General features: G+C 36.0%; 105 protein-coding genes, 2 pseudogenes and 1 other annotated feature (1 of these 108 cut by a window edge). Of the genes and pseudogenes, 92 read left to right on the top strand and 15 right to left on the bottom strand.

The annotated features are described in order from the left end of the window. Window positions 1–447 precede the first annotated feature (447 nt). Both AC1PU0_RS11645 and AC1PU0_RS11640 read right to left on the bottom strand, forming a co-directional pair. Window positions 448–1,008, bottom strand: coding sequence for a hypothetical protein (locus AC1PU0_RS11645; RefSeq protein WP_206849936.1), 561 nt, complete (start codon window positions 1,006–1,008; stop codon window positions 448–450). A gap of 144 nt (window positions 1,009–1,152) precedes the next feature. Further along, on the bottom strand, window positions 1,153–2,592 hold the full coding sequence (locus AC1PU0_RS11640; RefSeq protein ID WP_206849938.1) for a helix-turn-helix domain-containing protein: 1,440 nt from the start codon (window positions 2,590–2,592) through the stop codon (window positions 1,153–1,155). Between the two features lie 273 nt (window positions 2,593–2,865). On the opposite strand from AC1PU0_RS11640, the gene AC1PU0_RS11635 reads away from it, so the two are divergent. The 24 genes from AC1PU0_RS11635 to AC1PU0_RS11520 all read left to right on the top strand — a co-directional run bounded on the left by AC1PU0_RS11635 (window position 2,866) and on the right by AC1PU0_RS11520 (window position 28,197). Next, window positions 2,866–3,555 (top strand): winged helix-turn-helix domain-containing protein, encoded by a 690-nt coding sequence (locus tag AC1PU0_RS11635; protein ID WP_206849940.1) that lies wholly within the window; start codon window positions 2,866–2,868, stop codon window positions 3,553–3,555. A gap of 62 nt (window positions 3,556–3,617) precedes the next feature. Beyond that, window positions 3,618–6,059 (top strand): lectin-like domain-containing protein, encoded by a 2,442-nt coding sequence (locus tag AC1PU0_RS11630; protein WP_206849942.1) that lies wholly within the window; start codon window positions 3,618–3,620, stop codon window positions 6,057–6,059. A 211-nt stretch (window positions 6,060–6,270) separates the two neighbouring features. Next, complete coding sequence (locus AC1PU0_RS11625) at window positions 6,271–8,727, top strand: lectin-like domain-containing protein (protein ID WP_479998391.1); 2,457 nt, start codon at window positions 6,271–6,273, stop codon at window positions 8,725–8,727. A gap of 16 nt (window positions 8,728–8,743) precedes the next feature. Continuing rightward, window positions 8,744–9,094 carry an LPXTG cell wall anchor domain-containing protein gene (locus AC1PU0_RS11620; protein ID WP_069640660.1) on the top strand — a complete coding sequence of 117 codons (351 nt, stop codon included), beginning with the start codon at window positions 8,744–8,746 and terminating at the stop codon, window positions 9,092–9,094. Between the two features lies 1 nt (window position 9,095). Then, the gene (locus AC1PU0_RS11615; RefSeq protein ID WP_430607544.1) at window positions 9,096–9,887 is read left to right on the top strand and encodes a WxL domain-containing protein; all 792 of its coding nucleotides are present in this window, start codon (window positions 9,096–9,098) and stop codon (window positions 9,885–9,887) included. A gap of 28 nt (window positions 9,888–9,915) precedes the next feature. Then, window positions 9,916–10,692 carry a WxL domain-containing protein gene (locus tag AC1PU0_RS11610; protein ID WP_479998390.1) on the top strand — a complete coding sequence of 259 codons (777 nt, stop codon included), beginning with the start codon at window positions 9,916–9,918 and terminating at the stop codon, window positions 10,690–10,692. 92 nt (window positions 10,693–10,784) lie between these two features. Further along, window positions 10,785–11,855: a WxLIP family cell surface protein gene (locus tag AC1PU0_RS11605; protein WP_479998388.1), complete on the top strand. Its 1,071-nt coding sequence runs from the start codon at window positions 10,785–10,787 to the stop codon at window positions 11,853–11,855. An 82-nt stretch (window positions 11,856–11,937) separates the two neighbouring features. After that, window positions 11,938–12,603: a hypothetical protein gene (locus AC1PU0_RS11600; RefSeq protein WP_206849953.1), complete on the top strand. Its 666-nt coding sequence runs from the start codon at window positions 11,938–11,940 to the stop codon at window positions 12,601–12,603. A gap of 27 nt (window positions 12,604–12,630) precedes the next feature. After that, entirely contained in the window at window positions 12,631–13,239 is a 609-nt protein-coding gene (gene lepB, locus AC1PU0_RS11595; protein WP_206849955.1) for a signal peptidase I, read from the top strand. Between the two features lie 195 nt (window positions 13,240–13,434). After that, window positions 13,435–14,208 (top strand): carbonic anhydrase, encoded by a 774-nt coding sequence (locus tag AC1PU0_RS11590; protein ID WP_206834096.1) that lies wholly within the window; start codon window positions 13,435–13,437, stop codon window positions 14,206–14,208. A gap of 142 nt (window positions 14,209–14,350) precedes the next feature. After that, window positions 14,351–14,830: a hypothetical protein gene (locus AC1PU0_RS11585; protein ID WP_206849956.1), complete on the top strand. Its 480-nt coding sequence runs from the start codon at window positions 14,351–14,353 to the stop codon at window positions 14,828–14,830. Between the two features lie 123 nt (window positions 14,831–14,953). After that, a complete protein-coding gene (locus AC1PU0_RS11580) occupies window positions 14,954–15,277 on the top strand; it encodes a hypothetical protein (protein WP_069655218.1) in 324 nt (107 codons plus the stop codon). 36 nt (window positions 15,278–15,313) lie between these two features. Then, entirely contained in the window at window positions 15,314–15,829 is a 516-nt protein-coding gene (locus tag AC1PU0_RS11575; RefSeq protein ID WP_206849958.1) for a GNAT family N-acetyltransferase, read from the top strand. A 101-nt stretch (window positions 15,830–15,930) separates the two neighbouring features. Then, window positions 15,931–17,391: an amidase gene (locus AC1PU0_RS11570; RefSeq protein WP_206849960.1), complete on the top strand. Its 1,461-nt coding sequence runs from the start codon at window positions 15,931–15,933 to the stop codon at window positions 17,389–17,391. A gap of 9 nt (window positions 17,392–17,400) precedes the next feature. Beyond that, window positions 17,401–18,246 carry a transporter substrate-binding domain-containing protein gene (locus AC1PU0_RS11565; RefSeq protein WP_111247686.1) on the top strand — a complete coding sequence of 282 codons (846 nt, stop codon included), beginning with the start codon at window positions 17,401–17,403 and terminating at the stop codon, window positions 18,244–18,246. Next, complete coding sequence (locus tag AC1PU0_RS11560; protein ID WP_206849962.1) at window positions 18,247–18,927, top strand: amino acid ABC transporter permease; 681 nt, start codon at window positions 18,247–18,249, stop codon at window positions 18,925–18,927. It begins immediately after the preceding gene. A gap of 138 nt (window positions 18,928–19,065) precedes the next feature. Then, window positions 19,066–19,254 (top strand): hypothetical protein, encoded by a 189-nt coding sequence (locus AC1PU0_RS11555; protein ID WP_206849964.1) that lies wholly within the window; start codon window positions 19,066–19,068, stop codon window positions 19,252–19,254. A gap of 246 nt (window positions 19,255–19,500) precedes the next feature. Next, window positions 19,501–19,923 carry a helix-turn-helix domain-containing protein gene (locus AC1PU0_RS11550; protein WP_111247684.1) on the top strand — a complete coding sequence of 141 codons (423 nt, stop codon included), beginning with the start codon at window positions 19,501–19,503 and terminating at the stop codon, window positions 19,921–19,923. A gap of 101 nt (window positions 19,924–20,024) precedes the next feature. Further along, a complete protein-coding gene (locus tag AC1PU0_RS11545) occupies window positions 20,025–21,023 on the top strand; it encodes a LacI family DNA-binding transcriptional regulator (protein ID WP_069655224.1) in 999 nt (332 codons plus the stop codon). 74 nt (window positions 21,024–21,097) lie between these two features. Next, window positions 21,098–22,753, top strand: a complete 1,656-nt coding sequence (locus tag AC1PU0_RS11540) for an alpha-glucosidase (RefSeq protein WP_479998812.1) — start codon at window positions 21,098–21,100, stop codon at window positions 22,751–22,753. Window positions 22,754–22,764: 11 nt separating this feature from the next. Next, window positions 22,765–24,201, top strand: a complete 1,437-nt coding sequence (locus AC1PU0_RS11535; protein ID WP_479998385.1) for a PTS transporter subunit EIIC — start codon at window positions 22,765–22,767, stop codon at window positions 24,199–24,201. A gap of 458 nt (window positions 24,202–24,659) precedes the next feature. Next, a complete protein-coding gene (locus AC1PU0_RS11530; protein WP_479998383.1) occupies window positions 24,660–25,919 on the top strand; it encodes a zinc ribbon domain-containing protein in 1,260 nt (419 codons plus the stop codon). 217 nt (window positions 25,920–26,136) lie between these two features. Further along, the gene (locus AC1PU0_RS11525) at window positions 26,137–27,066 is read left to right on the top strand and encodes a hypothetical protein (RefSeq protein WP_111247681.1); all 930 of its coding nucleotides are present in this window, start codon (window positions 26,137–26,139) and stop codon (window positions 27,064–27,066) included. A 201-nt stretch (window positions 27,067–27,267) separates the two neighbouring features. Continuing rightward, window positions 27,268–28,197 (top strand): DUF975 family protein, encoded by a 930-nt coding sequence (locus tag AC1PU0_RS11520; protein WP_069655230.1) that lies wholly within the window; start codon window positions 27,268–27,270, stop codon window positions 28,195–28,197. Between the two features lie 61 nt (window positions 28,198–28,258). On the opposite strand, the gene AC1PU0_RS11515 is transcribed toward AC1PU0_RS11520, so the two are convergent. Further along, window positions 28,259–28,957, bottom strand: a complete 699-nt coding sequence (locus tag AC1PU0_RS11515; RefSeq protein ID WP_206834086.1) for a TIGR00266 family protein — start codon at window positions 28,955–28,957, stop codon at window positions 28,259–28,261. Between the two features lie 819 nt (window positions 28,958–29,776). Between AC1PU0_RS11515 and AC1PU0_RS11510 the strand changes: the two genes are divergently transcribed. The 13 genes and pseudogenes from AC1PU0_RS11510 to AC1PU0_RS11450 all read left to right on the top strand — a co-directional run bounded on the left by AC1PU0_RS11510 (window position 29,777) and on the right by AC1PU0_RS11450 (window position 44,878). Then, window positions 29,777–29,962, top strand: a complete 186-nt coding sequence (locus AC1PU0_RS11510) for a helix-turn-helix transcriptional regulator (protein WP_340689648.1) — start codon at window positions 29,777–29,779, stop codon at window positions 29,960–29,962. 120 nt (window positions 29,963–30,082) lie between these two features. Then, window positions 30,083–30,352 (top strand): 30S ribosomal protein S14, encoded by a 270-nt coding sequence (rpsN, locus tag AC1PU0_RS11505; protein ID WP_069655232.1) that lies wholly within the window; start codon window positions 30,083–30,085, stop codon window positions 30,350–30,352. A gap of 29 nt (window positions 30,353–30,381) precedes the next feature. Continuing rightward, window positions 30,382–30,522 carry a putative metal homeostasis protein gene (locus AC1PU0_RS11500; RefSeq protein WP_167351532.1) on the top strand — a complete coding sequence of 47 codons (141 nt, stop codon included), beginning with the start codon at window positions 30,382–30,384 and terminating at the stop codon, window positions 30,520–30,522. Window positions 30,523–30,561: 39 nt separating this feature from the next. Next, window positions 30,562–31,354: pseudogene (locus AC1PU0_RS11495) on the top strand (Gfo/Idh/MocA family protein); the annotation flags it as partial. Between the two features lie 117 nt (window positions 31,355–31,471). Next, entirely contained in the window at window positions 31,472–33,319 is a 1,848-nt protein-coding gene (locus tag AC1PU0_RS11490) for an LTA synthase family protein (RefSeq protein ID WP_479998379.1), read from the top strand. 18 nt (window positions 33,320–33,337) lie between these two features. Beyond that, window positions 33,338–34,114 (top strand): tRNA 2-thiocytidine biosynthesis TtcA family protein, encoded by a 777-nt coding sequence (locus tag AC1PU0_RS11485; protein WP_479998378.1) that lies wholly within the window; start codon window positions 33,338–33,340, stop codon window positions 34,112–34,114. Window positions 34,115–34,671: 557 nt separating this feature from the next. Continuing rightward, on the top strand, window positions 34,672–37,383 hold the full coding sequence (locus tag AC1PU0_RS11480) for a cation-translocating P-type ATPase (protein ID WP_479998376.1): 2,712 nt from the start codon (window positions 34,672–34,674) through the stop codon (window positions 37,381–37,383). Between the two features lie 506 nt (window positions 37,384–37,889). Further along, a complete protein-coding gene (locus AC1PU0_RS11475) occupies window positions 37,890–39,056 on the top strand; it encodes an oxalate decarboxylase family bicupin (protein ID WP_069639532.1) in 1,167 nt (388 codons plus the stop codon). 76 nt (window positions 39,057–39,132) lie between these two features. Continuing rightward, entirely contained in the window at window positions 39,133–39,834 is a 702-nt protein-coding gene (locus AC1PU0_RS11470; RefSeq protein WP_069655236.1) for a YoaK family protein, read from the top strand. 171 nt (window positions 39,835–40,005) lie between these two features. After that, window positions 40,006–41,469: an MDR family MFS transporter gene (locus AC1PU0_RS11465; protein WP_206849972.1), complete on the top strand. Its 1,464-nt coding sequence runs from the start codon at window positions 40,006–40,008 to the stop codon at window positions 41,467–41,469. A 349-nt stretch (window positions 41,470–41,818) separates the two neighbouring features. Further along, complete coding sequence (locus AC1PU0_RS11460; RefSeq protein WP_206849974.1) at window positions 41,819–43,303, top strand: BglG family transcription antiterminator; 1,485 nt, start codon at window positions 41,819–41,821, stop codon at window positions 43,301–43,303. Between the two features lie 382 nt (window positions 43,304–43,685). Further along, window positions 43,686–44,273 (top strand): ATP-dependent Clp protease proteolytic subunit, encoded by a 588-nt coding sequence (locus AC1PU0_RS11455; RefSeq protein ID WP_069655239.1) that lies wholly within the window; start codon window positions 43,686–43,688, stop codon window positions 44,271–44,273. 170 nt (window positions 44,274–44,443) lie between these two features. Next, a complete protein-coding gene (locus AC1PU0_RS11450) occupies window positions 44,444–44,878 on the top strand; it encodes a hypothetical protein (protein WP_206849976.1) in 435 nt (144 codons plus the stop codon). A gap of 390 nt (window positions 44,879–45,268) precedes the next feature. Here AC1PU0_RS11450 and AC1PU0_RS11445 read toward each other — a convergent pair whose 3' ends face one another. Further along, window positions 45,269–45,430, bottom strand: coding sequence for a hypothetical protein (locus tag AC1PU0_RS11445; protein WP_167351533.1), 162 nt, complete (start codon window positions 45,428–45,430; stop codon window positions 45,269–45,271). A 32-nt stretch (window positions 45,431–45,462) separates the two neighbouring features. Then, a complete protein-coding gene (locus tag AC1PU0_RS11440; protein ID WP_069655241.1) occupies window positions 45,463–45,819 on the bottom strand; it encodes a hypothetical protein in 357 nt (118 codons plus the stop codon). A 150-nt stretch (window positions 45,820–45,969) separates the two neighbouring features. Continuing rightward, window positions 45,970–46,229: a binding site (T-box leader), on the top strand. A 144-nt stretch (window positions 46,230–46,373) separates the two neighbouring features. Here AC1PU0_RS11440 and AC1PU0_RS11435 point away from each other — a divergent pair. From AC1PU0_RS11435 to AC1PU0_RS11295, 29 genes and pseudogenes are all read left to right on the top strand, one after another. Next, entirely contained in the window at window positions 46,374–47,654 is a 1,281-nt protein-coding gene (locus AC1PU0_RS11435) for an O-acetylhomoserine aminocarboxypropyltransferase/cysteine synthase family protein (RefSeq protein WP_479998373.1), read from the top strand. A gap of 680 nt (window positions 47,655–48,334) precedes the next feature. After that, a complete protein-coding gene (locus AC1PU0_RS11430) occupies window positions 48,335–49,858 on the top strand; it encodes a 2-isopropylmalate synthase (RefSeq protein ID WP_479998372.1) in 1,524 nt (507 codons plus the stop codon). Next, complete coding sequence (gene leuB, locus AC1PU0_RS11425; protein ID WP_479998370.1) at window positions 49,858–50,904, top strand: 3-isopropylmalate dehydrogenase; 1,047 nt, start codon at window positions 49,858–49,860, stop codon at window positions 50,902–50,904. Before AC1PU0_RS11430 ends, leuB begins: the two co-directional genes overlap by 1 nt. A 1-nt stretch (window position 50,905) precedes the next feature. Continuing rightward, window positions 50,906–52,282, top strand: a complete 1,377-nt coding sequence (leuC, locus tag AC1PU0_RS11420) for a 3-isopropylmalate dehydratase large subunit (protein WP_206849980.1) — start codon at window positions 50,906–50,908, stop codon at window positions 52,280–52,282. Beyond that, window positions 52,282–52,869 (top strand): 3-isopropylmalate dehydratase small subunit, encoded by a 588-nt coding sequence (gene leuD / locus AC1PU0_RS11415; RefSeq protein WP_069655246.1) that lies wholly within the window; start codon window positions 52,282–52,284, stop codon window positions 52,867–52,869. Before leuC ends, leuD begins: the two co-directional genes overlap by 1 nt. Further along, on the top strand, window positions 52,817–53,701 hold the full coding sequence (locus AC1PU0_RS11410; protein WP_479998369.1) for a class I SAM-dependent methyltransferase: 885 nt from the start codon (window positions 52,817–52,819) through the stop codon (window positions 53,699–53,701). Before leuD ends, AC1PU0_RS11410 begins: the two co-directional genes overlap by 53 nt. A gap of 551 nt (window positions 53,702–54,252) precedes the next feature. Further along, the gene (locus AC1PU0_RS11405; RefSeq protein WP_479998367.1) at window positions 54,253–55,380 is read left to right on the top strand and encodes a tyrosine-type recombinase/integrase; all 1,128 of its coding nucleotides are present in this window, start codon (window positions 54,253–54,255) and stop codon (window positions 55,378–55,380) included. Between the two features lie 347 nt (window positions 55,381–55,727). Continuing rightward, on the top strand, window positions 55,728–56,456 hold the full coding sequence (locus tag AC1PU0_RS11400; protein WP_479998366.1) for a winged helix-turn-helix domain-containing protein: 729 nt from the start codon (window positions 55,728–55,730) through the stop codon (window positions 56,454–56,456). Window positions 56,457–56,508: 52 nt separating this feature from the next. Next, on the top strand, window positions 56,509–60,543 hold the full coding sequence (locus AC1PU0_RS11395) for a pectate lyase-like adhesive domain-containing protein (protein ID WP_479998364.1): 4,035 nt from the start codon (window positions 56,509–56,511) through the stop codon (window positions 60,541–60,543). 99 nt (window positions 60,544–60,642) lie between these two features. Beyond that, entirely contained in the window at window positions 60,643–60,990 is a 348-nt protein-coding gene (locus AC1PU0_RS11390) for a hypothetical protein (RefSeq protein ID WP_069654709.1), read from the top strand. Beyond that, window positions 60,987–61,793, top strand: a complete 807-nt coding sequence (locus AC1PU0_RS11385; RefSeq protein ID WP_479998361.1) for a WxL domain-containing protein — start codon at window positions 60,987–60,989, stop codon at window positions 61,791–61,793. The genes AC1PU0_RS11390 and AC1PU0_RS11385 overlap by 4 nt, the downstream gene beginning before the upstream one ends. A 35-nt stretch (window positions 61,794–61,828) precedes the next feature. After that, a complete protein-coding gene (locus tag AC1PU0_RS11380) occupies window positions 61,829–62,338 on the top strand; it encodes a WxL domain-containing protein (RefSeq protein ID WP_479998359.1) in 510 nt (169 codons plus the stop codon). Beyond that, window positions 62,298–62,645 carry a WxL domain-containing protein gene (locus tag AC1PU0_RS11375; protein WP_479998357.1) on the top strand — a complete coding sequence of 116 codons (348 nt, stop codon included), beginning with the start codon at window positions 62,298–62,300 and terminating at the stop codon, window positions 62,643–62,645. Before AC1PU0_RS11380 ends, AC1PU0_RS11375 begins: the two co-directional genes overlap by 41 nt. 88 nt (window positions 62,646–62,733) lie before the next feature. Then, on the top strand, window positions 62,734–63,876 hold the full coding sequence (locus AC1PU0_RS11370; protein WP_479998355.1) for a WxLIP family cell surface protein: 1,143 nt from the start codon (window positions 62,734–62,736) through the stop codon (window positions 63,874–63,876). Between the two features lie 22 nt (window positions 63,877–63,898). Next, the gene (locus AC1PU0_RS11365) at window positions 63,899–64,567 is read left to right on the top strand and encodes a hypothetical protein (protein ID WP_206848107.1); all 669 of its coding nucleotides are present in this window, start codon (window positions 63,899–63,901) and stop codon (window positions 64,565–64,567) included. 19 nt (window positions 64,568–64,586) lie between these two features. Continuing rightward, complete coding sequence (gene lepB, locus AC1PU0_RS11360) at window positions 64,587–65,270, top strand: signal peptidase I (protein ID WP_479998353.1); 684 nt, start codon at window positions 64,587–64,589, stop codon at window positions 65,268–65,270. A gap of 275 nt (window positions 65,271–65,545) precedes the next feature. Then, window positions 65,546–65,998, top strand: a complete 453-nt coding sequence (locus AC1PU0_RS11355) for a DUF1310 family protein (protein WP_206848110.1) — start codon at window positions 65,546–65,548, stop codon at window positions 65,996–65,998. A 406-nt stretch (window positions 65,999–66,404) separates the two neighbouring features. Beyond that, a complete protein-coding gene (locus AC1PU0_RS11350; RefSeq protein ID WP_206848112.1) occupies window positions 66,405–66,857 on the top strand; it encodes a DUF1310 family protein in 453 nt (150 codons plus the stop codon). Then, window positions 66,850–67,230, top strand: coding sequence for a hypothetical protein (locus AC1PU0_RS11345; protein ID WP_242596457.1), 381 nt, complete (start codon window positions 66,850–66,852; stop codon window positions 67,228–67,230). Before AC1PU0_RS11350 ends, AC1PU0_RS11345 begins: the two co-directional genes overlap by 8 nt. Window positions 67,231–67,258: 28 nt before the next feature. Beyond that, window positions 67,259–67,645: pseudogene (locus AC1PU0_RS11340) on the top strand (DUF1310 family protein); the annotation flags it as partial. 421 nt (window positions 67,646–68,066) lie between these two features. Further along, window positions 68,067–68,498, top strand: a complete 432-nt coding sequence (locus tag AC1PU0_RS11335) for a DUF1310 family protein (protein ID WP_479998351.1) — start codon at window positions 68,067–68,069, stop codon at window positions 68,496–68,498. A 10-nt stretch (window positions 68,499–68,508) separates the two neighbouring features. Further along, on the top strand, window positions 68,509–68,892 hold the full coding sequence (locus AC1PU0_RS11330) for a hypothetical protein (RefSeq protein WP_479998350.1): 384 nt from the start codon (window positions 68,509–68,511) through the stop codon (window positions 68,890–68,892). A 23-nt stretch (window positions 68,893–68,915) separates the two neighbouring features. Further along, window positions 68,916–69,377, top strand: coding sequence for a DUF1310 family protein (locus tag AC1PU0_RS11325; RefSeq protein WP_206848118.1), 462 nt, complete (start codon window positions 68,916–68,918; stop codon window positions 69,375–69,377). Window positions 69,378–69,439: 62 nt separating this feature from the next. After that, the gene (locus tag AC1PU0_RS11320; protein ID WP_206848120.1) at window positions 69,440–69,697 is read left to right on the top strand and encodes a hypothetical protein; all 258 of its coding nucleotides are present in this window, start codon (window positions 69,440–69,442) and stop codon (window positions 69,695–69,697) included. A gap of 33 nt (window positions 69,698–69,730) precedes the next feature. Next, the gene (locus tag AC1PU0_RS11315; RefSeq protein WP_111246980.1) at window positions 69,731–70,162 is read left to right on the top strand and encodes a DUF1310 family protein; all 432 of its coding nucleotides are present in this window, start codon (window positions 69,731–69,733) and stop codon (window positions 70,160–70,162) included. Between the two features lie 12 nt (window positions 70,163–70,174). Beyond that, a complete protein-coding gene (locus tag AC1PU0_RS11310; protein WP_479998348.1) occupies window positions 70,175–71,461 on the top strand; it encodes a hypothetical protein in 1,287 nt (428 codons plus the stop codon). A 15-nt stretch (window positions 71,462–71,476) separates the two neighbouring features. Continuing rightward, window positions 71,477–71,785, top strand: coding sequence for a hypothetical protein (locus AC1PU0_RS11305; protein WP_111247328.1), 309 nt, complete (start codon window positions 71,477–71,479; stop codon window positions 71,783–71,785). 13 nt (window positions 71,786–71,798) lie between these two features. Next, the gene (locus tag AC1PU0_RS11300) at window positions 71,799–72,071 is read left to right on the top strand and encodes a hypothetical protein (RefSeq protein WP_242596459.1); all 273 of its coding nucleotides are present in this window, start codon (window positions 71,799–71,801) and stop codon (window positions 72,069–72,071) included. A gap of 1,363 nt (window positions 72,072–73,434) precedes the next feature. After that, entirely contained in the window at window positions 73,435–73,566 is a 132-nt protein-coding gene (locus AC1PU0_RS11295; protein WP_479998346.1) for a putative holin-like toxin, read from the top strand. Between the two features lie 274 nt (window positions 73,567–73,840). Here AC1PU0_RS11295 and AC1PU0_RS11290 read toward each other — a convergent pair whose 3' ends face one another. Then, window positions 73,841–74,749 (bottom strand): hypothetical protein, encoded by a 909-nt coding sequence (locus AC1PU0_RS11290; protein WP_479998344.1) that lies wholly within the window; start codon window positions 74,747–74,749, stop codon window positions 73,841–73,843. A gap of 167 nt (window positions 74,750–74,916) precedes the next feature. Between AC1PU0_RS11290 and AC1PU0_RS11285 the strand changes: the two genes are divergently transcribed. Both AC1PU0_RS11285 and AC1PU0_RS11280 read left to right on the top strand, forming a co-directional pair. Then, window positions 74,917–75,309, top strand: a complete 393-nt coding sequence (locus AC1PU0_RS11285; protein WP_479998342.1) for a (deoxy)nucleoside triphosphate pyrophosphohydrolase — start codon at window positions 74,917–74,919, stop codon at window positions 75,307–75,309. Between the two features lie 2 nt (window positions 75,310–75,311). After that, window positions 75,312–78,218, top strand: coding sequence for a DEAD/DEAH box helicase (locus AC1PU0_RS11280; protein ID WP_479998341.1), 2,907 nt, complete (start codon window positions 75,312–75,314; stop codon window positions 78,216–78,218). 47 nt (window positions 78,219–78,265) lie between these two features. On the opposite strand, the gene AC1PU0_RS11275 is transcribed toward AC1PU0_RS11280, so the two are convergent. After that, entirely contained in the window at window positions 78,266–78,721 is a 456-nt protein-coding gene (locus AC1PU0_RS11275; RefSeq protein ID WP_479998339.1) for a hypothetical protein, read from the bottom strand. A 994-nt stretch (window positions 78,722–79,715) separates the two neighbouring features. Between AC1PU0_RS11275 and AC1PU0_RS11270 the strand changes: the two genes are divergently transcribed. The 3 genes from AC1PU0_RS11270 (at window position 79,716) to AC1PU0_RS11260 (ending at window position 80,632) form a co-directional block, all read left to right on the top strand. Then, window positions 79,716–79,871, top strand: a complete 156-nt coding sequence (locus AC1PU0_RS11270; RefSeq protein WP_206848126.1) for a hypothetical protein — start codon at window positions 79,716–79,718, stop codon at window positions 79,869–79,871. 30 nt (window positions 79,872–79,901) lie between these two features. Continuing rightward, a complete protein-coding gene (locus tag AC1PU0_RS11265) occupies window positions 79,902–80,210 on the top strand; it encodes a DUF3850 domain-containing protein (RefSeq protein ID WP_206848127.1) in 309 nt (102 codons plus the stop codon). A gap of 284 nt (window positions 80,211–80,494) precedes the next feature. Beyond that, entirely contained in the window at window positions 80,495–80,632 is a 138-nt protein-coding gene (locus AC1PU0_RS11260; RefSeq protein WP_206848128.1) for a hypothetical protein, read from the top strand. Window positions 80,633–81,070: 438 nt separating this feature from the next. Here the strand turns inward: AC1PU0_RS11260 and AC1PU0_RS11255 are convergent, their stop codons facing one another. The 6 genes from AC1PU0_RS11255 to AC1PU0_RS11230 form a co-directional block, all read right to left on the bottom strand. After that, entirely contained in the window at window positions 81,071–81,295 is a 225-nt protein-coding gene (locus AC1PU0_RS11255) for a recombinase family protein (RefSeq protein ID WP_206848131.1), read from the bottom strand. Between the two features lie 15 nt (window positions 81,296–81,310). After that, the gene (locus AC1PU0_RS11250) at window positions 81,311–82,126 is read right to left on the bottom strand and encodes an AAA family ATPase (protein WP_206848132.1); all 816 of its coding nucleotides are present in this window, start codon (window positions 82,124–82,126) and stop codon (window positions 81,311–81,313) included. Continuing rightward, window positions 82,119–83,558, bottom strand: coding sequence for a Mu transposase C-terminal domain-containing protein (locus AC1PU0_RS11245; protein ID WP_206848133.1), 1,440 nt, complete (start codon window positions 83,556–83,558; stop codon window positions 82,119–82,121). The genes AC1PU0_RS11250 and AC1PU0_RS11245 overlap by 8 nt, the downstream gene beginning before the upstream one ends. Next, window positions 83,551–84,120, bottom strand: a complete 570-nt coding sequence (locus AC1PU0_RS11240) for a recombinase family protein (protein ID WP_206848134.1) — start codon at window positions 84,118–84,120, stop codon at window positions 83,551–83,553. The genes AC1PU0_RS11245 and AC1PU0_RS11240 overlap by 8 nt, the downstream gene beginning before the upstream one ends. A 291-nt stretch (window positions 84,121–84,411) precedes the next feature. After that, window positions 84,412–85,140, bottom strand: a complete 729-nt coding sequence (locus AC1PU0_RS11235; protein ID WP_206848135.1) for a MucBP domain-containing protein — start codon at window positions 85,138–85,140, stop codon at window positions 84,412–84,414. Further along, on the bottom strand, window positions 85,124–86,149 hold the full coding sequence (locus AC1PU0_RS11230) for a MucBP domain-containing protein (protein ID WP_479998336.1): 1,026 nt from the start codon (window positions 86,147–86,149) through the stop codon (window positions 85,124–85,126). The genes AC1PU0_RS11235 and AC1PU0_RS11230 overlap by 17 nt, the downstream gene beginning before the upstream one ends. A 425-nt stretch (window positions 86,150–86,574) precedes the next feature. On the opposite strand from AC1PU0_RS11230, the gene AC1PU0_RS11225 reads away from it, so the two are divergent. The 6 genes from AC1PU0_RS11225 to AC1PU0_RS11200 all read left to right on the top strand — a co-directional run bounded on the left by AC1PU0_RS11225 (window position 86,575) and on the right by AC1PU0_RS11200 (window position 98,668). Next, window positions 86,575–87,060: a hypothetical protein gene (locus tag AC1PU0_RS11225; RefSeq protein WP_206848138.1), complete on the top strand. Its 486-nt coding sequence runs from the start codon at window positions 86,575–86,577 to the stop codon at window positions 87,058–87,060. A gap of 12 nt (window positions 87,061–87,072) precedes the next feature. Further along, window positions 87,073–87,813, top strand: coding sequence for a hypothetical protein (locus AC1PU0_RS11220; RefSeq protein WP_206848139.1), 741 nt, complete (start codon window positions 87,073–87,075; stop codon window positions 87,811–87,813). Between the two features lie 160 nt (window positions 87,814–87,973). Then, window positions 87,974–90,160: a glycoside hydrolase domain-containing protein gene (locus tag AC1PU0_RS11215; RefSeq protein WP_206848140.1), complete on the top strand. Its 2,187-nt coding sequence runs from the start codon at window positions 87,974–87,976 to the stop codon at window positions 90,158–90,160. A 196-nt stretch (window positions 90,161–90,356) separates the two neighbouring features. Beyond that, window positions 90,357–90,950: a YcxB family protein gene (locus AC1PU0_RS11210; RefSeq protein ID WP_206848141.1), complete on the top strand. Its 594-nt coding sequence runs from the start codon at window positions 90,357–90,359 to the stop codon at window positions 90,948–90,950. Window positions 90,951–91,305: 355 nt separating this feature from the next. Next, entirely contained in the window at window positions 91,306–91,680 is a 375-nt protein-coding gene (locus AC1PU0_RS11205) for a hypothetical protein (protein ID WP_206848142.1), read from the top strand. 298 nt (window positions 91,681–91,978) lie between these two features. Then, window positions 91,979–98,668, top strand: coding sequence for an isopeptide-forming domain-containing fimbrial protein (locus AC1PU0_RS11200; RefSeq protein ID WP_206848143.1), 6,690 nt, complete (start codon window positions 91,979–91,981; stop codon window positions 98,666–98,668). A gap of 412 nt (window positions 98,669–99,080) precedes the next feature. On the opposite strand, the gene AC1PU0_RS11195 is transcribed toward AC1PU0_RS11200, so the two are convergent. Continuing rightward, on the bottom strand, window positions 99,081–100,109 hold the full coding sequence (locus AC1PU0_RS11195; protein ID WP_111247335.1) for a lactonase family protein: 1,029 nt from the start codon (window positions 100,107–100,109) through the stop codon (window positions 99,081–99,083). Window positions 100,110–100,300: 191 nt separating this feature from the next. Between AC1PU0_RS11195 and clpX the strand changes: the two genes are divergently transcribed. Together clpX and yihA are read left to right on the top strand one after the other, a co-directional pair. Next, window positions 100,301–101,554, top strand: coding sequence for an ATP-dependent Clp protease ATP-binding subunit ClpX (gene clpX / locus AC1PU0_RS11190; protein WP_069655557.1), 1,254 nt, complete (start codon window positions 100,301–100,303; stop codon window positions 101,552–101,554). 153 nt (window positions 101,555–101,707) lie between these two features. Further along, entirely contained in the window at window positions 101,708–102,289 is a 582-nt protein-coding gene (gene yihA / locus AC1PU0_RS11185; RefSeq protein ID WP_069655558.1) for a ribosome biogenesis GTP-binding protein YihA/YsxC, read from the top strand. A 46-nt stretch (window positions 102,290–102,335) separates the two neighbouring features. Here the strand turns inward: yihA and AC1PU0_RS11180 are convergent, their stop codons facing one another. Then, window positions 102,336–102,485 (bottom strand): SPJ_0845 family protein, encoded by a 150-nt coding sequence (locus tag AC1PU0_RS11180; protein ID WP_167351544.1) that lies wholly within the window; start codon window positions 102,483–102,485, stop codon window positions 102,336–102,338. Between the two features lie 270 nt (window positions 102,486–102,755). Between AC1PU0_RS11180 and yidD the strand changes: the two genes are divergently transcribed. The 13 genes from yidD to AC1PU0_RS11115 form a co-directional block, all read left to right on the top strand. Next, complete coding sequence (gene yidD, locus AC1PU0_RS11175; protein ID WP_069655559.1) at window positions 102,756–103,046, top strand: membrane protein insertion efficiency factor YidD; 291 nt, start codon at window positions 102,756–102,758, stop codon at window positions 103,044–103,046. A gap of 19 nt (window positions 103,047–103,065) precedes the next feature. Continuing rightward, window positions 103,066–103,962, top strand: a complete 897-nt coding sequence (locus tag AC1PU0_RS11170; protein WP_479998332.1) for an ROK family protein — start codon at window positions 103,066–103,068, stop codon at window positions 103,960–103,962. A gap of 187 nt (window positions 103,963–104,149) precedes the next feature. Continuing rightward, entirely contained in the window at window positions 104,150–104,599 is a 450-nt protein-coding gene (locus tag AC1PU0_RS11165) for a DUF1307 domain-containing protein (protein WP_206848145.1), read from the top strand. Between the two features lie 15 nt (window positions 104,600–104,614). Next, a complete protein-coding gene (locus AC1PU0_RS11160) occupies window positions 104,615–107,452 on the top strand; it encodes a BspA family leucine-rich repeat surface protein (RefSeq protein ID WP_206848146.1) in 2,838 nt (945 codons plus the stop codon). A 548-nt stretch (window positions 107,453–108,000) separates the two neighbouring features. Beyond that, window positions 108,001–109,167 carry an ABC transporter substrate-binding protein gene (locus AC1PU0_RS11155; protein WP_206848147.1) on the top strand — a complete coding sequence of 389 codons (1,167 nt, stop codon included), beginning with the start codon at window positions 108,001–108,003 and terminating at the stop codon, window positions 109,165–109,167. Window positions 109,168–109,283: 116 nt separating this feature from the next. After that, window positions 109,284–110,162 carry a branched-chain amino acid ABC transporter permease gene (locus tag AC1PU0_RS11150; RefSeq protein WP_069655564.1) on the top strand — a complete coding sequence of 293 codons (879 nt, stop codon included), beginning with the start codon at window positions 109,284–109,286 and terminating at the stop codon, window positions 110,160–110,162. Window positions 110,163–110,171: 9 nt separating this feature from the next. Beyond that, window positions 110,172–111,140, top strand: a complete 969-nt coding sequence (locus AC1PU0_RS11145; RefSeq protein WP_479998329.1) for a branched-chain amino acid ABC transporter permease — start codon at window positions 110,172–110,174, stop codon at window positions 111,138–111,140. Then, window positions 111,121–111,897 carry an ABC transporter ATP-binding protein gene (locus AC1PU0_RS11140; protein ID WP_111247341.1) on the top strand — a complete coding sequence of 259 codons (777 nt, stop codon included), beginning with the start codon at window positions 111,121–111,123 and terminating at the stop codon, window positions 111,895–111,897. Before AC1PU0_RS11145 ends, AC1PU0_RS11140 begins: the two co-directional genes overlap by 20 nt. After that, a complete protein-coding gene (locus AC1PU0_RS11135) occupies window positions 111,897–112,598 on the top strand; it encodes an ABC transporter ATP-binding protein (RefSeq protein WP_206848149.1) in 702 nt (233 codons plus the stop codon). The genes AC1PU0_RS11140 and AC1PU0_RS11135 overlap by 1 nt, the downstream gene beginning before the upstream one ends. Window positions 112,599–112,602: 4 nt before the next feature. Beyond that, window positions 112,603–113,256, top strand: a complete 654-nt coding sequence (locus AC1PU0_RS11130; RefSeq protein ID WP_069655568.1) for a CBS domain-containing protein — start codon at window positions 112,603–112,605, stop codon at window positions 113,254–113,256. A gap of 243 nt (window positions 113,257–113,499) precedes the next feature. Further along, window positions 113,500–114,078 carry a hypothetical protein gene (locus AC1PU0_RS11125; protein WP_069655569.1) on the top strand — a complete coding sequence of 193 codons (579 nt, stop codon included), beginning with the start codon at window positions 113,500–113,502 and terminating at the stop codon, window positions 114,076–114,078. A 1-nt stretch (window position 114,079) separates the two neighbouring features. Further along, the gene (locus AC1PU0_RS11120; protein WP_206848150.1) at window positions 114,080–114,805 is read left to right on the top strand and encodes a class D sortase; all 726 of its coding nucleotides are present in this window, start codon (window positions 114,080–114,082) and stop codon (window positions 114,803–114,805) included. An 18-nt stretch (window positions 114,806–114,823) separates the two neighbouring features. Continuing rightward, on the top strand, window positions 114,824–115,343 hold the 5' portion of the coding sequence (locus AC1PU0_RS11115) for a hypothetical protein (RefSeq protein ID WP_206848151.1). It continues 335 nt past the right edge of the window; the window shows 520 of its 855 coding nt (coding positions 1–520); the start codon lies at window positions 114,824–114,826; its stop codon lies off the right edge, out of view.

Here is a 115,343-nt window from a genome sequence, read left to right as displayed (position 1 = left end):
TATTGGAGAGTGGTTTGGACCAGAATATTTATCTTTGCTAAAGAACAACGCTCTTTGGTTAAGTACTGTAGGAAATGAAACGATGGTTTTCTGATTTTTGACCAACTCTGAGTGCCAATAAATAAAACATAGTGGAATTGATTGATAAAATAGTAAGAAGCTAGATCGACTTTTCTAGTTTCTTTTTAGTATATAACAGTACGTGTAGTACCATGTTGGGGATGCTATCTTCATTCGCTCAGTTGTAGAATTGCTTAAAAACGACAAAAAGAAATGACCGTTCATTAACTTTAGCCAGTTAAACGATCATTTCATAATGATATAAAATACTTGCTACCGTCTTAAACGGCTCTACATAGGAGAGGTATGTTAGCGCATATCTCTCTTATCACTTGCATTATAGCATACAACACACTTTTTTTCCATATCCACTTAAAAGAGTATTTTCTAATTCTTGCTTAGAATCCGTTTATAGATGATCGGTCTATCAAACCCAAACACTCGTTTATCCCCATTAAACATTTCCTCTTTTATGACCAATGTTTCATCAGATAGTTCTTGCTTTAAAATAAACGCTGTTTTCTTCGTAAACATACTGTGTGATTCGCCAGTAAACGTCCCCTCATGTTCCTTATAGTGCAATGGAACAAATTTATCCGATACTGAAAGAACCGTAAAATCAATTTCATTTAGTTCATTAAATTTAGTGTTCATTAATTCTTTTGGCACAGTGATCGATTTTAACACAACCTCGCCAGATTCATCCGTTGAAAAAAGAAAAATATCTGATTTGAATTTCTCCTTGTTATTCAACGTATAGTAACTTTCTTCATGCAAAAATACCCCATCGAATTCTTTTGGCCGATTCACAATCAAGTCATTTAGAATAGTATTATTGTGTATGGCAAAGGGGAAATTCTCTTGTTCTTCTTTCGATAAAGAATGAAACTGCTCACTATTATCGAAACGTCCAGTTAACATTTGAATAACTTTCCTCAAATTTTTCATACTGCTCACTCAGCTTTCTTTTTAATTGGTAATTAAAGTACAATCGCTTCTTTTCTATTTTATCAAAAAAACAAAATAGAAAAAAGCGACTCAAAAATAATAAATAGATCTTAATACAATTTTCAGTTTGCTAAAAATAATCAACTAGCTTAAATAGCGACGAAGTTCTTTTGCTAAATTCATCCATTCCATTTCACCAGGGATTGACGATATTTGAATTGATTTGATATTAGAAAGGTCTTCAGGAATTGCAAAATTAGCAACAACAATATCAATATGTAGAAATCGAATTAAATTTTCAGTGACCGGTTGGTTAATCACAAAATGGATTTGAACCTCTTTTGGTGCTACAGATGCTGCAATATTTTTTAGGTGTTCTGAAATTATTGGAGTACTAGATATGGCAAATAAAATAATATGATCTCTTTTCAAATTAGTTTCTGTCAATAAAGTTAACGAAGTGGCTATATCCTGTTTGAAATGAAAATCAGAGTATTTTTCTAGATAATATAACCAATTTTCATATGTTTTAGGATATTCATGTATAGCGATATTTTTTAAATCCTGTTGTTCCGTTTGAAAAAGAGTAGAAAATTTACTTAACATGTCTAAATTAGACAAATAAGATTTTAAAATCAGATTGAGTTCCACATTCGCTGAAAAATTATAATGTAAATCCTTGAAGAAGTTATCAACTATCGTATTAAAGGTTTTTAACATCGGCAACAAATCATCGAGAATGTAAAAAGAATCTTTTCCGTAAACAACAGAATTTATAGCAATGATGTAAAGATAGATAATTTCAGAATCAGATAAATCAGTATAAAGAGTATCGTTTCTTGAAACCCAATCAATGGCGCTATGAATCGATTTGAAACCAGCATGAGTGCTATAGGTTGAAATAAGGGAACTGTCAAAAGAGACCTGGTTATTTTGAGCAATTCTATTGCGAGAAATTTTGATTAGCTGAGCGAATCTATAGTAATCAATAGTCAATATCTGTTTATAATTGTCTCTAATATAGTTTAAAAAGTTGTCTATTAGTTTAAAATCTGCATCTGTAAATGTATTCATCCAATTTCTGTGGTTATTGTTAAAATAATGAAAAAAGAAGTGGCGAATATCTATTTCATTTCCGATAAGTTCAAATGGATTCGTATTTAACGTTAAATGATAATCAGCTAATACATCTTTCAATAAATCGATATGTTTTCTTAAGGCTGACTGAGAGATAAAATGCTTTTCAGCAAAAGTTGCAACCTTTTCTTTTTTTCCTTCATAGAGTGAATCCACCAGTATAAATATAGGATTATGTTGTATTAAATCATACATGTAGGTTTGGATAGCTTTTGGAGAAGCTATTTTCCTGATGGACCAATTACTAGATTTGGTTAGTTCCACAGTTGAAGAAAGAGCATTTTCAATGGATAAAAAATCTTGCTGTAACGTTTTAATGGATACATCGTAATTTTTTTGTAAATCAAAAACAGATATAGGTTCATTTGAATCTATTAATAAAGATAGTATATATAGTTTACGCTTTAAAATATTATCAAATATTAATCTTTTTTCTATCTCGTTCATCTAATTAACCACCCCTTATTTTCATTATAATGTAAATTTTATCTTGAACATATTTTAAAAATTCTGAATTGTAGAAAAAAATAAAGCGAATAATATGCTCAGTTATAAACTAAGAGAAGTTTATTCCTCTCAAAATCGCTCTATTATATATAGGAAGAAAAAGAAAAAACTAGTTTTTTTTTTTGCATTTTAAGCGAAAAAAAAAGAATTTCAAATAGAAAGATTTGTTGTATATTCAATAAAGACAAAAAATAAAAGTAAGGATGAATAACAATGACATATAAATCTATTGCTATTACAGATAAAGAAGAGAGCCAATTAAAAGACATACTATCTTCTTTTGACTTATTAGATTTAACTTTTACTACAGAAACAAACATAGATATTTCTCACATAGATGCAGACCTCATTATTATAGAAGAAATCAAAGCGATTAGTTCAATCAATATACTAAACATATTATTTGAACTGAGAAAGAATTTTTCTGGACTAATTTGGGTGCTATCAGCTAAATGTGAAGAAAAAAATGAAATTTTATATTACAAAATGGGTATCGACGGAATTTCATACAGTGATAGATCCTCTGAATTGATCCAGTTACAACTTACAAGTGCACTTGAACGTAATTTCAAAAAAAGAGTAAATATTTCTAATATGAGTAAAAATAAAGTTCCTTCTTTAAATTTAAATCCAATAAATTTGAGCGTACATAAAGAAAATGGAGAAGAAATTTCACTGACCCGAAGTGAGTACAATATTTTGAGCTTATTAATGGAAAATCTCAATAGTACAGTTACTTATGAAGAAATATTGTCTTTAATCTGGAATGACGATAAAAGAAGTAATAAGTATAAAATCAGTAATCTGATTTTTCATTTACGAAGTAAAGTAGAGAGTGATTTGAAAAAACCAAAATATATAAAAACAGTTCGATCAAAAGGGTATATGTTGAAAAATTCGTAAGTTGTTCTATTTAGAGATAACCCTTAAAAATAAACTGAAGTAGATAGGAGGTAGAATGAAAAATGACAGAAAAAAAACCTGGGTTACTTTTTTTGGGGATACTAGTTGGTTTTCTATTCTTTCCAAACTATACAGAAGCTACAGAAGAAATTGATAGTGTACCGATAGATAGTATTTTTAAAGTACCCCAAGGAGCAAACAGTTATGTAGATGGAAATGAAATTGTTATAACAGATAATACATCAAATCAAATTGGCAGTATCTATTCTACTGAAGAAAATAAGATAGATCTTTCAAAAGATTTTTATGCTGAAATGTATGTAAAAATTGATGGTAGTGGTGACGGAATGACGTTTGTAATGCATAATGATCAACCTAAAACCCAAAATTTTTCAGGTTTAACTGGTCAGGGTTTAGCGGTCTACGGATCGTATTGGTATTTCCAGGGGCTTTATATGTTGATAGGACCATCCCAATTAAAAAAAAGTCTGGCTATTGAATTTGATACTTATTACAACTTCGGATATGATCGATTTTTAAATACAAATTTAGGTAATGGACACATCGCATACACGACTCCAGATAGTTATGATGGTTATGGATTTTATGCAGACAGAACGGTTGCATCAGTTAAACACAATGGAGTGCAATATCCTTCTTTTAAGCTTGGTGATGGCAAGTGGCGTTTATTAACATTAAAATGGACTGCTTGGAATGCTAGTAATATTGGGAATTTAACGTATCAATACGAAGGATTAGAGCCTATTTCAGCATCCGTTCCAAAGTATACATTTGGAACAGATAATGTCTATTGGGGATTCACTGGGTCAACAACTAATGTAACTGAAAAAGCAAGCGTTCGTTTTAAATCTTTACCAGGATTTGTAGATTACTCTGAAAATGTTGATTTCATTGATGCTGAAGGTAAGAGCATTCAAAGCATTACTCAAGATTCCGAGGTGACAGTTCACTATGTTGGTCAACATGTGGGAGGAAAACAAAACCTAATGGAACCAGCTTATAAGTTCACTTTATCACCAAATCAAGAGTATCAACAAGGATCGTTTAAGCTCAATGGTGTTGCGGTTACACCAACATACGTTAATAATGAATTGGAAATTCCTCTATCAAAAGACTTATCATCGACAGATAGTAAAGTTGATATCCAGTTTAAAGTAAAAGATAGCGGGGTGACCCAAGATACAGACTTAACACTGACAGCACATGTAAAAGCAAAAAATTTCCTGTCAGATAATGATTTCACATACAAAATAACCTACGACAAAGAAGCACCAACAGGAACAGGGAAATTAACATTTATTGATGCTGGTGATGAACAAGCACTTTCCAATGCAACAGATTACCGTCCATTTTTATCAGAATATCAAGATAACTACTCAGCAAAAGATAAAATCAAGGTTGAATTAAAAGCTGGACAAGACATCGCTGCTTTAGTCAAAACAGTTGGTCCAAGTAGTGTTCAACTGACACTTACCGATGAAAAAGGGAATACACGTGATGTGACGGTTCCACTCTTTATTCAAAATCAGGATGTTGTCAAAAGCAGTCAGTACATTATCTACGGGAAAGACTTTAGTGTAAATTCAAGAAATTATCCTACAACAAATGCAGCATTGCGCTCCTTAATTTTTGAACAAACAGAGTTGAAATTATGGCAGTATGACGACGTATCTGTAGCGGCAATGAATAATACTCAATTAAATCTATCAATGGATAAACTACCTCCAACGTCCAATACTGCTCAAGCAGGTGTCTATGAAGCAACTGCTTCTTATGGCAGTGGTACAGCTAAAGTAGCTAAGCCAATTAAGGTGACGGTGGTACCAAGTATTGCGCCAGTAACGATTCAATTCGTTGATGAAAATAATCAACCCATTGTGGACGAAATGACCTTTGAATCAACCGTTGCAGAGTCTATTGACTTAACTAAAAATGAACAAGTTCTCGAAAAACTTAAAGCGGTCAAAGCATTAAACTATGTTCTAGATACGTCCCCTACAGATGAACAAAATCTGTTGGTCGTACCTGAAGGTGTCACACGAAAATATACGTTTAAAGGAACGCTATTTATTCAATCAGCACCTAAGACCATTAATTTTGGAGATCAAAATGTGAGTTCCTTTGATAAGACCTATGCCAATCCAGAGTATGATCAAGATTTAATCATATGGGATAATCGTCAAACGCTAGGTACTTGGAAAATCACGTTAAAACAATCACAAGATTTTAGTATCCCAGATGATCCATCGCAGAAATTGCCAGATGTGCTAAGTTATCAGACTGCTGGAGAAGAAAAAATGATTTCCACAGATGCTCAGGAAGTTTTCAGCTCCAAACACCAGTCTTCAGGGAAATATGACATTAGTCAGGAAACATGGGGACCAGAAAAACAAGGGCTGCGTTTGAACGTTCCGGTCGGTTCAGTGAAACAAATAGGAAAATATGAAACGACACTGACTTGGCAAATAGAAGAAGCCTATTGATAAGTATGCTAAAAAAAGAGTTGGGTAATCGTTTGAAATAGAGGAATAATCATTCTTTATCTCTATTCGAAAAATAATTTAAACGTTAGATTTGTTTTCTATGAAATTAAAATAACAGTAGGATGCACATCTCTTAGGCTTGTCCATAGTCATAAAACGTTGAATCATTTGAATATGGATACGTTAGAAGTTGAAAGGAGGTGAGAATAAAATGATAAGTAAAAAAAAGGTGTTTTTTTTTCTGATAGTAATGGTTAGTCTTCTGTTTATGCCTATAAATACAGAAGCCACTGAGAATGTTAAAAGTGTTCCGCTAGACAATATTTTCAAAGTACCTCAAGGCGCAAACAGTTATGTAGAGGGGAACAACGTTGTCATCACCGATAAAGTAATTCGGCAAGTCGGAAGTATTTTTTCTACAGAAGCCAATAAGATGGACTTAACAAAAGATTTTTCTGCAGAAATGTACATTAGTATAGATGGAACCGCAGACGGTATAGTTTTTGTTATGCATAATGAGCCAGAAAAACTTACTGCTTTTTCTGGAAATGTGGGCCCAGGATTAGGAGTGTATGGAACTAGCATCAAACCAGCATATCCTAAAAGTTTGGTATTAGGGAATCAACTAAAGAAAAGTTTTGCTATTGAATTTGACACTTGGTACAACGGTATAAATGGAGATAATTTTGATGGTGATGTAGATGAAAACTCTGGAAAAGGCCATATTGCTTACACTTTTCCAGACAAAGCTTCTACATATGTAGCGCCCTTGCCATATTATTATATAACAAAAGTTAATCATCTTGGCGTACAGTATCCTACCTTTAACCTTGGAGATGGGCAATGGCGATTGTTTAAAATAAAATGGAAAACTTGGGATTCTGCCTATAATGGACAGCTAACGTATCAGTTCGGAGATCTTGATCCTGTAACAGCAACAATTTCAAGAGATACATTTGGAACAGATAGTGTTTATTGGGGGTTTAATGGGTCGACAGGTGGAGCTGGTGAAAAAGCAGTTGTTGCTTTTAAATCTGTACCAGGGTTAATAGATTATACAGACAACCTTACATTTACAAATGCTAGCGGAGACAAGGTACAAAGTGTTACTCAAAATTCTGAGATAACCGTTGATTATAGTGGTGAGTATACAGGTGGTAAGCAAAATATGTTACAGCCAACCTATACATTTTCTTTATCTCCCAATCAAAAGTATCAATACGGCACATTTAAGTTGAACGGTGTATCTGTAGCACCAACCTATACGAACAATGAATTAAGTATTCCATTATCCAAAGACTTAACACTAGAAGATGGAAAGGTTGATATCCAGTTTAAAGTAATGGATATAGGAGTGACCCAAGATACAGACTTAACACTGACAGCACATGTGGAATCCAAAAATTTCTTATCAGATAATGATTTCACATACAAAATAACCTACGACAAAGAAGCACCAACAGGAACAGGGAAATTAACATTTATTGATGCTGGTGATGAACAAGCACTTTCCAATGCAACAGATTACCGTCCATTTTTATCAGAATATCAAGATAACTACTCAGCAAAAGATAAAATCAAAGTTGAATTAAAACCTGGACAAGACATCTCGACTCTAGTCAAAACAGTTGGTCCAAGTAGTTTCCAACTAACTCTTACCGATGAAAAAGGGAATGCACGTGATGTGACGATTCCACTCTTTATTCAAAATCAGGAGGTTGTCAAAAGTAGTCAGTACATTATCTACGGGAAAGACTTTAGTGTCGATTCAAAAGAGTATCCTACAACAGATGCGGCATTACGCTCCTTGATTTTAGAAAAAACTGAGTTGAAATTATGGCAGTATGACGACGTATCTGTAACGACAATGAATAATACTCAACTGAATCTTTCAATAGATAAACTACCTCTAACGTCAGCTTCTGCTCAGGGAGGCATCTATGAAGCAACCGCTTCTTATGGTAGCGGGACAGCTAAAGTAGCTAAGCCAATTAATGTGACGGTGGTACCAAGTATTGCGCCAGTAACAATCCAATTTGTTGATGAAAATAATCAACCCATTGTGGACAAAATTACGTTTGAATCAACTGTTGCAGAGTCGATTGACTTAACTCAAAATGCACAAGTCCTCGAAAAGCTTAAAGCGGTCGAAGCGTTGAACTATGTTTTAGATACGCCTCCTGCAGATGAACAAAATCTGTTGATCGTACCTGAAGGTGTCACACGAAAATACACGTTTAAAGGAACACTATTTATTCAATCAGCACCTAGTAGCATTAATTTTGGGGATCAAAATGTGAGTGCCTTTGATAAAACCTATGCCAATCCAGAATATGATCAAGATTTAATCATATGGGACAATCGTCAAACGCTAGGTACTTGGAAAATCACGTTAAAACAATCACAAGATTTTAGTATCCCAGATGATCCATCGCAGAAATTGCCAGATGTGCTAAGTTATCAGACTGCTGGGGAAGAAAAAATGATTTCCACAGATGCTCAGGAAGTTTTTAGCTCCAAACACCAGTCCTCAGGGAAATATGACATTAGTCAGGAAACATGGGGACCAGAAAAACAAGGGCTGCGTTTGAACGTTCCGGTCGGTTCAGTGAAACAAATAGGGAAATATGAAACGACACTGACTTGGCAAATAGAAGAAGCCTATTAATGGAGAGGAGACCACGATGAAAAAACAGCGAATGATTTGTTTTGTTCTAACTCCTTTAATTTTTCTTGCCGTGTCTTTCGGTACGATCAATGAGGCCACAGCTGAGGAGGGTGGACAAGTACAGACAAATGCAGGAATCGTCTTTAAGGAATCAGATTCCTCAACAGCTCAAACGAATGAATCAACACACAATGATTCTTCAAGTAATAAACTTCCAAACACTGGCAAGAAGCCGACAGGACGATTGCCAAATACTGGGGATTTAATAAAAGTTAGCATGCTCTTCACAGGGGGCGCACTTATCCTAATTGCGTTGATCGTCTTCTTTTGGAAGAAGCGAAAACGCGTAAAAAGGGAGTGTGAATAAGATGGGAAGAAAATTACTCATCTGCTGCTTACTGTTTCCCCTTCTGTTAATGACTCCAGTGACGAGTCAAGCAGAAGAGTCGAATTACTCTGGTGAAGGAACAATCCGATTTAGTGGGAAGCAACCATTACAAGTGATGGACCCTGAACATCCAGAAAAACCTGCTGATCCAGGGGGCAGCCCTCATACTGATAACCTATTGAGGATTGATTTTGTCCCTAAAATTACCTTTTCGGATGCAACGATGTCTGAACAGGATCAAACCTATTACGGAAATGCCCAACTTTTCAATGATGATACCGGAGCGAGAGGAAACTTTATTCAAGTATCCGATTTTAGAAACGACAGCCAAGGCTGGACTTTACAGTTAAAGCAAGAAACGCAGTTCCAGAATCAATCGGCGAAAAGCAAGGAGTTAAAAGGCGCAGTGCTGTCCTTTGACAAATCATGGGCAAACTCCATAAATGACCAAACAACCGCACCTACGGTTTCAAAAGAAGTGATTCGTCTTTCGAATATTGGTGAAGTCTATAACTTAGCTGAAGCCAAGCCGAAAAAAGGTGAGGGAACCTGGGCAATTGCCTTTGGAGCATCTGTTACGAATACCAATCAACAGGCAGATACATTAAGGCCTAAATTGGACGAACAGAATAATCCAATCGTAGATCCAGCGTTTAATAATCAACCAATTTATGAGAATCAAGCAATTTCTTTATTCGTACCCGGTAAAACAGAAAAAGAGCCGGGCAACTACCAAACGGTGTTAACTTGGATTTTATCCGAGCTACCATAAATTATAAAAACTCTAGGAGGAAACACAAATGAAATTAACACACAAATTATGCGCAGCTACGCTATTAGCAGTATTAGGAGCAGCAGTAGCAGTGCCAAATGCAGTACAAGCAGCAGACGAACCAGCATCATGGAGCGGAAAAGGTTCAATCAACTTTGTAGAAGATACTGGGGTAGACCAACCGACAGATCCAACTGATCCAACAAAACCAGTTGATCCAGAAAATCCAATTGTCACTCCGCCAGTCAATCCAGCAACAGGACCATTAAAAGTGATTGCAGTAACGGATTTAGATTTTGGTACAGATAATAAAGTTACGCCAGCATCTGGAAGTGGTTGGGAATATTCAGCAAAAGCTGCTCAAATTGAATACAAAGACGGTACTAAAGTTGTTAGTCCAAATTTCGTTCAGTTTAAAGATACACGTGCAGATAACAAAGCAAATAAACACACAGTAACTGCTAAAGCAACTGCGTTCACAAATTCAGAAAATCAAGAGCTAAAAGCAGCGCAATTGAACTTTAGCAATGTGAAATTGGTTAATGGAGCCGATCAGAATCAAGTGAATGAAACTGGCGTTAAAGCAGTACAAACGGTTGAAACGGATGGTACAACACCTGCAACATTTGTGACACAAGATGCAGATGACAAAGGTTTTGGTCAATTTACCTTGCAATTCGGAGATACGGCAGATAATACGGCAGATGATTCAGTTAAATTATGGGTACCAGCCGAAGGGAATAAATTATCAACAAGCAGCAGCTATACTTCAACAATCACTTGGACAATTGCTGACGCACGATAATTCAAGTAAAAGATAAAAAGTATTGATGAAAGAGATTAAACAAGTCCGCCTATATTAGGCGTACTTGTTCCTCTTTTTAAGAAAGGGCAATCATGATGAAAAAAACGAGTTTAATGTGCTTAGCAGTTATTTTATACATAGGTTTGATAATCGGTATTTTACCCACAACAGGACAAGCAGCGCAAGAAGATGGAAGTGGGTTCACATATAAAGTCATTCAGCCTGAAAATCAACACAATAAAGATGTCGGCTATTTTGATCTCCGAATGACACCAAGCCAAGAACAAACGGTCACCATTAAAATGAACAATAGTTCAGCTGAAGAAATCACAGTAGATGTAGCGCTTAACAGTGCAAAGACGAATACAAATGGTGTAATCGAATACGGTCCATCCAAATTAGAAAAAGATGCCTCACTTAAGTATGATTTTGCTGATTTAGTAAAAGGTGAAAAAACAGTTAAGATCCCTGCAAAACAAAGTGTAGAATATAAATTAAACATAAAAATGCCAGGTTCCCAATATGATGGCGTCATTTCTGGTGGTATCTACATGATCCAAAAAGGGCAGACGGAAAGTCAAAAAGCGATGATCAAAAATGAATATGGCTATATGGTTGGAATGATTTTGACCGAAACAGATACTGCGATGAAGCCTGAGCTAAAACTTAATAAAGTTTTCGCTGATCAGCAAAATTACCGAAACGCAGTGTTCATCAATTATTCAAATACACAACCTGCCTACATCGATGATATGACCGTTGATGTTCAAGTTGTGAAAAAAGGGTCGAGTGAAGTTCTTTATGATACAAAACAAAATAAAATGAGAATGGCGCCTAATTCACAAATTAATTTTCCAGTTCCAATGAATGGTGAAAAAATGGTTGCAGGTGAGTATGTGGCTCATGTTGTAATCACAACAGAAAATGATGGTAAATGGACTTGGGAACAGAACTTCGAGATCACAAATGAAGAAGCAGATAAGTTTAACCAAGAAGATGTTAGTTTATTACAGGAAAGTCGAGTAGATTGGTCGTTGATCATTATAGTAGTTGTTAGTGCGTTAGGGATTATATTGATTATATTCTTTGCGGTTCGTTATTTTAGAAAAAAGAATCAAAAGAAAACAAAAAAGAAAAAGAAATCTAGCAATAAAAAAAGGTAGTAGCACAAAATGGGGATTAAAAGTGAAAATGTAAGGGTATTGAAATAGAGTAAATAATTAATTATTTTTGGAGGATAGAAACATGTCGATATTAGATTGGCTATTCATTGGGATACTTTCAACGGCAATCCTCTGTATTATTTTTGCAGTTGTTTTCCTAATTTCTTATTTTTTAACGAAGAAAAAGAGACTAGCATTAAAACAACGTCGAATAAAAAATAAAAAGAAACGCAGAGTTTTAAAAAAGAAAATCCATTTATTGAAGCAAAAAGGTAAAAAACAGATGCAATCAGGAATGATTTTCTTGAGTTTAGGGGTGATTCTAGCTGGAGGCGCCGCATTTTCCCGCTATCATCAAGCCACTAATCTAGGAAATCGTGACTCAGACGCTATCGTAGAAGGGTATTATTTATTAAACAAAACATCTGAGCAGTTAGGAACAATTGAAGGAACCACAAATGTTGAAAAAACAAGAAAAAATTTGCGTGAGTTAGCAGCAAAATTGTCTGGTTTTGGGGTTCGTTACGCTGATCCAAGATTAACGGTAGACGGACAACAACTATTAAATCGATATTATACGCAAATGAAAGAAATAGGTCTTAACTTGAACAATCAATCGATCGAAAGTCTACAGGAAAAAACAACCTATGATAATTATTTAGCAGATATAAAAAAAGTCAAAACGATTCAAAAAAAGGTTTTTACGTATTTTAATGTGAATGAATCAGCGTTAAGTCAAAAGAAATAACATGTTAAGAAATGGCTGTGAAGCTAAATGGCGAAAAAGAAAGTAATTACTAAGAATAAAAAAAGAAGAAAGGAAAATAAGAAACAACGACTTCTTAAAGAACTCAGTAAAGAATTAGGCATAACTTTTTTGATTGTATTGTTATGCTTATTTTTACTTTCCAGAGTTGTTTTTGCATTGCCAAAAAATGAAGGGTATGGGATGCGGGAAGCGTTGAATGATGGCGATCGTGTATATGTGGATCGACTTGGTACGCCCAAACGTTTTTCATTAATTTATTTCAAGCAACCTGATGGAAATGGAACCTCAATACGGCGAGTCATTGGGTTGCCAGGAGAACGAATACTCTATTCTAAGGATGAACTTTATGTCGATGGCCGACTTGTTGTAGAACGTTTTTTACAGAAAAAGTTAGCACAAGCTAAAATAGATGATGAAATGATTACCGAAGATTTTGACTCCATTGCTATTTTAGGAACAACAGATGGCATTATTCCAAAGGGCAAATATCTAGTGCTTGGAGATAATCGTCACTACGCTACAGATAGTCGTTACTATGGTTTAGTCGATCAACGAGATGTGATTGGGATTGTAAAACTACGATTGTTACCTTTTTATCAGATAGGTATCCAATGAAGTGATAAAAATACGGTGGGTAACGTATTGAGATAAAAAAGTGAAATGAGCAAAGTAAAAGTTAACAGCTTATAAAATCGTTGAAAAGAGAATTAGAATAATGAACTATTGAAGTCTATTGAATGAAAAAAATGTTTATTTTTTATGAAAAAAGAGATATAATAGATTGTATTTTGAAGAAAGAAGGATGAAAAAATGAAAAGAAAAGCACTCTCTCTATTACTTTTAAGTTTTACAGCCGTTTTAGCTGTTGGCTGTACATCGAACAAAAGTACTAGTGACGCATCTGATAAGAAAGAGGCTAAAACAGAATCAACAACACATGCAAAAAAATCTGAACATATCGATTATGATGATCAGGAAGAGTGGGAATTCTCTGCTGGAAAGATGCAGTCACCCATTGATATTGTTACAAAAAAAGCAGAAGCGATGACGCCAGATACTGGAACAATTACAATTGATTACGGAAAAGATATTACGAAAGCGGAGAATAACGGCCATAGTATCCAAATCACAGATGGGGGTACATCGGTAATTAATGGACGAAACTTTACATTGAGTCAGTTTCATTTTCATGCGGAAAGTGAACATACTGTTGACGGTAAACATTATCCGATCGAAGCACATTTTGTTAATACTGCCCAAGATGGACGCATTGCAGTGATTGGAGTATTTTTCAAGGAAGGTACTGAAAATAAAGGCTTCCAAGAAGTTTTAGATGACGTAAACAATGATAAAAACGATCCAATAACTGATCTAAATGATATGATCCCATCTAATAGAAGTTATTATCATTATCTAGGTTCATTGACTACACCACCACTAAATGAAAATGTGGAATGGTATGTGATGAAAGAACCTGTGGAAGTATCTTCAGCTCAAATCGAAGAATTCAAAAAATTGTATTCACATAATAATCGAGAAGTTCAACCGTTGAATGATCGATCAATTTTAGAGCATGATGAATAAGTAAAATGTTGTTTGCAGTAATTAAAAGTTGAATAACGAGCCATGATGGTATTTATCATCATGGCTTTTTATGTTAGAGTGAATAATCTAATGGAAATTTAACAGTTGTTTTTATTTTTTACAAAGAAGGGATGGCACCAAAATGAAAAAGAAGGGTTATCTAGTCAGTTTGTTACTACTGTTAATAATCAGTTGTGTAACAGTTACTGCCTGTAACAAAACAAAAGCTCAGACGCAAAATAGTGAAGCAACGAAGCTTAAAAATCAGGCGTTAAGCAAAGAAACAATTGAATCATCCAATAAGAAATTAAGCAAAAGGAATGCAGATTCATTTTCGTTAGATCTGAAAAATGCGAGTGCAGAAAGACTTTATGAAACTTTTAATGGTCCGAATGCAGATGAGATTATCGCTCTTTTAGAAATGGATCATGATGATTCAGATAGAATTTTAGTAACGACGGATGGGACGATATTAACGGGGCAACTTGGAGATGAAAATGGTAGGAAAGTTGATTCTAATACGGATAAAAATAGTATAACGGTGAAAGAGCTTAAAGATTTAGTTCTAAAACACAAAGAAAAGATAGATGAATTAGCAGCAAAAGATAGTTCGTTAGAGTAGTTCACTAACGGGTAAATGGTCTCGTTTTTTGTTTACTAGATAAGACGGATGTTTAAGCTTATACAAAAAATGAGTTTTAGGTGTGAACACTAATACCTTGATAGGATGGTGACGAATACATATATGCAAAAGAAACGGTTAAAAAAAGAATTATTTAGTTGCTTACTCTACCTCTTGATTCCATTGATATTGGGTGCAGTAGCAAGCATCTGGATTAAAGTATCAATTCTAACTATCGTAGCGATCCTTTATGGCATCATGCTTGTTTTTATGATCCCGTCAGATGTTTTTTTTAGTAGTACATTGGATTACAACATAAAATCAGTTAATCCAAGTTACAAACATGAAAAACCAGATTATATCGGTGGTACTAAACAACAGTTACTTCATTTTACTTTAGTGGCTTTTGGATTAGTCGTTTGTTTGTTGCTTATGTTGCTCGATTGATTCTGTTCCAAAAAAGATGAGAAAGAAGGAAAAGCGATGATAGAAATAAAAAAAATCAGCCTAAATGACCTAGTAGCATTACAAACATTAAGCATCAAAAACTTTACAGATACCTTTGCTAAAGACAATACGCCAGAAGATTTAAAAGAGTATCTTGACCAAGCGTATACAGAAGAAAAATTAACGAGTGAGCTTCAAAATAAACAGTCAGAGTTTTATTTTATTTATTCAGATGATCAACTGGCTGGATATTTAAAAATCAATGTAAATGATGCACAGACTGAAACCATTGAGGGAGATGCGTTGGAGATTGAACGAATTTATATCGATTCAGATTTTAAAAGACTAGGACTTGGAAAAATGCTTTATAATAAAGCGATAGAGCGAGCAAAAGAGTTAAACAAGACCGCTATCTGGTTAGGCGTTTGGGAGCGTAATTTTTCTGCGATGAAATTTTATCGTAAGATGGGATTTACTCAGGTAGGAGCTCATTCTTTTTTCATGGGTGAGGATGAACAGACTGATTTAATCATGAAAAAGAATCTAAAATAATCTTTTCACTGTTGAGAATGATATTCTTTCAAGCAAAATCAACCTAAAAATACCCCAACAACCTGTATAATGATACCATCAGGATTGTAAGGGGGATGATCATGAAAGACGGTTTGTACTACGCAACACAATTTAGAGATAAAAAGCTAAGCGTGACGGAGTGGATCGATGAACGGGAACAGCAAGTTAAAAAGATAAATCCTGAACTCAATGCCTTTGTTGACTGGGATACGGAAGCTGCGAAACAACAATATGAAGCTAGAGGAGCAGAAACTGGTCCTTTTTTTGGCTTACCTATTCCGTTGAAAATGCTTGGACAAGATAAAGCAGGAATGAAATCAACATCTGGGTCTCGTTTATTTCAAGAAAACCGTGCAAATTCAACGGATAATTTTGTGAAAGGTTTAGAACGATTGGGCTTGATTCCATTAGGAAAAACCAATGCGCCAGAGTTCGGCTTTAAAAATATTTCTGATCCGACGATTTACGGACCAGCTAAAAATCCATGGAATCTTGCCTATTCACCTGGAGGTTCAAGTGGTGGCGCTGCGGCAGCCGTTGCTAGTGGGTTATTTCCAATTGCTGGAGCAAGTGATGGCGGTGGTTCGATTCGGATTCCAGCTTCTTTTAGTGGACTGATTGGATTGAAACCTACGCGTGGTAGTATGCCAGTTGGACCTGATGGCTGGCGTGGTTGGCAAGGAGCATCAATCAATTTTGCTTTAACGGTGTCGATGAGAGATACCGAAACGTTATTTTATCATTTACGTGGGACCGAAAAAGCAGCACCGTATCAAGCGCCGAAAGCTGAGTGGAGTCATCAAGAGGCAGCAGAGAAACAAGTTTTGAAAATTGCTTTTTTTACGGAATCACCTGTAGGAACGCCCGTTTCAGTGGAAGCGATAAAAGCAACACACAATGCAGCAACATTTTTAGAACAACAAGGGCATGAAGTCACCGAAATGTCGTATCCAATCAATGGACGTCAATTGATCGACAGCTATTATTTGATGAATGGCGCCGAAACAGCCGCTATGTTTGAAGGGATCCAAGAGGCAATTCAGCGAACGCTGACGAAAAAGGATATGGAGCTAATGACTTGGGGCATCTACCAATATGGAATACAGCTGCCAGCAAGTCAGTATACAAGATCACTTCACCTGTGGGATCAAGCGGCATATAAGATGCAGCAATTATTCGAGGAATACGATGTAGTATTAACGCCTACCACAGCGGATATCGCACCTAAAATCGATGCAGAATTACAGAGTGATCAGATTCGTAAAGACTTGGCTCAAGCGGAGTCTCTTTCCGGTATACAGTTAAAAGACTTAATCTATGATATGTTTGAAAAAAGTCTGACGATCACGCCATATACTCAACTTGCTAATTTAACGGGACAACCAGCAATCAGTTTACCTACTCATGTAGCAGAAACTGGTTTACCGCTAGGCATTCAATTTATGGCATCTAAAGGCCGCGAAGATGTATTATTCCAAGTTGGAAAGTTGTTTGAGCAAGAACAGAAATTCTTATTACCAAAATTTTATCGTGAATCATAGGAGGTTCAAATGAAGAAAGTATTCGCTAGTTTTAGTATTGTTGCATTAAGTTTAGTGTTCGTTGCGTGTGGTGGAACAAAAGAGCAGACTGCTGGAAAAGATAACAGCTGGCAAAAAGTAGAGGATGCAAAAAAGTTAACAGTTGCCACATCAGGAACGTTATTCCCGTCTTCTTATTATAACGATGAGAACAAATTAACGGGTTATGATATAGAGGTCATCACAGAAGTGGCCAAACGTTTAGATGTTGAGGTTGAATTTAAAGAATACAATGTAGATGGCCAAATCACGTCAGTGGATAAAGGGGAAGCTGATTTAGCGGCGAACGATTTTGGTTTATCAGGAGATCGCGGGAAAAAATTTATTTTATCTTCTCCAATCAAGTATTCATTTGACAGTATGATCGTTCGAAAAAGTGACGATTCTGGTATTGCTTCTCTTGAAGATTTAAAAGGCAAGAAAGCAGCTGGTGAGCCCAATACCAACTACATGAAGATAGCGGAAAAATACGGAGCAAAATTAGTAACCTACGATAATGCGACAAATGATCAATATTTGACTGATGTGGCGAATGGTCGCACAGATGTTATTTTAAACGATTATTATTTACAAAAAATGTCTGTAGGGGCGTTGCCAGATATTCCAGTGAAAATCTTAGAAGACGTCTACTTTAATGCCAACTTTACTGGCTTTTTGATGAAAAAAGACAGCACCGCTTTAAGTAAAAAAATTGATGAATCACTAAACGCAATGCAAGAGGATGGAACCATGAAAAAAATCTCTGAAACGTATTTCCAAACAGATGTTTCAGTGGAGCCGAAAGAAAAAATCGAAGAAAGTGTTTCAGTAGAGTAGATGTATATACCAAAAATCGATTTTCAGTTAATGATCGACTCAATTCCCTTTTTGTTGACTGGTTTGCCTTATACACTTGGCATCAGTATCGTGACGTTTTTGATGGGAAATGTCCTTGGTATTTTGTTGACTGTCTTGGGGATGTTGCCTTCGAAAGTGATTAAAGGGCTTGTCCGATTTTATATTTCGTTTTTACGGGGAGTGCCTGGTTTGGTCTTGTTGTTTCTGTTGTATTTTGGACTACCGTATCAATTAAGTGCACTAACAGCAGCTTGTATTTGTTTTAGTTTGACGAGCAGTGCGTTTATTGCTGAAATCTATCGTGGTTCTATTGCCGGAGTGGAGGCAGGGCAGTGGGATGCGGCGTATGCGTTAGGGTTGCCGTTTGGGAAAGTGATGCGTAAAATTATCTTACCGCAAGCCTTTCGGATTTCGATTCCAGCTTTAGGGAATGTGGCGATGGATTTGTTAAAAGGCACGTCTTTAGCTGCAATGATCACGATCCCTGATATTTTCCAAAAGGCAAAAATTGTAGGTGGAAGAACATTTGATTATATGACAATGTATATTTTAGTGGCAGTAATGTATTGGCTACTTTGTGTGGCGATAGGCTGGGGGCAAAGTTGGTTGGAGAGACATTATGTCAATCGTTATAAAGGAACATCAGATGTGAGCTCATAAAAATAAATTGTGTAAGGGGCTGTGTGAAAAACGGCTGCTTACATAGTTTTTTGTTTGTGGGATTTATTGTTCTATTCTTCTCAAAAAACGAGTATAATTAAGTCGGATGATAATGATGATTAGAAAGTAGGAATATTAATGGATATGAAAGAAATAAAAGAGACAAGTCAATTTTTAGTAACGGAATATCAGGACAGTCTTAAAAATGGATTTATTGAAACACCTAGTCAGTTCATGATGCGCATGAACGTAGAGTCAAAAGTTGAAGAATATGTCCGTCCTTTGTTAAGTCAGGTAGAGCAAGAATTTAAAAATCGTGTTAAATAATCGAGTAATCCTATTTTGGGAGCAAAGAGGATGCTTGTTTTGATTGGCTATGTAAGTAAGATGACCTCTAGGATGTCTTGCCAAAAAATCGCGAAGATGATAAGAGAGAGTTTAGATTTTTAGCCAGAAGCTTAGCCTGTTAATGGTAGAATCGAAGGTGCAAATTTATTTAGCTTGCTACAGTGCAAGCTTTTTTTGCGTGATTTTCTACTCATTTTAAGTGATAATAAATGCGAGGTGATCAAAATGACAATTGGTGAAATTTTAAAGGAAAAAAGAGAACAACTTGGCTATACTCAAAAAGAAGTCGCTCAAAAATTATATGTATCTAGACAAACAGTTTCTAATTGGGAAATCGGAAAAACATATCCTGATATAGAAAAATTACTAAATTTAAGTGATTTTTATGGTCTTTCCTTGGACGAGCTGATTAAAGAGGATTACAGAATGGCCGATAAGCTAAAAAGAGACAACTATGAGCAAAAAATTCGAGTATATGGTTTTTTATCAGAACAATTATCGGCTATGATTTTAGGATCGATCCTAACTTGTGTCTTTTTCGGCGTTCATTTTTCAATGTTGGTTCAAATAATACTTATTATAGTGACGTTTAGCTGCCTTATTTTTCTTTTATGGCGGAATGGTCTAGTTGAAAAAATAATAAGGTAAGAAGTTGGCTTTTCTAAAATAGTAAAATTTCATGTTTAACATTGACAAAAATAAAAAGATACACTATATTTATGGTATCGATATCACAAGAGGAGAAAAAGATGGCTACAATCAAAGATGTTGCAAAAAAAGCTGGTTTATCGGTTTCAACCGTTTCACGTTTTTTGAATAATCATCCATATATTTCAGATGATAAAAAAGAACGAATCCAAAAAGCAATGGATGAACTAAACTACGCACCAAGTGCGATTGCAACGCAACTTCGTTCCAAAAAATGTACGACGATCGGTGTGTTGATTTCAAGAATCACCAATCCATTTTTTTCTTATTTAGTAGATGCGATCGAAAAACAAGCAAAAGAACATGGCTATCAACTGTTGATCATGCAAACCTATGACGATCCAAAAGCAGAGTTGAAAATGCTAGAATATTTAAAACAACAAGTTGTTGCAGGTGTCATCATGACTTCTATTGAAAGCGATTCACACGTAATTGAAAGTTATTCAAAATATGGTCCCATTGTTTTATGTAATGAGAAGCTAGAAGGAACAGGGATTCCAACTATTTCCACTAATCAAGAAGAAATCAGCTACGAGGCAACCAACTATCTTATTCAAAAAGGATATCGTAAAATCGCCTATTGTACCGGTGGGAATCTAACCATTGGTGGACATGGACACCGACGAACCAAAGGGGTTGAACGGGCGCTTGCTGAACATGACTTGTCGATCAAAAGGAATTGGATTTTTAAACAGGTCCATAACATGGAAGATGGTCAAAAAGTAGCGCGAGAAATTTTGGCTTTGCCTGAAAATGATCGTCCAGATGCTGTCTTTAGTGGAAGTGATGAGGTCGCTATTGGGATTATCCAAGAAGTACTTCAGCAAGGATTACGTGTACCAGAAAATTTGGCAGTATTGGGTTTTGATAATCAGCCAAGCACAGGTATTATTGCCGTTCCACTCACAACGATCGATCAGCCAACAACAGCATTGGGAATGGAAGCCACGAAATTAATGGTTGCATTGATTGAAGGGGCAACGTACGAAGTAAATAAAAAAGAACTTATTTTATCACTAATTGAGCGTAAATCCACGTAGGTGGATTTATTCTTGTGAAAATATGATATCGATACCACATGTAATGGAAGGATGAATGACTCGTGAACATAGAAATGAAAGACAAAAAATGGTGGGAAAAAGAAGTGATTTACCAGATTTATCCGAAAAGCTTTAAGGACTCGAATAATGATGGCATAGGAGATCTTCAAGGGATTCGAGAAAAGTTACCGTATTTAAAAGAGCTAGGAATCACTACGATTTGGATCTGTCCAATTTTTACGTCACCGATGGTAGATAATGGCTATGATATTTCTGATTTTGAAGGAATCAATCCTGAATTTGGGACTATGGCTGACTTTGATCAATTGTTAGAAGATGCGAATAAGTTGGGAATCAAAGTGATTTTGGATTTAGTCATCAATCACACTTCTGATGAACATCCGTGGTTCCAGGCAGCATTGAAAGACAAAGAAAGTCCATATCGAGACTATTACATTTTTAAAGAAGGGAAAACAGAACCAAATAACTGGCGCTCGATTTTTGGCGGTTCAGTGTGGGAAAAGTTACCGGATGAAGAGGTCTATTATTTCCATGCCTTCGATAAAAAACAGCCTGATTTAAATTGGGAGAATCCAGTGTTGCGTCAAGAATTATATGCAATGATTAATAGATGGTTAGAAAAAGGAATTGCTGGTTTTCGAATCGACTCGATTACCTTTATCAAGAAGGATCAAGATTTTGCTAGCTTACCTACGGATGGCGTGGATGGTTTAGCGTCATGTAAAAGTAAAACACGAAACCGTCCAGGAATTGAAGTGTTTTTAAACGAATTAAAAAAAGAAACATTTGAAAAATATAATTGTGTTACCGTTGGGGAAGCACCTGGTGTTCCTTATGAAGACTACGGTGATTTTATTGGGGATGATGGGTATTTTTCCATGATTTTTGATTTTAATTATTCTGATATCGATGTTGAATCTGGTTCTGATTGGTTTAAACGGACGAATTGGACTACGAAGGAATTCAAAGAAAAATTAAAACGCTCACAAAAAGTGTTACAGAAAAATGGTTGGGGGGCGAATTTCGTTGAAAACCATGATCAGCCTCGTGCTGTTTCTAAATTTATCAAACCTGAATACCAAACGGATGAAGCAGCGAAAGCCTTAGGTATGCTCTATTTCTTTTTACGAGGAACACCATTCATCTATCAAGCGCAAGAGTTAGGGATGCAAAATGCCAAACGGAACACCATTGATCAATTTAATGACATTTCAAGTATCGATAATTATCACCGTTCAATTCAAGAAGGCTATACGCTAGAAGCAGCGTTGGATTTCGTCAACAAACGAAGTCGAGATAATACACGTACACCTTTTCCTTGGGATGATCGTCAATATGGAGGATTTTCAGCTACTACGCCATGGCTTGCGATGACAGAAGAATACCCCAATCGTAATGCACAGCAGAATCCAGTATTCGCTCACTATAAAAAAATGATTGAGCTCAGACAACAAGGACAAGTAAGTGAAGTCTTGACGCATGGCACAATTGTTTTCTTAGAAAATGTACCAGATAATGTGATTGCCTATAAGCGTGTATTAAATGAGAACGAAGTTTATTCCTATACTAATTTAAGTGATACGGAGGAACTAATTTCCATAAAAGGGGAACCTTTGGATTTACTCTTAAATTCTCATGGGGATCTAGTAAACGAAGAAAATGAATTAAAGCTTTATCCTTATCAAAGTGTTTTGTTTAAAAAAAAATGAGGTGAGTGAAAATGGCAATTAACTACAAACAAATTGGCGAAGAGATCCTAAACGTCGTTGGGGAAGAAAATATTACAGGAATCACCCATTGTGCGACACGATTACGTTTAGAAGTAAAAGACCGCGAAGCAATCGACGATAAAAAAGTCGAAAAAATTGATCAAGTAAAAGGGGTTTTCTTTAATGCCGGTCAATACCAAATTATTTTAGGAACCGGCATCGTGAATAAAGTCTATGACTCTCTAGTTCAAAATAATCATGAACTATTAGAAAAAGAAACGACTCTTGAAGAAATGAAAAAGCCAAGCAATCCGATCAAACACGCAATTCGTACACTTTCTGATATTTTTGTTCCGATCATTCCAGGAATCGTGGCAACGGGATTATTTCTAGGATTAAAGAGAGTCTTTTTAAATGAGAGTGTTTTAGCTTTTTTTGGAACATCAACTGATAACATTCCTGAGTTTGTACTAGTTCTTTTGGGTGTACTGACGGATACTGTTTTTGCTTTTTTACCTGCTCTGATTTGTTGGTCAGCGTTTAAAAAATTTGGTGGTACACCGATTATCGGTTTTGTGATCGGCTTAATGTTGGTATCCCCCACGTTGCCGAATGCTTATTCAGTGGCAGATATCAATAGTGGTGTTGAACCGTTGATGGCCTTTGGCTTTATTCCAATCGTAGGCTATCAAGGAAGTGTCTTAACGGCGTTAGTGATTGGTCTTTTAGGAGCGAAACTTGAAAAAATCCTTCGTAGAAAAATGCCGAACTCTTTAGATTTGATGTTTACTCCTTTTGTCGTTATTTTGGTGATGATGTTAACAGGCTTGTTAGTGTTAGGACCAGTCTTGCACTTCGTAGAAAATGGCTTGGTCTACTTCATTACAGGGTTAATCAAATTGCCATTTGGAATCGGTGGTTTGTTGATAGGGTTCTTATATCCGTTGGCTGTTATGACGGGGATGCATCATCTGTTTATTATGATCGAAACAAGTTTGTTGGCGACAACTGGCTTTAATCCACTGATTACGCTTTGTGCAATGTACGGCTTTGCGAATGCGGCAGTCAGTTTTGCAGTGAGTGTCAAGGCCAAAGATAAGAATGTAAAAGTAATTGGAACCAGTGCGGGTGTGACGCAACTTTTAGGCGTAAGTGAGCCAGCATTGTTTGGGGTCACGATTCGTTACGGGATGAAACCACTAGGTATTATGTTAGCATGTTCTGCTCTAGGGGGAGCTGTTTTGTCATTGTTAAACGTGCAAGCGAATTCATACGGGTTAGCTGTTATTTTATCGCCGTTGATGTACATTTATAGCTCGTATCAATTAGTAACCTATATCGTAGTTGGAATTTGTATCTTTATCTTGTCGTTTGTGTTGACGTATCTGTTTGGGGTACCAAAAGAAGTGATGATGTCAGAAGATGAGTATCTAGGAGAGGAACAATGAACTAGACAAATGAACAACGCTATCGAGCTATCAAATTCAAAAGAAAAAAGGTCAAAAGGTATTTGACGGTAAAGCTATCCTATTCAACCTAATTATGATTTATTAAATGACCCCAACGGTTTTTGTTAGTACAATAAAAAGTATCAATCTAGTGTTTTTATTGGTGAAGTTTACGAGCATGTGGTTACTTTGATAGGCACTCATTTCAAGAGTTAGATCAAAGAGTTGATTTTTTTTTGAAACGCAAACAACTTCGTGAACTAGGGAAGAATCACATGTTGGAAAGGGAAATTATGAAATAGGGATAAAGAACAGCTACATTTAAAGTACATCGTTAAGTTCTAAAAGAATTAAGATTTTGGAAGAAGTTAGAGTACATTTAAGTTCGATCACCTATTTACCTTTTTCAAATATAATGAGATAATGATGTTGAAAAAGTGTTATTTCGGAGGGGAAAAATGGGAGATTCATTCGTTCAAAATCAGTGTTCATCGTGTGGTGGTGCAATCACTGATCCAAACGTAAAAAAATGTCCACATTGTGGAACATCACAAGATCATGTTCAAACAATACTGGATGAAAAAAACAAAAATATTGAACTTTGTCCTAATTGTGGTTCGCCAGTTATATTTAATATTGAAAAGCAGCAGTTTGTTTGTGATTTCTGTCATTCTACGTTTACAACAAAAATTGAAAAAGATTTTGATAACTTGATATATGAGGCAGATAATTTGATTCCATTTCAAATACCAGAAGGGCTGGCAAAAAAGCAGTTTTTCGAATGGTTGATTAAAGGGGAGAACCTTCCCTTAGACATCTTAGGGAGAATCAATAATATCCAGCTAGAACAAGTTTTTATCCCATATATGTGTGCAAATGTTGTTTATGATGGCGCGTGGGGAGCTGATATTGGGTACAATCGTTCTGAGAGCTATACAGAATATGTGACGAAAGAAGACAAGAATGGAAATAAATATTCTGAACCAATCGCGAAGACTCGAACTGTTGTTGATTGGAATCATTCAAGTGATATTTTTTCAGGTACAACATTTAAAAGTTATCTAGTCAATGATGAACTAACGGGTTTGATTGCATCATTTGCTCAACGTTTTAGTCATTTGGCTTTTTTAGAGAATACGAAGCCGTTTGACGAACATTACACAGCTGGGACTCGACAATTGAAAATTTCATCTTATAAAGTTTCTTCAGTTTTACGTTCCATTCGTGTTTTTGCTCAAGAAGAAGCAGAAAAAAAAATGAATAGCATCTTACCAGGAGATGAAAATAAAAATGCGAAAATAACGAAATTCACCTATAATCTTACTTCAAAATATACGTATGTTCCGTTTTGGAAAGTTACATACAACTATGAAGACATGAATTATAGTGCAATTATGACTGCTGCAACTAAAAATAAAATAGAAATAGACGGAAACCGTCCAATCTGTCAAGAAGATTCAACAGTTGAAAAAAAAATGAGGACAAACGGTCGGTTTGGTCTTTTAGGAAGTTTACTCTTTTTCTTGATCAATATATTTAGTAATTTCCCTAGTGAAGTAGGATCAATTCTATCTATACTTTTTTTAGGTGGAATTGGTATCTGGATTTATTTTGCGATCAAGCGTCATCTTTTCTTGGATCAAAATAAAAAATATCTTGAAGATAATTTAAATGAGTATCCAGAATATATAAAACTATTAAAACAATATCCAAAATAGTTTTTGAACCCTACTGTATTAATGAATAGAATAAAAAAATGGCTGAAATGTATGTTTCAGTCATTTTTAATGTATCAGTCGAAAATATGTCTACAATAATCAATTTGAAAAAACATAGACTTCAATACAGTTGTTCGATAGTATAACTATATATGCTATTTTATGTATAAAAAACATAATCTATATATGAAGAATTAAATGAAGGAGGCGTTAAAAAATGAAAAAGTCAGTAAAGTCATCAGTGATTGTGTTGGCGTTAGGATTAGGGTTGTCAATCGGAACATCTGAAGAAGCTGAAGCGATGTATGAATCGCCTTATTCATATTTCAATGATTATGGAATAAGAGAAAAGAGCTTTGCTAGTGTAGATAAACTATACACCGATCGTTATCAAATGGAGGTAGAACAGCTTCATAAAAAGTATAACTTGGGTGTGATCACGGATGAGGAATTTGATATATTCCTTCGGCAATTGGATGAGCGCGATGAGAAGAGTTTACTTGAACGAGAAACACTTTTTAATACGTATGGATTAGTAAAAAAAGACGATTTAAAGCAGATCGCCCATTTTGATACAGCGTTTGACGATTATTCTTCTTTGGCGGGAGTTGAGCAAATGCCAGTATTAGAAACAATCCAAGGAGAAGGTGGAAGCTTCAACAGTTTTAGAGAGTTGGGAAAATTAAATAAATTGAAAACAGTGAATTTGGAAGCGAATAATCAACTAACATTAAACAGTTTTAAAAAGCTAACCGACTTGGAAACGCTCGTTTTGTCGTTTAATGGGTTCGAAAATAAGGACGAAAGTAGCGCTAGTGAATACACACAAGCGTTAACAACAGATATTTCAGCATTATCTCATCTGGATAAATTAAAGGAATTAAGAATCAATGCAAGAGGAAGAATGGCGACGATTACCTTAAAGAAAGGGACAACCTCTTATCAACTATTTGACCCAATCGTGCCATCAATACAATTCGATGGTGCTGAAATGAACTACGTTTCAACTATTGAAAGCAGTGAAGTGTTGGAATGGAACAATTTATCGGGAAAGGAAAGATATTTAGCATTTAGTTGGAGGATAGAAAAGGGAACAGAACTTTCTTATACAGGAGAGGGGCAAATCCCAATTCGTTGGAAAGAATAAAAGGCAAGAGCGAAGTTTTTCATTCCGAGGTCTAAAAGGATACTTCTCTTCACGAATAGTGTCGATTGGATTCACTAATTTTGGCAATGACCAAAGGAAGTGAGTACTTTTGATAGTAAATTAAGAGGCATATAAAAAAGTGATAAAATACAAAGTGACGACGATAGGAAATTTTCTAAAGGCGTTAAAAGGAGCGGAAAAATGATTCGAAGTGAAGTAAAAAAGAAAGCCCAAGCACATCTACATGGGCGATATGGAAACTGGAGTTTGATTGCAATTCTCCCTTGTGCGGCATTGTTTCTTTATTTTTTTTCTGTGATGTTCCTGTTTCAAGCAGCGACAAGTGTTGGAAATCAATCAAATCATTATCACTCTTGGCAAGAAGATTACGCTGAAAAAGCGAATCGTTCTATGGACGACTATGAAAGAGGCTACGAGGATGGCTATTCAGATGGTTATGACGACGGATTTTATCAAGATGATTCTGATGATGACAGCCAGAATGAAAAAAATCTTCATTCCTTAGCAACTATTCCAGGAACCTCGTTGACACATCAAGGGCGATCCGTTACTTATTCAGAAACAACGACTTTAGAAACAGGAATCGGTGGTCTAGTTGGCTTTTTGGTTTGGCTTGCGTTTTTACTTGTTATGATTTTGTATCGTGGCATGATTCAGTGGGCAGCCGTGGATAATGTAGAAAGGCGTAATTTTAGTCTTAAAACAGTCTTTATCTCTTTTATTAAAGAAAATGGTAAACGAACGGTGAGTGCTAACAGTTTAATGGCCTTGTACACTTTTTTATGGTCTTTGTTGTTTGTTATTCCTGGTGTTATCAAACAATTATCGTATGGTATGACAAATTATTTATTGAAAAAAGATCCCACTCTAACGGCAAAAGAAGCAATTGATCTTAGCCGAGTATTGATGAAAGGATATAAGTTAGAATATTTGATATTCTCTTATTCCTTTATTTTATGGCAGTTTGCTGCATTCTTTAGTTTTGGCTTAGTCAGCGTTTATGTTATTCCATATTATAGTGTATCGGAAGTGTTGTTCTTTGATCGAATCGTTGCGGATAAACATCATTTGTTTACTCAAGAAAAAGAAGCAGGATTTGCTGATTTTTAAATCAATCAACTAAAAAAGAAGTGTGAGAACCTTGTGACGGGGTTTCACGCTTCTTTGATTTTTATGAACCTGAACTAACAAAAGGGCTAATTAAACCAGCTAATCCTTCGATGTTTCTCGTTTGGATCATGATTGTACCTGTGCCATGAAATTCATTGACCACACCTTCACCGGTTGTGAAACCAAAGAGGCCAGAAGCTACCTTGATAGTGTAATCCAATGATTCAGACCAAGCGACAACATGCTGATTGTCTACGACAAATGGTTTTGTTCCATCCAAATGAATCTCGACAATGTCTCCGTAGCTGTTGATCAACAAGGAACCTGAACCAGCTGTTTCCATTACGAACAATCCACCCGTACCACCAAAAATAGCGCCACTAAGCTTTTGACGTTTCATATTATACGAGACAGTCTCATCACAAGCTAAAAATGCACCTGTATTTAAACGCCAATGTTCTGAGCCCACTTGAAGTTCTTTGATCGTACCCGGTGTTGCAGGCGCTAAAGCGACTGTTGCTGTATCGGTAAGTCCTGAAGCTTTGGTAATAAAAAAGCCCTCACCACTTGACATTGAACGACCCAAGGCACGGATTGCTCCGCCAAATCCTGCTTTCCCGTTGCTGTTCATTTTTCCTTCAAGATTGATCTCACCATTGTGATAAACCATTGCACCACTTTCTAACTGGATGCTTTCACCTGTTCGTAACGCGACTTCAACTAATGGGAAGACGGTATTCTCTGTCATTGTATACTCCATTAATGTGACCTCCTCTATGATTTTATTTACTAGTATACCTTATAATTGAAAGACTTTCTTGTGAAGGGGTCGATTTTTTGTTTAAGATAGGCGAAAAACTTATTTTATGACAAAATATGTTGCAAATAAACCAAATTTTGATTAAGTAGAGAATAACAGAAACAGTCGGAGGCAGACAAAGAGTATACTTAAAACGACCAGAATTTGAAGAAACGAATCTTTTTAGAGCTTTTATCAATGATGGCATGACGATCGTTTATTCTCATTGGCACAAAGAAACCATATGCTCAATAAGAGGAACAGTCAATATTGGCGTAGGTGATGAAATCGTTTCTGTCTCTGAAGGAGAAATTTACTTTTTTTGCTAGTGGTGAACCGCACTATTTTCTAGCGTTCCCGTACAGCGAAAGAATCGTCTAACAAGTTGATTTAAATGTGTTTGACGAGTTCAATTTAAAATCTGTTGATGGTGGTTCATTGATTGAATTAGTTGAAACCGGGGAAAAGCACAGTTTAAAATAGTCGAAATCTCTCGCTTTGGATACAAAAGTGATTTTTACTTTTGTCCCACACCCAGCTTATTATTTCAGCTCGTTGCAACATTTACAGAAAATTACCTCAAACCAAAACAGACGTCAAAAAAGGTGCTAAACCTTCTATACTAAAGTACAAAGAAAACTTAGAACACTTGGATAAAATCTTCACTTATGTAGAAAATCATTATGAAGAACCCATTGCATTGGAAGAAATTGCAGAATACAGTGGCTTTAGCTCGTATTATTTTACACGTTTTTTAAGGCCAATACGGGTACCACCATTATGCGTTTTCTTATGGAAGATCGACTCAATCAAGCAAAATTTATTTTAGCGAATGAAAAAGTACCTAAGACCGAAGTAGCTGAAAAATCTGGTTTTGCTAATGGTAAGACATGCCATGATGTATTCAAAGAACAAGTAGGAATATCCCTTTTGAACTATCAAAAGACCTTTATAGGAGAGTCCTAACAACATAAGCCTTTAATAAGTTTTTTTTATAAATAAAACTTGCATTTCTTTATCGATGATGGTATTCTTATCTCTGTTAAATAGTAATGATTACGATTTGTGAAGAGGGTGACAGAATAGATGGCTAAAAAATCAAAAATTGCTAAGGCAAAACGTCAACAAGCATTGATTGAAAAATACGCTGAACAACGCTTGGTCTTAAAAGCAAATAAAGACTACCAAGCTCTAGCAAAACTTCCTAAAGATTCAAACCCAAATCGCTTGAAAAACCGCGATTTGATTGATGGACGACCAAGAGCCTATATGCGCAAATTTGGCATGTCTCGAATTAATTTTAGAACTTTGGCACATCAAGGAAAAATTCCTGGTGTCCACAAAGCAAGTTGGTAACCGACTAGTAGACGCAAAGAGGTGAGTAGATGGAGAAACAAGATCTTTCAAGTGCACGTAGACGATTGAAGTGTACAAACCGAAAAACAAGAAAGCGAGCATTAAAAATCATACAGCAACATAAAAGGGAGCAAAGACATCGCGTGATGGCTTCTGGGAATGTTGGGTGAGTTGATTATTAGTAAGAACCAAAAATAAAGTTCTTCCTTAAAGAACTAGCAATCAGCGCTTTGAAACCTGGAAAACACATAGTTTGTGAAAAAGCAGTCACGATGAATGTAGAAGAATTAGATGCCATCCTAAACAAAGAAACTGGCAAGACCTTTAGGGTTCAACAAAATCGTCGCTGGGTCCCAGATTTTCTAATCACGCGAGAACTTACAAAAATCAATAAATCGGAGAAATATTCCAAATCGAAACGCGTGTGCAAGGGGCTAATGGAATTCATGGTGATTGGTGCCATGAATTAAAACATGGTGGTGCATGCTGTTAGACTAAGGTGTTCATTTACTCGATCAGAGATTATTTCTAGTTGATAGTCGCATCGAAACCGTGTCAGCTGACGCAAGCTATATTCTCGGCGATGAAGTGGATAATAGATTTATCACCTATATCATTTTTGAAAATGGTAGCCGAGCAATCATAGAAGTTGGAACGACGAATTACACGAAACTGCCACGTTGGTATTTAAAAGGAACACAAGGAACCGCTGTGAGTCATGACTGAGATCTATCTGGGGAGATGGTCATCGAATCTGGAAAGCAAAATATTCAAGCGCCAAAACCAATTCAAGCAGGTATTGGTTTAACTAAAAAAATGGCGCTACCATCAGAAGAAGCAACTGAGACCTTACCATTACCAAACGCTTCTACTGAATACGATACATTCTATAAGAATTTCTACAAAGTTGTGCGAGAACAAGCAGAATCTGTGGTCCAAAATGAAGAAGTGCGGAAAGTGATGGTTCTGATCGAAGAAATTTTTAAAGCAGCTAAAAGATAATTAAAAAGATTTAATTCTAATGCGATGTAAGGCTTCTCGATGTAGGAGCTTTACTTTTTTTTCGTGTAAGCATAGAATATTAGGGGACGTATTAAGAAAGAGAAAAGGGAGAATGTTGTGAAGAAAAAATTACAGATATTCAAGAAAAAACCAGTCAATTATATACTGATCACGATTGGATTACTGTTGTTCGTTTTGATCAGCAATCTATATTTACAATGGTGTCAAAATGAATTATCGCTAGATCTAGTCTTTAAGTTTGCTTTTTCATGGCATACAGAAAAATTTATTTTAGGCAGTTTGGTCTTACTATTATTTTTACTATTTTTATGCAGTTTAGCAGGATCGTTTGCGTTAGGAAGCTTCCTTTATGCCATTACGATTGGCATCTTAGGATTTGCTAATTATCAAAAAATGTTTTACCGTTCGGAGCCCATTTATCCGGATGATTTAAAAATGATTACTGAATTTGGGTTGCTAAGAGAAATGATTGGAACGGTTCCCTTCCTATTTATAATACTGGTTGCAGCAGTTGGGTTGTTTTTCTTTGGAAGAGCAATTTACAAAAGTCGATTGTTATCGAAGAAAATGCAAATTATCCGGATCACAGGTTTCGTTGTGACATTGCTTCTATTGATATATGTTAGTAATTTTAATAGTCAAAATAATCTTTTAAGAAAAGCCTATGATCGAACGGCATTATGGATTCCCTATAGTCAAAAAATGAATTACTACAACACAGGATTTATGGGTGGATTTTTATATAATTTAAAGGTTGAAGCGATGGACAAGCCAGACAATTATTCTAAAAAAACAATCGAAGAAATTACCACCAAATACACCGATACTATACAAGAGTCAAACGCAGACACACAAGAAGAACAACCGAACATTATTTTTGTGATGAGTGAAAGTTTTTCTGATCCGCAGAACTTAACGGGTGTAACCGTGAATAAAGATCCTTTAAAAGACTATTATGACATTGCGAAAACGACCTATAGCGGTAAAATGTTATCACAAAATTATGGTGGTGGGACAGCCAATATTGAGTTTGAAGCACTAACGAGTTTTTCGATGGAGTTGTTCAATCCTCAAATGACAACACCCTATACCATGTTGATTCCAAAAATGACAGAAATTCCATCGATTGTGTCGCTTTTAAAAGGGCAAGACTATCAAGCAACGGCTATTCATCCATACAATACGACGATGTATAAGCGCAAAGATGTCTATAAAACATTTGGCTTTGATCGATTTATTAGTGAAGATACCATGACCTACAAAGAAAAGAAACAAAAAAATCCTTATATTTCAGATGAATCTGCCTATAAAGAAGTGCTGGATCTGTTAAAAGATGAAAATGAACCACAGTTTGTTCATTTAGTGACCATGCAGACTCATATGCCTTATAGTGATAAGTACCCAACGACTGAGTATTCTTCCCAAAGTCTAGGCAATAAAACGGCAATCGATCGTTATATGCAGGATGTTGCCTATAGTAGTGAAGCCTTGAAACAGTTTACGACTGACTTAAAAGACGTAAAACGCAGGACGCTTGTTGTTTTCTGGGGAGATCATTTACCAAGTATTTATTCAGATAAAATCAAAGCAGACAACGATGAAGTGCGCATGCATGAAACAGAATTTTTGATGTATGACAACCAAGAAAAATTAAGTGGAAGAAATACACATGATGCACTTATTAGCCCATTTTACTTTGCCCCAACATTATTCGAACAAAGTAATATCCAAATGACTGGATTCTACCAATTGTTGAGTGAACTAGAAAAACAAATTCCTGCATTTGAAAAAGGGTTTTATTATAAAGACAAACAATGGAGTAAAACACTATCACTGAATAAAACGCAACAAGATTTATATGACGACTATCGTTTGATCCAATATGACATTGTTTCTGGCGAGAACTATAGCTTGAACACCGATTTCTTTAAAGGAATCCAGTGACTAAAAAAGGAGTGCAGAATGAGTTTTAAAAAGAAAGATAATCAACCCTACTATAATCCGATTCGTCGCGCGATTTTGACTCATCAAATGATTCAGCCAGGTGATAAAGTAGCGATTGGGATGAGTGGTGGGAAAGATAGTACCAGTTTGTTGTATTTTCTAGATAAGATCAGTAAACAAAAGCGTTTAGGCTTTGAATTTGAAATCGTACCAATCACTCTAGCAATGGGCTTTGGTATGACTATTACGCCGCTGCAGAACTTTGTGGAAGAGTTAGGGTATGAATTAGATATTGTTCCGACAAATATTGCGCAAGTTGTATTTGATATTCGGGAAGAACGCTCTCCATGCTCATTATGTGCTAAGCTTCGTCGAGGAATTTTATACAAACGAGCAAAAGAAGTCGGTTGCACTAAAGTTGCCTTAGGTCATCATCTTGATGATGCAATCGAAACCTATTTTATGAATTTTTTATTTCATGGAAAAATGGCTAGTTTTGACCCAATCAGCTATTTATCAAAAACGGATATTTCATTGATTCGTCCATTACTTTATGTGGAAGAGAAACAAATTATTCAGTTTGTTCAAAGAGAAACATTGCCAGTCATTTTTAACCCATGTCCTGTAGATAAGAAAACAAAACGAGAAGAAATCAAGCATCTTGTAGATGGATTAGCCCAAAGCTACCCCGACATGAGAGAGAAATTTATTATGGGCATGGAACAAGGAGTAGCGGACAATTTTTGGACGAAATCAATAAAATCAATAGACAAGGAACCGAAGAAGTCAAATTGAAACGAAATAGAATGAACTAGTGAACTGCTGCTTAGGCTCCAACTATTTATTCAGATTCTGCGGAGGCGGGAAATAACTTGTAAAGGGATGTCCCGCCCCTTTTTTAGCTAAAGAAAACAAGAAACGCCCCAAAGTATTGGTAAAAGAAAAGGGGAGAAAATCGCACAAAGTGTCCTTCAAAGTCACAACCAAGTAGACAGCGAGTGTTTTTTCATAGCAAACAGAAATTTTTCTGAAAATCAATACGATTTCATTTGAAAAACACTAAAAGAACAGGTATAATTAATTCAGCAATAATTATTGGTGAAAGGCTTGTCCACCACCATTTTATTATTTCATGAGGGAGTAACTGGCGGCGCTAGCTGCGACAACATCACCAACTCCGAAAGAAATTTCTGGTGTTGTCTTAAACGGTGAGACTTATGTATGTTCTATTTAGCATACAGAGGTCTATTTTTTTTCGTTTTTGCTGCGAACGTTAAGTTCAAAAAGGTGTTCGTTTCGCTATAATGAAGTAAAATAGATTTAAGTAGCTGTAAATTATAAGGAGGAAGAACATGTCAGAAGAGAAAAAGGTTCAACTATCTGAAGCATTTTACACGCAGTCAGATGAAGAGGTCTTACAAAAGTTTGATACGACAATCGAAGGACTATCAGATCAAGAAGCAAAAAAAAGGCTAGAAAGTTACGGTGCCAATGCGCTAGATGAAGGGAAGAAGAAATCGATCGTTGTTAAATTCTTTGAACAATTCAAAGATTTTATGATCATCGTCTTGCTCTTTGCTGCAGTGATTTCCGCAGTCTTCTCAGGTGATTTTGTTGATTCCATTATCATTTTGCTGGTTGTGATCTTAAATGCAATCTTTGGTGTCATTCAAGAAGCCAAAGCAGAGCAAGCAATTGAAGCGCTAAAAGAGATGTCTTCACCAAATGCGAATATCCGTCGTGACGGTCATGTGATTACAGTCAAAAGTGATGAATTAGTACCTGGCGATATCGTTTTATTAGAAGCAGGAGACGTTGTGCCAGCTGATTTACGTTTAATAGAAGCAGCGAGTCTTAAAATCGAAGAAGCCGCTTTGACAGGTGAATCTGTACCAGTTGAAAAAGAAGCTATTGTTTTAGAAGGTAAATCTGATGACATCGGTATCGGTGATCGGATCAATATGGCGTATTCTAACAGTAACGTTACTTACGGCCGCGGAATCGGTGTGGTTGTGGGGACAGGGATGAACACCGAAGTCGGTAAAATCGCTGGCATGTTAGCCAACGAAAAAGAAACAGAAACACCATTGAAACAAAACTTAAACCAATTAGGTAAAATGTTGACGATCGCTATTTTAGTGATTGCAGCAGTGATGTTTGTTGTTGGTATGATGAACGGCCGTACATGGATCGATATGTTATTAACATCAATTTCATTAGCCGTTGCAGCGATTCCAGAAGGATTGCCAGCTATCGTTACAATTATTTTAGCGTTAGGTACACAAAAAATGGCGAAGAAAAATGCCATCGTCCGCAAATTACCAGCGGTTGAAACATTAGGTAGCACAGACATTATCTGTTCAGATAAAACTGGGACGTTAACTTTAAATCAAATGACGGTTGAAGCTCTTTATACAGATAATGAAGTAAAACCAGCAACAGATGCAGTTGCAATGGACAATATGACCTTAAAAATCATGAACTACACAAACGATACAAAAATTGCACAAGACGGTTCATTGATTGGTGATCCAACTGAAACAGCACTTGTTCAATACGGTTTAGATCACGATTTTAACGTAACGGAAAAAGTTGCTGCTGAACCTCGTGTTGCTGAAATTCCATTTGATTCAGATCGTAAATTGATGACAACTGTTCACCAATTAGCAGATGGTAAATTCTTAGTTGCTGTCAAAGGTGCACCAGACGAATTACTAAAACGTTGTAATCAAGCATTATTAAAGGGTCAAACACCAGCAATGGATGACAAACAACGTCAAGAAATTTTAGCGACTAATACAAAATTAGCCAAACAAGCATTACGTGTTTTAGGAATGGCTTATAAAATCGTAGATGCGGTTCCAGCGGAAATGGATTCTGATTTAGTTGAAAAAGACTTAGTATTTGCAGGTCTTGTCGGCATGATCGATCCAGAACGTAAAGAAGCAGCCGAAGCGGTAAAAGTAGCCAAAGAAGCTGGCATTCGTCCAATCATGATCACAGGTGACCACAAAGACACAGCCGAAGCAATTGCTGCACGTCTTGGTATCATTAAAGAAGGTGACGACGATGCTGTAATTACAGGTGCTGAATTAAATGAATTATCGGATGAAGCATTTGCAAAAGTCGTTGAACATTATTCCGTTTATGCTCGTGTTTCACCTGAACATAAAGTTCGTATCGTGAAAGCGTGGCAACAAGAAGGTAAAGTCGTTGCTATGACAGGTGACGGTGTGAATGATGCACCAGCTTTGAAAGCCGCAGATATCGGTATTGGGATGGGGATCACTGGTACAGAAGTATCAAAAGGTGCCTCTGATATGGTCTTAGCGGATGATAACTTCTCTACTATTATCGTAGCCGTTGAAGAAGGACGTAAAGTCTTCTCAAATATCCAAAAAACGATTCAATATCTCCTTTCTGCTAACTTAGGGGAAGTATTGACACTCTTTATTGCAACAATGTTAGCGTGGGATACTCTACTACCTGTTCACTTATTGTGGATCAACTTAGTAACGGATACTTTCCCTGCGATTGCGTTAGGTGTAGAACCTGCTGAACGTGACGTGATGAGCCATGCGCCTCGTGGGAAGAAATCAAACTTCTTCTCTGGCGGTGTCTTGAGTAGTGTAATTTATCAAGGGATCACACAAGGTGCGTTGACGCTGATCGTGTATAAAATGGCGATCGAATTCCCAGCGCACACAGCAGCGAATATGCCAAACTTATCAGCAGCAGCCTTATATGATTTACAACATGGTGATGCGTTGACAATGGCATTTGCAACATTAGGATTGATTCAATTGTTCCACGCATTCAACGTGAAATCTATTTACCAATCTGTCTTTAAAGTTGGGTTGTTCAGAAACAAATCATTTAACTGGGCTATCTTAGTATCGTTCTTGTTACTAGCAGCAACGATTCTAATTCCAGGATTCAATGACTTGTTCAGCGTAACGTCATTAGACGCTTACCAATGGGCAATCGTTGCTGGAACGTCATTTGCGATTATCCCAATCGTTGAAATTGTAAAATTTGTTCAACGTAGAATGGGAAAAAGTTAACAACAAATCGAAAAAAATGAATAGACTTATAAATAAGTTTAAAGTCAACTAAATACGAAGACCAAAAATCATGAAAAAGATTTTTGGTCTTTTTATTTTTTTTAATTAAATCAATGTAAAAAGACTCTCAAACTATTTCGATTTAGTTTTACTGAAAAGAGAAACAGGGATTAAGCTTATTTTAGAGGCTTTTATTTTTTTTTCAAAAAAAAACAGTTCTTATTTTTGAATAATAAAAAAAAAGTGAATACTTATTTGCTGTATATTATCTATTATCAAAGAGTAAACAGGAAACTTTGATGAACAATTGTCACTTGCTGCGATAGGAAAGGAAGAAAAGAATTATGGGCATAAATGTATAAAGAATCGGTGAATCAGCATTTAAAGGGATAGAAATCGATAAAATTCTAATTTTTTTGTAAAAAGTCAATCATAAGTATATCATTGTCTAAAAATCGATTTTCATGAGACAATCAATACATATTAAATTTAAGGAGTGATTGGATATGTCAGAAGAAAAAAAACTTGAACCTTACAGACACACCGATGGGAAAGGGTGGATTGATCATGGACCTAGAAATACTAGTCGTGATGAAGAAAATCCAGATATTCTAGTGCCACCTGCTACTGACCACGGAACGATGGCGAATTTAAGATTTAGTTATTCTGATTCACATCAACGCTTAGAAGAAGGCGGATGGACAAGAGAAATCACAAACCGTGATTTTCCCATTTCACAAGATGTTGCTGGCGTAGACATGAGCTTAGAACCCGGTGCTTATCGAGAAATGCATTGGCATAAGGAAGCTGAATGGGGCTTGATGCTCTATGGAAATGCTCGTGTGACGGGTATTGATGAATACGGACGCTCCTTCATTGATGATATTAAAGCCGGAGATTTATGGAACTTTGAAGCGGGAGTTCCTCACTCTATTCAAGCGTTAGACGAAGGCTGTGAATTTTTATTAGTTTTCAGTGAAGCTGATTTTTCTGAAAACAATACATTCTTATTATCGGATTGGTTGGCACATACGCCACCTGAAGTGGTTGCGGCAAACTTTAAAAAATCAACAGAGGAAATTGAAAGTTTCCCTGCTAAAGAAAAATATATTTTTAAAGCAAATATTCCTGGTTCTATTGAAGAAGTCGAACGCCCAAATGTGAACGGGAAAGTTCCATCGCCATTTACATTTCATATGGATACAATTAAACCGATTGAATCAGAAGCTGGTCGTGTACGAATCGTCGATCAAAACGTTTTTCCTGTAGCGAAAACTATTTCGGCTGCTTTTGTGGAAGTAGAGCCAGGTGGAATGCGCGAACTTCACTGGCATCCTAAAGCTGCCGAATGGCAATACTACATTCAAGGGAAAGCTCGCATGACAGTTTTTAACTCTGCTGGCGTTTCCAGAACGTTTGATTTCCAAGCAGGTGACGTAGGTGTCGTTCCAATCGTAGCTGGACACTACGTACAAAATATTGGTGATGAACCCTTGATTTTTGTAGAAGTCTTCAAACATGGTGAGTATTCTGATATTTCATTAAATAAATGGTTAGGCTCTTCCCCATCGCAAATGGTAGCGGATCATTTAAACGTTACGAAACAATTTGCGGAGTCACTACCAAATCCAGAAAAGCCACAACCTGTTGTTTGGTTTAAAAAACCAGAATAGTTTTTGTTTCAATGCCTAGAAAATAAATAGGAAAATTTTCTAGGCTTTTTACTATCAAAAATTGGAGGAATAAAGAGTGAATAATCGTAAAGTACCGACTTATCCTGTAATGGAACTACCTTGGATTGCTTTTTTTCTAGCGATTGCGGCTGGCTCAATGGACGGGTATACCTACTTTGTAGGAAAAGCATTTAGCACAGTACAATCAGGAAATATCATTTTATTAGGACAAACAATTGCAACAAAAGACTGGCAGCATTTAGCTACAGTGGCACTAACCATCTTATGTTTTGGATTAGGTGCGATGACCACAGGAATTATTGAAGTATTGGGCATTAAAATGAAGAAAATCTGGGCATTTGAGATTTTACTTATAGAAGCAGTCGTTTTAGTTGGCTTAGGTTTTTCATCAATTAATAGTGTTTTTACCATCCTACAGATATGTATGCTTGTTTCTTTTCTAGCTGGAATGCAAGGGAATGCATTTCATAAAATAGATGGCATGCTTTATGGAAATGTTGCCGTGACATTAGTGGTGCAATTAGCTTTCAATTATATTATTCAAGCTTTTACCGGAGCAAAAGATGCATGGAAAAATAGTTGGTTATATTTTTCTGTATTAATTGGTTTTGCAGGTGGCGGACTAATTGGGACTATTTTGACAAAAGCTTATGGTGAAAAATCTTTATGGTTTACAGCAATTGTGTTAGTGGGAATTGCCTTCTACTCAAAAATGATCAAAGTAGAGGAAAAAGCGATTAAAGTTGATCCTGTTTAGTAGTAAATAAATAGTGAAGTTGAATAAGTTTTCAAAGACTCGACAGTAACGAACTGTAGAGGAAGATTCAGTCGCGCAGAAAGCGAAATAGTTCAATGAGTGTTTCTTTTCTGCGTCATTCGAGGATTGGTAAATGGGAAAATCGGTGTAATTATTTAAGGACGTGAATGGATGAATAAAAACAAAGAAACCTATGATGGGGTAAGCTATAATCGAAGCGCTCTTATGGTTGTTATTCTACTGGGCGCATTTTGTATTATTATGAATCAAACGCTGTTGATCACAGCCTACCCAACGATTATGAAAGACCTGAATATAAGTTTAAGCACCGTTCAATGGTTAACAACATTGTTTCTCTTAGTATCAGGCATCACTATTCCTTTGTCTGCTTATTTAATGAAGCAAATTCAGTCTAAATATTTATTTTTAACTGCCTTGAATTTATTTTTAATGGGCGTGCTTATTTGTTATTTTGGTCCAACATTCAAGTATTTGCTTTTTGGACGATTATTACAGGGAATTGCTTCTGGAATTATGCTTCCTTTGATTCAGACGATTGTATTAACGCTGTTCCAAAAAAACGAACGTGGAACTGCTATGGGGTTTGTTGGTTTAGTAGTTGCATTAGCTCCCGCGATAGGGCCAACGCTATCTGGATATATTATTACCTATTTTAACTGGAAAACATTATTTCTTATTACAATACCGTTGATCCTTCTATCAGAAATAGGGGCTTTACTGTTTTTTAAAGTCAGCATACCCTTAAAACAGAGTAAGTTAGACATTCCTTCTGTGTTTTTATCGATCATTGGATTTGGTAGTTTGTTATACAGTATTAGTTTAGCCAGTACTAAAGGCTGGTTGTCTAAAGAAGTGATTGTTCTTTTGTTTATAGGATGTACTGTGATTATTTCTTTCATTGTACGAGAGTTGAAAATTTCAAATCCTCTATTGAACTTAAAAGTGTTTAGCTACTCAACTTTTTCAGTTTCTGTGTTTCTAAGTGCCATTTCTTATATAGCCTTGCTTGGGTTTGAATCTATTTTACCAGACTATATTCAAAAGGTTCATCTAGAAAGTCCAATTGATTCGGGGTTGATTTTATTACCAGGAAGCATCGTGATGGGATTAATGAATCCAGTTACAGGAAAATTATTTGATCGATTTGGTGGACGTTTTTTAATCCCGATTGGTTTGACGTTATTGTCTTTAGGGACATTTCCATTTCTATTTATCACTGAGACAACGCCAATTCTTTTCATAGCTATTTTCTATGCTATTCGTTTATTGGGAATATCAATGGTCTTGATGCCAGTGACAACAACGGGAATGAATGCTTTACCCAATGACATGATCAGTAATGGGACCGCAACGAATAATACATTAAGGCAAATTGCTAGCTCCTTTGGGACTGCTGTATTAGTTACGTTTCTATCTAGTCATGCCCAAGCTACTCCTACACAATCATTGGCAATTGGAAGTTCAGCACTTGCTATGAAAGAATCATTGGAGGTTGCCGATTATCGTCATGCGTTTGCGATGGCTTTTGTTTTTTGTATCGTTGCTTTAATTAGTTCCTTAATTATTTTTCGTAAAAAAGGATCGAATACTAAAAAGAGAGAAAAGAAAGAGTAATCATTTGAATTATTTATAGACGTTTATAAGGAAGTGATAATCCCCACTCTTTCAAAAATACATTACCGGTTAAACAGATATCTAGTGAAAAAATTAAATTTTTTTATAGAAATACGTATTACTTTTCTATCTACTCATTTGCGTGTATATTAAAAATTGAAATGAAGTATATTTATTGATAGTGTGATGACTTCCACTCGGCAATAATTAAGTTAGCTATGTTTATGAAATATATATAACGATAGGCTACTTAATAAAAAAGGTTAGTAGAGTAAGTCATCGCATCTATTTTTAAACTCAATTACTGATAAAACAATTGAGAAATCAACTATGCAAAGAGTGGGAATAGATGTTAGAAAAGTATTTAGAAAAAAATATTTATAGAAAAATTGTTCTTCTTGAAGTACTATACAAATATGAAAAAATTGACATTACGCATTACATAGAAATATTCGAAGCATTTCCAACAACAGTACAAAATGATTTGGAAGATTTGGTTCAGACCTTAGATATATACATATTAAGTTATGAGAAACAAAAAAAATACTTTTATGTAGAATTTAATAAAGATATTCCATTATTTGAAATTCGCAAAATCATCTATCAGCAATCATTATTTCTAAAGACGTGTACAAAATTTTTGGAGCAACAGTTTAATTACTTAGATTTAGTAGAAGAAGAATTTATTTCAGTTAGTAAAGCTTATAATTTGAAGAAAAAAGCAGAAGCTTTTTTTTCTGCTTGTCATCTGGATTTTGAAAATGAACGGTTGAATAGTTCAGAATTTGAAACGAGGTTCTTATACTTATACTATCTAACAAAAATTGACATCAATTATGAAACAAATCAGACGATTGAATTTGAAGAAGCGTGCGAGGACATGCTCGATTTGATTGAACACGAGTTTTCAACCAGAGTTTATACGGAAGAAAGTCGTTATTTTATTTTACAAGGAATGAATATTGCCTATTCACGTCAAGACAAAGAAAAGCTTGAATTAGAAGAAAAGGTCATCGTCGATTTAAAAAAACGGCCCATTTTCAAGTTAGTCGAGCAAGCATGGAAAAGTTTGAATATGGAGCGGTTTTTACCAGAACATGAAATTGTTTATGTGGTGTCTCTTTTTAATTCTTGTGAGTATTCTTTTAGTCAATTAGAGAATTTATTTGAAGATCATGAGAAATTACGCAGTACGTTTTTAGTTGGTCGTCCAGATATTATTCGGTTAATTCAATATTTTGAAGAAGAATTTGATCAAATTTTGTTAGGGGATTTTAGTTTTGAAGAAGGGATTATCCGTTTAACAAGGAATGCTTGGTATAATCATCAAGTTTTAGTCCACGGTTCTTTTTATACGCTGCATCCTAAAAATGAAGAGCTGTTTCAACGAATCGTTAAAGTTTTATTTAAATGGGGACAAGGAATTAAAAATCTTCTTGTAATTGATACAAATTTAATCTACCGTTTTATTGACGAAGCGGGCCCTATTTTAATGCAAGAAAAACTGCTCTTCCGTTTGAAAATCGTGACTGATTCTGATTCAAAATTTTTACTGTATCAAAGTAAATTCTCTGAATTCAATGTTTTTGATATAGTGGTAGAAAATAAATTTTACCGTTCCATATACGAAGTTGAAGGATATGACCAATCGATTCGTAATGAATATATCTTTTGTGAAGAGGCCCTGATTCCATCGGTGTTAGAAGATCATCCTCATATCATTCCAATCTCTGTAGATATGTTATTAGATCATTCTTTCTTGTTAGTGTGTATGAAGCCGTATCAACACTTTATGGGAGTTCATAATACTTCCTATATTAATGGGGTAAAGTGATAATCTATTTTTACTTGTTAGTTGGCAAAAAGACGAAGAATGTTAAGGCAAAAGATGCAGCCTAAGTTTTATATGGTTTATGATAGATGAGAATCAAATAGATCCCGTGTGACGTCACCCTGTACCTGACTGAGTTTCTCAGCAATTCTAACGAAGTTACTTCTGATTTCACTAGTAATTCGAATTCCTAGAGTAGGGGATGTGACTCGTAGTGTTATGTCTCAGATAAAAATAAACAATAGATTACTTTTAAGTATCGATGGATCCTTGATGTTTGAAAAATAGTTTTTAAGGTCAAAACAAGTCAAAAAAGTGGACAAATTTTCATATTGCGGTATTATTAATATAGAGATTTAGCTTTAAAATATGGAGGTTAGTCGTGATGAACTATTTAGATGAAAATGAAGAAACAGAAGAAAAACAACAACCAAATGCGTTTATGAAAAAATTGTTTGAAGAGCGAACAATTTTGATTTACGGAGAAATCAATCAAGATTTAGCACGAGAAGTAACATCTCAATTATTGTTGCTAGCTGCAATGGGTGATGAGCCTATCAAAATCTTTATCAATAGCCAAGGCGGACATGTTGAAGCGGGAGATACGATTCATGACATGATCAAATTTGTAAAACCAGAAGTGATCGTGATCGGAACTGGTTGGGTTGCAAGTGCTGGTATTACGATTTACTTAGCCGCTGAAGCGAAGAATCGTTATAGCTTACCAAATACTCGCTATATGATCCATCAGCCTGCTGGTGGCGTTCAAGGACAAAGCACAGAAATTCAAATCGAAGCGAAAGAAATCATTCGTATGCGCGAACGTGTGAACCGTTTGATAGCTGAAGCAACGGGACAAACATACGAAAAAATCGCAAAAGATACAGATCGTAATTTCTGGATGTCAGCTGATGAAGCAAAAGACTATGGAATGATTTCTAAAATCATCCAAACAAGTGATGAAATCAACTAAACTGAAAAAGAGATTGGACAAACACTCATGATGGCTAGTGCTCTCATGGGTGTTTGTTTTAGACTCTTTTTTAAAAGCTTGAGAAAAATAGACTTTTTCAGATTCCTCTTGTCATCTACCTATGTTAAAGTGTAAAATTAAGTAATTACCAAAAGAAAGTAGGAAAGATTGTGAAACCAAATTTAGGCTATTATGTTCAAAACATCAATGATATTGTAAAAGAAACAGAAGAAGTCGGCGAAAAAATGAATGAATACTACGAAGAAGTACGCAAAGCGATCGACGAGGAAAAAACAGCGGAGTTAGCGCCAGAAAGAATTGCCGAAATTCAACGTATTTTCCAAGATGGAACAAAAGAATATACACTTATGTTAGAAAAAGTTAGTCAATTACGTCCGCCAGCACGTGTAATGGGAATCCACAAAAAATTTGAACGCTCTTACATTGAATACTTAGCTGGATGTAACGAAATGATTTTATCTTTAGATCCTGAAAAAGGGATTGATATTGATTTATTTAATACCTCTGAAGAAAAGCAAGACAAAGCAACGGATGATATTTCATTCGCAATTACTCGAATGAGCAATCTTTTGTTAAAAAAATAAAAATAAAAACTAGAAAAATGACCAAAAAAAGATGGAATTCATTTCTTTTTAATGTTATTTTTAGTAGACAATGAAAAAGATGTATTGTATTATATATTCATACCAACAACAACCTTTTTATTTTTCATTTTACTCTTATTGAGTAATACTCCTTTTCCATCGGCCTTTTCAGCCGATGGTTTTTTTATTATTTGTTTGAAAAAAACATCTTTTTGAGTGTAGATATTTATCATTTGTATTTTTAGTTATTTTATTTATTTGGTGGAATACGGATTAATCTGTTATTTTTAAACGATAAATAGTCAAAAGAATGGCACACATAGAAAAAGGACTAAAGCAAAACGTTTAAGTTCTGCTTTAGTCCTTTCTAATCTCACGACAATTATTTTATTAATTTTCTACATTACGAACATAATCATCAAAATACTGAACAAGATCGGATTTGATCTTTTGGTATTCTGCTTCAGTGTATTCACGTTCTTCGATATTACCATTAAAAAATGGGATTTCCAACTCTTCGCGCAAGCGATCCAATACTTCGCTTTGATCCATCTGGGCACCTTCTTTACCTGTTGTCTACTCTATTATAAAACATTAAAATCATTCGTCAACTGCTCAAAAGAATCTTTCATAGCTGTCAACTTATTATAAAGTAGGATGCTGTCATCATCTTCAAGTAAAAAGACCTGTTTTAACTCAAAATAAAAATCTTCAAACGCCTTAAAAAAAGGTTGAACTTCAGATGCAGTTAACTCATCATTACTGAAATAAAATACACGTACACTATGGTAGTATGTGAAGACTTCATTGATATTCAAAAGAATACGTGTGTCTTCAGGACGTGGACGGCTTGTGACTAAATCGTATAAAGATGAGCTTTTTGTATGGATCTCAGATAAATAAGATAAGAGTAATTCCACTTTTTCATTACTTGCTGACATTAAATCGACCTCCAATTTCCTTAATTATAATAAAAAATAGTGAGAAAGAGAAATAGGACACTCAGTTGACAAGGGATAATTAGAAAAAAAGAAGAAAAAAGAAAAAACATTGACAATGAAATGAGAATACTCTAATATTAACGTCATAAATAAAACTCATTGAAAAGAAGAGTACACAAGCAGACATTGAAATTTAGCTGATTATGATGATTTTAGCTAGAATTAGAGAGCTTTCGTTTGGTGAAAGAAAGTAATGGACACTTGTCGAAAATGATCTTGGAGAGGAAAAGTCAGATTGATTTTTACGGCAGCTACCGTTAACAAGGCACCAAATCAAGAAGAAATTTAGCGTTTGGATCGAGATGGAGAATTTTTCCAATAAAGGTGGTACCGCGACAGTCGCCCTTTACTAGGTTACAACTAGTAGGGGCGACTTTTTTGGTTTCTTTTTAATGAGAATAAAAGAAAGAGGTGGTCATTATGCAAGAAGGTGACATGAGTATCAACGATGTAAAAAAACAAATCCAATAAAAATTGAAAAGGGATGAAGCATAATGACAAACACTAACTATCAATTCGAAACGATCCAAATCCATGGCGGCCACACGCCAGACAAAGAGACAAATGCTAGAGCGGTTCCTATTTACCAAACAACCTCTTATACGTTTGATGATACACAAGATGCAGCAGAAAAATTTGCGCTAGCTAAAGTTGGAAATATCTACACTCGTATTACGAATCCCACAACAGCAGTGTTGGAAGATCGTTTGAACGAATTAGAAGGAGGTGTCGGTGCAGTAGCAGTAGCTTCAGGGACTGCCGCTGTCACGTATGCGATTCAAAATCTTGCAAGTAGTGGTGATCATATTGTTTCAGCCTCCACATTGTATGGCGGAACGTTTAACTTATTTGCACATACATTACCAGAATTTGGCATCTCGACAACTTTTGTTGATCCAGACCAATTAACGAATTTTGAAGAAGCAATTCAAGAAAATACCAAAGCGATTTTTATCGAGACAATTGGGAATCCAAGCACGAATGTAGCAGATTTAGAAGCGATTGCAGAAATCGCACATAAACATAAGTTGCCATTAATCGTTGATAATACTTTTGCTACAGCGTATTTAAATCGTCCATTTGATTTCGGTGCTGACATAGTGGTTTATTCCGCCACAAAATTCATTGGCGGACATGGTGTTGCTTTAGGTGGAGTTATTATTGATTCAGGCAAGTTTAACTGGGCCAATGGAAAATTTCCCAAATTAGTTAACCCAGATCCGAGTTATCATGGACTATCCTATACAAAAGATATAGGAGCAGCTGCATATATCACTCGTCTGAGAGTTTCATTATTAAGAGATACAGGTGCAGCGATCTCCCCATTCAATAGTTTTTTATTGATTCTTGGGTTGGAAACTCTATCATTGCGATTAGACCGTCATGTTGAAAATGCGTTAGCGATTGCTGAATTTCTAGCTAAACATCCCAAAGTGGAATGGGTCAATTATCCAGGATTACCAAACAATAGCTATCATGAACTAGCAAAAAAATATTTACCTAAAGGCGTAGGATCAGTTTTTACTTTTGGCGTCAAAGGTGGCGCTGAGGCAGGGAAAAAGTTGATCAATCACGTACAATTATTTTCACTTTTAGCCAATGTCGGAGACGCAAAGTCATTGATCATTCATCCTGCTTCAACAACGCATTCGCAATTAAGTGAAGAAGAATTAAAAGCTTCTGGGACCTCTCCAGAATTGATTCGCTTATCGATTGGAATCGAAAATATTGACGATATTCTCACCGATTTAGAACAAGCGTTAAACCAATTATGATGGAGTGAATCAACGCTGAGAAGCTACTTTTTCTTAGCTTTGTTAAAAAAATTCTCATAAAACCATTGACTTTGTTTTAAAAGTTCGGTATCTTTAACACTATAGTTTGAATTATTCAAAAATTCTGACAATAAAGGATGTTGAAGAAGATGAACAAGCAGACAACGACAATTACATTCTTATTATTACTGAAGGACTCATCACACTGATTTCTAGAAACCAGCTGCAGCACAGCTTTTTCTTATCAGACGTTGAGAGTCCTGTTTTCGCATTGCATGAACGGGATGACAAGCATCCCATATCGTGGGGTGCTTTTTTGTTGCAAAACACAGCGACTGCTTGCAGAGCTGATGTTGCGCAATACTTGGCGAGCGAAGCGAGAGAAGTTTCATTCGTCTAAAACACAGCGACTGCTTGCAGAGCTGATGTTGCGCAATACTTGGCGAGCGAAACGAGAGAAGTTTCATTCGTCTAAAACACAGCGACTGCTTGCAGAGCTGATGTTGCGCAATACTTGGCGAGCGAAGCGAGAGAAGTTTCATTCGTCTAAAACACAGCGACTGCTTGCAGAGCTGATGTTGCACAATACTTGGCGAACGAAGCGAGAGAAGTTTCATTCGATTCACCTAACCTAAAAATGAAAAAAAACATTTACTCAATTCAGAAGGGATGTATGAAAAATGAAGACTATCCAATTTTTTGACACGACTCTAAGAGATGGCGAACAAACACCAGGTGTAAATTTCAACACCAAAGAAAAAGTTCAAATCGCCAAACAACTAGAAAAATGGGGCATCGATACGATCGAAGCAGGATTTCCAATCGCATCAGTTGGTGATTTTGAAGCAGTTAAAGCCATTGCAGAAAATGCTGAAAAAATGACCGTCGCAGGTTTGGCACGGTGCCAAAAAGCCGACATCGATCGCGCACATGAAGCGCTACAAAATGCCAAGCACCCACAAATCCATGTGTTTCTAGCAACAAGTCCTGTTCATATGGAATTTAAACTAAAAATGTCACCAGACGAAGTAATTGCTTCTATTAAAGAACACGTTAGCTACGCCAAAACAAAATTCGAAAAAGTCCAATTTTCACCAGAAGATGCAACTAGAACAGAAAAACAATTTCTACTAAAAGCCGTTCAAACAGCCATTGATGCAGGCGCGACAATCATTAATGTGCCTGATACAGTCGGTTATTCTAACCCTACAGAATACGGTGCACTATTTAAATTTTTGATTGAAAATATCCAAAGTGACGAAGAAATTATTTTTTCTTCTCATTGCCACGATGACCTAGGAATGGCGACGGCCAATGCCTTAGCAGCGATCGAAAATGGCGCTCGTCGAGTAGAAGGAACGATCAATGGCATCGGCGAACGAGCTGGCAATACTGCACTTGAAGAAGTAGCATTGGCGCTATACATCAGAAAAGATTTCTATGAAGCCCAAAGCAACATCACATTGAATGAAACCAAAAGAACCAGCGATCTCGTCAGTCGTCTATCGGGTGTTGCAGTACCAAGAAATAAAGCAATCATCGGAGCGAATGCCTATGCACACGAATCAGGGATCCATCAAGATGGCGTACTGAAAAATCCAGATACCTACGAAATCATCACACCATCACTTGTTGGGGTAAACGAAAACTCATTGCCACTAGGTAAACTTTCTGGTCGACATGCATTTGCGACTAAGATGGAAGCGCTAGGCTACCAATTAACAGAAGACGAATTAAAAGACGCCTTCAAACGCTTTAAATCATTAGCGGATAAAAAGAAACAAGTCACAGAAGACGATTTGATCGCGCTAATGGTTGGACAATCGCAAGAATGTAGCGAAGATTATCGCTTAGAACGAGTCCAATTACAATACGTTTCTGACGGCAGTCAAGGAGCGATCGTGTCCATCAATACAGGTGGAGACGAAAGTAAAACAGAATCAGCGATCGGTTCTGGTAGTATCCAAGCGATCTATAACTCAATCGATAAAATATTTGTTCAAAAACCAGAACTAAAAGAGTATTATATCAAAGCCATCACAGGCGGTGAAGATGCACAAGCAGAAGTGCATGTAACCTTAGCAGATACTGAAAACAACAAACAATTCAACGGCATCGGCATCGATTTTGATGTTTTACAAGCATCAGCGAAAGCTTATGTCAAAGCCAGTGAACAATTTCAAAAAGAAGTGGGGAAAGCCTAATGAGCAAACGAATTGCAGCATTGCCGGGTGACGGCATCGGAGCAGAAATCATGGATAGCGCACTAAAAATTTTAGCCGAAATCATGGTGCAAGATAATCTGGATTTTGATATTGAACGTTTTGCCTTTGGCGGCGCTGGTATTGATGAACAAGGTGATCCCTTACCAGCAGGAACCCTAAACGCTTGTGAAAAAGCTGATGCGATCTTACTAGGTGCCATTGGCGGTCCAAAATGGGACAATGCACCAAATCGACCTGAACAAGGTTTACTAGGTCTAAGAAAAGCCTTAGGACTTTTTGCCAATATTCGTCCAATTTCCGTACCTGATGCAGTCGTTCATTTATCTCCATTAAAAGAAGAAAACGTTCGAGGCGTTGATTTTGTAGTCGTTCGTGAACTAACAGGTGGCATCTACTTTGGCGAAAAAGAACTTGGGGAAACCGAAGCCTCAGACCTATGTACCTATTCAAAAGCTGAGATCCAACGTATTATTAGAAAAGCCTTTGAAATCGCTCGTACTAGAAACAAAAAAGTCACCTCTGTCGATAAAGCCAATGTACTAGCGACCAGCAAATTATGGCGTCAAACAGCCGAAGAAGTCGCACGAGAATTTCCAGATTGTACCTTAGAACATCAATTAGTCGATTCAGCGGCGATGGTCATGATCCAAAAGCCAAAAGCCTTTGACGTCATCGTCACAGAAAATCTATTCGGCGATATCTTAAGTGATGAAGCATCTGTGATTCCAGGCTCACTAGGGATGATGCCAAGCGCCAGTCATAGTGAATCTGGTCCCTCATTATACGAACCAATCCATGGTTCAGCACCAGATATTGCTAATCAAAATATCGCCAATCCAATGTCGATGATCTTGTCAGTAGCGATGATGTTACGTCAATCATTTGGCTTAGAAAATTCAGCAAAGAAAATCGAAGAGGCTTGCGATCGTGTCATGAATCAAGGAATCCTAACCACAGACCTAGGTGGTAAAGCGACAACAACAGACTTTACAGAAGCTATAATAACAGAATTGAGAGGTGCTTAATATGGGAAAAACTCTATTTGATAAACTTTGGGAACAACATGTGGTATCGGGCGTTGCCGGAGAACCACAACTACTATACGTCAATCTGCATCTGATCCACGAGGTCACTTCACCACAAGCCTTTGAAGGACTAAGAGAAGCAGGCCGAAAAGTCCGCCGACCAGATAGAACCTTTGGGACGATGGATCATAACGTACCAACACAAGATATTTTTAACATCACAGATTTGGTGGCAAAAAAACAAATCGAAGCCTTGCAAAAAAACTGTGAAGAATTCGGTGTAACGCTGTGTGATAATGGCAGTGACCGTCAGGGAATCGTGCACATGGTGGGACCCGAAACAGGATTGACACAACCAGGAAAAATCATTGTTTGCGGGGATTCCCATACGGCAACTCACGGCGCATTCGGAGCCTTGGCATTCGGTATTGGGACTAGTGAAGTAGAACATGTTTTTGCCACACAATGCATTTGGCAAAATAAGCCAAAATCAATGGGTGTTAAAATTACTGGAAAACTAGCCAAAGGCGTATATGCCAAAGATATTATTCTAGCCTTGATCGCAAAATATGGGGTTGATTTTGGTGTGGGACATGCGGTTGAATTTTACGGCGAAACGATTGAAAATCTAACGATGGAAGAACGCATGACCATCTGTAACATGGCCATCGAAGGCGGCGCAAAAATGGGGATGATGGCACCAGATGAAAAAACCTTTGAATACGTGCGTGGCAGAGAATATGCACCAGAAGATATGGAAGCGGCAATCGCTGATTGGAAAAAACTGCCAAGTGATCCAGACGCAACTTATGATGTGGATCTAGAATTAAACGCAGATGAACTGGTTCCCTTCATTACATGGGGCACGAATCCAGAAATGGGCATCCCAATCACAGGGACATTCCCAGAAATCAAAGACATGAACGACGAACGTGCCTATAACTACATGGATCTAAAACCAGGACAACGCCCATCAGATATCGAAATCGGCTACGTTTTTATCGGCTCATGTACCAATGGCCGACTATCCGATTTAGAAGAAGCGGCTCGTATCGTAAAAGGCAAAAAAGTCAAAGAAGGCATTACCGCAATCGTAGTACCAGGCTCAAGACCCGTTCGTAAAGCAGCAGAGAAAATCGGCTTGGATAAACTCTTCATTGAAGCAGGCTTTGAATGGCGTGAACCAGGCTGCTCTATGTGTCTAGGCATGAACCCAGACCAAGTACCAGCGGGTGTTCATTGCGCCTCAACCTCGAACCGAAACTTTGAAGGACGTCAAGGCAAAGGGGCAAGAACCCATCTTTGTAGCCCAGCAATGGCAGCAACAGCCGCAATCGAAGGAACATTTAGAGACATTAGAGAGGAGCTTGGTGCATAATGGAGGCATTTACACAACATACAGGAACTACGGTTCCACTAATGAACGACAATATCGATACCGATCAAATCATTCCAAAATCATTTCTAAAACGAATCGAAAAAACGGGCTTTGGCGAGTTTTTATTTGATGAATGGCGTTATTTGCCAGACCGTACACCAAATCCAGAATTTACCTTAAATGAACCACAATACAAAGACGCGACAATTCTGATTTCTGGTGATAACTTTGGTTCAGGTTCATCACGAGAGCATGCGGCTTGGGCATTGGATGATTATGGCTTTCGAGCAATTATTGCAGGAAGTTTCAGTGATATTTTTTATATGAATGCGACGAAAAATGGACTATTGCCAATTGTGTTGAAGCAAGAAGAATTGGATGCATTGGCTGGTCTTAAAGCAGATGAAATGATTACGATTGATTTACCTGCCCAACAAGTGGTGACCCCTAATGGAACGTATTCTTTTGAAATTGATAGCACTTGGAAGCACAAATTGGTGAATGGGTTAGATGATATTGCTATTAGTTTGACACATGATGCTGAAATTGCGGCTTATGAAGCGAAGATTCCGGCTTATTGGCAATAGTAAAATAGTAAATAGTAAGAATGCCGCATCGATAACGGTTTTCGTTGCGGCTTCTTTTCATTCGATCGTTAGGAGCGTGAACCCAATGGAATGGGATGCAAAAAAATATAATACGACACATGATTTTATTTTTAAATATGGTGCTGGATTGTTAGCGTTATTACCGAAAGAGCCTAAAAAAGTGTTGGATATTGGTTCTGGAACGGGAGCATTGACAAATCAAATTGCAGAACTCGGTCATAAAGTGACAGGGATCGATCAATCTGCAAATATGATCAATCAAGCAAAAGAAAGCTATCCTGATTTGAATTTTTTACAGGAAGATATCTTAAATCCCTCAGATCAAATTGGACTGTATGATATTGCTTTTTCAAATGCAGTGTTTCATTGGATCACTGATCAAGAGTTGTTAGTGAAAAATATCAGTGAGCATCTAAACGTAAATGGACAATTGATTTGTGAGTTTGGTGCAGTTGAGAATGTCCAGGCGATTAGAGAAGCTTTTGGTCGTGAGTTAAAAACGTTTGGCCAACCTTTCGAAGAGCCATTTTGCTTTACGTCGATTACGGATTATCGGACTTTACTTAAAAAGCATTGTTTTGAGGTTGTAGAAATTTTAGAATATGATCGTCCAACACCGCTTAAAGGTGGGAGAGCTGGTTTGAGAGAGTGGATGGAACAGTTTTATACTGATGAATTAGGTGCATTATCTGGGGATCAGAAAGAGAAGCTGCTTGAGAATATGGAGCGGGATTTGGCGCCTAGATTGTGGAAAGAGGATCATTGGGAAGCCGACTATCGAAGGTTGAAAATAAAAGCTGTGAAAATCTAGAGATAACTACAATACTACTAAGTAGAAAAAGAAATTGCCATAAATAGTATATGCTAATTTGAATCAAGATTTCGATCAGAAATACGATGATGTTGTCTCAAGATAGCATAAAAACGCTGCAGTTTTGACCGTAGATGTGATGGATTTGATAGAAATACAGAAGGGAACAAACGCACATCAAAAATAGGAAGCTTGGAAATAGTTATTTTCCAAACTTCCTATTTTTTTGCGGTTCATGTTTCTACACTTCGGGTTTTATGTGTGATTTTTGAAATATCTTGAAAGAATTAAGTTCAAGATATTTTTATTCTTTATTATATGTATTCAAAAGAGCGGAATTCATTACTTGTATTAGTATATTCTATTATTTTTAATTAGTCTAGTGTAAAAATATCTTTTTATTATCAAATTTTTCTGTTTTAAAAGAAAAAACTGATAATAATTAATTATTTTAGTGATTTATTACAGTTTAGAAAAGAGATATTTATAGGTATAATTCATTTTTAGCCGTCAAAAACCGTCAAACGTAAACTATTGAGGAGGAAAAAAATATGTCAAAAAGAGGCGAAAATATCTATAAAAGAAAGGATGGACGCTGGGAAGGTCGATATAGAAAAGGCCGAAATAAAGAGGGGAGAATTGTATACGGATATGTTTATGGAAAACAATATAATGAAACAAAAGAAAAATTATCAAAAAAAAATGCAGACTATTCTATATACGGAGAAGCAACTGTACAAGAAGAAATGATGGTAGATGAATGGTTACACTATTGGCTGAATATTTTAATGAAAAATAGAATCAAACCGTCTACTTATTCAAATTATAGAGGGCGAATCAAACGACACCTTTCTCCATTTTTTAAAAACAAGCAGTTATCCGAGCTAGAAACAGCTGATATTGACAGGTTTATTTACTCGTTATACCTATCAGAACTTTCTTCCAACAGTATTCGCAGCATTATAAGTATGCTAAGAAGTGCTCTAAAAAAAGCTGTAAATGATAACAAAATTGCAAAAAATCCATGCAGAGGAGTACGTTTACCCGCATTAACAAAAACGGAAATAAAAAGTTTAGATAGAAACCAACAGAAAAAATTGGAACAAATTGCTTTGTATAAAAAAGAGTGCTCTGCGGAAATTATAGCCTTGTATACAGGGATGAGAATTGGCGAAATCAGCGGATTAAAATGGGAAGACATTGATTTTATCAACAATAAAATTTTTGTAAAAAGAACAATTTCTAGAATACCTTCAGTAACTGAACCACACAAAACAGAGATCATCATGGGGAAACCCAAGTCCGTTAACGGAGAACGCGCAATCCCAATCTCTAAAAATCTAAAAAGATATTTAATGGAAAAAAAACAAAAGAGTACCAGTTTATTTGTCATTTCTTGTAAAAACAGTTTTACTGAACCGCGAATTATTAATTATCGTTTTAAAAAAATAGTAGAAGAATCAAAAATAGGCTCGGTTCATTTTCACGCATTGCGGCATACATTTGCTACTAGATGTGTTGAATCAGGAATTGATATTGCGACATTGAGTAAAATTTTAGGACATGCATCAACCAAAATGACACTTGATATTTATACGGATTCCTTGTGGGAAACTAGACGTTCCGCAATGATGGTAATTGATAAACAGCTAAATTACGATGAGAAGCTACCTTTATAATGGTAGCAGAGGCTGGGGCAGAAGCTTATTTCCGAAGGGATTGCTTCTGCTTCCACCGTTTATTCGTGTTTAGGGTGTGAAACAAAAGTGATGGTTGCTTTTGTCTCACATCCATTTTTTTTAGCCGTCAACGAAACCGTCAAATTATTTTAAGAAATGCACGATAATAGGCTAAATTAAAAGAATATCTTGAACTTAATTCTTTCAAGACAATCATTATTTCATTTTTACTAGTAGCGTGAAAAGTACAAATATCTACTCAAAACGACTTTAATAGTAGCTTACTTTCGACTGTACACTACGAAAAGCTTTTAGTTATGACATAAATTTAGTAGGAGGTACCTGTGATGTACACTATCGGTATTTTTCGAGATCCGTCTCAACCTGTATTGGATTATACCAAAGATTTTGCGAGCTTAGGTCATGAGATCACATTTTTAAAAGTAGGAGATGTAAGTTCAGAGCTAGGAAATGTAGACGCCGTTATTATTGAAGAATCAGTTGTAACAGATCTATCTTGTATTTGCAAAAATATCTTGGAATTAAGAATGAGATTAAATAAATTAATCTGGGTATTATTAATTGATAACAATGAAGAAGCAAAAACAAAAAAGAAAATATATTTACAACTGGGTGCAGATGGTGTCTCTACTCATGAAGAAGAATTTGCTTTGCAATTTTCAAATATCTTAAATCGAATTGAGAAAAAAGAATTCCCTACCAATGTGCAGACTGTATCATCGCCTGTACCACCACTAGAACTACTCCCTGAAAACCTAAGTGTTTTAAGGGAAGGAAAAGTCGAAATTAGCTTAACCAAATTAGAATTTAAAGTATTAGAACTACTTTTTAATAGGCACGATAAAGCATTAACCTATGAAGAAATATACCAACATATTTGGGCAAACGAAAGTGCGGAGAAAAAAGAGTATCGAGTAAGTAACATCATTTTCCATTTAAGAGGAAAAATTGAAGAAGATCCTACGACTCCGAAATTTATCAAAACGGTTCGAACGATTGGGTACAAATTGGCGTTAGATCAACAAGTAAACAACAGTAGTATGACTAACGCTTGAAGGAGGTGAAGAAACTAAGAACATTCTTTTAAACTAAGGGGCAGGAGGGGAAATGAATGAAATGATGAAAAAAAGAAAATTTCAATTAGTTGGAATGAGCATAGCCATTCTTTCGATCCTTATTTTAGCTATGTTTTCACAAATGTATTCTTCTTCAACTAAAATATTTGCCAAATCACCGATTTCGCTGACGGCTGTTGAAGATGAAATCTATACAAATGAATTCTTTCATTTAAAGATTTCCGATACAAGAGCAGAAAATGAACTGAAGCAGTCTGATGAAAGTAATTCGTCAACTAATTCCGGTGAACAGAAAAAAGAATGGCAAGTTCATCTACCTAAAGGGATACATTTTGACGAAGCAGAAGAAAGAGCCATGCTTTTGAAGGAAGACCCAAAAGCAGAATTCCCTGTTTTTAATTGGAATGAAGAAACACGGACGTTAACGATTACAGTAAAAAGTGATCAATCTTCCCTGGAATTAGCATTATTAGCAGACAAAAGTGGCGATTATTCACTGCAATTGTCTGATGAAGCAGGTAGCTTTACACAACAAGAGCTAAAACTTTCGGTAAAAGAATCAAAAAAGGCTACAGACAGTAGCCAAGATCTCGTTCAACCGAGGGCATTAAGCACTAGAGCTGCTGGTACAGCAGAAGTGACTGATTGGCAAAGTTTTGTTGAAGCAATCGCCGATAACACAGTGAATACCATTTCATTACAAAATGATATTACACTGTCTGGGACGTTGAACAACTATAAGGATCTATTTAGTGTTAGTTCAGTTTATCTAGCCAGTGCGCAGAACGTCTATTTGTATATCAATAAAAATGCGACTGCACGCTCCCTGACAATTGATGGAAATGGACATAACTTTAATTTTGGTAACCTAGCGATCGGTTTTCTGGACCAATCAAGCTATGTATCAGGAAGTTCTGGAACCATTTTTGGCTATTGGGATTTAAAATTCCAAAACATTAACATGAGTTCCTCAAACTATTCTGGACCATTCTATATTTCATCGTATACGGCGACTGAAAGTGCCACGAATGGATTAACGGGAACAAATCGAAGCAATGCGAATATTTCTTATGATACTGCTTCGGCTACCAATACGAGAAATGTTACAGACTTTTTAGGGTACACGATTGGTCTAAATGACCCATGGGTAACGAATGTGGAACTGTTAAATGATATCTATACAAATGCCCCAACCTATTCGTCTAGTTATTTTATTTATAGTCCGTATTTACGTTACTCTCAAAATGTGACCACAGCGACATCGATTGGAATTGCTTCAGGTGGTGAGTCCCATATGTATTTCCAATTACAAGGAAATGCACGGACGGTTAAAGTCAACGGGAACAATTACACATTAGATTTTGGTTCGCTTTGTTTTTCGTTCCAAGCCTATAATAATTACGGTTCAAAAGCATGGGATATCCAATTTAGTAATATGACGGTTTATCATGGTAACTACTGGGGTGCGATGATTTTTAACAATGGTGCCAATGGCGGAAAAATGACCATGGATAATTACACTGGGTATGGAACACAGTTTTTAGAATCACAACAAACCACGTTAACACTAAAAAATAAAGTTCATTTGGAGCAACAACGTACGTGGACTTCTGTAAAGAAAGACGGCACAACGATTCGTACGTGGAATGTAAATAACTATCAACAAGGAAGCTTAGCGATTTCTACAGCTGTTGTAGAAGATAATGCTGATGTTTATATTTCTTCTCTAGGTTCCAACGTACTGTATATGCCATCAGGCAGCTTTGCCATCGGTAAAAATGTCAAGCTTAAACTGGAACGTGGCGATCAAACAACTGCAGCCGAATACTACAATACCAACTTGAACATTTCAGGCGGATCATTATCTGTAGGCGAAGGTTCCACCGTTGATATCTTAAATCATCATGCGACATTTGGTGGTGCGGTCTACCTAGGATCAGCTTCATCTGAATTAAATATTGGGAAAGATGCGACGGTAAATATTCAAACAGATGCTTATTCTGGAACGGGGAACAACAATATAAACTATAACCCAATCTATATGAATGGCGGGTCGATCAACGTTTCAGGGAATTTAAATGTGAAGGGTGTAAACATGGGCGCCAGTACAACTGATTTATTCTATGTTGCAAATAACTCCACCTTTATCGTCCAACCGAATGCTTCGTTTGATATTCAAAGCGATAGCACATCGATCACGCAATATTTATTGCGAATGGGTGGAGCGTCATCAACTTTTAAATTCTCAGATGCTAAACGAGTGAATCTTCAAAAAAATAGCGCATTAACTAGCGGTACATCTACCAATAATGGGTTGATTTGGTCTCAAGGAAACTTGGATGTGTCGGTTCAAAATGTCTTCCAATGGTCATTGAATAATGTGGCTGGTGGGGCTGATGGTGATAATGGGTACACATATGAGTACATTCCGATGAGTAATATGCGATTAGCTTATGGAAGTGGCTTTAATCCTACAATCACAGCATCTAATGCGATGACAAATGAAACGTTAACTAGATTTAACGCGAATTTTACAACGAGAGGACAACAACGAGTTCTCTTTACCCGAGTGCCAGATCCAAATATTGCGATTCATAGCATTGCAACTGATAATCGTGGCAATAATAGTTCGACCACTGTGTCTGGCTATGCTATTCCAAATGCCTATGTCCGCATTTGGGATGTACCAGTCAATAACTCGATCACGGCAGCCTTTGATCCATCAACTGACAGTATAAAATCACCTGTAGAAGATACGTCTACTCCAGCTGAATACCGTGCGAATTTTACAACGAAATCAGATGCGGCAGGGAATTGGTCCGTAACCGTACCAGCAGGGCATTATTTTACCGCTGGAAGTGTCATTCATGCCTACGGATTTGCGAATCTAAAAGCTGAAGAAGTGACACAAACAGTCTTGGATAAAACACCACCTACAGCTTCACCGGTGACCTATTACATGACAAAAGGGGATACGTTACCTGCACCAAAAGACATGGTGAAAGACGTTAGTGATACAAGTCCAGTCAATACTGGTTTTGATTATGCCTATACGGATCCTACTACGGCAGAAACAGCAGCGAATACGCCAGGAACACACACGGTACAGATCAATGTATCTGATAAGGCAGTTGATGCTGATGGAAATCCAGCGCCGAATACCAAAGTTGTTGAGTCAACATTAGTTGTCTATGACCAGGCTTCAGGTGTTTCAGGCTCTGATTTTGAGGCATCTTATGTAGATATTCGAAATCTATCAGAAACAGAATTAAAGAATTATATCCTGCAACAGAGCAAGCCAGAAGCCTATAAACTAGCAAATGGAACCAAAACAGACCTGACTCAATTTGTAACAGTAACGGACTTTGGTGGCTTAAATAATGTGAGCGAACTTCAACCAAAAGCATATCCTGTGACATTAACAGTAAAAGCAGCTGATTCAGGATTGCCTACAGACATTACAACGACGATTCAAGTGACAGTAGTTGATGTTGATGCCGTATTATCGGTTGAATTCTTGAATGAAGCAAATCAAGTTTTATCTGGCTATACCGTTAAATTAAATACGCAAGTCGGGGACACGATTGACTTAACAAAAGAAGAGAGTGTCACCACACAACTTACGAATGTCACGAAAGCCGGGTATGATATTGCCGAACGACCAGCTAATGAAACAGCGGTGAAAATAAATAATACTGCACTAACCGTTCAATACAAAGTGCAAGGCGTATTGAGTTTGACCTCAGTACCAAGTGCGTTAGACTTTGGCTCACTAGCGTATAATGCAACAACGAAACGAGTAGAAGACCCAGAAATTGATCAACAATTAGTGGTCACGGATACTCGGGCAGATGCCAAAAACGGTTGGAACTTAACGGCTACATTGACAACACCGATGAAAAACGATAGCGGTCAAGAATTAGTCAATGCTCTGCGTTATGTTACGAGCGGTAAGGAAACAATTTTAACTAATAATGCGCAAGTCGTTTACACCAATAGTAAAGGCACAGCAGGTAGTTTTGATGTCAGTGACAGTTGGGGAAAGCAGCAAATACTGACGGGATAAAATTACAAATTAATTCATCTGATACCGTTTATACAGGAGATTATGTTGGCGTAATTACGTGGAAAGTCATGGCTGGACAACCATAAAGGAGAGTGGAAAATGAAACATAAAACAATAACATTAATCGTCTGCTCTCTGGTTGTATTGATTGGCATGTTTAGTTACTCAAACAGTTCAAGTGCGAATGAAGGAACAGGTGGGCAAGTCAATCGAGGCGGTAAGATTTCATTTTACGAAGAATCGACAGAACCATCTGATTCCTCTACCAGTACTGAACCAAGTTCATCCACAACGACAACTCCGAGTACAACAGTGAAACCAGCTGGAAAAACACTTCCTAGTATGGGGGAGCTGCTAAAAAATTACGGTATTTTCGGCATAGGTATTCTATTCCTATTGCTATTGCTTCTCTTTTTACGAAAACGTAGAAAGGGGGAGCAAAAATGAAGTTAAAACAAGTCGGTATCTGGTCGTTATCAATCGCCAGTTTGTTTCTAGCCATTGAATCAGGCATCATTGCACAAGCTGCCCCTGAGACGCTTGATCAATCAGGTTCAGTCAGCATCAAAGGAAGCGTGGTAACCAATCCTGTTGACCCTGAAAATCCAGAGAATATTGTTGATCCGGGGGAGAGCCCTTCAACTGAAGGGTCACTTCGTATTGATTACGTTTCTGCTCTTGATTTTGGTGAAAGCAAGATTTCTAAAAATGGACGTGACTATCACGCTCTTGCGCAACAGTTCTTTGGTGAAATTGGTCCTAGAGGGAGCTACATTCAAATTACCGATCAACAAGCAGAATCGTCCGGTTGGACCCTACAAGTCAAACAAAACTATCAGTTTACGAATCCTATTATTCAAGAAACGAATGAGCAGGATTTAAAAGGTGCGGTTCTTTCACTAGATAAAGGCTGGGCAAATTCCAGCGGTACGAGTGAAGCGCCTACCGTGATGCGAGAAACGATTGCCTTAAATTCGATTGGTTCAGCCTATGAAGTCGCAACTGCTAGAGCAGGCAGCGGTAAAGGTGTTTGGACTATTGCATTTGGCGCATCAGATACCAATTCTAGCAAGCAACCTGCAACACTGACACCCGTAGTAGATCAAGCGGGAAAACCAGTGATAGACAGTCATTATAGTAAACCAGTGTATAGCAATTCAGCGATCACACTAAGCATACCGGAAACAACAAAAATTCATCCGGTAGAATACCAAACGGAGATAACTTGGATTTTAGCCAAGTTGCCTTAATAAATAACACACAAACAATTAGGAGGAATAGCAATATGAAAGCAAAAAGTCTTTGTGCATCAACATTAGTAGCAATTTTAGGAGTAACAGTTCTAGGAGCGGCAACACCTGCATTTGCAGCACCAACTGAATTAACGTCAGAAGGTACAGTAAAAGTGACAGAAGGAACTGCCGGTGGTGGCGAATCTGAAACAGTCGATCCAGAAAATCCTGGTGAAGTTTTACCAACGCCAGATCCAGAATCTCCAGATGAAAACACAAACACAGAACAAGGGTCATTAGTTATTGAAAAAACGACTGATTTGGATTTTGGTTCTGTTAAAACATCTGCCAACACTGTAACAAGCTATGCAAAACCAATGACATTTAACGGTGGAACAACAAAACGTGGTGCTTATGTACAATGGGCTGACGTTCGTGCCGGAGGCGTTTTCGGATATACAATCACAGCACAATTAACCAAACAATTCACATCAGGAACAAACGTATTATCTGGTTCAACAATTGACTTCAGCAACGGACTTGCTGCAAGCGCAAGGAGATAACACAAATGCTGTCCCTTCAAACGTTCAAACTGGTTTCCAATTAACAGAAGCGGCGAACGATGCAAAAACAGTCGTTGTAGCTGATAAAGATAAAAAAGAAGGAAAAGGCCGTCACGTCTTAGAATTTGGTCAAAGTTCAACATCACAAAACGGAACACCAGGAACAGATGCAGAATCTGTAAAATTAACAATTCCTGCAGCAACTGCTTCAAACATGGCTGTAGCGGATTACACTGCTACTGTAACTTGGAAAATTACTGCTGCACCTACTGCAGAAGAAACACCAGAAGAAACGCCAGAAGCATAAGCAAGATCTTCGATTTTTGCAGAGGAACGAGTTTAACTTGTTCCTCTGTGTACATAGAAAATATACTTTAGAATAAACGAGGTTAGTTATGAAATCACATATAGGATCTATAAAACAATGGGTAAGTATTTTTTTGAGTATCGTGGTTATTGGGCTCTTCTTTTTAAAAGCAGTTCCTAGTTATTCCGCTGATAAAAATCCAGCAGGTGTTACAGGGTTTACGTACAGTATTACGTTTCCAGATAATCAAGTAAAAAAAGATTTAGGCTACTTTAAATTAAAAATGGACCCAGGTAAAAATCAACAGATTTCTATCACATTAAGCAATCCTGGTACTGAAAAAGTGACAATCGATGTTAAATTGAATGGGGCAAAGACGAACCAAAACGGTGTGATTGAATACGGTGAATCAACAATTAAAAACGATCCATCCGTACAATTTGATTTTACCGATATTGTCACTGGACCAGAATCAGTTGAGCTAGCACCAGGAGAAACCAAGAATCTTGATTTGACCATTCAAATGCCAGAAACAAGTTATGATGGAGTGATTGCTGGTGGTATCCAGTTGATGAGAGCAGATCAAAATGGCACCTCTTCTAATGAAGGCGGCTCAAAAATCATTAACCAATATGCCTATGTGATTGGTGTTGTACTACAAGAATCAGAAAAAGCTATTGCACCAGATTTAAAATTGAACAGTGTGAAAGCTGGCCAAAGCAATTATCGCAATGCTATTTTTGTGAATTACTCTAATGTGATGGCAGCGTATTTAGATAATATGACTGTTGAAGTTCAAATTACAGAGAAAGGGAAAGAGACTGTTCTATATGAACGCAAACAAACCGCAATGAGAATGGCACCAAATTCCTTTATTGACTTTCCTGTCAGTATGAACGGTGAGCGGATGGTTGCAGGAGATTATGTAGCAAACATTCTCGTGACCTCTGGCGATAAAAAATGGAAATGGACTAAAGACTTCAACATTTCAGATAAAGATGCGAACAAATTCAACGAGCGAGATGTAGGTTTAGTGCAAGAAAAAGGGCTGGACTGGAAATTGATCGCCCTAATCGTTGTTGGTATTTTAGCCTTAATTATCCTAATTTTCGTCATTATTCGCATACGTAATAAGAAAAAACAAGAAAAAGAATTAGCCTTAAAAAAAGAACGTAAAAAGAAGAAACAACAAGGGTCATCTAATGGAAAAAGCAGTAAGAAAAAGGATTAGGAAAGTATAGGAGCTGTAGTGTATGTCTGTTTTAGATTGGATTTTCATCATAGGGATAGCACTGTCAATTGTTGCGCTCCTAGGGTCAGGCTATTTTTTAGTACAGTTTTTTCATAAACGTAGACTACTAAAAAAACTTCCAAATAAGAAATTTAAAAATAAAAAGAAAAATAGAAAAATCGCACGAAAAAAACGACAGTTGATAAACCAGAAAAAAAAGAGCATACGCTTATTTTGGGTAATGTCATTTGTGACAGTTGTTTTAGCTGGTGGCATCTCGTATCTTTCTTACTACCAGTCGATGAATCTCACAACAGGAGATTCAGATTCTGTTGTGAAAGGCTATTACCTACTGCGAGACTTTGAAGACCAACTGATTGTGGCACGGGATAAAAGCGACGACGAAGAAAAATTGCAAAAAAATATTCGTTACTTAGCGACCTCTATGGCAAGCTACGGAACAAAAAAAGCAAGTGACATCAATTCCGAAGAAGGACAAATCACCTTGAATCGTTATTATAATTCGATCAAACAATTAGGAATGAATGCAAGTACACAAACAAAAAACTTTTTCGGAAACCAAGCGTTAGTGGACAGTTTTTTAGCAGACATCAAGAAAGCACAAGACTATGAAAAACAAACATTTGATTATTACAAAGTGAATGAATCCGCCTTTAAAGAAGAAAAGTAATCTGAGTGAGTGATTTCTTATGGAGAAAAAACCAAAGCACACAATCAAACAGAAAAAAAAGCCAACAACCAAACGAAAAAAACGTCCTTCCCAAAATGGACCTGTAAAAAACACGAAAAAGAAAAAAAGACCAAACCTTAATAAAAAGTCTAAACGAAAAAAACAACGTGTTAGAAGCTATCTTAAAGAACTGATCATGGCCATAAGTTTGGGTGTCGTGTTAATGCTTTTCATCACTTCCTTTTTCCTGACCATCGCGACGGTCCGTGGTTTTAGCATGATTCCGACGTTACGCGAAAAAGATCAAGTACTTGTTCAAAAAACAACGAACCTCAAACGCTTTGATTTAGTTGCCTTTAAAAGTGGCAATGGGAACACGCAAATTAGACGAATCATTGGTCTGCCAGAAGAAAAAATTGCGTACACGAACGATACACTTTTCGTGAATGACCAGCCAGTAGACGAAAAATTTATTATGGATGAAATCAATGAAAGCCAACGCAACGGTAAAAATTATACAGAAGATTTCACGAATCGAACGTTGACCTCTGCTGTTGCGATTCCTGAGGGATACTACTTAGTTTTAGGCGATAATCGACCGTATGCGACCGATAGTCGGCATTATGGTTTGATTGCAAAAGAGAATGTGATTGGGAAAGTGACGATGCAACTTTTGCCATTTGGTGAGATGAAGAGTTTTTAGAGTGAGGATATAGAATGTTTTAGGATGGAGATGTTCCATCCTTTTTTTTGTACAATTTTATCATTTTGAAGTGAATAACCTAACTGCGTTGTATCAAGGCACTACAATTCCAGAGAAAATAGGCAGTCAAGTTGGAGAAGTGAAGCGGGATTGGTGGGATAACAATAAGCCAATCATACGTAACAGCGAGAAAAATTAATCCCCTATTTGATCCGTCAACCAAATGATAAGTATGTTATAGTTTACTTAATAAGAATAATTTTGAGGTGTCTTAGATGAAAAAGGATAAAAAAGAGAAGGAACGAGCACTCTCTGAGGTAAAAAAAATCAAAACAAGGACGCTTTATTCTATTTTAGGAATATGTTTAGTGATTGTGATAGGAATAGGAGGAAAAGTCTATATGGATAACAAACGATTCAATGACGAAATGGTCAATGTGGTGAAGAGTGGTCAGGCAAAACAAGTTTATGAAAAAACATTAAAAAATGCAGATTCAAAAGCTTTAACTTCAGAAGGAATAATTAAATCATATAAAGTAGATTATGATAGCGTGGAACATAATCCTATGGGAGGAATAATGCTTAAATTGATTATCAATGATGATAATCAAATGTATATTCGAGTGACTTTAGATCAAGAAGAAAATGGGAGATTAACTAATAGTTCTGGTGGAGGATCACTGCCCTTGGAAGATATGTTAGAGAAAGGGAATATGAATAATGACTAATTACTCAGATTAGCAACGACTTGATATTGCTAAAAATGAATATAACGACTATAAAGAAGGCGAACCTGTATACATTGAAGATAGAAATACAAAAATAGACTATGTACAAAAAGTAGTAAATGATAAAAAAACAGGAGAACAAGCTTTTATCATTACAGATGGCAATCCCAAAGTACAAAAACCGTCTGAAGTGAATAACGTAACGGTGCTGTATCAAGGCTCTACAAGTCCAGAGCAAATAGGCAGTCAAGCTGGAGAAGTGAAGAGGGGTTGTTGGGACAACAACAAACAAATATTAAATAATATTGAGAAAAGTTTTAAGAAACTTAATACTCTATTTGATCCGTCAGAACAAATTGCAAGTATGTTATAGATTACTTAATAAAATAATTTTGAGGTGTCTTAGATGAAAAATGATAAAAAAGAGAAGGAACGAGCTCTCTCTGAGGCGAAAAAAATCAAAATAAGGACGTTTTATTCTATTTTAGGAATATGTTTAGTGATTGTGATAGGAATAGGAGGAAAAGTGTATATGGATAACAAACGATTCAATGGTGAAATGGTGAGTGTAGTAAAGAGTGGTCAAGCAAAACATATAATTGAAGAAGGATTGAAAAATATAGATTCTAATGCGTTGACACCAGAGGGAGTTATAAAGTCATACGATATAGATTATGAAAGTATTGAACATAATCCTATGGGGGGAATTAATGGTAAATTGTATATAAATAATACAAAAAATTTATATGCTACGTTCATTTTAGATGTTGATTCTGAAGGTAATTTAAATAGAAATCATGGAATTTCAAGTTATTCATCTGAATTAGATAATATGTTAAAGAAGAAAAATAATGGGTAAAGCATATACAGATGATGAACGTGTTCAAATAACAAAAAAAGAGTATGATAATTTGAATGAGAATGATCCAGTTACCATTAATAACGGAGAAAAAATAGGCTATGTATCAAAAGTAGTAAATGATAAAAAAACAGGAGAACAAGCTTTTATCATTACAGATGGCAATCCCAAAGTACAAAAACCGTCTGAAGTGAATAACGTAACAGTGCTGTATCAAGGCTCTACAAGTCCAGAGAAAATAGGCAGTCAAGCTGGAGAAGTGAAGAGGGGTTGGTGGGACAACAACAAACAAATATTAAATAATATTGAGAAAAGTTATAAGAAACCGAATACTATGTTCGATCCGACCAAACAAATTACAAGTATATTATAGTTTATTTATTAATGATGAGGTGTAAGGGATGACTAAAAGAAAATTTATAGTGACAGGAGTAGGAATAGTTTTAGTTATTATTCTAGGTATCGGAGGGAAAGTGTATATGGATAACAAACGATTCAATGATGAAATGGTAAACGTGGTAAAAAGCGGTCAAGCAAAAAGGGAGATAGAAATAGGGTTAAAAAACTTGGATTCAAAAGCTTTAACGCCAGAGGGAATTATCAAATCTTATGAAATAGATTATGAGAGTATAGAACACAATCCTATGGGAGGAATTATGTTTGACGTAATTATAAATGATGATGAAAAACTTAGAGTGTATAATCTTTTAAATAAAAATACAGAAGATGGCACTTTAGAAAATTCTGGTGGTGGAAATACAGCGGAATTAGAAGAGTTGTTAAAAAAGGAGGGAATTAGTATGGGATATTCTGATAAAGAAAATATCGATATAGCGCAAATGGAGTATCGTTCATATAAAGAGGGCGACCCAGTTAAAATAAATAATAATGGTACTACAATAGGCTATGTATCAAAAGTAGTGAACGATAAAAAAACAGGGGAACAAGCTTTTATCATTACAGACGGAGATCCGAAAGTACAAAAACCGTCTGAAGTGAATAACGTAACGGTGCTGTATCAAGGCTCTACAAGTCCAGAGCAAATAGGCAGTCAAGCTGGAGAAGTGAAGCGGGATTGGTGGGACAACAACAAACAAATTTTAAATAATATTGAGAAAAGTTTTAAGAGCCCAATACTATACTTGTTCTGCCAAACAAATGACAAGTATGTTATAGATTACTTAATAAAATAATTTTGAGGTGTCTTAGATGAAAAAGGATAAAAAAGAGAAGGAACGAGCACTCTCTGAGGTAAAAAAAATCAAAACAAGGACGTTTTATTCTATTTTAGGAATATGTTTAGTGATTGTGATAGGAATAGGAGGAAAAGTGTATATGGATAACAAGAGGTTTCATGATGAAATGGTGAATGTGGTGAAGAGTACTCAAGCAAAACAAATAATTGAAGATGAGTTAAAAGGATTAGATCCGAGAGCATTAACACCTGAAGGAAAAATTAAAGTCTATGAAATTAATTATAAAAGTATTGAGCATAATCTTATGGGTGGAATAATGTTTGAAATAATTATTAATAAAGATGAAGAGTTAACATTAGGTTTAAATATAGGTAAATCTTCTGGCAAATTAAAAAGTGGAGTAGTGATTTTATCAGAAAAATTAAGTGACGATTTCGATAATTGAGGAGGATAATATGACGAATTTTACAGATGAACAAAGAGTAGAAATTTCAAAGGCTGAATATAATGATTTGAAAACTAATAAAAAAGTAAAAATTAATGGTGGAACAATAGGCTATGTATCAAAAGTAGTGAATGATAAAAAAACAGGGGAACAGGCTTTTATCGTCACTGACGGCAATCCGAAAGTACAAAAACCGTCTGAAGTGAATAACGTAACGGTGCTGTATCAAGGTTCTACAAGCCCAGAGAAAATAGGCAGTCAAGCTGGAGAAGTGAAGCGTGATTGGGGGAACAACAAACAAATCTTAAATAATATCGAGAAAAGTTATAAAAAAACCGAATACTATATTCGATCCGACCAAACAAATGACAAGTATGTTATAGTTTACTTATGAAAAATGATTTTGAGGTGTTTTAGATGAAAAAGGATAAAAAAGAGAAGGAACGAGCACTCTCTGAGGTAAAAAAAATCAAAACAAGGACGTTTTATTCTATTTTAGGAATATGTTTAGTGATTGTTATTGTAATAGGAAGAAAAGTACATATGGATAACAAGAGGTTTCATGATGAAATGATGAATGTGGTGAATAGTGGTCAGGCAAAAAAAGTTTTTGAAGAAGGGTTAAAAAATTTAGATTCGAAAGCATTAACAACAGATGGAATCATTCAATCTTACGAAGTGGATTATAATAGCATTGAACATAATCCGATAGGTGGTATTATGAATAAACTTATTATTAATAAAAATGAAAAGCTCTATGTACGTGTTACTTTGTCAAAGAATTCTAATAACGAATTAGAAGAAAGCGGTGGTGGAGTATCTGGAGATTTAAGAGAAATATTAGACAAGGAGATTAAGGTCGATGGTGAAGACAGATAAAGAAAATGTTGAACTCGCTAAACAAGAGTATGACCAATATGAAGTTGGAGATACTGTTACTATTGGAAAAGGGGACAGTAAAAAACGATAGGCTATATATAACAGATGGCAATCCAAAAGTCCAAAAACAGTCTGAAGTGAATAACGTAACGGTGCTGTATCAAGGCTCTACAAGTCCAGAGAAAATAGGCAGTCAAGCTGGAGAACTGAAGCGGAATTGGTGGGACAAAAACAAGCAAATCATAAATAATATTGAGAAAAGTTTTAAGAAACTTAATACTCTATTTGATCCGTCAGAACAAATTGCAAGTATGTTATAGATTACTTAATAAAATAATTTTGAGGTGTCTTAGATGAAAAATGATAAAAAGGAGAATGAACACGCGCTCTCTGAGGTAAAAAAAATCAAAACAAGGACGCTTTATTCGATTTTAGGAATATTTTTATTGATTGCTATAGGCATAGGAGGAAAAGTGTATATGGACAACAAACGATTCAATGATGAAATGATAAATGTAGTAAAGAGTGGTCAAGCAAAAAAGGAAATAGAAATAGGGTTAAAAAACTTGGATTCAAAAGCTTTAACATCAGAGGGAATAATCAAATCATATAAAATAGATTATGAAAGTATAGAACACAATCCTATGGGATCTATTATGTTTGATGTGATTATTAATAATGATAAAGAGTTATTAGTTAGTTATTATTTGAATAAACGAACAGGCATACTGAAAAATGGTGGATTGGATTTATCGGAACAATTAAGTGATATGTTAGGAAATTAAGGAGGGGCAAATATGCCTAATTTTACAGATGAACAAAGAGTAGAAATTGCAGAACGAGAGTATAAAGATTTAAAAGTTAATACGAAAGTAACTATCGATGATGGAAAAACAACAATAGGCTATGTATCAAAAGTAGTGAACGATAAAAAAACAGGAGAACAAGCTTTTATTATCACTGACGGCAATCCCAAAATACAAAAACCGTCTGAAGTGAATAACGTAACGGTGCTGTATCAAGGCTCTACAAGTCCAGAGCAAATAGGCAGTCAAGCTGGAGAAGTGAAGCGGGATTGGTGGGACAACAACAAGCAAATCTTAAATAATATCGAGAAAAGTTATAAAAAACCGAATACTATATTCGATCCGACCAAACAAATGAAATCTTCTGCTAAAACGTTAAATAATGCGATGGACAAATATTCCAATGCTCGCTTTGATGTATATGGTCATTCTCAAGCTTCTTCAAATGCCCAGTATGCTTTAGGCGCATTGGATTCACAAGAGAAGTTAGACCGAGTGAATGGTGCCTTTCTTTATCAAGGGCCGAATGCGTATTGTATGATGACAGAAAAGCAACGAAAACGAGTAGCTCAGTTAAAAGACCGTATCTTTAATTTCGTAGATGAAAAAGATATTGTGCCTATTGGCTATAGACATACAGATTGGAACATTAAATTGTCACATGTAGGAATGCTTATTTTTATTGATTCAAAGAAAAAAGGAATGATTGACCAACATATGTGGGGTGGGTATCAGTTTAAGAACGGAAATCTACAAGTAACGAAGGAATCGTTAGTACAATTCCAACAAGCCAAACATGCGTATAATCTGTTGATTATGCGTGAGCAAGTGAAGAACTTAGAACAATTAAAGAAGAAATTCACGGCAAGTGGTGGGGGGCTGTCGTCTGGTGAACAAATTTATTTAGATGATAGTCAAGCCTTAGCGGTTGTGAGCCATGCTTCCTCAGAATTTAAAACCGCGATGTTATCAGTTGTGATCGTGTATCAAACAGGCATACAAAACGCAGAAAAATTATGGACAGAAACGTTAACAGATGCTCGATCGATTGGGACTGATTTATCTGAAGGAGAAATCAAATCTGCCCTAGCAGAAGGTGGTTGTACAGAACAAAGGATTGTGACAGAACCCGTGAATGAGTACAAAGAAAAAATAAATAAAGCCAAAAAAATGGATGAAAAATTCAATCAATTAGCAAAAGAAATAAGAGGTAAGATGACCGAATTAGTACAACGGGACCAAGAATTAGCAAAACAATTAAAAGGACTTGTGTCGTAAATAATAGGAGAAAAAATGAAAGCAGAAGAAGAATTACTAAGAGATTATCAAAGAAATAGGGCAGAATTAGAAGAACAAGAAGATACAGTGAAACGATATATGCGAAAAGGACAGGATTACACCCAAGAAATCTTTTTTCAAGTACGTCAGATACTAGGGAAAAGAAGCACTTCTATGGAGTCGATAATGGAAACTCAACGAGAATTACAGCGAAATGAAGACCATTATTTAGAAGAATTAGCACAGGAGCGCAAAGAGCTTATACTGCAACAAGAAGAAGTCGAACAATTTTATCGAAAGAAACGTCAAGAATTAACAAAATAGGAGGAAAAAGTTGTTGGTAAAAGATGAAAAAGAACGAAAAGAACGAGAAAAAGCATTCCGAAAAGAGAGTCAACGACTCGCAATAAAAGGGCTTGGGAAAAGCACGAATGAACAAAAAAACAAAGATAAAGAATCAATAAAAACAAAAGGAGAAACCGAACTAAAAGACGCAGCTGCGATGATAGGGACGACAGGAAGCTCATTTCAAGAGTCGGTAAAAGGACAATTCGGTAAAAAAGTGACAGAAGTATTTGAGCAACAAAAACAAACAATGGATCATTTTTAAAAAGATGAATCGTTTTATCTTTTTAGAACAGTTGAGATAGATAAAAGAATATTGAATAAACTGGTATCCAATGCTCAAAAAGAATAGGGTATTATGGCTAGTGTTGTTCTATCGATGTTGATTGGAAGACCAGTTTACAATCATATCGACTATTTTTCAAGAGTTTGAAGTTACTTCTGAAATAGATAAACGTACAATTTATTTACTGATAACGTTTGGCTGTTTGCTTATTTTTAGATCTATTATTATGTTCTACAATAAGCATAAGCTTAGAAAAGTATTATCTGTAGTAGGTTGCGATGTAACAATTGAAATTGAGGAAGAGAGTATTTCTACATATTATAAGAAGCATAGTATTATTCGATTGATTTTGATAGTTATGATTGCAGTAGGGATAAGCTATATAACGATTTTTTATCTGTTTGATTTATTATAAGTGTACTTATTTTTATATTTATGAATAGAAGTTATTTATTTCCATATGGTAATCGTTTTCGGATAAAAGACTAGGAGATTAAAAGAAATAAGGGTCAATAACTTTATGGTTTTTGACTCTTCGTCTATAAAGGATAGCAATGAAGAATGTATAGAATAAAATTCAAGTAAAGTTTGTAAAAAGACATGTACATATTTATATCTTTTTGTTAGAATAATTATCTCGCAGAGAGGAAGATTATTATGTCAACGATTGTACTTGTAATAGCCCTTCTATCACTTTTTTTAGACAGATTTTTTCCTCAAAAAAATAGTAGTGAGTTACTAAAGTATTATAAATTTGTTTTAATAATCATAGCCATCTTAGAAATATTGAATGGATGGGTGCTATAGCACCCATCCATTATTTTTATTGATTTGAAATGGAAGAAATACACCAATTTCTAACTCTTACAATAATTCCATGCTTGATTTCACCTTTAATATGATTTGCAATACTTGTAACTATATTTGCAGATACAGCAAGTAACAATCCTCACGTTTTTAAGAGAACTAAGAAGTTCATACAATGAAGCGATCTTGCAACTTGACAAAAAGAAAACAGAAATCTCTGAAGTTAAAAGAAAATAAGAGCCGTTGGAATGGTTTTTTCATAAAAAGTGAAAATTTCACCAACTTTTATGCTTAAAGTATTCTGCGATAAAATTGTCAAAAAGGATAAAACGAAAGTACGGATTTTCAATTAAAAGGTACTAAAAAAGTGAAAGAAACAAAGTTAATTATGATATACTAATCAATGTAGAAAGTTATGACGGTGGCGCTCTTTAGGAGGTGGTGCATATGATTGTATGTACTGAAATTACAGAAGAGACAACGCTCCTAATAGTCGCCTTGTACTGTTCAACATCGGTTCATAAAATCATTCACTGTGTTTCTCAGCAAAAGGAGAAGCCTTTTGTCCGCATTAGAAACAATTCAATTGATTCTAAGCTTTGGTATGTTTACCATTGCTTTGATTAAATTGGTTGTAGATATGCTTAAAAACGACAAAAAAAAATAACCGTCAACTTTGGCTAGTTCGGTTATTTTTTATAAGTAATTAAACTAAGTCGCCGTCTTAAACGGTCTACACAAGAGAGGTATGTTAGCGCATATCTCTCTTTTCTATTTTATTATACTACAAAATACTAAAAAATTGTAGTTTAACATGAAGATTTTCATGTTTCTGAAAAAGTTATCTGTAAATGAAGCGAAAATAAATTGCAAAAACCAGTTTATGAGAAATTAAAACTGGTTTTTTATGAAAAATATACTTATTTAAATTTAGTGGAATTCTAATTGTTTAAATTTCCTCTAGAAGCGAGTGCGACGAAAGTTGGAAGATTGACAGCTTTATTACGGTATCCTTTTATTCCGATTGTTAATGAAGCGTATTCGGAACAAAGTATCTCCTTTTTATTGTCTTTTTTGGTTTTGACATCGCTTAATGAACAAATGAGTATTTCAAAACGGTTTTTGATAGGTAAATTAACATAATCAGCTAAAATTTGTAAATTATTCCGTAATTGATCATTGTCAATTGGAGTGCTTTCAAAAAAAGCTTCTGTGAAAAATAACGTAGCTTTACCTCCGTCGTAAGATATACTAAATTCTAATTTTTCGTTAGCCGAATCAGCACTTCCAGCTATGTTAAGAAAAGCTTCATTATGTATGTTTTCAATTTGATTTAAAGTTCTTCTTGGAATTCTGGGAGGTGTAACTTTTACTCCGATTTCTTCTAACTCTTCAATAGTTTGAGAAGTACCATTTTTATCTACAACACCTCTACTTATTGGTATAGTTCCCTTTTCATTAGTTTTAGTTTTTTTTCTGGGTTTTGGCTTAGTGGATGGACTAGTTGGTTTAGGGTTTAATAAATCATTAATATGATCTTTCGATCTTTCCTCTAACTGTTTTTCTGTTAAAGTAACTGAAAGTTCTTCAGAAGAGGGAATATAGATTATCTTATCACTTGCCGTTGTAAAAAATTCACAATTTTCTGAATGGGAATCTCCAATGTGTAATCTAAGATGTGAAGCTCGAATAGTTCCTTTTGCAAATGTAAGTCTAGCATTGCAATTAATGATGTTATGATTTGGACAAATTAATTCTTCCTTTATAGTATTATAGTTTGGATGTTGTTCAATTTGTTCAATACTCATATTTTGGTTAGTATTATTACAATAAGCATTCATAATTGCCATTAAAATCATTCCTTTTTAACTATATGTTAACGCTTTCTTTCTGTATAGTCAATATTATTTTGGTATTATTTATATATTAATAAAAATATTGTACTTAACTACACAAATTTAATAAAACGGGTATAATAAATTGAGTATATAATTTTTTAAAAAGGATGACAGATATCATGAAAAAACAAATTAAAGTAGTTGGAGCTGTAATAGAAAAAAATGGAAAAATCCTCTGCGCCCAAAGAGATAAAGAAAAATCCCTAGCAGGTTTATGGGAATTCCCGGGAGGAAAAATTGAACAAAATGAAACTCCTCAACAAGCGTTAGAACGCGAAATCAAAGAAGAACTTCTATGCAAGGTTTCAATCAAAAATAAAATTATTACAGCAAGTTACGAATACGATTTTGGCATCGTGGAACTAACAACCTTCTTCTGTGAATTAATAGAAGGCGAACCAAAACTAACAGAACATGAAAGCATAAAATGGTTACCGATTTCCGAATTAAGTACTTTAGAGTGGGCATCAGCTGATATCCCAACAATTGATGCCTTAGTAAAAGGAGCATAAACATGAATCCTCTTCTAGAGAATTTCCAATCAGCACTTGAACATAGTTTTATTGATCAATCAAAAGAGTCAAACGAGCTTTACAAAGCAAAACTACTTGTAAATCCGGATGAAATGGGCAGAATGGTTCTAAATGATTTAGTAGATGAACTAGCAACATGTACAGAATTCTTCTTTGCAGTAGCGTTTATCACTGAAAGTGGATTGCTCGCAATTAAAACAGTTCTTTCTGATTTAGCTAAAAAAAATATTCGTGGAAGAATCATTACCTCAAATTATCTCTATTTTAATTCACCAAAAATGTTTAAAGAACTTTTAAAGCTAAAAAACGTAGATGTCCGAATTACAGAAATGGATGGTTTCCATGCAAAAGGCTATTCATTTAAGCATGATGACTATGAAACCATGATTTTGGGAAGTTCCAATCTAACCATCAAAGCATTAAAAGTAAATTGTGAATGGAATTTAAAGCTAAATTCACTTTCAAATGGTGACCTAATTCAAGCGATGAAACAGAATTTTGAGCATATGTGGGAAGAGTCAGAACCCTTATCTAATTCTTGGATTACTAAATATCAAATGGGCTACAAACCAATTTTGAATGTTCAAAAAGTTGATACGATGGAAGAACCATCAACGCAAATAGATCCAAAGTCCATAGTAGATGAAGTTGAGTACGCAACGAAACAGATTACGCCAAACGAGATGCAAAAGAAAGCTTTAATAGAAATTCAAAAAATGCGTGACTTAGAAAAACCAAAAGCAATGGTGGTTTCTGCAACAGGAACAGGGAAAACGTATTTATCAGCGTTCGATGTTAAGGCGTATCAACCAGAGAAATTTCTTTTTATTGTTCATCAGGAACAAATCTTAAAGAAAGCGAAAGATCAATTCATCAAAATACTAGGAGAAGATGGAGCGAAGTTTGGTATCTTATCTGGTAACAGTAAAGTCACCAATGAAAAATATATATTCGCGACAATCCAAACATTATCAAAAGATGAAGCTCTACAAAATTTTGCTAAAGATACATTCGATTATATTCTAATCGACGAAGTTCATCATGCAGGAGCAAAAACCTATCAAAAAGTAATCGACTATTTTGAACCCAATTTTCTTCTAGGCATGACGGCGACACCAGAAAGAACAGACGGATATAATATCTACGAAATGTTCGATTACAATGTAGCATATGAAATTAGATTACAAGAAGCGTTAAAAGAAAACATGCTGTGCCCGTTTCACTATTTTGGTATTACGGATATACAAGTTGATGGAAAAACAATTGATGATAAATCCTCTTTTAATCAACTAGTTAGTGACAAGCGAATCAATTATATAATAGAAAAAATCGATTATTACGGTCATTGCGGTGATAAAGTTCGTGGACTTATCTTTTGCGGAACGAAAAAAGAAGCGCATGAACTAGAACAACTATTTAATAATCATGGATTCCACACTAAAGCATTAACTGGTGATCATAAGATTGACGAACGTGATCGAGTAATTGCTCAATTAGAAGCTGGAAAACTTGACTACATTATCACAGTTGATATTTTTAATGAAGGAATTGATATTCCAAGCGTCAATCAAGTTGTAATGTTACGCAAAACAGAATCTAGTATCATTTTCACGCAACAATTAGGTCGTGGATTAAGGAAAGCTAAGAATAAAGATTTTGTGACAATCATCGATTTTATTGGGAACTATGACAATAACTATTTGATTCCAATCGCTTTAACAGAAGATAATTCCTTGAACAAAAATAATCTACGTAAAAAAACGATGGCAACAAAATACCTTCAAGGAATGTCGACAATCATGTTTGACGAAATTACTAAAAATAGGATTTTCCAATCAATTGAATCATCTAAATTGAACAATGCAAAAAACTATCGAGAAGCCTATCAAAATTTGAAAAACCGATTAGGTCGTATGCCGAAATTAATTGATTTTATTGAACAACAATCAGTTGATCCAGTCATTATTACGAAATATAAAGAAAATTATCCTGCGTTTTTAAACTGGCTAAATGAAGAGACCCTAGCATTAAATAATCAAGAAACAAAAGTCTTAACATTTTTATCCAATGAACTTTTGAATGGCAAAAGAAATCATGAATTATTGCTTTTATTAATGTTAATCGATAAGGAAAAAGTATCAACTGAAAATTATCAGTCGTATTTAAAAGAGCAAAATTATATTTACGATGAACAAACAATAAAATCTGTAGAACGTATTTTATCGTTAGACTTCTTTACTCAAAAGGAAAGAGAAAAATATGGTAATACTCCAATTGTAATTTATTCTAATGGTACATTTTCTCTAGAAAAATCATTTCAAAAGAATCTTCAGCAAAATAAATGGTTTGCTGAATGTGTAGAAGACATCATTAAGACATCTTTTGAACGTAGTAAGCGTTATGTATTAAGTGAACCATTAACATATAATGAAGTTTATGGGCGTAAAGATGTTTGCCGTTTACTAAACTGGGAAAATAACGAAACTAGCACAATGTATGGTTATCGAATCAAATATGATACTTGTCCAATTTTCGTAAACTACCATAAAGGTGACACGATCTCAAACGATGTAAAATATGAAGACGAGTTAATCGATCAACATACGTTATTATGGTATACACGTCCGAAATTAACTTTATCTAGTGGAGAAGTTGTGGAAATAATGAATTACAAAGAAACAAACTTAGCAATTCATGTTTTCGTTCAAAAAGAATCTGTTGGTGATCCTGAATTTATTTATCTAGGAAGAGCTTTTCCGAAGCTCGAAACAGCAAAGGAATTAATCAAACAAGATAAGAATGGAAAAGATACCAACATCGTAAGTATGGAAATGACGTTAGAAAAAGCTGTTCCATTAGAAACTTACGATTTCATCAAACAAAAATAACTTTTCAGAGGATGGATCATCTCCATCCTCTTTATAACATACGCAATCTACTCCAAATCCATTTTCCTAACCTCAAACCCAGTCTCAACCTTCTCAGCCCTAACCATTTCCATCACCAATTCATCCCCCAACTCAATCAACCGATTATAATCCTCATAAAAAGCATGAAACATCTGCGCCCGCGCATAATACTCCTTCACAATCCGTTTCTTATTAATCGGCCCAGACCGAAACTGAAAAAAATGATCCAAAATCGCCAAAGGCTCCTGCCAAGAAGCCATCTTCTCCATAAAATCCCGCAACTCAACGATATCCTGATACGTAACCGCCTTTAAATTCTGTCCTTGTTTATCCATTCTCCTGATCTCCTTCAAATAAGGCGGAGAAAAGCCGATAAGCGCCAAACGAAACCCAAGCCCAAATCCAACTTCTCCCACCAATTTTTTCACTAAATTTCTGGATTCAGTGACCGTTCTATCTGCACATTGACGAGGCAAACCCATAACCCAGCGCTACAAACGACTTTCAAAGCCTTGCTGTATTCATAACGCCTTCTCCCAGAGTAAAACAAAAAACGATACCGAACCTGTCAATATCGCCATCAATCAGCCAAACCAACCCCACAATTCACTCCTAAACCACCCTTAATCCCAAGAAATTAACAAAACCAACTAGAATTTCAAAAGAAAATTAGGTACAATAAAGAAGCTAGTGCTTCGGTGCTAGCAAATTGGCAACTTGTATAGATAGCTAGTAGATGTCTATGCAAGGCTTCATCGTTCGGTTGCCGCCAAACGGTGAAGTGCCTTTTTGTTTTATCCAGTTTTTCATCGATTCTTAAAACGTCCCTCCCTTCAAACATACTCGTAGGACAGAAAAAAACGGCATTGAGCAGATGCCCAATACCGTCGACAATAGTCTAATACCATATACACAACAACTAGTCATACCAAGAAAAAGCAAAGATTCCCTAGAAATCCCAACCCATTTTAGGTACAATAAAGAAGCTAGTACATGTTGCTAGCACTATTGGCAACTTGTTTGGACAGCTAGTACTGTCTTTACAAGGCTTCGATCGTAAGGTTGCCGCCGAACGATTGAAGTGCCAATTTTTATTTATATGTCTTGAACAGAGGTTGGGAAGAAAACGTCTAGCTCCGAGAACCAAGTAGGTACTGTGCAACATCAACTTATTTTTCGTTGTGTTTTACAGCAATAAGAGGGAATTCACGAAAAATGTTCTTCAATTTTTTGTGAATTTCAGCTTATTTCCGAAGGAGCTGTTTTTGTACCACCGTTTATCCCAATCTCGATCCTTATTTCTATCCTACACATTTTATTATACCGAAAGACACCACCCACCGCAACGGAATTCGGCATTTCCACCCATTAAATAACACCAAAAACAGCTCCCTTATATATAAGAAAAAATAACAAAAAAACTTTTTCCTCCTCAACCAATATTCACGGTTTTTGGGATAGGAAAGGAAGATAGCAATGAACAAAAAAATTGATTGGTTCAAAAATAAATTTGAAAAAGTATCAGAAGATCAACTGATAGAACAATTAGAGCAGGATATCAAAAATATTGAGAACCCCTATTCTGCTGAAATTTTACAAAGAGAGATTGATCGTTTAGAAAGACAACGTTAACGACGTTTTTTAGGAAAGGAAGGTACACATATGACAAGAAAACCAAATCAAATAATGGTTCACAGTTTGAAATCAGGTTTAAATTATTTTGAAGATGAAGAAACAGGGCATAAACCTTACACAATTAGAGTAGATGATCGTGAGTTTGAGTCAGGAGATTTTCTTTTTATTCAGGAATATGATTTTGACGAGAGTTACACAGGTAAATATTTCTTAGCTTTAATAACTTCTGTTTTTGGAAGAGAAGATCACGAAAAGGAATACGTGAAAGCAGGCACTGTAATACTAGGCATAAAATTAGTAAATGAATTGCCAAAAGAGCTAAATGGAGTTTGTTAAATAGCATGATTGTTATAAAGCTTCAGGTAAGGATAAAATGATCCTTTTATTTTAACCTTTTTATGTAAAATTAGAGTATAGTCATAAGTGATCTTGTGCAGCTGCAGTGAGATCACTTTTTTGTTGTAAATTATACGTGTTAATGATCATACTCTGACTCAAGTACCTTTAGTCTGGTTAAGTCTAATAATAAAATGGTTCAAAAAGAATAGAAAAAAATATTGACCATATGTTAATATTAAATTATTATATAGTTATGTATTGAATACAAAAGGAGAGATGAAATGAAGAAAGTGATATTAGGTTTATTTTTTAGTGGATTGTTGTTTTTTAGCGGAAATGTTTATGCAGATGGTGTGTCATTTTTCTTTTTAAATGGCATATTTTTTATCTCGATAAATGGCATACTAACCATAGAATAATTTACTGCTTATATAAACAAGTTATTCTATGGTTGATTTGCCAACTAATAATTAGCTTCCAAGTTATTCTTCTAATTCCCGCCTAATTCGATAAATTGTCGGTCGAGTTATACCTGTCATACTTTCAATAGTAGTAATTGGAAAGCCACTTAGCAACATGTCCTTAACTTGAAAATAAGTAGCTCTTGCTTTAAGATTTTTTGAATTGGCAGAGTACAGGGTTGGTCTCCCTTTATATACGCCATTTTCTTTGGCCCGCTGAATGCCTAGTAATTGTCGTTCTCTGTTCCATTCTTCCTTTATACGAGGTATCTCTTCCAACAGATCTACAAAAAGTTGGAATCCTAATTTATTAAATTGAGTATTGTCAGTTTCAAAATTTAAAAAATTAGAATTTATAACTGTTAAGTGTACTTTTTTAGAGTGGATAGAAATTACTCAATCACGAATTTCACGATAATTTTTTCCTAAGTGATTTAGACTTACAATAATTATTCTATCCCCAGGTTGGACCCATTCCAACATTAATTGGAACTCTTTCTTACTTGTGCCTTTAGTAGGTAGATCGACAAATATTTTCTGTATATCAAATTCAGCTAATTGATTTTTAAACAATGAAATCTTTTTTTCATTTTTATACATAGATGTATAGGCTACGTTCATTGACTCACTCCAGTTCTATTTTATCCCAATCACCAGGCTATCTCGTGCTGCTTCCACAACTTCTACAGAAACAGTCTTTAATTGATTTATTTCGAGTATTCGATCAATTTGAGTAAACAGTCTATGAATTAAACGGAAATTCCCACCGGTAATTTTTACAATGCTAGTAATTGCTTCGTAATCTGAGAAGTCTTCTAATTTTATGGGAATACCTAATTCTGACCATTTATATTCTAATATATGATGAGTTTCGTCTTTACTTAATTTATCAAACTCATGTGAAAATCCGATTCGAGAATAAAGTTGTGGGTAGCGGGATAACCTTTTCTCTATACCAGGTATTCCAATAAATATCATAGCTAAATTGTGCTGATCATAGATGTCCCTAAGTTGTTCTAAATGTTGTATTTTCAAACGATCAATTTCATCGATGATAATCAATTCAATTTCTTCGAATTCACTAAGTTGAATAGGTTCAATCTCACTTTCAGTTATTTTTGATTGGTATATTGATTTGCCATAAGACATTTTATAGCCCAGATCACGAATATCGCCACTTATTTTTGAACCTTTCTCAGCAGGTGCTGTATAAAAGAGTTTATTGGCCACTATTAGTTCTTTAGTGGCATATTTCCCCACTTGTGAAAGTAGTTGGTAATCTAACTGCGAACCTATCATGTCCCAATTTGTATAATGGCGAGAAGATAAAGTTTTACCTACGCCTGGTGTACCGTAACAAATCCCAATATATTTATACTTAATACATGCATCACAAAACTCAGCAAACCTTTTATATTCTTTTGTTTCAATAAATTGCTTTGTATTAGTCATTGAAGTACCTCTTTATTTTGGATTTATTAGATTTTTCATTTTTTATAGTTGATTCTGACATTTTATCTTCTATTACAGTCTGTGCCACTGAGTTTATTTCTACAGATTCTTCTTTTAACTGACGTCTTCTTTTATTTCTAGCAGCTACGATATCATTTAGATCAACAGTGAGATTTGATAGGTTGGGAGCTATAGCTGTACATAGATACATATTTTGGAAAAATCCTCGAATCTCTGCTAAATCTTTAGGATTATATCGAATTTGAACAGATTCACCTACATACGCAGATAAGTTACTATTTATATATTTAAATCCTTGAAAATATATACCATCTGAATGAACCTTTCGGGCTTTGGATATATGCAGTAATAATAGATCCAAGTCTTCCAAAGTATCAGGCATTTGTGGTAAGAAACCTGAGGCGTTCCAGAGGTTAACGGGCGTTTCTTGAATACTTGTATGAAGTCTATGATTGTAATTATAAATAAGAAAATCTTCGAGCTTGCGCTCTAGTTCTTGTATTGTTAATAAAGTTTCTGACTTACGATTTTTAATATATCCAGGTAAATTTTCCAAAAGTAATTGATTCACACTTTGAAAAAAGCGCTCTATTTTACCACGTCCTCTAGGAACACCTATTTTTGAAAAAATAAGTTGCATTTTTAAATCAATGGCAACTTGCTCTAGCTGTTTAGACGTAAAATCACTTCCGTGATCAGTATAGAATTTTTCAGGTATACCACAAACAGGCCATTTGGGATTTTCTTTTCGCCATATAGCCTGGTAAAGCATTAGTGCTGTATTAATTGCTGACGGATTTTTAAACGAGATATAATATCCTGCAACTGCTCTACTGTAGTCGTCAATAATGATTGAGAGCCACGGTCTACATATTCTGTTTTTTTCGTCTAAAACTTCAATGTCTAATAAAGTGTGATCCGCTTGCCAAATTTCGTTTGGTCGCTTCGATTCTCTTGTATAAACCAAGTCATATTTCTCTGAATAAAGTTTCTGACCATTATGAGCTAATTCAATCATTGAATCTGGGAGTTCCTTGACTATTTTGTATACCTGTTGATAGCTAGGAGCTGCTAACTCTTGTTGTTCACACTGAGAAATGATCTTCCGATGAATTGTAGCAATGCTAATTTGTCTATTACTCAAGCGAGAATTCTTGATTAAAGATTTTATATAATTTTCAACCTTTATATCCCCTAAATCTGATCTTTTCTGCCGAATCAATCCTTTTAAGCCTTTGGCATTATACTTTTCTTTCCATCTATATAAAGTCCTTAAAGGAATACCAGTATCGGAAGATATTATTGATAAAGGATGGTCATTCAGTATATTAGGCTCAATAATTTTATACTTATTTTCAGCAATTTCTCGCTGACTATCTGTAAAATAGCTCAAAGGTTTAAAGTTATTCATACTCTTTCTCCATCTTCTCTAGATAGCGATAGACAGTTGTTCGAGAAATATTCCACTTATCCGCAATTGCTTTAATTGGTGTTCCATTATCTACCAAAGTTTTCAATAATTCCAAATCTTGTTTCGTTAATTTTTCTGGTCGTCCACCAAAGCGCCCTCTAGCTCTTGCAGCGGCTCTACCAGCAGCAGAACGTTCTAAAATGAGATTACGCTCAAATTCCGCAAATGCTGCAAATAAGTGAAAGATCAATTGCCCAGTAGAACTTGATTTATCCATGGTGATATTCTCTTGTGTACTGTGGAAACTCACACCCTGTTCATTCAATCGATTCACTAAAGAAATTAGATCCTCCATATTTCTTCCTAATCGATCTAATCGCCATACAACAATTTTGTCTCCAGCTCGCGCATAATCAATCGCAGCTTCTAAACCAGGACGCTTGCTTTTTGAACCACTCAAATGATCCGTAAAGATTTTTTCACAGCCATATTTTTTTAGACTGTCTTCCTGAAGATCCAAATTTTGTAATCCAGTGGATACTCGTGCATAACCAATATTCAAAATTATCCGCTCCTCTCTATTTTATTGTACCATATCTTTAATGCTAATGATTAATTGAACATAGATTTCGTTATGGCTTTTTGAACACTATATAGCTAAAGATCGTGGTAGAAAATGCAGAAAAAAGAAGTGTCCAGAAAATGGTCATTTTCTGGACACTGAAACCAAATAAGAGAGTGCTATAATTTATCTCTGTGCTATTTTTCGGGAAGAATAGTCGTTCATAGACTTGGATTATAAAAATAAACACTAAGAATGTTACTCCTTAGCGTTTATTTTAAGATTGTACTTTTATATATTTGACTTTCTTTTATAAAAATAAAAAATTGAAAATAATAGTAGCCCAATAACTCCTGCTGTACTTAATGAAGTTGTTCTTTCTCCCATAAGTGGTAGTTTATAACCATCTTTTTTTTGTTGAGTAGACACATTACTTGAGTTTTTAGATATTCTATTTTTATCTGAACTATCGTCATTAGGAGTTTTTGTAGTTTCCTTTTCTTTCTTGTACACATACGTGACAGTCTGTGCTTCTTCACTAAATGTTCCTTTGGTATTCTCTGGCATCCCTGTCAATGTCCAACCTGAAATATTCTTAGCACTTGTTTCATATGGTAAATTTACTTTGCCAGTCAAAACCTCACTTGAAGCTAATTCGTTCCCTTCAGTATCAACATACTGAACAGTTACTGGACTTGCTTCAGCTCGATCATACACATACGTAACGGTCTGCGCTTCTTCACTAAAAGTTGCTTTTGCATTCTCTGGTATCTCTGTTAATTTCCACCCCGGAATATTTTTAGCAGCTGTTTCATATGGTAAACTTACTTTGCCAGTCAAGACTTCACTTGGAACTAATTCATTCCCTTCAGTATCAACATACTGAACAGTTACTGGACTTGCTTCAGCTCGATCATACACATACGTAACGGTCTGCGCTTCTTCACTAAAGATTCCTTTTGCATTCTCTGGTATCTCTGTTAATGTCCAACCAGAAATATTTTTAACAACTGTTTTCATATGGTAAACTTACTTTGCCAGTCAACGTTTCACTTGGAGCTAGCTCATTTCCTTCAGTATCAATGTAATTAACAACAACAGGTGATCCTTCTATTCTTTCGTACATATAAGTTACGACTTGGTCTTCATCTAAAAATTTACCTGTTGCATTTTGAGGAAATGATATTAATTTATAGTTGGGAATTTCTAATTCAGAAGTAGTATAATCTTGTCCTAACTCTCCATATAGTAACTTTGGGTCTATTAAAGAATTGCCAAGCTCATCTATATAAACTGCTGTAACCATACGATAACTATCAAAAGAGACTGTACTATTTAGGCGATCGTCTTCAAAGAATTGTGCTAACTCATTTATTCCTGAGTTTGTATTTTCCCAAACAACCGTGGCTGTATTTTTTATTTCAACACGTTCTGAGGATGCCATTTTAGAAAATGTCACTTTTATTCCTTTTAATTGAGTAATATCAGTAGGTGGTATACTATCAAAAGTTGATTTATCTACTGAATATTCAATAGAATATGTAGTGTTGGTGGGGACTACTACTTCCGGTAAAGACTGTATAGCTATGGTATCTGAAAATAAAATTGTCTCAGAAAAATTTGTACTTGAACCAGAGTTTTGAGAAATTATTTTAGAAAATGAAATGGGGGCAATATTGTCTTTAACAATATTTATTGTAGGATTGGAAAACATGTTTTGTCCATTGATAACGAACCATCTTCCCGTTACTCCGCCTAGGCTACGAGTAGCATTGTCTATATTTTTTAAAAAATTATTATCAGCATTGTAGTTGACTTGATCTGACAAAAACTGATCATCACTAGTCTCTTCATTTTTTTCGATTTCTTGTATATCATTAAAATTCTCTGTGGAATTAGTTGTTTCTATACTCGGTTCAGCAGACAACTGAGTTTGTTCTTTTTCACCACTAAATTCTTCTGCCATTGCTTCCATACTGTTAGATAGTAACAAAAAACTGATCAATATAATTGTAGAAATTTTTTTCATTCATTTCAACCTTTCTAAATAAGAATAAGCTTAAATATATCACAAAATATATTAATTAAAAATTAACTAAATGAAAGGATTTACTCGCCCGCCATTTATCGAGGCAAAAATCCCGCCATTTAAAAAGTAAATTGACATTGAAGCTGATTCTAGTAGATTTTTAGTGTTAATTTCTAATGGAAACTAATTCTAATGAATATTAGAGATAAGAATATTATTTGAATTTTGATAATGCTAACACCTTCAGAATAAAAATAATTTTTTAGCTAGAGTACAATTGCTTATTTATTGTAACTATAATGAAAAATAAGTTCTAATTTTTAGATAAAAAAGTTTACTATGTAATGTAGAAGTGATAAAATGTGAACAGATGTAAAGTGAAGGTTATATCGTCAGAAAAATTCTAAAGAGATCGAGGTTGCTTTATGAAAAGATTATTGTTACTAATAGGTGCATGCGCATTTTTTTTATTTGCAGCAGGAAAGCTAATTTCAAGTAATCAACATGTGGAAGCGAAAAATGTCTTAACTTCTACTATGATTACGTCAGACAGAGAAGTTTCTGAAACTCAAACACATGACGCTAATAGTGCTACTGTTTCAATAGATAATATGAGTGCCGAAGAGATATATGGCAGATTTGGTTATTTGACAGATGAGCAAATAGAAAATTATTATCCTGGACTTGATGATACGGATAAGGTTGTTGCTCCAACTGGGGGTGGGATTATCAGTGGTGATAGTGATACAAGTAGCGTAGTTTTGGAAAAACTGTCCGAGGATGATTCAACAAAAAATGTTTTAGCTGAAATCAATCCGAATACAGACCCTAACGCAATAACATATAAAAAATTAAAAGATTTTTTAAAAGAGCACCAAGAAGAGATGTGCGAAATACTTCAAAATGAATAAGAGGAGCTAATTATGAAACAAATGAAATTATGTTTGTTGTTATTACCGGTATTATATTTGACTGTGGTGAGTACTGAAAAAGCTAATGCAGCAGAATATAAACCAGTAACACAATCTCGATCTATTGTAAGTCAGCCAGAAAATGATGAGGAAATTATTGAAAATCTTTTTTCAGATCTTGATGATACAGATAATGTTCTTATTCTTCCAGATGGAGGAATTGCTCATGGGCAGGTAGATTTAATTATTCCTTCTGAAAATGAAAAGAATGATGAAGTTGTAAAAGAATACAATAGTGAAGAGGATGAGCAAGCTATTACAGTTGCCGAGGCTAAATCGATGATTAATGAACAAGCTGAAAATTTTGATTTTACTAAGCCTAATTCTAATCCATTATTAAGAAAGAATCTGCCAACTCAAGGCTATAAATTAGGAGCAGGAGGTTCATATAGATCTAACCCTTTTTCTGGTAGCGGATGGGTTACTAGTGGCTACTATTTTGTTCCGACAGCAGGTACGGGGAATTATTTACTATGGCAAACCTTTTTAGATGATGGTGTAGTTGGCGGATATAATCAAATGTTCCCTACTATTAATGGTAACGGTATTTCTGGCACTATAGTATATGCATCAATGGGAAAAAGACTTGTGTTACCTTCTGGAAACCCTAGTTGGGATCCTGCAAGAGCTTACTTTGCTTCGCTTAATCCAGTTCGTGGATCTGGCTACTGGGTAGCCAATAAAAATTCGTAGTACAAAATGATTAAATTAGAACTTTATCCTTTGTGATAAAGTTTTTTTTGTGGGCGATTTTTGGGAGAGAATCAACAGGTTGGATGATATTGTTCTTGTTATACTCAAATTATATTAATGCGCATTAATATAAAAACTATAATAAGAAAGAAGGATATATATGGATCAAATGGTTTTTGAAACACAAAAATGGTTAAATAAAACTTATTCTTTTGAAACTGGTATGGTACCCCAAGATGGTAAAACCGGATGGCGTACAATTTATGCTTTAAGAAGAGCGTTGCAACAAGAGATGGGGATCACAGCGACGTCTGATAATTTTGGACCCACAACGGAAAGATATTTTAAAGAAAAGGTAGAGCCTACATTTAAAGATGGTGGAAATCCTAAAAAAAATATTGTCAAAATTTTACAAGGTGGATTTTGGTGCAAAGGGATCAATCCTGGAGTAAGTGGTACAGAAGCATTAGACGGTATCTATTCTAAATTCACTAAACAAGCTGTTCAAGAGTTCCAAAAAATGGCAGGTTTAAATCCAGATGGCTATTTAACAGCGATGCTAATGAAAGCATTATTAGATATGAGTGCCTTTGCCTTGTTAGGCGATGTCAATATTCGCTTGATGCAACAAGAATTAAATAGAAAATATAACAAGTATTTTGGTCTCCTTCCATGTGACGGTATTTACCAAAGAGAAACCAATGAAGCATTGATTTATGCACTTCAAGCAGAACTTGGTATGGGACCTGAAACAGCAAATGGTTATTATGGACCAGGTACTACTACTCAAACACCAACTTTGGTAGAAAGCAATAGTGGAAACTTTGTTAAAATCTTGCAGTGGGCACTATATGTAAATGGTTTTAATCAGGTTGGAAATTTTGATGGTAAATTTACGGCTATTCTAGGTGAAGAAGTTTATTCTTTTAGAGACTTTATGAAATTACCACCCTATAATAAAGTGGCAGATATGACGGTAATCAAGGGATTACTTTCAAGTGCTGGTAATACAAATAGGTCAGCTTCAGCATGTGATATGGCCACTCAGCTGACAAAGCAGCAAGCACAAGTCATTAAGAATAATGGATTCTCGATTGTAGGACGATATTTAACCGGAAGTGTAGGCGTTGGAGCTAACAAACGAGATAAGAATCTGACCTTAACCGAAATTAAAAACATTACAGATTCAGGATTAAATATTTTTCCTATCTATCAAGATGGCGGATGGGAAGAGTCATATTTTAACAGCGGACAAGGAAATTATGATGGATCAATAGCAGCACAAACAGCCTTTTCATTGGGGTTCCCATCCGGAACTACAATATATTTTGCCGTAGACGTAGATATTCAGGATGGTGACATTCAGGGAACAGTCATTCCTTATATCAATAAAGTAAAAGAAGCAATCGATGCACATGGGATGTATAAAGTTGGTATTTACGGAACTAGAAATGTATGTCAGAAAGCTGTAGATTCAGGTGCAGTAACTAACTGTTTTGTTTCAGATATGTCTACTGGTTTTAGTGGTAACTTAGGGTTTGCGATGCCAAAAGAATGGGCATTTGATCAGTTTTATGAACATAGTAATCTAGGATTCCCTATTGATAATGTTGCTGTATCAGGAAGAGATTTTGGAGTAAAAAAATTCAATAGTAGATTAGAAAATGATATACAATTGGAAACAAAAAAACTATTAAACTCGTTGGGAGAAAATTTTGCAATTAAGGATATTGGTATAAGCTTAGATATTCCTACGCAAATTATTAATACACCGAATTTAGAGGTGTATATTACTACAAGTTCTTCATGGACAAAAGAAATTAACGATTCTGGAATGTCAATTCAAGTTTCAGATGGAAAAATAAGTAAAGAAATCTATATAAATCCGATTCAGCAATCCATTAATGCGTATAAGAAGTATTTTGCTGGATCACCTGAACAAAAATTTGAAATGCTTTTAAATAGCTTAGCTCCGACTGTACAAGAAGGGTTTATTGAAACTGGATTTTGTGTAAGAAATAATCTAGTAGGAACAAAAATTGTAATAAAAAAAGAAATTGGTGATTCTTCATCTATTGGAAAAATGCAGTTAACAATTGAAATGTATCCTAAACCGTTAAGTCCTATTGACATTAAAATAACACAGCCTGAATATAAAAAAATCCATGATAGTATTAAAGCAAACGACTATACAATACCAGAATTTGATTTAGCTCCAGGCTTAGTTATGGCTACCGTTGCTGGCGTTATTGCTGTAGCAGGAGCGTATGCAACGGGGATAGGAGAAATTGCAACAGTGGCAGTCGCGCTATTCACATTCTTTGCTGCTATGTTTGACAAAGATTGATATTAGATTCGATTTGGATTGTTAATTTAGTATTCAATTCATAATATTTTTTTATATTGTATTGAAAAGACTTAAAATTTTATTTAGTAAAAAAAGTAATATTAAAAGGACTTTAAAAATCCTGGCAATGTTACTTTTTTCTTTCACTTTATTATATTTTCTGATACTATACTAATAAGAAAAGAGGTGTACTTTATTGACATTTGAATATAAATTGTCAAAAGATGACTATTGCAAAGCAATCAAAATATTTACGAGAAGATTTACAAAAAATGGTAAAAAAATTATTTATATGAGCTATTTTGCCGCGTTATTTTTAATACTAACATCATTATTTATGTTAAGTTCAATAGGAATTCAATATCTCAAATTCAAGCAAAATTATTCAGACTCTGTTGTTAGTAAAGCTTTGGAGATATTATTTTCTGAGCATTATACTTATTTCATAATCATTTTAGTGTATGTAGTATTAGGAGTTTTTTTCTTATATATTGCAACCACGTTTCCTGACTTAAAAACTAAGAAATGGGCAAATAATCCAGATAATTCACAAGCTTTTGTTTCAAGGGAAGTATCATTTACCGATTTAGGACTAACTTCTAAGTATGTTGTCGAGCCTATAAATGAAAAGATATGGAAGTGGTCTGATTTCCAAGATGTACATGAAACAAGTGATTACTTATTGTTTGAATTATCAAATAAGGAGGTATTCATACTACCTAAATCATTATTGGATCACAAGGATTTAGAAAAACTAATAGAAATGATTAAGACGCAGCTAAGTTCGTAAGAGCTCTATAAATGATTAATAAGGTATAATGAAAATTCAATTTACCTGAAGCTAATACAATTAGCTTGTTAGCGTTAATTTTGTGTGGAAATTAATAATAGTTTATAATAATCATAGGATTAGTGTCCGACTTTAAAAGCACGAGAAGTCTCTTGAGAAAAATCATGAGGCTTTTTCGTTAGGAAAAAAGTTCAATAAGGTATAGGCAATTGTTCATTATGTGAACGCTGCTATAGTAATGATTAAGAATGCCGAATAAAGTTGTTCAAATAAATAAAATAAAATGGCGTAATCGATGTTTTAAAAGATGATGTTTGATAGATTAATCTTAACTTAATGAAAAGGAGAGATTACTATGTCAAACAGAAGAAAAAAAGAAACTACATGCAAAGAGCTAGTCGTTGTTATGACAACAAATGCGATGAAATTTCCAGAGGTTCAAGCCTTTTGGAAACCCTGTCGGAAGCTGGATACCTATGCAATGCTATTTTGTATGGATGAAGAAGATTTAATTGCCTCTTGTATGAAAGCAAATCCTCGAGGATCAGTTTGTATTTTTAATTTAGAAACAAAGCATGTTCTCCTGTTAAAAGGAATATTTTCTCAAGTGAAAGTGACTAAACTGCAATTAAAAGATTGCTATGTACAGTATGAAGAAATAAAACAAAGAATCAACCCAATACTGTTTGAATTTCAGACGTTAACAAAAGAAGAATTAGAAATTTACTAATTCGATTTTTAAAGAGAAAAGTTCTTTCTAAAGAGCTTTTCTTTTTATCGTTAAGAATACCAAAAACATTCGTTTTAGGTATAAGTATATCTTAAAAAAATTATAAAAGTAAAATCTCTCTGTTTAGAGGTTTTTATATTAAAGCGATAATACCTAAACTTATACCTAAAACTATACACCTATAACCACCCAAAAAAGCCCGAACTCCAGCTATGAGAAAAAACTAATAGTTCAGCCCGATATTTTTGAATTATTTATTTAGCCATACTATAGTAAAAGTATAGGAGGTAAGATATAAATGAATAAAGTGCACAGAATTTCCCTGAATTATTTAGCTGTTTTGATGTTGGTGATTGCCAACTTGTTACCCGCCGCCAGTGTGTTTGCCGAAGGATTGACCAAACCAGATGAAAATACATTCGACTCAGAATCCTTATACATCAAAGCAGACACCAAGAAAAATGAAACCGACAACAAATTAATCGACGTAAACTACGAAGTAACCAACAAAAGCGATCAACCAATCGATCACGTAGTCCTAAAACAAAAGAACCAAAATGACTCACCAGTAAAATTCGACGCAGCAACCCTAAAAAGCGACGACCAATTGGTGGCGCCTGACGATCAAACGATCCAGTTTGATCAAACAGAAAATCAAGATGAGGGGACAGAACTAACCATCACCACGATCCAACCTCATACCACAAAACATCTGACAATAAGTGCCGAGCAAACAGATGAATCAATCCATCAGCTTGCTGTTGAAATAAATCAGGCAGACGAAAAAGTAGGGGAAATCACCCTAACACTGCCAAAGAACGAACAAGAAACGAGCAGTACATCAATACAAGAAAAAGAAGCTGACACAGAAGTAGCAGAATCTCAATCAGAAGAGCCAACAACTGCTGCACCAGAAGACTCAGCAGCAACGACCTCAAAAGAAAACAATCAAGCCGCACCGAGAGCCCAAGCCATCGGACCAAGAATTGCGCCAACGCCAGGCCGTGGCTTTGATAAACCAATTTATAAAAGCATCCACAAAGGAGAATTATTTTCTACAGGAAATACCAACTTAACCCCTGTAAACGAAGCGACAGCGAGCGCTTTTTTGAATACTAGAGCGCCACTTAGTGGTCAAGCAATTAATAATTTTCAGTTGAAATTTGCGGATGTCGATGGCGATCCAACGACCTATAACTCAAGTAAAGCCTACATCGATTTAGATGGTGCCAAAGAAGTCGCATGGGCAGGCTTATTTTGGAGTGCATCCCGTTTTAAAGGCCCAGCTACAGCGACGAATATGACCGATGATGAAATCAGCGCCCCTGTTCAATTAACCACGCCAAATGGAACAGTAACCCGTGTTGCCCCACAAAAATATCATCGAATTGACCAAGATGCTACTAATCCTGGGCAAGGTTTTGGGTTTAATAATACGGGCTTTTCTAACTTTGCCGATGTGACCTCGATCCTTCAAGGGGATAAAAGTGCGACTGGTGCATACACATTAGCAGATATTCCGATGACCGATTTCCTACAAGGCAAATTTCAAAGTTTCAACTTTAGTGGTTGGAGTTTATTTATCGTGACAAAAGACCAAGCCAAACGATCCCGTGCCTTCAATGTCTATTATGGCGCTAGAGGGAACAAAGCTGGAACCAACAATGAATTTGTCATGAAAGACTTTTTAACCTCTAAACAAGGAAAATTAAACCCAATCGTGACGTGGTTTACCGTTCAAGGCGATAAATTTTTCACAGGTGACAATGCTCAAATCCAAAATAGTGCAGGCGCTTGGGTCAATATCACCAATACAATCAACCCAGTCGGTAATGTCATGAACGGAACCGTTTCAGATAACGATCAACACATGGTGGATAAATATCCGGGTCAATTTAATCCTGGCTTTCCCAACTTTTTAGATATCGATGTCGATCGTTTGACCTTACCAGAAGGGATTATCACTAACAGTCAGAAACAAATCAACTTTAAAACAACCAGTAGCGGAGATGATTACTCAACCAATGCGATTGGATTTTCAATCAATGCGGAAACACCCGAACTTGAAGTCACCAAAGAAATTATAAATCCAAAAGAAACGTATAAAATCGGGGATACCGTAACCTATCGTGTCCATCTCAAAAATACCAAAGAAAACACAGAAGCGGTCAACAGTCTTTCTAAAGACCAATTAGATAGCCGTTTAGATTATGTACCCGACAGCTTATCCATCGTAAGTGGTCCAAATGCTGGCAATAAAACAGATGCCACAGGCGATGACCAAGGTGAATACACAGCAGCCGATCGTGCAATCACGTTTCGTGTAGGAGAGGGCGCCAACGGCACACAAGGCGGTAGCTACAAAGGAACGACCGCGGAAACAGTCTATGAATTTCAAGCAAAAATCAATGATACAGCCAAAGCAGAAGAACTGATTCCAAATAGTGCTACATTCCAAGGCGTAGATTCTGCCACAAATACAATGATCGATAATACATCCAATATCGTAGAGGTAAAAATCGCCCCAGAAGAACTGGTCGGCAAACTAGAAAGCTCAAAAACAGTCAACAATCAATCGCCAAAAATCGGCGACGAAATAGAATACACGATTCAATTTAAAAACACCGTACCAAAGGGTATTTTAAATCAAGTGACCGTGACCGATACTTTACCAAAAGGCTTAACGTATATTGAAGACAGCGTTACAAGTGCAGGACCTGATCCCAAACCAACCGCATTAACGGTTGTCAATGGCCAAGTAACCGCTGAATACCCAAAAATCGCCGACACAGAAACACGCACTATTTCCTTTAAAGTTCGTGTCAATGAAGAAGCAGTAGTCGGACAACCGATCATCAACAAAGCCAAAATCGATGATCACACGAATCCACCCGATGAACCAGAAGTCCCAGTCACACCAGTAGAAACACCCGGAGAATTAGAAAGTACCAAATCCGTCAACAATCAATCACCAAAAATTGGGGACGAAGTCGAATATCGTTTGTCTTTCCGTAATAAAATTCCGAATGGTGTCTTAAATCAAGTCACAGTGACGGATAATTTACCAAAAGGCATGACCTATGTAGAAGGCAGCTTAACCAGCGAAGGCGCTGATCCGCAACCGACAAGTCTAACCATGACTGACGGAAAAGTCGTTGCAGAGTACCCAAAAATTCAAGATACAACAGTACGAACCATTGTCTTTAAAGTCAAAGTCAATGAAGAAGCTATTGTTGGACAAAAAATCGTAAACAAGATAACTGTAGATGACCATGTCAATCCGCCCGATGAACCAGAAATTCCAGTCACACCTGTTGAAACACCTGGTCGCTTAGACGTCACCAAATCCGTCAATGATCAAGCACCAAAAATTGATGATGAGGTTGAATACCGCATTACCTTCCGAAACAAAATCACGAACGGTATTTTAAACCAAGTTACCGTAACGGATACTTTGCCAAAAGGCGTAACCTATGTAGAAGGTAGCTTGACCAGTGAAGGAGACGATCCAAAGCCAACAAGCTTAACCATGGAAAATGGTCAATTGACTGCTGAATACGGTATGATCAATGACACTAAAGTCCGTTCGATCATTTTCAAAGTCAAGGTCAACGATGAAGCAAAAATTGGCGAAGCAATCGTCAATAAAGCGAAAATCGATGATCACACCAATCCGCCAGATGAACCAGAAGTGCCAATCGTGCCAGTCATCACACCAGGCGAGTTGGAAAGTAGCAAATCAGTGAATAATCAAGCACCGAAAATCGGTGACGAAATCGAGTATCGCATCACATTCCGTAATAAAATCACAAACGGTGTCCTAAACCAAGTCACCGTGACCGACACCTTACCAAAAGGCTTAACCTATGTAGACGGAAGTTTGACCAGTGAAGGCGCTGATCCACAGCCAACAAGTTTAACCATGGAAAATGGCAAACTAGTCGCTGAATATCCTGAAATCAAGGATACAACCATACGAACGATTAGTTTCAAAGTCACCGTAAATGCGGAAGCGGTAGTCGGACAACCGATCGTCAATAAAGCGAAAATTGATGATCATACCAATCCGCCTGACGAACCAGAAGTGCCCGTCACACCCGTTGTAACACCGGGACAATTAGACGTAACGAAATCAGTCAATCATCAAGCACCAAAAATTGGAGATGAAATCGAATATCGTATTAGTTTCCGTAACAAAGTCACAAATGGTGTAATTGATCAAGTCACTGTGACCGACACCTTACCAAAAGGGCTGACCTATGTAGAAGGTAGCCTAACCAGTGAAGGCGCTGATCCGATGCCAACAAGCTTGATCATGGAAAATGGCAAAATGACCGCTGAATACCCAAAAATCGACGACAATACCGTCCGCTCTGTTGTGTTCAAAGTCCGCGTGAACGAAGAAGCGGTAGTCGGACAACCAATCGTCAATCAAGCGATCATCGATGATCACACCAATCCACCAGATGAACCAGAAGTGCCCGTCACACCAGTCGAAACGCCCGGTGAATTAGAAAGTACTAAATCGGTAAATAACCAATCACCAAAAATCGGGGATGAAGTGGAATATCGCTTGTCTTTCCGTAATAAAATGACCAATGGCGTCTTAAACCAAGTCACAGTTACCGACAATTTACCAAAAGGCATGACCTATGTAGAAGGCAGCTTAACTAGCGAAGGTGCTGATCCGCAGCCAACAAGTTTAACGATGGCGAATGGTAAAGTCATTGCGGAATACCCAAAAATCCAAGACACAACAGTACGTACGATTGTCTTTAAAGTCAAAGTCAACGAAGAAGCCATCGTCGGGCAAAAAATCGTGAATAAAATCACCTTAGATGATCATGTCAATCCGCCCGATGAGCCTGAAATCCCAGTTGTCCCAGTCGAAACACCTGGACAATTGGACGTGACAAAATCAGTAAATGATCAAGCACCAAAAATCGGGGATGAGATCGAATACCGCATTACCTTCCGCAACAACCTTACAAATGGTGTCATAAACCAAGTCACCGTGACCGACACGCTACCAAAAGGCGTAACGTACGAAGAAGGCAGTGTAACAAGCGAAGGCGATGATCCCAAACCGACAAGTTTAACGGTGGAAAATGGCAAACTAGTCGCTGAATACCCAAAAATCAGTGACAACAAAACCCGTTCGATAGTCTTTAAAGTCAAAGTAAACGAAGAAGCAAAAGTCGGTGAACCAATCGTAAACAAAGCCAAAATCGACGATCATACGAATCCACCGAACGAACCAGAAGTACCAGTCACACCAGTAGAAACACCGGGCGAACTAGAAAGTACGAAAACGGTGAACAATCAATCACCGAAAATCGGGGATGAAATCGAATATCGAATTCATTTCAACAATAAAATCCCTAATGGTGTTTTAAACCAAGTTACGGTCACAGATACTCTACCAAAAGGAGTAACGTACGTAGAAGGCAGCTTGACCAGTGAAGGCGCTGATCCCAAACCAACAAGCTTAACCATGAAAAACGGTCAGTTGGTCGCAGAATACCCGAAAATCACCGACACTAACATTCGTTCGATCGTATTCAAAGTGACCGTCAACGAAGAAGCCGTTATCGGACAGCCGATCATCAATAAAGCCAAAATCGATGACCACACAAATCCGCCAGATGAACCAGAAGTCCCAGTGACACCAGTAGAAACCCCTGGCGAATTAGAAAGTACGAAAACAGTTAATAACCAAGCACCAAAAATCGGGGATGAAATCGAATATCGAATCAATTTCAATAATAAAATAGCAAAAGGTGTTTTAAACCAAGTCACCGTCACCGATGTGTTACCAAAAGGCGTAACATATGTGGAAGGTAGTTTAACCAGTGAGGGCGATGATCCCAAACCGACAAGCTTAACGATGACAAATGGCAAACTAGTCGCAGAATACCCAAAAATCAGCGATACCAAAACACGTTCCATCGTGTTCAAAGTGACGGTCAACGAAGAAGCCGTAGTTGGACAACCAATCATCAACAAAGCCAAAATCGATGACCACACAAATCCACCCGATGAGCCAGAAGTCCCCGTGACACCAGCGGAAACACCGGGGGAATTAGAAAGTACGAAAACAGTCAATAACCAAGCACCAAAAATCGGTGAAGAAATCGAATACCGTATCACGTTCCGCAACAAAATCACTAATGGTATCTTAAACCAAGTCACCGTCACGGATACCCTACCAAAAGGCGTGACCTATGTAGAAAACAGTGTGAAAAGTGAGGGCGATGAGCCAAAACCGACAAGCTTAACGGTAAAAGACGGCAAACTAGTCGCAGAATACCCAACAATCAGCGATACCAAAACCCGTTCCATCGTGTTCAAAGTGACGGTCAACGAAGAAGCAGTAGTTGGCCAACCCATCATCAATAAAGCGAAAATCGATGATCACACGAACCCACCAGACGAACCCGAAGTACCCGTAACACCAGAACAACCTGTAGGAAAACTAGAAAGCGTGAAAACAGTCAATAAAAAGACCGTTAAAATCGGTGAAGAAATCGAATACCGCATCAGTTTCCGCAATACAGTAAAAAATGGTGTCTTGAGCCAAGTCACAGTCACAGACAATTTACCAAAAGGGTTGACCTATGTAGAAAACAGCGTGAAAAGTGAAGGGGACGAACCAAAACCAACAAGCTTAACGGTAAAAGATGGAAAAGTAATCGCTGAATACCCAACAATCAGCGACACGAAACCCCGTTCTATAGTGTTTAGAGTCAAAATCAATAAAGAAGCCGCTATAGGAAAACAAATCAAAAACATAGCGATCGTTGACGACCACATCAATCCACCAGATAAACCCGAAGTACCAGTCGTGCCAGAAAAAGAAGTTCCGAAAAAACCAGATCTTCCAAAGGCAGGAGAAGCATTATCGAATGCCGCGGTATTTATTGGGTTGGCAATGTTAGCAACGGTAATCTTGGCAAATGTGGAGCAGAAGAAAAAGGATAGAAAATGACAGTACAAATAAAATAAGAATAGAAAGCAGGAAAAACGTATAATTAAGTTTTTCCTGCTTTTTTCTTTGAAAGAGTAGTAGTTTTAGATCGTAATCAACTATTCTAGATGAGGATGAATCTGCGGAACGAAACTCTTTTTAGTACAATTTATAGAAACTAAATTTCAATCCTAATTCTTTATTTATAATTTTATTTTTCTTAATAGTCTGAACAAAAAATACTTTAATCGTTTTATGTTCAATTTATTAAACCAGTGGTTGAGAGCCTATTATCTGTGTCTCAACTACTGACACTATATAGTGAGTAAAATGAGCAGCGAAACTATTCAGGAGTCAAAAGTAGAAGGTAGAAAATACGAGCATAAAAAAAGTAGCATAAAACGATGAAGTTTTACGCTACTTTTTTATATTTCTATTTAAAATAAACACACACACACTCAGGTGCATAAACATCTTTTTGGATCATTTCTAAAAGACCAGTTTCTTCATCACGGCGATAAAGCGTTACGTTATCTGTATTTTGATTCGCTGCAACCACAAATTTTTCTGTAGGATCTAAATCAAAGTCCCTTGGAATTTCGCCTTCGGTGGAAATCAATTGCACACGCTCTACCTTGCGTCCCTCTTCAGAAGTAGCAAAAACGGCAATTGAATCGTGTCCACGATTTGAGGCATAGACAAAACGACCATCTTCTGAAATACGAATCGCAGCACCGCCGTTAAATTCATTAAAACCATCAGGTAAAGTCGACACTTTTTGAATTTGTTCAAAGGAACCGTCTGCAGCATTATAAGCCAAAACAGTCACCGTACTATCTAATTCACCAAACAAATAAGCGACTTGATTATTCGGATGGAAAACCAAATGACGGGGGCCTGTTCCAGGTTCTGCAACATATTGAGCTACCTCAGATAATGTACCTTCCTCACTAACATCATACGTATACACACGATCCGTACCAAGATCACAAACAGCCAAACGGCGATCAGGAGTTAAATCCGTATAATGAACATGAGCATTGTCTTGGTTTTCATGGGGACCAGTCGCTTCATCATGTACGATTTTATCTGTATCCTCTAATTGTCCATCTGCTAAAATGCGATAAACATGAACAATACCTTGATGATAATTTGCACCAAAAACAAGTTGTTTTTCTTCATCAATCGCTACATAACATGGAGGAGCGCCAGCTTCGGTTACTTTATTTAGCAACTCAAAGTGTCCGTCGTTGTTTTTGTACGCTGCCATGCCCCCTTCACCATCAACAGAAGTAACATTGAATAGGTCCCCTTTTTGATCTGTAGCCAAGTATGTCGGGCTCGTTTCTTCTACTAATAAAGTTGCATTTGAAAGAGTTTCTTTCTCAGTATCTAATGTGATTTGGTAAATTCCTTTACTATCTCTACGTGTATAAGTCCCTAATAAAATTTGTTCAAGCATGAAATTCCCTCCAGTTTTTTACTGTTAATTGAAACGTAACAGCAATTGATTTTTCTTCTTTTAGTATACCATAAGAATTCATTTATTTATCAAATCTTTATAAATCCAATGTTCGCATTTTCACTTGATTTATGCTATTATATTTTAAGACTGTAACGACAGTCATTTTTAATTTTAGAGGGGTGACACGCATGTACGATAACACAAATAGCAACAATGGTGCAGTTCGCTGTTCATTTTGTGGTAAAACACAAGAAGAAGTGAAAAAAATCGTTGCAGGACCAGGTGTCTATATTTGTAATGAATGTATCGACTTATGTAAAGAGATTATTGATGAAGAATTTTACGACGAAGCCGTACGTGAACTAACGGATGTCCCAAAACCCCAAGAAATTTTGGAAGTCTTAAACGAATATGTAATTGGACAAGATCAGGCAAAACGCTCACTAGCAGTGGCTGTCTATAATCACTATAAACGTGTAAATCAATCAGAAAATTCAAGCTCTGAAGAAGTGGAACTACAAAAGAGCAATATTTGTTTAATTGGCCCAACGGGTTCTGGGAAAACATTTTTAGCCCAAACATTGGCTAGAACATTGAATGTACCATTTGCAATTGCAGACGCGACTAGTTTAACTGAAGCAGGATATGTGGGAGAAGATGTAGAGAATATTCTCTTAAAACTATTACAATCTGCTGATTTTAACGTAGAACGTGCTGAAAAAGGAATCATCTACATTGATGAGATCGACAAAATTGCCCGTAAGAGCGAAAATGTATCGATCACAAGAGATGTATCAGGCGAAGGTGTACAACAAGCATTGCTTAAAATCTTGGAAGGAACAGTTGCTAGCGTACCACCGCAAGGCGGACGCAAACACCCGCATCAAGAATTTATCCAAATCGACACCACTAATGTCCTGTTTATTGTCGGCGGAGCTTTTGACGGTATCGAGAATATGGTCAAAAATCGCCTAGGCGAAAAAACAATCGGTTTTGGGACTCAAAACAGCAAACTGAACGAAGACGAAAGCGTTATGCAACAAATCATTCCAGAAGATCTTTTGAAATTTGGATTGATTCCTGAGTTTATTGGACGCTTACCAGTGACTGCTGCGTTAGAGAAGTTGACAACGGATGATTTGGTTCGTATTTTGACAGAACCAAAAAATGCATTAGTCAAACAATATCAAAAACTATTATCGTTAGATGATACAGAATTAGAATTTGAGCCAGAAGCATTACGTGCGATCGCGAATAAAGCAATTGAACGAAATACAGGAGCTCGTGGCTTACGCTCGATCATCGAAGAAATCATGATGGATGTCATGTTTGACGTACCATCAGATGATTCGATCGAAAAAGTCATTATTACAGAAATGGCTGTTGATGGCACTGGTAAACCAGCAATTGTTTATAATAAAAAAGACAAAAAAGCTGGTTAATTTTAAAAGACTAAAAAGTAGAGATGCGTCTCTACTTTTTTACTGATTTTATAAAACAAGGTATTTAGTTTTACGAGCTAGTCACTAGCTTCTAGTTGGATAGTGATCTTAGGAAAAAGTTCGTTCAGCTTTTACACTTAGGAGGTTAGTAAAATGAATGTTCATAATGCAGAAATTATCATCAGTGCTGTCTCCCCAAAACAATATCCAGAAACAGAACTCCCAGAAATTGCTTTAGCGGGTCGTTCCAATGTTGGTAAATCATCTTTCATCAACACACTGATCAATCGAAAAAATCTAGCTAGAACTTCTGGAAAACCAGGGAAGACTCAAACGCTGAATTTTTATTTGATTGAAGAGGCGTTGCATTTCGTCGATGTTCCAGGATATGGGTATGCGAAAGTGTCGAAAACGGAACGAGCGAAATGGGGCGAGATGATCGAAACGTATATGACGACAAGAGAACAATTGAAAGCCGTTGTTTCTTTAGTTGATTTACGTCATGCGCCGACACAGGAAGATATTCAAATGTATGAGTTTTTAAAATACTATGAGATTCCAGTAATTGTTGTAGCAACCAAAAAAGATAAAATCCCTCGCGGAAAATGGAACAAGCATGAGAGTGTTATCAAAAAAGCCCTAAACTTTGATAAATCTGATGATTTCATTCTTTTTTCTTCACAAACAAAAGAAGGAAAAGAAGAAGCATGGCAAGCCATTGAAAAGTATTTATAAAAAAAGCATTGACCTCTCCAAATTTTGGGAGACGTCAACGCTTTTTTTATTGTTCTTTTTTCTTTTGTTCTGTTTGTTCAGCTTTAGCTGCTTGTTTTTCTAATTCTTCTTTTGGCATTTCGACTTTTTTTGGATCTACTGCAAAAGAATCGAATAATTTATCTAAATCATTTGTACGTTCAAATTTTAAGCCCATCGTTTCGTTGCTCCATTTCGTTTTAGATTGAATGCAGCCGAATCAAACAATATATACCAGCAGTGTATACTTATTGAGGATAAGAAACAAGACTGGATGTTACTGTTGTCTCTGCCTTTTCTCTAGTTTAGCATCCTTTTAGAAATTTGAATAGTTTTCTTTTTCAACCGTTGCAAATTTTTATAAAAATAGTTTTACCTTCAATTTGTAAACTTGCATTCGATTACAAAACAAGGTATAGTTTTTTCGGATAGAGAAAAGAGGGACGAAATGGCAGGGAATATTTTTATCGGAATGGTTCGTGGCTATCAGCGCTTTATTTCTCCAGGGCTTCCAGCTAGTTGCCGCTATCACCCGACTTGTTCACAATACATGATCGATGCTATTCAGACGCATGGTAGTATTAAGGGAATTACCATGGGGACAGCGAGATTTTTACGATGTCATCCACTGACTAAAGGTGGAATCGACTATGTACCGTTGAAGTTTAGTTTAAAAAGAAATCCGGACCAGGAATATCACGGTCCCTACAATTATAGAAGAGACAAAAAGAATAAATAAATGAAGGTGGGGTTACGGGATGGCAATTTTGGCATTTGACTTTGGCGGTTCAGCAGTAAAATATGGGATTTGGAACGGCCAAGAAATAACGGACAAAGGAAACTTTACAACACCTAAAACATGGGATGAAATGAAAGCGTCATTATTCGCTATTTATAACGAGATCAATCAGACAATTGAAGGGGTAGCTATTAGTGCACCTGGTGTAGTAGATGTTGAAAAACAAATGATCAACGGAATTTCGGCAATTCCTTATATTCATAGATTCAATATTTATAATGAATTGGAAGCGTTATTTAAGTTGCCAGTCTCAATCGAAAACGATGCGAATTGTGCAGGAATGGCAGAAATATACGAAGGTGCTGCGAAAGGGAAACAAGAAGTGGCGTTTGTTGTGATTGGAACGGGTATTGGTGGGGCGATTTTTCATAAAGGAGAAATTGTGAAAGGTGCTCATCTTTACGGTGGTGAATTTGGATTAATGTACCTAAGTGGTGGTGAGACCTTTAGTAAACTAGGGACTGCTGTTCAAATGGCTTGGCGTTATTGCGAACGCAAGGGTGTAGAGAAAGAGACGTACACTGGGGAAGATGTGTTTGCTTTGGCAGAGTCTGGGGATAAATTGGCGATAGAAGAAGTGAATAATTTTTATGAGTATGTGACACAAGGATTGTTTAGTATTCAATTTTCCCTTGATCCAGAGATGATTGTTTTAGGCGGAGGTGTCTCAGCTAAAAAAGGCTTACTAGAGGAAATCAATCGTCGAATGAAAGAAAAACTAGCGCATTTTGAACTAAATGATTTTATCCCGCAAATCGTAACGTGTCAATACAAAAATGATGCAAATCTGATCGGAGCTCGAGCTAATTTTATAGCAATTCAAAAAAATAGAGAAGAAACGATGGGGACAGACTGATGTTTTCTACTAGAATTTAAAATCGACTATCAGGCTAAAATGAATGTGAAAAAAGGTGAATCAGGCACGAGGCAGTAAAACTGAATTGGTTTTACTGCTCTTTTTTTGTTCTCCTTAGTTAATAATAAAAGACTTATTATTAGTTATTTGTTACAATGAGTATAATGATAAGAAAGAAGGAGATAGAATGAAACGAAATAGTTTGGGGATTGTCGGGATAATTGCGTTAATTTCCCTCTCTGCTTGCGCAGTACAAGAACAGACCGCAACCTTTGTTCTAAAACAAGAAGACGAACAGGTAAAAGTTCAAAATATTCACAAGAAAGATGCGTTATTAAAGCAAAAAAGTATAACAACGATTCAGTACAAAACAATGGGCATATCAACTAAAACAAAAGCAAAGAAGCTATTAGAGCCTAGTGAAAAATTGTACGCCAATAAAAAGGGAATTCACTATACGATTGATTTTACTGAAAAAGCAGCTGTAGAAACCATTGAAGTGGACTTGAAAGAAGTATCAACGAAAGATGCCAAGGAAATCTCGCTTATCTCGTTGCCAAATGAATCATTTGCTAGTGCAAGTGAAGAGGCAAATGAAGCGCAACTTATAAAGTTAGGGTTTAAAAAAGAAAAATAGAAAAGGAGAAAAAGAATGAAAAAATCAGTAGTTATCAAAGGGTTGATCGTAGGGGCTCTGGGTTTAATTAGCGTTTACGGAACCGCTGCTTTTGCGGAAGAAAGCAACAGCACAGAGGCTATTCCAGAACAAAAATTAAAAGTTACAAAAGATAATGAGCCAACAGCACTTGCCGTGAATGCAGAAAAGAAAGAGTTAAAAGAAGGACAAACACAACAACTAACAGCTGTATTCACGCCAGAAAATAGCACAGCTAATCTTACTTGGACATCCAGTGATGAAGCGTTAGCAACTGTTTCTGAAACAGGAGTAGTTACGGCTCTTAAAGCTGGGACTGTAACGATCATAGCCAAAACAGAAAGTGGATTAAGTGGAGAAGTGGCACTAACCATCAAAGCAAAAGTGGAAGGGACATTTGGTACAGTGCCTTGGGAATGGGATGCAAAGAGCCAGACACTTACCTTTGGAGGTGGAAAACTTCCAAATACTGATTTCAGGTATAATATTAAATATAAAATAGAAGCCCTTAGTATTTTAAATGGGGCTAAAATCAAATGTATAAAATTCACTGAACCAGTTGTAGCTAGTTCTTCAATATATTATATGTTTGCAGAGTTATCTTTTTTAGAAGCAATAGAAGGAGCAACTTTTATTGACACAAGAAACGTGACGGATATGAGAAGCTTGTTTCGTTCTACTTCAAATCTGACAGATATAGATGTGAGTAAATGGGATACGATTAATGTGCGGAATATGAGTGGCATGTTTTATAATGCTGCTAATCTATCAAAATTAGATTTAGACCAATGGAATACAAGTAAAGTAACGGATATGAGTAGCATGTTTTATTATACTTTAAATCTGACAGATATAGATGTAACTGAATGGGATACGATTAATGTGACAAATATGTCTTCAATGTTTTCTAATGCACAAAGCTTAACGAGCTTAAATACAACTAATTGGAATACAAGTAAAGTAACGACTATGGAGTCAATGTTTTATAATAGTTCAAAACTGATAGATATAGATGTAAGCGGCTGGGATACAAGAAATGTGAAGACCATGAATTCAATGTTTTTAGGTGCGTCAAGCTTAACTGGATTGGATATGTCGGAATGGGTCACAGAGAAAGTGACGGACATGTCCTCAATGTTTTCAGGTGCGTCAAGCTTAACAGAATTAGATATGGCAGAATGGGTTACAGGAAAAGTGACGAGCATGTCTTCAATGTTTTATAATGTTTCAAGCTTGAAAACGTTGGACATATCTGGTTGGAATACAGAAAATGTAACGACTATGTCTTCAATGTTTTCTGGTACTACAAAGTTAACTGACTTAGATATCAGTGATTGGAATGTAAATAACGTTCAGTATATGTATAGTATGTTTCAATCAAGTGGTGTAGCAGACTTAAATGTGATCAATTGGGATACGAGTAAAGTACTAAATATGAATTCCATGTTTAGTCAAGCAGCGAATTTGGCTAAATTAGATTTGAGTACTTGGAATACAATCAAAACGACAACTATGACGAACATGTTTGCATACACACCTAATCTCTATGAGTTGAACCTAAGTAATTGGGATACGAGTAATGACACAGCAATAGATAGTATATTTTATAGAGCAGATTCGTTAGATGTATTGATTCTGGGTTCAAATTTTAAGCCTACAACCTCAACTAATTTACCAAGGAAAAAAGTAGAGCCATATACTGGAAGATGGCTCTTAGATTCTTCAGAAGCTGAGAATAGTTATGAAACTAGTGCAAGGTTTATGGCAAATTATGATGGAACGAAACCGGGAAAATACATCCGTGAAATGAAAACAGGTCTTGAGGTAACTGGAATCGAGTTAACACCTTTAGTTTTAAACCTAACCATTTCTGAAGAAAGTCAATTACAAGCAAAAGTCCTTCCAGAAAATGGAACGAATAAAAAGGTTACGTATTCTGTTGCCGACACTTCTATTGCTTCTGTCTCAGAAGAAGGTCTTGTAACTGGGTTAAAACCAGGCATAACAGAAATTACCGCACGAACAGAAGACGGTGGCTTCAAAGCAACAACTACTGTAACTGTTTCTGCAGATAGTTCATTGATTTTAGATCCTTTTTACCTTGGGCTAGATGACTTTATTACGGGGGAAATCGACCCAGCATTAAGTCCTGAAAATGTCCAACTATGGGTCAATGATCAGTTGATTTCCACGACAGAGATCTTTAGTGACGGAATTTTTGAACTAGATACAGAAGAAACAATTACAAAGACAACAGATAAAGTAAAAATTGTTATTTTGGATAGCAAAAATAAAGAAATCGATCGCGGCATGGTCAAGGTTGAAGAAATTGCCTATGAGTTAACAGTAAATGACTATGTTTTATCAGAAGACACAGTCGTTTCAGGCAAGACTGATTATTTCCATACACATGTCTCGTTGATCATCAACGGAAAAGAAATAGAGCGGAAATTATTAACCTCCAACCGTCAATTTTCATTCGATGTAGAAGGGCTAATTGAACAAGAGAGTGATAAAGTTGAAGTTGTAGGGTATCGTTATAGTACAGAAATCACACGTCAAAACGTTACAGTTCAACCCGCTAAGGTGGAAATGGTGTTGGATACCTACAAGCTGGACACGCCCTACGTAACAGGGAAAGTCACTGGTAAATCAGCAAGTAGTGTTCGGTTATATGTCAATCGAAGACGTCAAGAAACAGTGAAAATTGCAGAGGACGGCACATTTAAATTATTAGGAGTAGGGATTCTTTCTCCTACAAATAAAGTGGAAGTAGCAGTGCTAAATGAACAGGGAATTGAAGTATTGCGGACGCCTGTCAGTATTACCCAATAGGAATGGATGACTACGAAGCAATGAAATGGCAGTAAATAATTTTTAGTGTAGAATAGGGATCATCTTGTCGTGCCTTTTGTCAGTTTTGTTATGACAGAAAATGAACGATAAGTTTGATCCCTTATTAAGTTTTCTCCTATACATTACTTTAGATACAGAATGGTGATAAACGATTGCTACTTTTCCTAGAATTTATGAGTAATTGAAATAGATTCTCAAATGAAAGAAAAATAAACGTAAAAATATCGAGAGCTTCAGTTGTAAAATAGAAGAAATAACGCATAATAATTTGAATTATAGGAATTTTCTGAAAATTAATTGACATTTCTTTTATTATTGATTATATTTGTATACATACTTCTTTAATAATTATCTATAGAAAGAAAATTATCCGGCTCTACGAATTCGTTCAGCTTTAAAATCATCTAGCTTTTTGTGGTAGCTCTTCTGGAAAAAGAAAAAGCTGATTGTGGTGACATACATCACATTCTATTTTCCAGTTAGATCTGACCAACACAACAAGCTTTAAAATCAAAGGAGGAAACAAAATGAAGAAATTTAGTTTTTTATTTGCTAGTCTATTTTTACTAGCAGCATGCGGACCAGCAGCTGGTGGGGGCGCAAGCGGTGATGGAAATAAGGTTGAAGGCGATACAATCAAAATAGGGATGAACATGGAACTTTCTGGGGATGTTTCAGCGTACGGGAATGCTGAAAAAGAAGGAATCGCATTGGCAGTTGAAGAAATCAACGAAGCAGGCGGCGTGTTAGGTAAAAAATTAGAGTTGATTGAAAAAGACAACAAATCTGAAAATGGCGAAGCAACGTCAGTAGCAGCCAATTTAACGTCAAAAGATAAAGTTGTTGCAGTCGTTGGACCAGCGACATCTGGTGCGACAAAAGCGACAATTCCAAATATGACCAAAGCAGCAGTTCCGGTGATCACACCTTCGGCTACAGATGACAGCATCACTGTTGTAAACGATAAAGTTCAAGAATACATTTTCAGAGCTTGTTTCCAAGATACGTTCCAAGGAGTCATCTTAGCAAACTTCGCTCAAGATAATTTAAAAGCAAAAAATGTAGTGATCATTGGGGATAATTCAAGTGATTACGCGATTGGTTTAACGAAATCATTTAAAGAGACGTTTAAAGGCAAGATTGCCAAAGAAGAAACATTTACTGCTGGAGACAAAGATTTCCAAGCAATTTTAACAAAAATCAAAGACCTTGATTATGATGCAATCTACATTCCAGGATATTATGCAGAAGCTGGCTTGATCATCAAGCAAGCACGCGAAATGGGCATCGATAAACCCATTTTAGGTGCTGACGGATTTGGCGATGAAAAATTAGTTGAAATCGCTGGAGCAAAAAATGTTTCTGATGTGTATTACACAGGTCACTTCTCAGAAAAAGCACCAGCTACAGACAAAGTAAAACCATTTGTAGAATCATTTAAGAAAAAATACTCTAAACAACCATCTGCTTTTAACGCGTTAGGTTATGATTCTGTTTATATGTTAAAACAAGCGATGGAAGACAAAGATTCAGCTGATTCAAAAGACATCACAGCAGGATTAGCCTCATTAAAAGATTTTGTCGGTGTTACAGGAAAAATGACGATGGACAAAGATCATAATCCTGAAAAATCAGCTGTAGTATTAGGCTTAACAGATGGAAAAGAAACATCTGCGGATGCCGTAAATCCTTAAGTTGAAAAACGATTTATATGTAACTTAAAGAGGGTGAGACAAGGTTCCACGTTTTGTCCCTCCTCTTTTTTCTTTAATCAAACAGTAATTATTCTAAAATATTGGAAGTGATAAACATGGAAGTAGTTATCCAACAACTAGTAAATGGGCTTTTTCTAGGAAGTATTTATGCTCTGTTGGCATTGGGCTATACAATGGTTTACGGGATCATTAAATTGATCAACTTTGCGCATGGTGAAATTTATATGTTGGGCAGTTTTATGGGGTATTTCTTTATTAACAAATTGAATTTGGGCTTTTTCCCAGCGTTGATTCTATCTATGGTAGGTGCTGCTGTAATCGGTGTGGTCATTGAATTTTTAGCATACAGACCGTTAAGAAAATCAACAAGAATTGCGGCTTTGATCACAGCGATTGGGGTTTCCTTTTTACTACAAAACGGGATGATTTATTGGCTAGGTCCTGAAAAAAAATCATTTCCGCAAGCAATTGAATTTAAAAATTATCAATTAGGTTTTATTCAAATCTCAAATATTCAAGTTCTTATTTTAGTTATTTCATTAGTATTGATGATTGCGCTCCAATTGATTGTTAAAAAGACAAAAATGGGTAAAGCAATGCGGGCAGTTTCAGTTGATGCAGATGCGGCCCAATTGATGGGGATCAATGTGAACCGTACGATTTCATTTACCTTTGCTTTAGGCTCTGCTTTAGCGGCGGCAGCGGGCATGCTGATTGGACTTTACTATAATTCGATTGATCCGATGATGGGCGTTGTCCCAGGGCTTAAATCTTTCGTTGCGGCGGTTTTAGGCGGAATTGGGATTATACCAGGAGCGGCACTTGGTGGCTTTGTGATCGGGTTACTAGAAACAATCACGATTGCGCTTGGTTTTTCAGATTATAAAGATGCGGTTGTATATGCATTGTTGATTATTATTTTATTGATTCGTCCTGCTGGAATACTTGGCAAGAATATCAAAGAGAAAGTGTAGGTGGCAAGCATGAAAAAGAATTTAAAATATAATGTTGTTTGGCTTTTAATTGGAGCTCTCGCTTATGCTTTTATTTACACATTATATGTAACAGGTGTGATAACACCCTTTACTGAATATACCTTGATTACTATCGGGATCAACATTATGTTGGCGTTAGGATTGAATTTGATTATTGGTTTTTCAGGTCAGTTTTCATTGGGGCATGCAGGCTTTATGGCGATCGGTGCATACAGTGCAGCGATTATGTCTGTTAAATATCCTACGATGGGCGGTTTTTTTAGCGGAATTTTGTTAGGGATCGTGTTGTCAGGGATCGTGGCATTATTAGTTGGGATTCCAACCTTGAGATTAAAAGGGGATTACTTAGCGATTGCGACATTAGGGATTTCAGAGATTATTCGTATTGTTATTATCAATATGAAAGACATAACCAATGGTCCAGCCGGTATTTTTGGTATTCCACCAATGGTTAACTGGTCAATGGTATTCGGATTTGTGGTGATTGTAACGTTGATCATTGTTAACTTTATTCATAGTGGACCGGGACGCGCGACAATGGCGATCAGAGAAGATGAAATTGCGGCAGAATCGATGGGGGTGAATACGACGAAATATAAAGTCGTTGCCTTTATCATTGGTGCTGTTACAGCAAGTGTGGCAGGTGCGATTTATTCAAGTTATGTTCAAACAATTGCGCCAAAAGATTTTGGTTTCATGAAATCAATCGATATTTTGATCATCGTAGTATTTGGTGGTATCGGTAGTGTCACAGGAACCTTTATTTCAGCGATTGTACTTGGCATTTTGAATATGTTTTTGCAAGATGCAGGGGCTCTTAGAATGATCATTTACGCATTAGCATTGATCATCATCATGATTTTTAAACCAGGTGGCTTACTTGGAACCTGGGAATTTTCAGTCAAAAAAATAGTTAAGAAAAAGGAGGACAAAACAAATGCCTCTATTGAACGTTAGTAATTTAACCAAAAACTTCGGCGGACTCGCTGCTGTTTCCAATGTCAATCTTTCTTTAGAAACAAATGAATTAATTGGATTAATTGGTCCTAATGGCGCTGGAAAGACAACATTATTTAATCTTTTAACTGGTGTTTATGAACCTAGTGAAGGAACAGTAACTCTCGATATTCTAGGGAAAGAACACGTGTTGAATGGCATGAAACCGTATAAAATTGCGGACATGGGGTTAAGCAGGACTTTCCAAAATATCCGCTTATTTAAAGAGTTGACCGTAATGGATAACGTTCTAATTGCGATGAATAGTAAAAACAAAGAAGGAATCCTTTCAAGTATTTTACGCTTACCAACTTTTTATAAAAAAGAAGAGGAGATGGAAAAGAAAGTATTGGAATTACTTGCGATTTTCGGTTTAGAGGGAAAAGTTCAGACGTTAGCTAAAAACCTTCCTTATGGCGAACAAAGACGTTTAGAGATCGTACGAGCTTTGGCGACACAACCGAAAGTATTGTTTTTAGATGAACCAGCTGCAGGGATGAATCCTCAAGAAACGGCAGAATTAACGGAACTCATTAGAAAAATCCAAAAAGAATTTCAAATCACAATTGTTTTGATCGAACATGATATGAGTTTAGTCATGGAGGTTTGTCAACGAATTTATGTGTTAGAGTATGGCAGGATTATTGCTGAAGGCAAACCAGAAGCCATCAAAAACGATCCTCGTGTGATCGAAGCTTACCTTGGAGGTGAACTATAATGCTGACCATTGAAAATTTATCTGTTCATTATGGTGTGATTCAAGCAGTACGTGATGTAAGTTTCAACGTAGAACAAGGAGAAATCGTCTCTTTGATCGGAGCAAACGGTGCGGGTAAAACGACGATTTTAAGAACGATTTCTGGGTTGAATCGACCTTCGAATGGGAGTATTACCTTTGAAGGTCAACCAATCCATAAAATGGTTCCACAAAAGATTGTTGCATCTGGACTGTGTCAAGTACCAGAAGGCCGCCATGTTTTTGCTGGTTTAACGGTTCAAGAGAATCTTGAAATGGGGGCATTTTTACGCAAAGATAGTGATTTAAAAAAAGAGTACGATATGATTTTTGATCGTTTTCCAATTTTAAAAGAACGTAAAAATCAAGATGCGTCAACCTTATCTGGTGGAGAACAACAGATGTTGGCAATGGGCAGAGCACTGATGTCTAAACCAAAATTGCTATTATTAGATGAGCCTTCTATGGGATTAGCACCAATCTTTATTCAAGAAATCTTTAACATCATCCAAGAAATCAACAAACAAGGAACGACTGTTTTATTGATTGAACAAAATGCGAAAATGGCGTTGTCGATTGCCAATCGAGGCTACGTTTTGGAAACGGGTGAAGTTGTTTTAAGCGGACCAGGTAAAGAATTATTAGAAAGTGATGAAGTGAAAAAAGCATATCTAGGAGGTTAATAGCATGAGTGTAAGTGATTTTATGACAAAAAATTTAGTCGTAGCTCAACCAGAAATGAAAATTTTTGATGCGGTTGAGTTGATGAAAATAAATAATATCCATCGCTTGCCTGTAGTCAAAGGAGAGCAAGTGATTGGGTTGATCACGGAAGGAACAATTCAATCGGCGATGCCATCAAAAGCGACAAGTTTAAGTGTCTATGAAGTAAATTATCTTTTAAACAAGACCACAGTTGCAGATATAATGGTGAAAGATGTTCGTGTAATCAATCCTGAAGCCTCTTTGGAAGAGGGGATTTTTCAAATGCGCCAACATAACATCGGAGTATTGCCAGTTGTTGACGGAAATGAGGCACTCGTTGGTATTATAACAAATAATGATATTTTTGATGCGTTTTTAAAAATTACTGGATACAATGATGGCGGTACTAGAATTCAGTTACGTATTCCAGAAGATCACAAAGGAATTTTAGCAGAGATTACCAAATTGTTAGCGGATAATGATTTTAGTATTTTAACGGTTGTTGTAAATCGGAAAGAGTTAGAAACAATTATTGAGTTACAAATAGAAAGCCGCGAGACTCAAAAAATCGAGGGAATTTTGAAAGAAGCCAATTACGACGTTTTTGAAGCAACATTCATCTCAAAAAAAGTATAAAAAGTGAAGAATAGCAAGAATTGGAAGAGTTTTTTTTCTCAAAACAGTTTGACTATTACAGGGGCATATGATAATTTTATATAGTAAAGAACTGGTTTTCAAAACGAAGTCGGAATATTAAAGTGATTTACTCCTTTAATATTCTTTCGCTATGTCCTCTAATCGGTTAGAGGTTGTTGGTAGTATAATTTTTACAGACATTCTGTAATTGATTATAAATATTTAAGATAGGAGGAATGAAAAATGAAAAAAGTTATTGGATTTATTATTGCTTTTGTAGCAACGGTTAGTTTTGCAACAACCGCTTCAGCAGACGGTGCTATTTCAGCAACTGAACAGCCTATCCTTAATGAATTAAACGCTGGTTTAACAATTGGTGGTAAAAAATTCAGTTTTGGTGCAGCAGAGACGAATGCAGCTTCTAATCACTTGAAACGTGTTGATTTAGCACAAGCTCAAGCCGATGAAGCAATTAAGAACATTCAAGCAGCTCGCTCTTTAGTTGAAGGAGTATCTGTCAACACATCAGGCGCTAATTCACTTGGAGATGCGGTTAGATTATTACCAGCTAATGTAATTTCTCAATTACAAAGTTATGTTGTTGCAGCTGGAAATGCTGTAGGCTTGAAAATTACTTTTGGAGCAAACGGCACTTACTCTGCAGTGACTATCACTGATACGAAGGGTGCTCCTGTATACAAAACTGGCGCGCCAGTCAAAAATACTGGATCAAACTATGCATTAAGCGGGATTACTTTTGGCTCATTGATCGTAGCTGCAGCAGGTGCAGTATTTGTGAGCAGAAAGAACAAATTAGCCTAATATGAAACAATTAAAAAGAGTAGGGGCATTTATTTACGTGCCTCTTCTCTTTATGTTTTTTGGCTATCTCATCATTTACATAATTGGTGCACCTGTCATTAACTTCGCGTCATCTGCAGTCGAATTGATTTCTTTAAATGATGCTCCATCTTTTGATCAACAAGGAACGAACCTTTTTGAAAAAAGAAAAGATAAAACAAAAACAGCATCCTCAGACGAAAAATCGACTGAAGCGGATACAACTAAGATGGAAGCATTTGAAAAAGAAGAGCTATCGTCTTCAAATATGGTCTATCCGGTAGGGGGAGATCAATTTGGTGAGGTAGTGATCGATAAAGTCGAAATTAATGAACCATTATATTACGGAGATAGTGAAGATATTTTGCGTTTAGGCGCAGGGCAATACATCGGCAGTATGATTCCAGGGGATCTTGGAACAACATTGATCGGTGGGCATAATCTACCCTCATTTGGGAAAATTTATTACTTAGAACCTGGGGATGAAGTGAACATTCATACTCACTATGGAGATTATACGTATCAAGTAACAGAAGTAAAAGTTGCTGATTATAAAGATCCAGCAGTTTATACAAAATTGGGCGACCACTCAAAAAGATCACTGATCCTTTATACTTGTTATCCATTAGATGCGATTGGTTTAACACCTGAACGTGTTTTTGTTTCAGCAGATTATGTATCTGGACCAATCATCAATGAAAAATCATAAAGGAGGAGAATCAGTCAGATGAAAAATCGTGGTCGTTTAATGAAAGTAATCTCTCGTTTTTTTCTTGCTTTCCTATCATCTGTATTTTTATTCGCGTTTTTGATTCTGTTGACATTGAGACTCACGTTGTTTAGCGAAAACTATATTGCAAAACAAGCAGCAAAAGCAGATTATTATTCAGAACTAACGGAAGAAATCAATCGCCAAATCGAAAACAGCGCTTTAGGAAGTAATATTCCAGAAGGGGTTTTGAATCAGTCGATCAAGCAAGAGTTAGTGAAGACGGATGTGAATGCCTATTTCAAAGCAATGTACAATACAGGCACAAAGTATACTATTTCTAATGAAAAAGAAATCCACGATACGGTATCTAAAGCCATCATAGAATATATGAGAGAAAAAAATATCCAGATAACACCAGAATCAGAACAAGCGGTAACGAAACTTTCCGACAATGCAGTAACAATTTACAAAGGCTACATCGAGTTGCCTTTTTTAGTTTCCTATGGACGGAAAGTGATGAACTATAAATCGACAT

The organism is Enterococcus sp. XAF26B05_ASV22, from assembly GCF_056727285.1.
Note: the sequence above shows the minus strand (reverse complement) of the source record. Positions and strands in the feature narration are given on the sequence as shown.

Bases quoted from the DNA above. Each gene is read 5' to 3' on its own strand.
- AC1PU0_RS11645 (WP_206849936.1), bottom strand. From the start codon at position 1,008: ATGAAAAATTTGAGGAAAGTTATTCAAATGTTAACTGGACGTTTCGAT.
- AC1PU0_RS11640 (WP_206849938.1), bottom strand. From the start codon at position 2,592: ATGAACGAGATAGAAAAAAGATTAATATTTGATAATATTTTAAAGCGT.
- AC1PU0_RS11635 (WP_206849940.1), top strand. From the start codon at position 2,866: ATGACATATAAATCTATTGCTATTACAGATAAAGAAGAGAGCCAATTA.
- AC1PU0_RS11630 (WP_206849942.1), top strand. From the start codon at position 3,618: ATGACAGAAAAAAAACCTGGGTTACTTTTTTTGGGGATACTAGTTGGT.
- AC1PU0_RS11625 (WP_479998391.1), top strand. From the start codon at position 6,271: ATGATAAGTAAAAAAAAGGTGTTTTTTTTTCTGATAGTAATGGTTAGT.
- AC1PU0_RS11620 (WP_069640660.1), top strand. From the start codon at position 8,744: ATGAAAAAACAGCGAATGATTTGTTTTGTTCTAACTCCTTTAATTTTT.
- AC1PU0_RS11615 (WP_430607544.1), top strand. From the start codon at position 9,096: ATGGGAAGAAAATTACTCATCTGCTGCTTACTGTTTCCCCTTCTGTTA.
- AC1PU0_RS11610 (WP_479998390.1), top strand. From the start codon at position 9,916: ATGAAATTAACACACAAATTATGCGCAGCTACGCTATTAGCAGTATTA.
- AC1PU0_RS11605 (WP_479998388.1), top strand. From the start codon at position 10,785: ATGATGAAAAAAACGAGTTTAATGTGCTTAGCAGTTATTTTATACATA.
- AC1PU0_RS11600 (WP_206849953.1), top strand. From the start codon at position 11,938: ATGTCGATATTAGATTGGCTATTCATTGGGATACTTTCAACGGCAATC.
- lepB (WP_206849955.1), top strand. From the start codon at position 12,631: ATGGCGAAAAAGAAAGTAATTACTAAGAATAAAAAAAGAAGAAAGGAA.
- AC1PU0_RS11590 (WP_206834096.1), top strand. From the start codon at position 13,435: ATGAAAAGAAAAGCACTCTCTCTATTACTTTTAAGTTTTACAGCCGTT.
- AC1PU0_RS11585 (WP_206849956.1), top strand. From the start codon at position 14,351: ATGAAAAAGAAGGGTTATCTAGTCAGTTTGTTACTACTGTTAATAATC.
- AC1PU0_RS11580 (WP_069655218.1), top strand. From the start codon at position 14,954: ATGCAAAAGAAACGGTTAAAAAAAGAATTATTTAGTTGCTTACTCTAC.
- AC1PU0_RS11575 (WP_206849958.1), top strand. From the start codon at position 15,314: ATGATAGAAATAAAAAAAATCAGCCTAAATGACCTAGTAGCATTACAA.
- AC1PU0_RS11570 (WP_206849960.1), top strand. From the start codon at position 15,931: ATGAAAGACGGTTTGTACTACGCAACACAATTTAGAGATAAAAAGCTA.
- AC1PU0_RS11565 (WP_111247686.1), top strand. From the start codon at position 17,401: ATGAAGAAAGTATTCGCTAGTTTTAGTATTGTTGCATTAAGTTTAGTG.
- AC1PU0_RS11560 (WP_206849962.1), top strand. From the start codon at position 18,247: ATGTATATACCAAAAATCGATTTTCAGTTAATGATCGACTCAATTCCC.
- AC1PU0_RS11555 (WP_206849964.1), top strand. From the start codon at position 19,066: ATGGATATGAAAGAAATAAAAGAGACAAGTCAATTTTTAGTAACGGAA.
- AC1PU0_RS11550 (WP_111247684.1), top strand. From the start codon at position 19,501: ATGACAATTGGTGAAATTTTAAAGGAAAAAAGAGAACAACTTGGCTAT.
- AC1PU0_RS11545 (WP_069655224.1), top strand. From the start codon at position 20,025: ATGGCTACAATCAAAGATGTTGCAAAAAAAGCTGGTTTATCGGTTTCA.
- AC1PU0_RS11540 (WP_479998812.1), top strand. From the start codon at position 21,098: ATGAAAGACAAAAAATGGTGGGAAAAAGAAGTGATTTACCAGATTTAT.
- AC1PU0_RS11535 (WP_479998385.1), top strand. From the start codon at position 22,765: ATGGCAATTAACTACAAACAAATTGGCGAAGAGATCCTAAACGTCGTT.
- AC1PU0_RS11530 (WP_479998383.1), top strand. From the start codon at position 24,660: ATGGGAGATTCATTCGTTCAAAATCAGTGTTCATCGTGTGGTGGTGCA.
- AC1PU0_RS11525 (WP_111247681.1), top strand. From the start codon at position 26,137: ATGAAAAAGTCAGTAAAGTCATCAGTGATTGTGTTGGCGTTAGGATTA.
- AC1PU0_RS11520 (WP_069655230.1), top strand. From the start codon at position 27,268: ATGATTCGAAGTGAAGTAAAAAAGAAAGCCCAAGCACATCTACATGGG.
- AC1PU0_RS11515 (WP_206834086.1), bottom strand. From the start codon at position 28,957: ATGGAGTATACAATGACAGAGAATACCGTCTTCCCATTAGTTGAAGTC.
- AC1PU0_RS11510 (WP_340689648.1), top strand. From the start codon at position 29,777: ATGCGTTTTCTTATGGAAGATCGACTCAATCAAGCAAAATTTATTTTA.
- rpsN (WP_069655232.1), top strand. From the start codon at position 30,083: ATGGCTAAAAAATCAAAAATTGCTAAGGCAAAACGTCAACAAGCATTG.
- AC1PU0_RS11500 (WP_167351532.1), top strand. From the start codon at position 30,382: ATGGAGAAACAAGATCTTTCAAGTGCACGTAGACGATTGAAGTGTACA.
- AC1PU0_RS11485 (WP_479998378.1), top strand. From the start codon at position 33,338: ATGAGTTTTAAAAAGAAAGATAATCAACCCTACTATAATCCGATTCGT.
- AC1PU0_RS11480 (WP_479998376.1), top strand. From the start codon at position 34,672: ATGTCAGAAGAGAAAAAGGTTCAACTATCTGAAGCATTTTACACGCAG.
- AC1PU0_RS11475 (WP_069639532.1), top strand. From the start codon at position 37,890: ATGTCAGAAGAAAAAAAACTTGAACCTTACAGACACACCGATGGGAAA.
- AC1PU0_RS11465 (WP_206849972.1), top strand. From the start codon at position 40,006: ATGAATAAAAACAAAGAAACCTATGATGGGGTAAGCTATAATCGAAGC.
- AC1PU0_RS11460 (WP_206849974.1), top strand. From the start codon at position 41,819: ATGTTAGAAAAGTATTTAGAAAAAAATATTTATAGAAAAATTGTTCTT.
- AC1PU0_RS11455 (WP_069655239.1), top strand. From the start codon at position 43,686: ATGAACTATTTAGATGAAAATGAAGAAACAGAAGAAAAACAACAACCA.
- AC1PU0_RS11445 (WP_167351533.1), bottom strand. From the start codon at position 45,430: ATGGATCAAAGCGAAGTATTGGATCGCTTGCGCGAAGAGTTGGAAATC.
- AC1PU0_RS11440 (WP_069655241.1), bottom strand. From the start codon at position 45,819: ATGTCAGCAAGTAATGAAAAAGTGGAATTACTCTTATCTTATTTATCT.
- AC1PU0_RS11435 (WP_479998373.1), top strand. From the start codon at position 46,374: ATGACAAACACTAACTATCAATTCGAAACGATCCAAATCCATGGCGGC.
- AC1PU0_RS11430 (WP_479998372.1), top strand. From the start codon at position 48,335: ATGAAGACTATCCAATTTTTTGACACGACTCTAAGAGATGGCGAACAA.
- leuB (WP_479998370.1), top strand. From the start codon at position 49,858: ATGAGCAAACGAATTGCAGCATTGCCGGGTGACGGCATCGGAGCAGAA.
- leuC (WP_206849980.1), top strand. From the start codon at position 50,906: ATGGGAAAAACTCTATTTGATAAACTTTGGGAACAACATGTGGTATCG.
- leuD (WP_069655246.1), top strand. From the start codon at position 52,282: ATGGAGGCATTTACACAACATACAGGAACTACGGTTCCACTAATGAAC.
- AC1PU0_RS11410 (WP_479998369.1), top strand. From the start codon at position 52,817: ATGATGCTGAAATTGCGGCTTATGAAGCGAAGATTCCGGCTTATTGGC.
- AC1PU0_RS11405 (WP_479998367.1), top strand. From the start codon at position 54,253: ATGTCAAAAAGAGGCGAAAATATCTATAAAAGAAAGGATGGACGCTGG.
- AC1PU0_RS11400 (WP_479998366.1), top strand. From the start codon at position 55,728: ATGTACACTATCGGTATTTTTCGAGATCCGTCTCAACCTGTATTGGAT.
- AC1PU0_RS11395 (WP_479998364.1), top strand. From the start codon at position 56,509: ATGAATGAAATGATGAAAAAAAGAAAATTTCAATTAGTTGGAATGAGC.
- AC1PU0_RS11390 (WP_069654709.1), top strand. From the start codon at position 60,643: ATGAAACATAAAACAATAACATTAATCGTCTGCTCTCTGGTTGTATTG.
- AC1PU0_RS11385 (WP_479998361.1), top strand. From the start codon at position 60,987: ATGAAGTTAAAACAAGTCGGTATCTGGTCGTTATCAATCGCCAGTTTG.
- AC1PU0_RS11380 (WP_479998359.1), top strand. From the start codon at position 61,829: ATGAAAGCAAAAAGTCTTTGTGCATCAACATTAGTAGCAATTTTAGGA.
- AC1PU0_RS11370 (WP_479998355.1), top strand. From the start codon at position 62,734: ATGAAATCACATATAGGATCTATAAAACAATGGGTAAGTATTTTTTTG.
- AC1PU0_RS11365 (WP_206848107.1), top strand. From the start codon at position 63,899: ATGTCTGTTTTAGATTGGATTTTCATCATAGGGATAGCACTGTCAATT.
- lepB (WP_479998353.1), top strand. From the start codon at position 64,587: ATGGAGAAAAAACCAAAGCACACAATCAAACAGAAAAAAAAGCCAACA.
- AC1PU0_RS11355 (WP_206848110.1), top strand. From the start codon at position 65,546: ATGAAAAAGGATAAAAAAGAGAAGGAACGAGCACTCTCTGAGGTAAAA.
- AC1PU0_RS11350 (WP_206848112.1), top strand. From the start codon at position 66,405: ATGAAAAATGATAAAAAAGAGAAGGAACGAGCTCTCTCTGAGGCGAAA.
- AC1PU0_RS11345 (WP_242596457.1), top strand. From the start codon at position 66,850: ATGGGTAAAGCATATACAGATGATGAACGTGTTCAAATAACAAAAAAA.
- AC1PU0_RS11335 (WP_479998351.1), top strand. From the start codon at position 68,067: ATGAAAAAGGATAAAAAAGAGAAGGAACGAGCACTCTCTGAGGTAAAA.
- AC1PU0_RS11330 (WP_479998350.1), top strand. From the start codon at position 68,509: ATGACGAATTTTACAGATGAACAAAGAGTAGAAATTTCAAAGGCTGAA.
- AC1PU0_RS11325 (WP_206848118.1), top strand. From the start codon at position 68,916: ATGAAAAAGGATAAAAAAGAGAAGGAACGAGCACTCTCTGAGGTAAAA.
- AC1PU0_RS11315 (WP_111246980.1), top strand. From the start codon at position 69,731: ATGAAAAATGATAAAAAGGAGAATGAACACGCGCTCTCTGAGGTAAAA.
- AC1PU0_RS11310 (WP_479998348.1), top strand. From the start codon at position 70,175: ATGCCTAATTTTACAGATGAACAAAGAGTAGAAATTGCAGAACGAGAG.
- AC1PU0_RS11305 (WP_111247328.1), top strand. From the start codon at position 71,477: ATGAAAGCAGAAGAAGAATTACTAAGAGATTATCAAAGAAATAGGGCA.
- AC1PU0_RS11290 (WP_479998344.1), bottom strand. From the start codon at position 74,749: ATGGCAATTATGAATGCTTATTGTAATAATACTAACCAAAATATGAGT.
- AC1PU0_RS11285 (WP_479998342.1), top strand. From the start codon at position 74,917: ATGAAAAAACAAATTAAAGTAGTTGGAGCTGTAATAGAAAAAAATGGA.
- AC1PU0_RS11280 (WP_479998341.1), top strand. From the start codon at position 75,312: ATGAATCCTCTTCTAGAGAATTTCCAATCAGCACTTGAACATAGTTTT.
- AC1PU0_RS11275 (WP_479998339.1), bottom strand. From the start codon at position 78,721: ATGGGTTTGCCTCGTCAATGTGCAGATAGAACGGTCACTGAATCCAGA.
- AC1PU0_RS11270 (WP_206848126.1), top strand. From the start codon at position 79,716: ATGAACAAAAAAATTGATTGGTTCAAAAATAAATTTGAAAAAGTATCA.
- AC1PU0_RS11265 (WP_206848127.1), top strand. From the start codon at position 79,902: ATGACAAGAAAACCAAATCAAATAATGGTTCACAGTTTGAAATCAGGT.
- AC1PU0_RS11260 (WP_206848128.1), top strand. From the start codon at position 80,495: ATGAAGAAAGTGATATTAGGTTTATTTTTTAGTGGATTGTTGTTTTTT.
- AC1PU0_RS11255 (WP_206848131.1), bottom strand. From the start codon at position 81,295: ATGAACGTAGCCTATACATCTATGTATAAAAATGAAAAAAAGATTTCA.
- AC1PU0_RS11250 (WP_206848132.1), bottom strand. From the start codon at position 82,126: ATGACTAATACAAAGCAATTTATTGAAACAAAAGAATATAAAAGGTTT.
- AC1PU0_RS11245 (WP_206848133.1), bottom strand. From the start codon at position 83,558: ATGAATAACTTTAAACCTTTGAGCTATTTTACAGATAGTCAGCGAGAA.
- AC1PU0_RS11235 (WP_206848135.1), bottom strand. From the start codon at position 85,140: ATGAAAACAGTTGTTAAAAATATTTCTGGTTGGACATTAACAGAGATA.
- AC1PU0_RS11230 (WP_479998336.1), bottom strand. From the start codon at position 86,149: ATGAAAAAAATTTCTACAATTATATTGATCAGTTTTTTGTTACTATCT.
- AC1PU0_RS11225 (WP_206848138.1), top strand. From the start codon at position 86,575: ATGAAAAGATTATTGTTACTAATAGGTGCATGCGCATTTTTTTTATTT.
- AC1PU0_RS11220 (WP_206848139.1), top strand. From the start codon at position 87,073: ATGAAACAAATGAAATTATGTTTGTTGTTATTACCGGTATTATATTTG.
- AC1PU0_RS11215 (WP_206848140.1), top strand. From the start codon at position 87,974: ATGGATCAAATGGTTTTTGAAACACAAAAATGGTTAAATAAAACTTAT.
- AC1PU0_RS11205 (WP_206848142.1), top strand. From the start codon at position 91,306: ATGTCAAACAGAAGAAAAAAAGAAACTACATGCAAAGAGCTAGTCGTT.
- AC1PU0_RS11200 (WP_206848143.1), top strand. From the start codon at position 91,979: ATGAATAAAGTGCACAGAATTTCCCTGAATTATTTAGCTGTTTTGATG.
- AC1PU0_RS11195 (WP_111247335.1), bottom strand. From the start codon at position 100,109: ATGCTTGAACAAATTTTATTAGGGACTTATACACGTAGAGATAGTAAA.
- clpX (WP_069655557.1), top strand. From the start codon at position 100,301: ATGTACGATAACACAAATAGCAACAATGGTGCAGTTCGCTGTTCATTT.
- yihA (WP_069655558.1), top strand. From the start codon at position 101,708: ATGAATGTTCATAATGCAGAAATTATCATCAGTGCTGTCTCCCCAAAA.
- AC1PU0_RS11180 (WP_167351544.1), bottom strand. From the start codon at position 102,485: ATGGGCTTAAAATTTGAACGTACAAATGATTTAGATAAATTATTCGAT.
- yidD (WP_069655559.1), top strand. From the start codon at position 102,756: ATGGCAGGGAATATTTTTATCGGAATGGTTCGTGGCTATCAGCGCTTT.
- AC1PU0_RS11170 (WP_479998332.1), top strand. From the start codon at position 103,066: ATGGCAATTTTGGCATTTGACTTTGGCGGTTCAGCAGTAAAATATGGG.
- AC1PU0_RS11165 (WP_206848145.1), top strand. From the start codon at position 104,150: ATGAAACGAAATAGTTTGGGGATTGTCGGGATAATTGCGTTAATTTCC.
- AC1PU0_RS11160 (WP_206848146.1), top strand. From the start codon at position 104,615: ATGAAAAAATCAGTAGTTATCAAAGGGTTGATCGTAGGGGCTCTGGGT.
- AC1PU0_RS11155 (WP_206848147.1), top strand. From the start codon at position 108,001: ATGAAGAAATTTAGTTTTTTATTTGCTAGTCTATTTTTACTAGCAGCA.
- AC1PU0_RS11150 (WP_069655564.1), top strand. From the start codon at position 109,284: ATGGAAGTAGTTATCCAACAACTAGTAAATGGGCTTTTTCTAGGAAGT.
- AC1PU0_RS11145 (WP_479998329.1), top strand. From the start codon at position 110,172: ATGAAAAAGAATTTAAAATATAATGTTGTTTGGCTTTTAATTGGAGCT.
- AC1PU0_RS11140 (WP_111247341.1), top strand. From the start codon at position 111,121: ATGCCTCTATTGAACGTTAGTAATTTAACCAAAAACTTCGGCGGACTC.
- AC1PU0_RS11135 (WP_206848149.1), top strand. From the start codon at position 111,897: ATGCTGACCATTGAAAATTTATCTGTTCATTATGGTGTGATTCAAGCA.
- AC1PU0_RS11130 (WP_069655568.1), top strand. From the start codon at position 112,603: ATGAGTGTAAGTGATTTTATGACAAAAAATTTAGTCGTAGCTCAACCA.
- AC1PU0_RS11125 (WP_069655569.1), top strand. From the start codon at position 113,500: ATGAAAAAAGTTATTGGATTTATTATTGCTTTTGTAGCAACGGTTAGT.
- AC1PU0_RS11120 (WP_206848150.1), top strand. From the start codon at position 114,080: ATGAAACAATTAAAAAGAGTAGGGGCATTTATTTACGTGCCTCTTCTC.